Below are 106,692 nucleotides of genomic sequence, written 5' to 3'. Positions count from 1 at the left end.
TGGCCCTGTGTCTGGTCGCCAGAAAGACCATACTTGTCAACAGTTTCCTGTGCCCAGGTCAATGTTGCTGTGTTAGTTGGTGCGAGATATAAGGCTCCTCCAGTTCTATTTGCACCCCATGCAAGGTTAATATCTCCACCATATTCAGAAATAGGCATACCATCAATTTTTAGGGTGCCTTTTACATTATCAGCAAAGTTAAACATGCTATCAACAATACAGCCGCCCGGAATTGTTAAAAGGCCAATGTTATATTCTGATACTAACGGAGTAATGCCTGTTATTCCCGACATTGAAAACATACCGCTCAAATTTGCGTTACTATTGAATTTCCAATTTTCAAGGCCTAAGAAAATGACTTTGTCCGCAGATATTTTAAACTGACAAAATATGTTTCGCATGTTCGTAACATTTGATACATCCCAATTCGATAAATCTATAGTTACATTCTTGGTATCTGTACTTGCGCAGCCTTCAAACATGCTTTCCATGTTCTCCACATTACTAGTATCAATACATTCAATGCCTGGTATCTCTACTGTTCCTGCTTGATTACCAAAAAAGTAAAACATTTTTCTCATGTTTTTAACTTTGCTTGTATTCCATTTATTAAGACCAGAAAGGACGACTGATGTGGCCCGACTGCCTACACTGTCAAACATTTCAGTCATGTTTTCGACATTTGAAGTATTCCAGCTTTCTAAACCTGAAATCAATATACTTCCAGTCGCACTTTGACCTGTCCATTGAAACATTCCCTGCATATTTGTAACGCAGCCAGTATTCCAGCTTTCTAAACCTGAAATCGTTACATCGGAAGCAACGCTCCCGAAGTTATAAAACATCATCTCCATAGTGGTGACCTTTGAGGTATCCAGATTTGCTAGTTCTGCCCTAATAGCGTTCGTACAATCAAAAAACCACTTTGAAGTGTCAACTGGAGATATTTTACTGCCTATTTCAACTGCCTTTATATTGTAACGAAATTTAAACCATGGAACCCCGGTATCTCCGAAGACATAGTCGTTTTCTTCGCCATCCCAAGCCGGATATTCTTTAGTCACAGCACCATGGGCAGATTCATTAGCTGCACTATCTGCTTCCAATTCATTGAGTATTAAAGTGCCATCTTCATAGAGGACTGTTCTAGTTCCATCAGCTGTGGCAACTCTCGGAGCTGCCTTTTTTGGCTTTCCAGAGGATTCCTGAGATACTTGCTCAGAATCGGCTTCATCATCTGTTGCCTCTACTTGGTCAGAATCTTGAGTCTCAGATAAACTGGTATCATCCACGTCATTCATTACAGTATCTTCTTGATCTTCTTGCACTGCGTCAATGAGAGTCTGCTCCATATAGCTATCCAGCTCTTCTGCAAAGGCTGGAACTGCCATTGCTAAAAGCATGGTCATAGTAAGCAAAAGCGAAAGCCATCTCTTAGATTTCTTTTTCAACGTTTTTCCTCCTTCCTATATAAAAGGGCGTCCATTTAGACGCCCTACTCATTAGTCATTTAGATATAGGGCGATAATCGTGTTAGTCTGTCCGATTAGATCTTTGCCCATATCGTAGCTATAAATCTCTGCCGTTGCAGTGTTTTTGCCTTGTTGCAGAGCTGACGTATCAATAACATCTGCCTGTACAATATCCCCGGATTTAATAAGCCCGGAATTATAAACGTAGGTATCTCCCACTTTGATTTTGCATTGCAGCTGCCTGTCCTCATTAAGATTTGCAAAAGCAAGATCCTGCATGGTATCCTCATAAACCTGTACCGCTGAATTGATACGGATTCTTACTTGTCCCCCGTTTGTGTCGCTTAGCTCCTCATTTGTCTGCACGATAACAGCTGTTTTGCTAGTCTCAAGGTCATCTGAATGCAGGGCATGAAATAGTCCTACTCCCAGCATAACAACTGCAATCAGCAAAACTATAATCAGTATTTTTTGTTTTTTGTTCTTTTCGTTTGTATTTTCTGTACTTTCCATTACGTACCACCTTTCTGCTTATAGTAATAACGGATTTATGCCAGGCTCAAAGTGACCACGATAGTGGCTGCCTGTACATGGTTTACGGCAGTTGTTACAACGCCGGTTTTTCCTGTAAAGGTAATGTCCTTTGATGCACCGGCAGACACACTACTGTCAGCCTTAGCAAAAGTCGGACAAGTTTTGGTAATATCCCAGGTGGAGCTTCCCAGTGTTGGTGTCAGGGACAGCTTTTTGGCGTTTGCATTCAGTGCTTTAAAGTCTGTAGCTGCGTCAACCAAAGCCCAACCTGTTGCAACGGTTGCCGCTACCTTGTCAATGTTAATAACACCAGCTGCGCTGTTATTAGTAACGGTTACTTTGTCCACCATTAAGTCTACAGCATTTGCAGAGCCTGTCATATCAATGGATTCAGTCACTGTCACATCGATCGCAGTTGCCGGCACAGTCATATATGCTGCTACATTGCTGTCGTCTGCAAAAGCGACAGCAGATGAGCAAAGCACCATGCTAAGTATGCAAATAACGGATAAAATTTTCTTTTTCATATTCTGCACCTCTTTCCTTTATTCTTCCACTACACTAACTGTTGTTACAAAGTTAACCACCTTTGCTTTATCAAGCGCAGTAGTTACTCTACCAGTCTTACCAGTAAGACCAACTGTTACCTTATCCTGTGGATTGATGTTACCGGCACCGGTGTATGCACCAGTAGACATATCGTGGCTTCCTGCTGCCATGATGCCAATCTTCTTAGCATTTGCGCCTAATCTTGCGAAGTCAGTAGAATCAGCAACTACTGTCCAGCCATTGTCTCCGGTTACTTCGATAGAAGCAGTCAGTACACCGATTTTGCTGTTGTTGGTGATTTCTAGGTCATTGGCTGTTAAGTCAGCGGAATCAGCAGTACCCGCAAAGATGACTTCCTCTGTTACGCTAAAATCGATTGCAGTGGCAGGAATATTGATGTAAGCCTGTGTCGTCTGTGGATTAGTTTCGGCTGCAAAGCAGCTTCCTGCAGTACCGAGGGTTAAAGTAAGTGCGCAAAGCGCAGTAATCATTTTCTTTTTCATTTTTGTTTTTCCTTTCGCTTTTAAAATTTAAGTATTTAGATATATTTTTTCGTGCCAGATTAAGCAGCGGCACGTAATGGACTTTCGTTTGTGTTAAACACTTCTTCCACCAATAACTGATAAGTCATTGGTGCTTTATTTTGCAGCATTTTTGGATCTTTGATTAAAATATCAATGCATTCAGCGAGCCATTCCGCTGCATTGCTTGCATAATACGCACCGAGCTGCAATTTCTTGTTTTCCTGTATGAGATATTCCAGTTCATTTATGCTTTGTCCTGGCCACAAATGCCGACTAAGCGCATGTCCAATTTCATGATGCAGTGTATACTCCAAATTGTATGACGAGGAGTTTTCTTTTACATAGATTGTTGCCTTTGCTACTGCGGAAGTGGTATAACCACCATTGCCATTCGTTTCAAATGGTTCTTTTAGCGTCTGCTGTATATATATTTCGGCATCTCTTTTTACTAGACCGTCCCGCATATAGGACGGTAACAATGCATATTGCACGTAAAATCTGTTCCTAATCTGTTTTTGCTTCGCAGCAAAAAATTCCTTGCTACTGATATGCAGCGGGACATATGTCGTTTTTTTTACCTTCTTAACCGCTGATGACTTTTTCGAGATATATCCTAGCTTTCCGCTTACAAATGCTACATACCAGTTTTTGGTTTCACCGATGGTGTATATACTGACTTCATCTGTTCGTTCTTTTGCAGACGAAAGACTCGGTGATGCATACAGATACAACTTTGACGTTACCTCCAGCGCCTTAAAGCTGTAGGTCATCGTATACGCTTCTTTCGGCTTTTTCGTCGTCAACTTTGCTGCTGGAATATAAAAGGTTTTGCCAAAGTAAGATGTTTGATAATAGTAGTCCTTTTTTCCACCTGGCATGGTGGCATATACCTTTTTTCCAACCTTAACTTGCTGATTTTTACCCACTGGGCAAACCGCATACTTTGCGGTCTGATAGCCGTTACTATAAATCCATGTCTGCTGCTTTGCGTACATGGTTTTCTCGCTAGTTCCAGCAAATGTGATGCTTGCGCAGCACAGATTCAAAACCAAGAGAAAACATAGCAGTAAGATGATCTTCCTTTTCATCGTTTTATCTCCAACTAAAAGAGGACAGCTAAAAAGCTGCCCTCTAGGGTAATAACGTATTCTTTTATTCTTTTCTCTCTTTTGTCCTTACTTTGCGATAAATTTCAAACAAAGCAAGGCATGCCATCACAGCAAGGGCAATCCATATCAATAGATTTGCAGTATCTCCGGTTTCTGGTGTAATAGGCTCAACTGTAATGCTCGTATCATCATAAGGATTCGGTCCTTTTGGTGGTGTCAACTCGACAGTACCGATTTTCTTTTTAAAGATCACTGTCTGATTCTTATCCTTGATATCCTTATGAACCGCAACTTCTTTGCCATCATATTTGAGACTTTCAAATACAACGGTTGCTTTTCCAGCAAGTGCAGATGCGTCCAGAGTAAATTCTAAGGTCACACTTCCGTTTGCGGAGTCTGCAACGAAGGTCTTTTCTGCGGTTATTTTTTTGCCGTCAACCAAGAGCGCCTTACCAGTTTCCTTGTCCATCAGCACGCCGCTTACGGTATATTCCTTGCCAGGGATCAGATTGTAGTATGTTACTTCGTCCTTAATTGTAACCTTTTTATCTGCATTAGAGATGTGATCTTCTGTCTCACTATCTGTTGCATTGGTTTTAATTTTGGGGAAGTAAATGGTCTGTCCCTCATCGGTAATATCCTTGTGGTCTGCTGCCAGCTTATCTTCCGGTGTATCCGGCTTACCGTCTTTATCGGTGTCAATATTTTTATATAACTCCTCAAATACAACGGTTGCCATATTTTCTAACTTGGAACCATCGAAGGTGAATTCCATATCAACGGTGCCGGAGGATTTTTCCGGTATGAACACTTTCTCGGCAGTCACAGGTTTACCATTTACCAGTAATTCTTTACCGGTTGCCTTATCCATTAACACGCCTTTTAAGGTGTATTCCTGACCAGGGGTTAATCCGGTATAGGATACGGTATCAATGATTGTAACCTTACTATCAGCTTTTGAGATGTGCTCATGAGTTTCACTGTCCTTTGCAGTTGTGCGAATAGATGGAGTATCCGGTGTCCCTGGAATATCCGGGATTTCCGGTACATCAGTCGGAATTCTGTCATTTTTGATGTTGTTTACAGTGATATTTAGCACGCCCGCATCGGTATTGTTTCTTGCATAGGTTTTAGCAGTGGTGTTTTTGATGTTAATCAGCTTCATTGTTTTGAGGAAATCGGCTGTTACTGGATTTCCGTCAACAGACAAGATGCTTTCTGTTTCCAAGTCATCATCAACATAACCGGAAGCATCCATATAGAAGTTGCCAGAAGCATCAAACTGAACGGTATAAGTAACGCCGTCAGCAAAGTTGATAACAGCTTTTGTAGCATTTACAGCGGTTTCATATACAGGTTTACCGTCTTTATCTACCTTCTGGATTTTTTCTCCATCCGGATTATCTGGGTTTTCGACCATTACAGGTGTTTTAATAATTCGCTTCAACGTGATGCCATCTGCATAATCTGCAGCATCTAATTCGTTTTCATCTACGGTTACACCAGTTACAGTGCCTTTAGTAAAGGTCAACTCTGCTGCAGCATAAGCGTAGTCAATAGACGCAGTGACTTCGGAAGTTCCAACTGCACTTGTCAGTGCCAGCTTCTTGTTTGCAGGCCGCACTACAGTAAAGCCACCTTCGCCCTTATGGGTGTTTTTCGGTGCTTCGTATTCATAAGACACCTCGCTGAGCCAATTTGTTTTAGTTACTTTCGGGCTGTAGGCAACAATTGTCTTTGTTCCTTCAACGGTTTTTGCTAAAGTCGTTTCGTTGCCAAGCTCTAATTCAGGGGCTGCACCACCATCGAAAGTTGCAGTATATGTTGTCTTAGTAGCTGCAATATTTAATGTGCTGCCGTTTGCAAATGTAACAGTGCTGCTCTTTCCCGCAGGAACCGTAACTTTCGTTCTGGTTCTGCCGTCCAGTTTTTCTACAACGACATTTTCTGTAGTCACTGACTGCAGCAGATCATATTCTGTGCCATCTACTTTCAGATTGTTCATCGGCTTACTGTACAGGCTTTCGATATTAACAATCGTCTGGTCGTTGCCGTCCTGCGTAACATAACCGCTTACTCCGATATCATCATAAGCAAAATCAATCTGATCCGCAGTCAAAATATCCACGGCGTCAAAATAGTATTTTGTTCCGTTCAGTTTATATCCTTCCGGTGCAGATAGCTCCTTAATATAGTATTTGCCAAGCGGCAACTTCACGATTGCTGTACCGCTGCCATCTTCTCTAGTTGTGATTGTACCAACTAAAGAGTCCGAGCCAATCTTCTTTGTATCAATTTTTTTCTCGGTTTTCGTTTTGGCAGTGATTTCTTCTGCAGAAAAAATACCAAAGACTGCACCGCCGCCCGGCTGGTATTCTTTGCTCTTGTATGCGGTTTCAAATAGCTTAGACAGGTCAATTTTTACACTGACTGCTGCGTTATCCAGTGTCGCTTCATCCCAAATGAGAGGCGTGTACTGATCCGCATATTTCAGTTCAAATTCTCTCCACTGCGAGCTGTTTACATGACCGTTTCCGGACTTCACTTCCTGGATGTAATATTTACCAAGCGGCAGGTTTGGAGTTGTTGCAATACCGTTTTCATCGGTGGTAATTGTAGCAACGGGGCTGCCTAGTGGATATACCATTGTTCCCTCGATGCTCTTAAACACGAGCTTACCGGCATCTTCATTATCATCTGTGCAGTTTACTGGCTGAAGGGTTGTAGTATCCGGAAACGTTACCTTAAAGCCGAGGGTTTCATCCTTGTTATCAGTTACAATCACGATTTCATAGGATACTTCATCTTTGCTTTCCGAGCTGACTTCGTGACGGATTGCCTTGACATAGTTTGATTCATCGAATACTCTGTCAAACTTTGTGGTATCCGGCGTCAGGTCTTTACACCATTCAATCAGTTCTGTTTCTTCATCAGTTGTATATTCGATGGTCGGATACAGCTTTTCAACTGAAGTTGTATCTTCTGGCTTACTGTCTACACCAAAGTTGTATAACTGGCTCTGTTTTGCGTTAATGGTTGTAATCGTTTGGCCGCCCTGATAAATCATAGACGTTTTAATGCCGTTATTTACCTTAAAGTAAACAGGAGCTGCATCAGTCGGTGCAGCAGTAAATGTTGTGATATTATCAGTTGTTTCATACTGATACGCATCAGAGTGCGTAATTTCCGGAGTTACTTTCCAAGGGTTTGTTACTACGGTTTTAGCAATCTGTGCTGCATTGTCAGCAGCAGCATCTACGATCAGACCGTCAAAGGAGAACACAAAGCCGTCTGCACAGTCAAAGTGCTGAGACAATGTGAAATCCCATTCCTGGTGATAAGATCTGTAGAAGTTGCCATCCGCATCACAGCTTAGCCAGCGGCCCACGCCGCCATCGACAGCCCATACCATATATACTGCTTTACCGGATTCTGCATCATTTTTTGTAATCTGATACATATCAGTTTTATCAGTTTTTGTAAAGCCTTCCGGCATATCTTCCGGTGTATTTACATCTTCAAATGCGCCTTTTTCATCGGATTCTACCCATTTCTTTTTGCCGTTGTCGTTTACATAAACCTTATAAATGGTTTTTGTAACCGGTTCGTTGGTTTCTTCGTCAAGGATTGGATTTCCATCATCATCAACCTGTGGTTCTTCAAAGGTTGCCAGATACTTGTCAGCTTTCTTCACAAGTGTCCAGCCATCTTTGACCTCCGGATCTTTATCCTCGTCAAGAGGTACAACAAGTGTCATTGGTTTCAAAATTCTGGCGGTAATATCATCATTACCATATTCATCAACAACTTTCTTGTTTAATTTCACCATGTTTTTGTTCGGCAAAATCAGGTCCATAATATCAACATCTTCTTCCCCACTTTTTAATGTTGGAGTTGTGTAGTCGATACCTGCAACATAATCATCCGCTACCATGTCTTTCTTCACATGGATATTGGTATAGTTCATGCCGCCCTTTGTATAGCTGAGGGAGTAATCTACCGTGTATGTAGATGTGGTTCCTTCCTTGTCCTTTACAGAGTATTTTGCGGAATAAGTCGCACCTTTTTCAGACTTTGCAATGTATTCGGTTCTGCATTCATTGTCATCACCGATGTCAAGCCCAAACCAGCGCAAAATCTTTTCGCCAGTCTTCAGAAGCTTTTCCCAGAAGCTCAATGCGCCGTTCTTTTTGCTATGGTCACGGGTGACTTCTTCTAGCGCCACTTCTTCATTTGTTTTGCTGTCATATGCTTTGATTCTCTGCACATCATCAACCTGCAGAATATCTTCTGCTGCGTATACGTTGAATTTAGCATTCTTTAATTTTGTTTTGCCCCATACTGCAGAGAAGCCTTTGTTTCCACCAAATTCTTCATGCAGCCAGCCTGCGAGAGATTCACCATTTTTGGTAATCTGGATTTTTCCTTTGACCGGATTGTTCGGCATTTTAATAGTCAGATAGTAGGTCACATAGTCCTTGCCGTCCTGATGCGGCGTCTGCTCTGTAACACTAAACTTATATTTGTTAAAAATAACCTTCTTGTTACTGGTAAAGTCCGTTACTCTATCACCAGAAGCATCGTAGATAACAACAGCATCTTCGAATTTCTTCGGCATATCAGGGCTTGTTCCTACACCTTTTTCATCGTATTCACCGATGAAGTATCCTTCCGGTGCAGTTATTTCTTCAATCTGATAGTTGCCATATTCGAGTTCATATGGAAGTACAATCTGGCCCTCTGCATTGCACTTGAAAATGTAATTGTTCTTTCCGGATGCAGCGCCATCGGTGTAGCTGCTGCCGTTTGGCAGATACTTACCGTAGTTTGGAGACAAGGTTGGATCTGCTAAGTCCGGATTGCCCAGGTATTTGATTCTAAATGCAGCGTTTTCATTCAGTCTGACAGGTTTTCCGGTTTCTGAGTTTGTTTTGATAATCTGCACCTTATTTTTCTTTGGTACATTGTCCGTATCAGTAGAAATCAGCTGGCCGTCTTCTGTCACCGTCACCTCATGGGATTCCAAAACATATCCGTTAGAATCCGCAGAAATTTCTTTTATGAGGTAGTTACCATAAGGCAGGTCAATAATCCTAATCTGACCAAACTTGCTGACAGTTAAAGGATGTTCATCATCTGCAGGTGTACCGCTATTGTCTCTTACAACACGATAGCAGTTAGCAAATTCATCATAGCCCCTTTCCCCTTCTTTTACAGGTACAACTTTGATATATGGGTGATCTTCAAAACCGCCAGAGGTAAGCTCAATGGTCCACTTAGAATTTGTCGAGTATTCGAGTTTACCGCTTCCGTTATCTGGAGTGAACGGGTCAAGGTCTGTTTTTGTTTTTACAATCTGCAAACGCCCACGGTAGTTATCATTCACGTATGCCTGACTTCCCATATCATCCAACATCGGCTGCGGATTTTCCGGATCGATATCTGCAGCGTCTGTTAAAGTACCGTTTTCATAAGTGATGTTGTACTCAATCGGACCATCGTCTACAGCGTGCGCATAATATGTGATGGTTCCGTGGTCACGAGTACCGCCCTTTTCATCCGGGAAACGGCCATCCGGTACGCCGGATTCCTCGGTGCTGACCGTCTTAGTTCCCCGCCAGTAGTGGTGTACTGTAACCTTCTCAGTCTCCGGATCCGTTTCTTCCACTTTTTCATAATCCAGTTCAGATACATCATCCCAAGGCATAAAATAAAACGGCTCATCGCTATAGCCGTTTACATCCAATGTTTTGGAATCAACTACTTCGCCGTCTACGAACAGGGCAATCGTCGCATCCAGCGGCGCATCACCCATACCGGTATGCGTATTATTGTCAAAGCCTAAATTGGCATCCAGTTTCTCAACGTCCAACTCAAAGGACGGCAGTTTCGGTTCCTCCGGCTCTCCTGGCTCCGGTTCTGTTTCTTCTGCTGTTACTTTAAAATACATCTCTACTGGGTCATCTCCGCCTGTTGCCACGGTCTGCAAGTGATTAGAATCTGCAACCGGACTTTTCTGATTGGTAGACCATACCAAAAGATCCTGCTTTGGTTTTGACACATCGATATTCTTTTTAGCCAGAATCGGCTTTGTAATCGTTTTCGGATTTACATCACAGGTAATGGTGTATTCGTTACCGTTTCTCTTGATTTTGATGTGTTTATTGGTGGATTTAATGTCCTGTCCTACTTTTTTTGTATCTTTCTTTACAGCTTTCCACGTGCCATCTGCCTGTTGCTGCATTTTAATCGTATGACGACTCCCTATCTTATCGCTGTATTTTGCTGTCCAACTGGGAACATTCACATATTTCTTCATCTGCGTCAGCATCCAGTTGTAAATCTTTTCTGCTGGACGTCCTTTTACCGTGTCACGAAACCAGTTCGCGTCCATAGCATATTTTCCCGTTCTACTCTTTAGCCCACTGTCAACGGATGTCCGAAGTCCCTGCTGAAATTCCCAGATGATATTTTGGGTTGCCCAGTACCAATCATCCAAATTGCATCCTTCTACTGGCACATCCTTTTGAGTATGCCCCGGCTGTTTTCCAAACAGCAGCGCAAGACGCATACCTTGCAGTGTACTTTCACTATATGGTCTCATCCATCTTAGTTTTTCTAGCTCCTGCTGTTTTTCAGCACTGTACCCAGTGCCACCTGCATTCAGCCATGCACCATGCTCCAGACAATATCCGGCATAAGTGCTTTTCCCACTATCTACTACAATAGTTTTCTTAGCGGAAGTCGCTCTTGCAAGGCGGTAAACAAATCCGTCCCCTTTTGCATTGGAAAATTTCGCATAGTAGTAACCACCGCCTTTGTTATTCGGATAGTATGGCTTTCCATCAGATCCCTTTAGCGTTCTGCCATCATAAACAGAGGCTTTCGTTGCTGCATAAGTAGTCTGAAATGCCTGCTGTGGCATATATGCTGCCAGCATAATTACTGTCATAAGAAGTACAAACGCTTTTCGCAGAATCGGATGTTTCTTGTTTTCTAACATCTTGCTCCTCCTTTATATAATCTTGAATTTATATATATAAAAACAGCGCATCATGCGATACGCTGTTGGTTTTTCATATATGAAAAGAGCAGCCTTTCAGCTGCCCTTTTACAAACGATATTCAGTTAATACATGAGATAGAAGTGATAACCTCTTCTATTTTCTAGCCCACCATCAGCTTTTCGATAATACAGAAAAAACCAATCTGTTCCAGTCCAACCAGCTTCCGAGTATTCGTCCGCAGGTTCCCAGATAAGGTAGTTGGCTTTCATCTCAGATTCAATTTCCGCTTTAATGCAGCCTTTCAATTGCTTCATCACTGTTGCTTTAGACCAGTAAGGACTGATGTATTTCGGAAAGATTGCAGACCAGGAGCTATTTTCTGGAGTTTTTTTTGCTTCTTTTGCATCTTCATACTTCATTGTATAGGTGCTTCCTTCAGAACCCGTATACGGTTCCAGTTCATCCGTTGCCGGATTGTATTGCATCCGCCTTCCTTCAATGCTCTCGCCATAAGCAATCAGTTCTGGCATCAGTTCTTCCATGGTCCAGTCCGGTTTAAATTCTTTTGCTACAGAAAATAGACCATATACTTTCTTGCCGTTCACGGTTCTGTAGGCTCGAACCTTATATTCGTAATTGTAATACGTGCGAAAAGACTTTGTCTTATCAGTGTAGTAAGTCTTTGCCGTTGTGTAAATCTTGCTCCACTTGTTCTTGCCAACTAAGGTTCTATATACCTCATACCCTGTTGCGCCGCTTACTGCGTTCCAGCAGGTCTTCGGTGTTCTATCGTATGGTCCCTCCTTATCACTACCACCAAGCGTTACTTTTGTAATCACTGCTTTATTCGGTCTAGCATAAGTGCTGGTGACAGCAGAATACTTAGTGTAGTATGTGGTTTTTCCAACCTTCTTATAGCCTCTTACCTTGTAGTAGTAGGTCTTGCCGGTGGTTCTGACAGTGTTGATATAGGAGACAGTTTTTACGCTGGTCGTGGTTTTCACGAGGCTATATTTGCCGTTCTTAGAAGTTGCTCTATATACTTTATAGCCGTCCAGACCGTCAATCTTATCCCAGCTGGTCTTGATTTTCGTGTAGCTATAACTGGTCGCCTTAAAATTTTTCGGCGTGATAGCCCTGACCTGCTTACTTGTCAGCTTCACTTCTGTTGGAGCTGATTCTGCAGGAGCCTGATTGTCTGTTGCAAATGCTGGAACTGCCATAGTCAGCACCATAGTCAAAGTGACGAGTAAGGTTATAATCTTCTTCATTTCCGTTTCCTCCTTTACTTTTTAACAGTCCGTCAGCAAGGTGGTTACAAATGATTTTGGATCAAGCACAGCCACCCTGGACTCTATATAATCTTTTGTATTTCGTGTCACTATGCAATCAGCTTTGATACGTTCTGCAGTTTCCATCATTACAGCATCCTCAAAATCACCACTGTCCTTTATGAGCGCTTCATGACAATCAGAAGCTGCTGTATCCGCTATGGTAAAAAGCTCCGTCAGTTTACGCAAAATCTCCCGCGTCGCTTCATTATCATGAGTGAAGCGATGATGTATATAAAACAAATCCGTTATAGACTTTGCCGTCAGAATGCCTTCGATTTGATCCGACGCTGCTGCATAGAAAATTTTGACGGCATCGTGAAAAAAAGGTTCTCTCTTCTGTAATACATCCAATACCACGCACGTATCAATAACCACTTTAATCATAATATTTTTTCAGCCTTTCTTCTCTCGCCTCTTCCAAAGTGATATCTGCCGGCAGAATACCGACCAAAGAGTCAACAATATCCATTTTCGTTTTATATGGGCTTGTGAGCTTTGCTACAACTTTCCCATTTCTAGTGATGTACACATCTTCCGTCTGTGACATTGTTATATATTTTCCTAGATTATCTCTGAACTCTGTAGTTGTGATTGACATATGCCAGCCTCCTTTCTGTCTTTCTGTACTTTTATTATATTATAAACGTACAAAAAGTCAACCATTTCGTACATTTATTTCAAATTCCTGTTTCTCCATTTCGTGGAAAGGAGGGCGGGGGGGGGACGAATATCCCCCGCCTTTTGAAGAAAGGAAGCATTACATGTGCACTTGCTTCTTTTGTGTATTTCATTCCTGGTATCGCCCACTTGCTACAAGATTATCAAGAGCTTTGAACACCTCATCTATTAAAATTGTGCAGTGACTATTATCATCTTTTATTAAAAACTCCCTTTCACCTGTGAGACAGTGGCAAAAGGGAGCATGAAACATGTGCCAGGAAAGCACGCTACCATATTATCACCTTTTTACCGCCCCGTCAGGTACATTGTACGTTTTTTTGCTAAATTTATTTTGTCAAGCCCTTTTTTAAAAGTTTTCCGAGAAATTTTTCAATAGATTTTCTACAAGCATCTCATATGCTTTTTTACTCTGATATTCCGGCGGCAGCATTTTGATAATTCCTTTATCTACTGTCAAATGTGCCTTCCTATTGCGTTCTGGCTGCATAGTATAAATCATGTCACTAAGCTCCTTAGTATTCATTGTCTTCCCAAAAGGCTTATATTTCCGATCATACAAATTACGTATCTTTTCCGCCGCCTCCAAACTCAACACCGTCTGCTCGCCACTCAGTATGTAAACGATTCGATCCTGCACATCCAGTGGTAAATAGGAAATCTCACAACCTGCTTTAATGCTTACTTTTCTCACATCCACCAGCTGCCTCATTCCCAAGGATAAATATGTCAGCCGGATATATCTTCGCAACTGGCGTTCCTCTGATTCATCAAAAATTGCATTTCGGACCCGCGGGTCCGTTTTGCATTTTTCAGCATACTCATCTGCATACCTCATCATGAACGCTTTTTCCGTAATCGTGATATCTTCCCTGTAACGGTTGCTCTCGCCATAAAGGCACAATGCCGCAGCGTCATCAAGTTGCCTGATTACGCAAGGCACGGTTTCAAGACCAACTCGTTCTGCTGCAGTGAGCCTGGTCTTCCCAGCAATGAGCTCATACTTTGCTTTCCCACTTGCATCTGCTCTGACAGTCAGCGGCACCAGCACGCCGACAGATTTGATAGAGTCTGCCAGCTCTTCAACTTTCTCCTGCTGCATATGAAAATAGGATTTGCCGTAATCGCCGCCAAATGGCCTGATATCCGTAATCGGTATTTGTCTGATTTCCTCACACATTCTCTACCTCTTTGATCATACTTTGGGGCTTATACACCCCATCTTTATACTCAAATATGTAAAATGTCTCATCTCTGACATAGTCTAAAAAAGCAGTTTCCGATTCAGTAACGAACCTTTCCACTATATTAACCGTTTCCTGCACTACATCCGGAGACAAATATCTCTCTGCAAAAAAGTAAATCGGTCTTGCCTGCCGCATGTAATAGCGCCCATCCTTAATAAGAAAAATATTTTCTAAAAGAATCTCGTTATATGATGGATGAGCTGGATTCACTCTTCTCATGCAGCTATCGGTAACTCCATAACGTCTGCATAAATTCGGTCTGGCTTCATAACATATGCATTTGCCTCTTTCGTCCAGGAATGGGCAACTTTCGAGTAAAATAACGGTTGCATCGAGGTTATAAAACCGCTTCTGAAGCGCCGTATAACTATCCTGGATGGATTCTGCCATGACAGGGTGATTTTCCGCCACATACGCAGCCTGTTTCATCGCATTCATATATATGACAGGCAACTCTCCCACTTTTCCATTCATAATCAGCCAGGCTATGATAAAAAAGAATTCATTTTCTGTGATGAAAAACAGCGTGTTACAACAAGCGCTACAGTCATCAATACAATTCGCTTTTATGCCATCTCTCGCCGTTACCTTATCATATCGCCGATTCTTTTTTTCTATCTTTGCAAATTTGCTTTTGGGATGTATTTTAATCCTCAACCTCTTTTCCTCCTCGTCCAACGTCTCACAATTACTGTAACAATAATTGTAGTTTTGCACAAGGTTAGAATGCAAATAATTCTTTGTGGGATGTATCTTCATTACAATATCGTGTCTGCTTAATTCCAGCATTTCGTGAATGCTATCTCGCTGATCCTTCTTGAAGTACAACGGATTAGTAAAAGTTAGCGTATCATTCGGCTTTTCGCAAAGTAAATCAATATTGTCCATCACGTCTACCCCCAAAAGTTCTTCTCTTCCGGCTGCCATGTGCCGTCTTTATCCCGCCGCATCAGCGTCAGATTGATGCCATATCGGCTGCATACGCGCAAGATGGTATTCAACGCTTCCGGTCTCTCCCAGTCATCATATAAGGTAAAGTGACTTCCTTTAATTCCAAGTCCCGCCATGTCTACCAGCACCATCTTTGCAATTTCCTCTGCTTCCTGCGGCCGATTCTCAAAATCTTCATCTCCACCAAAGATATCATAGCAAGTTCCAACTGCAGCTTCAATCTTCGTCGTGTCTCTTACGCCTAATTTTAATTCTCTATTCATTTCGCTTTCCTTTCATTATTTCTCTCCGTAGCGATCAACGCCCTCGCCATTCGGCTGCGAAATCAGCCGGCATTAATCTACAATTTTCTACGAAATGTGTATTTCTTCCCATAAATGTTATCAATAAATTCTTTGAATGCGTTATCCAGTTCATTTTGTGTGAATTGTGGACCTCGTAAAATTTGAGCAATGAGTATTTTATTGCCATCTAGGGAATCTAAAAAATTCAAAGCATTTATGCTTGCTTCTAAAGCCTCTTTTGTTTTTAAATTATCAGGCAGTACATCTATGGCATCTCGCTCCTCGCACTTCGCTTCTGTAATGCTGTACTCAACCTGATATAGTAATTCTTTTAAATGTTGTATTATCTCTTTTATTGACATAGATGTAACACCGCCTCTATTTTTTTGATTTTTGTGCAGCCTCCCAGTTTGGGCAATTGGTTGTTACGCTGAGTTTTTTCTTTGGAATGGTGTTTTTCTTTTTAGGACAAACATACACATTTTCATGATATTTTTGTAAGTGGTGACATTCTCCACAAGTTCTCATAGGTTGACTCATTTCATTCTCCTTGTCCTTTCAGCGCGCAATTTGTGCAAGCCTTAAGTATGCCTGGCATCTTTCGTATTAAAATTCTGGCTTGCGCGGATTCCCAGCAAGGTGCGCCACACACGGGGCACACCGCCGGTTTCCAGTCCTTATGCTTTGGTTCAGGTATATTTTCCTGCAATGGCATCATCAAAACGTTATTCATTCCTGCCCCCCTTCTATGGGGTTGACTCAATCTTCCCATTCTTTCTGTTCTTCCGGATGCTCTGCTAAATAATTGTTATACATAATCAGCGCCGCCTGCGTATATGCCCTTTTTCTTTCCACATTCAGCTTTCGCATGGGTTCCGGAAGATACTCCGTAACAAAGCGCTCGTTGATTTTTAACTTCTTCGCTTTTGGTGCTTTTAGTTCTGTCTCTGCCCCGGTCACTTTACTGTCCCTTCCAGTTAACTGGTCAAGATATACTGCATCTACCGTTCCACCATTTTTATAATGCTTTTTAATTTCCGTCGCTTCTTCCAGTGATGGCATATATCCGGTTTCCTGCATATACTCCAGCAAGTTTTTCTGATCTTTCTTATCCAGATAGGACAGTTCCACGCCGACTCTAAACTTGATTTCTTTCGCGTCTACCATGCCAAGCAGCGGAAGAATGAGTTCATTAAGCCGTATGTAACGTTGAATGTTTCTGGCACTTTCCTGAAACTCTTCTGCCGCCTGATCATCGGTACGTAACTTCGTGCCCAGTGGGCACGAAGTTAAATCTGCTCGCTCTCCCTGCCTTTTATTAACCTCCATATACAAAGCATATGCCTTTGCCTTGGTCGATGGTTTGATAACGGACCTCTTTTGTAAATTGGAGACGACCATCAGTCTGGTAGCTTGTTCGTCATTATAATCTACGATGGTTGCTTTGATCTTATCGAGTCCCAGTTTTCTTGCTACAAACATTCTCCTGTGACCGGTGATTGCCTCGTATCTTCCTGCCAGGTTCACATCTTTCCGGACAATAATCGGTTCCAATTGTCCGTTTTCACGTATATCATCTTCAAGGTCACGCATGTCATCATCATCCACCACTTCAAATGGGTGGCTTCCACCCGTGTGAAACGGCAGAATGTCATCAAGCAGTATGTCTGTTACACTGCTGCCTTCCTCTTTCTTATCCTTAGCCGCTTCCGGAAAAAGGCTCTCCAATGCGGATGGATCAAATTCATTTCTTCTTCCCATACAAAACTCCTCCTAACTACTAGGGTTTACTCTCGGTTGTTAATCGCTCTACCCAAATTCTCTTTCACATCCTCAAATATTTTGCAAGAACTCTGCTACAAATGCCCTATAATCTTCCGTCACTGATGCCTTTGGTCGTTCTGTAAGCGGGTTTGTCTGCCGGTATTGCGCTTCTTCGATTGCAACGCCGTTCCGAATCACACTGTCAAATACCCTGATGCCCTGCGCATCCATCAGCTTGTCCAGCGCAGCCTTGATGCCTTTACGTATGTTGCTGCGTCCTTCATGTTGCGTAACCAAAACTCCGGTTATCGCAAGATTTTTGTTGTAATATCCTTGTACCAGTCGGATAGTTTGAAGTAGCTGCGATAACCCTTGTACGGAATACTTCGATGCCTTGACCGGTATAACAATCCCGTCAGCTACCGCCAATGTGTTGATGGTGATAATACCCAATGTGGGCGGCGTATCAACCAAGATAAAATCGTAGTCTTCCTTGATTGGCTCCAGCGCTTCCTTCAACAAATACTCTCTGCCGGCAAAAGAAAACTCCATATCTGATCCTGCCATGGACAGGCTGCCTGGTAAAAGATCAATATTCGCATTGATCCGACAAATGCAGTCTTCCACTTCCTTTTCTCTGCGGAAAAGCTGGTAAACAGTCCCCTCCATGTCGCCGTCCAGGTTGAAACTTTCCGTGAGATTGCATTGTGGATCTGTGTCAATGGTCAATACTTTGCAGCCCTGATCTGCCAACCCGTAAGCCAGTACATGGCATGTGGTTGTCTTCCCAACGCCACCTTTCTGATTTGCTAATGCAATAATCTGCGCTTCCTTCTTCATGTTTCGTTCCTCCAATTCATTATTCATTTCTCTTATCCCTATCCTAACTCTATAGTTCCATCCTCATAAATCAGCAGTGTAATTTCTTCCACCCGTTGAGGTACTGGCCACCCTGACAATACTGCATACTGATATATCAGCTTGTCCAGCCAAACGCACACTTCCGCATAATCCACCCCATATGTATAGACAACAGTATCTTGCTGTACAGCTTTGCTGTCTTTTGTAAAAAGGCAGTATTTTACCGCATCGATATATTTATCTGGCACAGTTGCAAATGCCTCGTCCATTACAGAGATTTGCTTTTCAATATCCACTTTCTCATGTATCTTGTCGATAAAGCTTTGCCTGTAGCCATATGCATCTATTTCACAAAGGTTTACTTGCACTTTTTGCAAAAACGGATAGCTTCTCAGGGCGTAGTAGCAAGAGTTAAATATGTTCGACTGTAAAACAGTCCCGTTAAATTTTGTTCTTTTTGTCCTCATTTTGCTTTCCTGGCGGCCTCCCCTCACATTTTATGTCTCACAAGTTTTCATCGGATATCCAGTCCTTAGGTTCCAATTGATGACTGCAGTTTATTTCCATCGGACAGCCATCACAATCATGGCTTTTACAAAACGCAGAAATCGTATTCATTGCATTGAGTATAGACTCCTTGACAAAAGTCTGCTCCCGCTCCTGATGCTTTTTCTCTTCAAACCAGAATTGTACACTTGGCTTGGAGACATCCTGAATGATGTTATATTGCTTTGCAATTCGATACGCTCCGCTATCCCTAGTTAATGTCTTCGGTATCAGCTCCAAGCTGGAACGGAACTGTTCTAATTTTCGATTTTTGCGATAGCGGTTGCATACCCTGCAGCTCGGTAATAAATTTTCAATTTCAATCTTTCCACCATACTTAACCGGCAGTAAAAAGTCAATTTCCATTTCACTATATTTAATTTGCTTGCCACAATAAGCGCAATGGCCTTCAAACCTCCCATGCGCATTTTCTCGCATCTTCTTCGGTATAATCGGTCCATTCATTTTCTCTTTCCCCTCTCCTTCATACATTACTTTTTCCTTTGCACATTCACCGCAGCGTTTTGTCCTGCCAGCAAGTAATTTATCTGCCCGTCGCAAATACAGCTGACCACAGCATTTGCATTTGCACCAATAATAACTTTTATTATTACGGCTTCCTTCGTAATTCAAGACTTCCCATCCATATATCGTCTTCCCCTCAAGAGGATGCCGTGCCATCTCTTCTCTACACATGTATTAATCCCTCTTGTCTTATGATTTATCAAAGTTCTTCTCTGCAAGTTCGTTAAGTTCTTTCCACTGCATCTCCGTAAGGATATCCCTTACGTCCTGCGGCGGTGGATAACCCAGCAAAGCCTCTCTTTTATATCTCTCATAAGTAATCATTTGTTTTTCTTTTTCGCTCTGCTTCAAAATACCGTCTGTTTCAGCAAAGCTCAATAAATAGGCATAATCATTCGACGATGCAGATTTATTACGCTTTGCTTTCCAAATAGAAAGCTTTTCAATAACCACTTTTGCATTTTCATACCGATTTGAAAATTTTCGGTATTCCTCATTCGTAAGAAATACATTCCTAAATTCCCCATAATCCTTTCCCTGCTTTTCGCTTTCCTTTGCAGGTTCAGGCAATGTAGCCGCTTCTGTCTTCTTCTGTCTCTCTATTCTCTTCCGATCTGCGTCCTTGCTGGATTGTCCAGTATTATATTTAACTTCCGGGAAATGCAAATATGTCTGTTCCGTTTCCGGCTCAGATACCAATTTCATAAATCCATGATCAATAAAATATTCTATCGCACTTCCTACTGCCAGTACTTTATGCCGCAGGATTTCCGACAATAACGCTACATCCAAACCACCAGATGGCGTTGCTGGTAAGCTCAAGACACCTCCGTGTTCGGTTGAGAGAGCATATAGCTTAAGCAAGATCACAAGGTACTCATAACCACCAATCAAACTCTCCATTTTAATAATACCGATATCATTAAAAAAGTTTTTGGAAAATCGAAAATACCAATACTTTGTTGCCGAACATCCTTCACACTGATCATTCATTTTCATGTACAGATACCACCTTTCCGCTCCTGCTTGCCCGCTCCTGCTGCCAAGCTCTCTCTGCTGTATATTTAGTAAAGCGTCTATCTGCATATTCATCTTCCGTGAGCGTCATTCGCAGTTCGCTATAGATCGTTGCCGGAGAAATGCCAATCAGCTTTGATATTTTAGGGACCTGATAGCCCTCCTGCAACAGAAATTCCAGGTTTTCTCTATTAGCATCTGTCCACAGCTTGCTTGCCATTATTCTTCCTCCTTTCCAACATGAACAAATTTAACTATACAGTTTCTCATACTCTCTCCCTCTTTCTTTGACTATTTCTATTTCTATTTCTATTTCTTTTATTATTACTATGTCGGACAAATGTCCATAGCCTCTAAAAATCCCAACGGATTTTAACCCGTATTTTTGCATCGCCTCTATAAACCAAAGAAAATCAGGTTCATAAAACGTTGGAATTTCAATATAAAAAAAATAGGTCAGAAAAATTTTCTAACCTAATTATATATTCCACCTGTTTTCAGGTTATTTTTCATAAATTTTTCACAAAAAAAGAGCCACCGGAGGGTGGCTCACAAGTCAAAACTTCTATCCAAGTTACATCAGGAAAAGCTGCGCAGAAGCAGCAGCAAAAGTTCTTCCGCTCTGATAGTGATAAGAAACTGCCATAGATTTCGCATTTTTATGTAACATATTGGCAAGGTGATACTTAGAATTTTTCCACTGATTAAAATACACCTGTGCCGCAGCTTTTGCATCACTGTAAGAATCTGTACGCCATGCCAGATTTTCAGCTGTGCCCCGGTAAGAGAGCTTCAATCCTAAGTCCGTATAAACAGAATCGAAATCGCCTTCAGTTCCTTTTTTTGTATATCTCATATGCCCCATGTCTTTATTGGCCCAGGCTTCCTGTGCCCGCAAATCTGATGCCGCCTGAATGCTGTAAGCGTACTGCAGCGGTTTGAGACCTTTTTCTTTTCTCAGATTGTTAACAAGGCGCAGCATTTCTTTTTGATAAGTCTGGTCGAATTCCGTTCCTACTGTCACCAGACAGCTTGCGGTAGCGCCATTATGTGCTTTTGCTGTAATCTTAACGGTTCCTTTTCCCTTTGCGGTTACCTTTCCGGAAGAGCTGACCGTTGCGATGCTCTTGTCTGAACTTGTCCATGTCACTGTCTTTGACGGCGCTTTCGCAGTTACTGTTGCCTTCAGTGTAAAAGATGCAGTGCCGTACAGCGGCTTGGTTTTTCTGTCCAGCGAAATCTTCGTTACAACGCCAGTCTTAGCAGAAACTACATTGCTGTAATCCGATTTACTGTCGCCGGAAACAGCGCGTACCTTAAATTTGTAAGTGGTGTTCTTTGTAAGCCCCGTAAAAGAAGCTGTCGCATTTGCTGTAGTGCGGACTCTCTTCCAGCTTTTAGAACTGCTGTAATAGCGGTAAACCTGATATTTCTCAGCTCCACTGACCTTACTCCATGAAACCTTCACAGTTGTTGTTCCTGAGGAAATCGCCTTAACAGAAGACGGTGCTTTCAGAGACGCTTCTGCTCCAGCAAATACAAAGCTGCTGCCTGCCATACAAACAACCAGTGCCAGGCACAGTGTCAATGCTAAAAATCTAATCTTTTTCATCGTTTTTTCATCCTTTCCAATTATTGCATTTATCATTTTATCACAATTTATTTTAAAATAAAATAGCCTTGTGCGCAACGCATCAGGCTATAGTGTTCCAATAAAACAGTTTTATTCACTGTAAGGTGCAACTGGCTGCCTTGGCTTTACAAGGCCCTATAGCTTTGCGTCATCGCTTCACAACGATTTTGCCTTTAAAATTACGATTTAAGGTTAGCATATCTATCCCTGTTTGTCAATAGCTCGAGGTTATATTTTTATAAATTTTCCCACTTTATTCTTAGGCTATACACTTATATTCCAACAGTAATTATCATTATATTTTAAATATATTCTAACCAAATATTCACTTCAGAATATAGTTGCAAAATTTTTTCCAAAATCTAGTGAATTCTCCCCGAAAATATTTTATAATGGATTTAGAATATTTTATCGTGATAAAACTTACCGACTAGGAGGAACAAACCCATGATTTTTTTCAGAAGTGATTACAGTCAGGGCGCTCATCCAAAAATTCTGGATGCACTGATTGCTACCAATTTAGAACATACTGACGGGTACGCCCTTGATCCACACAGCGAAAGCGCTGCACAGATGATTAAAGATTTAATCGGCAGAGCGGACTGTGAAGTTCACATGATGGTAGGCGGAACCCCTACCAATGTCATCACCATCGCTGCAGCACTGAAGCCCTGGGAAGCTGTCGTTGCAACCAGAGCTGCCCATATTTACTCTCACGAGTGCGGTGCGGTGGAGGCTACAGGACATAGAGTGCTGACTGTCGACGGCGTTGACGGCAAGCTGACGCCGGAACTCATCGACAACGCATGGCTGGAATATGAGGATGACCACACTGTCGTTCCTAAGATGGCATACATTTCCCACACCACCGAAAGCGGTACCGTTTACACTAAAGCAGAGCTGGAGGCTCTCCGCAAATGCTGTGATGCCCACGACATGTACCTCGGACTGGACGGCGCCAGACTCGGTGCCGGTCTCACCTGTGAGGATACCGACCTTACCATCCAGGATATCGCAAGACTGACTGATGCCTTTTACATCGGCGGCACAAAAAACGGTCTGCTCCTTGGCGAAGCTGTTGTTATCTTTGATGAAAACATCAACGATCACTACCGCTGGATGATTAAGCAAAACTGCGGCATGCTGGCAAAAGGAAGACTCATCGGCGTGCAGTTTGAAGCACTTTTGGAAGGCGGCGAAAACAGCCTTTTCTTCCAAATCGGCGCTCACGAAAATGCTATGGCAAAGAAACTGCGCGAAGGAATTGCTGCCTGCGGCTATGAATTCGACGGCACTTCTACTACCAATCAAATTTTCCCAATCTTTCCAACCGAAATGGTCAGAGAACTGGAAAAAGAATTTTTCTTCTATGATTGGGCTGCTGCCGGAGAAGGCAAGCGTGTCATCAGGCTGGTAACCTCCTGGGGCACAACTGAAGAAGACGTAGACGCATTCTTAAATGCGCTAAAAAAATTCTAAACCTGAGTTTCATAAATTACGAAAGGAGTCGTTCCCATGAAAAAAAGTAAAAAACTTTTTGCTGTTTTACTGTCCTTGTGTCTCATCACAGTAATGATGCCAGCGACAGCTTTTGCAGCAGAGGCAAAAACCGGAGATATCGTCATTCTCCATACCAACGATACCCACTGCAATGTAGAGGGAAATCTTGGTTTTGCAGGTGTTGCCGCCTATAAGGCTGACAAGCTTCTGGAAACCGACTATGTAACCCTAGTTGACGCAGGTGATGCTATTCAGGGTGATGTCATCGGTGCCCTTTCCAAAGGCGATTATATTATTGATATTATGAATGCGGCAGGTTACGATATCGCAATTCCGGGTAACCACGAGTTTGACTTTGGCATGGACACATTCCTGACGCTGGTATCCAAGGCAAATGCCACCTATATCAGTGCAAATTTCCTGGGTTCTGACGGCAAATCGGTATTCAAGCCTTACGAAATGAAAACCTACGGCGACAAAAAAGTCGCTTTCGTCGGCATTTCTACGCCGGAGTCTATCACCAAATCCACGCCTGTTTTCTTTCAGGATGAAAATGGCAACTACATCTACAGCTTCTGCGACGGCAACAATGGAAAAGACCTTTATGATGCTGTACAAAATGCCGTAGATGATGCTAAAGCAGCTGGCGCAGACTATGTCATTGCAGTAGCTCACCTTGGTATCGGTGAAAGCGAAAATCCTTGGACTTCAGAAAACGTCATCGCTAACACCAGCGGAATCGACGTTATGATTGATGGTCATTCCCACAGTGTAATCCAAGATACTAAAGTCAAAGCAAAAGACGGAAAAGAAGTCATTCTAACTCAGACAGGCACCGGAATTTCCTATATCGGCGAAGTCATCATCAAGACCGACGGACAAATTTCCGCTTCTCTGGTTTCCGGCTATACCAAAAAGGACAGCGCTGTAGCTGCTGTTATCAGCGGTATTAACGCTAATCTGAAGGCTGTAACCGAGAAAGTCATCGGCACCTGTGAAGTCGATGTAGACGACTATGACGCTGACGGCAACAGAATGGTAAGAAATCAGGAAGCCCCTGCCGGAAACTTCTGTGCTGATGCATACCGCGCTGTAACTGGTGCGGATATCGGTCTGGTTCAGGGAGGCGGCGTTCGCGCAGCCATCAAAAAAGGCGAAGTTACCTATGGCAGTCTCATCACAGTAAACCCTTGGAGCAATCAGCTAGGCGTTATCGAGGCTACCGGTCAGCAGATTCTTGACGCACTGGAACACGGCGCAAAATCCGCACCTTCCGAAAGCGGCGGGTTCCTGCAGGTATCCGGTCTGACTTACGATATCGATACCACCATCCCTTCCACAGTGGTAACTGATGACAACGGCATGTTCGTAGAAGTAAGCGGTGCAAGAAGAGTCACCAACGTGAAAGTCGGCGGTGAAGCAATTGATCCTGCTAAAACCTACACCGTAGCTTCCAGCCTTTACATCCTTACCCAGGAAGGCGACGGTTTCACCATGTTCAAAGGTGCAAAGGAAGTAACCAAAGAATCCATCACCGACGCGCTAGCGCTGGTTCAGTATCTTGAAAAAGATTTAGGCGGTAAAATCGGTCAGACTTATGCAAAGCCAGAAGGCAGAATCGGTATAATCAAGGCTTACAACTCCAAAGATATTGCCGCTTCCATCGAAAAAGCCGGCAAGGATGCAATCAAGGCATACAAGGCAGCTCTTGCCCGCACCACAAAGATTAAATCAGCGACCGCTTCCAAGAAGACTTCCAAAATCACGGTAAAAATCAGCGGAAACAGCAACGCAAGCGGCTTTTATTATCACGTTTACAATGCAAAAGGCAAGAAAGTTTCTTCCTTAAGCAAGACCTCAAAATCCTTTACCACAAAGAAACTGGCAAAAGGCAAATACACTGTAAAAGTTACGCCGTATACTTATGTAATGGGCGAAAAGATTTACGGTAAAATCACAACAAAGAAAGTAACTGTAAAGTAAATAAAAATCGAACTGCAATTCAAAACGGCATGCCAGACAGGAACCCTCCTGCGGCATGCCGTTTTTCTCATCACTAGTCGTCCTTCTCTATCATATATGCGTTTCCATTTTTATCGTAACGCTGCATTCCTGCTGTCTTATACCTTTTCATGAGCTTATCCATTCTTTCATTGGTAGAAAGTTCCCTCTCCCGCACCCTTTTCTCATACGGTGTCAGATTTGCTACATCCTTAATGTGCTTTCTTGCAGGCTTTGGAACAACCATAAGATAAAGCAGCGGTGATACGAGTAAAATATCTGCCAAAAACCAGCCAACCAGTGCCAGTACCCATTGCAGTACCGTATCAAATCTGTTGTATCCTATGCCCAGAATCGCGCAAAACCCTAAAGTCGTAATAATGAAAGGAATATAAAACTGTTCCAGCTTCCGAATTGCCTTGGAAAGTTCTTCATCAAACCATTGATTTTTTAAACTCTTTATAATATATTTGGCACCGCGGAACTGCACGTTGGACAAATAAATGCAGGTCTTAAAATCGTCAAAGGAAACTCTTTCCCTCGGAATCACCGTAGCCGCCATCTCCTCCAGATGATAGTCGTAGAATATCTGCGCCCGAATCAGAGTGCCGTCTCCCATCACTGAAACTTCCGCCGGATTCCGATTCTCGTCGTTGATCACAAGCTGCTGCCCCGCAGTAAGCATTAGGGTTTCTCCGCAGACAGTCACTGCTGCAAAACCCTCAGTGCAATATAGCGCTGTCGTATAGCGCTCGAAAGATGGATAGGAGTCCCGATCCAGCGGTTTACTTTGCTCTTCCGCCATAATAACATCTAAGAAGCCTTCATTTCCTTTTTTAACCATCAGATTGTAGTCTGTGATTTTGCCAAAGCTCTTAGTCGTATATGCACCGTCAAAGCGATCCTGTTCAAAGGGCTGCAGCCTTGCCACCCGCACATCCTGATGGGCAAGCACTGCGTTTCCCGAAAGAACCATCAACACCCGGTCATAGTCCGCAAGCTTAGAAAAGGTCGTTTCTTCTAAGTCACACGTCGCACTGGACAAACGCCAAATAAAGTTCCTTTCCAGGTATCTGGATTCCTGTGGGAAAATCGCCAGCTGTGTAGTCGTTCCACCGGTCCAGTTCGATTTGTTAAAATCCGTTTCTTTATAAATCTTGTATTCCATATTTTTCTTCCCGGTTCATTAAGATATTCTTAATTATACCGCTCCTTTCTTGATTTCACAACCTTTTTATAGTATAATGCTACAGTGATTGAGTATTTTTTTCGATTGGAGATTTAGAAATGAAACGATCTGACGGATACAGACTTTCGGGCTGCGACCCGTTTTATGAGATTACGCCTTACATTATGCCCAAGCGATATGACGCAGTCAACTACATCGACCTGGAGCTGGATCTCGAGCCTATTCACAGCTATATAAACAAATGCCGCGCAAGTGGAGTTAAGATGGACCATATGAGCGTCATCCTTGCCGCTTATCTCAGATTGGTGTCTCAGTACCCCAATTTAAACCGTTTCGTCTGCAACAAGCGAATTTATGCCAGAAACCACTTCTGCGTATCCTTCACCACACTGAAGAATAATAATACCGAAGAAACTGTGACGAAAATTTATTTTAATTTAGACGATGATATCTTCGAAGTAAACAGAAAACTGGCAGAAGCTATCGAGTTGAATAAAAGCGCCGGTATCAATAATGCTACCGATATGCTACTTCGCGGTGTCATGCGAATTCCCTTTTTGGTCGGCGGCGTTGTCGGCGTTCTAAAATGGTGGGACAAGCATTTTTCTCTGCCTTTCAGCATTGTAGATGCCAGTCCGTTCCATACATCCCTCTTCATTACCAATCTGGCGTCTATTCGCCTGAAAGCCGTCTACCATCATATTTACGATTTCGGCACAACAGGTATCTTTATCGCCATGGGTCAGCCTGAAAAAAGACTTTTTAAGGTCGGCGAGGTCATCGAAGAGCGCAAAGTGCTTCCAATCAAGGTTTCTGCTGATGATAGAGTAGAATCCGGCTATTACTACGCGAGGTGTTTCCGCGAATTCAAACGCTATGCAGGTCACCCTGAGCTTTTAGAAGAAAAACCTCAGTCCATCACTCCCGACCCGAATTTAAAGGAAAAATACACAAAATTCATTGTAAAATAGAGAGAGCGACATGAACAGAAAAGAACTCGCAGTAAATCTGCACCACAAAAAATTCAACTGTGCCCAAGCTGTAGTCTGTGCCTTTGCGGATACCTTGGACTGTGACACAAAGACAATCTTTAAGCTGGCAGAAGCCTTTGGAAACGGAATGAGCACCCGCGGTACGTGCGGCGCAGTTTCCGCCATGGCGATGGTCATCGGCATGAAAGAATCCGACGGCGAATTGGATAATCCCAAGACAAAAGTAAACTGTTATAAGCTGATGAAAAAAGCGACCGAAATGTTTACTGCCAAAAACCAGTCTGTCATCTGCCGTGAACTCAAAGGACTTGACGGCGGCATCCCTCTTAGAAGCTGCGATGGCTGCATCGAAGATGCTGCTGCAATTTTGGATGAGCTGCTTTTTGACAACATGGAATAAACTTTTTTCACGAATTTTACAGGCAATGCAATTCTCTTTTGCTGCCTGTTCTTTTTTTGAGGAATATCTCACGATAATTCCCAAAATTACGCAGGTTTTAAGATTCGACTCACGTGGTATGAACACAACATTAAATTCATGTCATTAGGCACGTATAATCCAAATTCCATCATTAAGGAGGAAACAAATATGATTCGTAAAATTATTCAAATAGACAGTGAGAAGTGCAACGGCTGCGGGGCTTGTGCCGCTGCTTGTCACGAAGGCGCAATCGGCATGGTTGGCGGAAAAGCCAAACTGCTGCGCGACGACTACTGTGACGGTCTTGGCGACTGTCTTCCCACATGTCCAACGAACGCAATCACCTTTGTGGAGCGCGAAGCCGCTGCCTATGATGAGGAAGCAGTGAAAGCAAACATGATGACAAAAAAACTGGCAATCGAACTGCAAAACCTGCAGGCAAGCTGTCAGGGAGATTGCGCAGGCGGCGGCACTGATACAGACAGTGCTTCTGCGGGCAACAGCAAATCCGCTGCTTCAAAACTGACAAACTGGCCAGTACAGATAAAGTTGGCACCTCTTTCCGCACCATATTTTGACAAAGCAAATCTTCTGATTGCGGCAGACTGCACCGCCTATGCTTACGCAAAATTCCACGAGCAGTTTATGACAGGTCGCGTAACGCTGATTGGCTGTCCAAAGCTGGATGGTGTAGATTACAGCGAGAAGCTCAGTGAAGTCCTGCGGCGCAACAACATCTCCTCGGTCTCAGTGCTCCGTATGGAGGTCCCTTGCTGCGGCGGACTTGAGACTGCGGTTTCCCGTGCGATTTCTGCCAGCGGAAAATTTCTTCCATATCAGGTAGTGACGATTTCTGCAGAAGGTGATATACTATAAAACGAAGTTACAGCGAAGTTTTAGTTAATATGGAGTTATCCGCAAGTGAAAAAGATTTTAGTCATCGGCTCTACAGTTGCCGATATCATCATCAATCTGGACTTTCTGCCCACTACGGCACAGGATGTCCACGTTAAATCGCAATCCATGTCTCTGGGCGGCTGCGCACACAACGTAGCGGACATGATTCGTCATTTCGGCGTGCCTTACACACTGTTTTCTCCAGTGGGTACAGGACTTTACGGAGATTTCGTCCGCAATCAGCTGGCCTCAAAAGGACTGGCTTCACCTATGCCAACGCCGGATATGGCAAATGGATGCTGCTACTGCTTTGTGGAAGAAAGCGGCGAGCGAACCTTTATTGTAGACCATGGCGCAGAGTATCTCTTTTACAAAGAGTGGTTTGACATGCTGAATCTGTCAAAGCTACAGTGTGCCTACATCTGCGGTCTAGAAATAGAAGATAAGACAGGCAGCACTATCGTAGATTTTCTAGAAACCAGCGGGCTGCCGGTGTTCTACGCACCCGGTCCTCGAATCTGTCTCATTGACGATGCATTAATGGAACGAATTTTTGCACTACGCCCAATACTCCACTTAAACGAGGACGAAATTTGTCGTTATACTGGCTGTGTTGCTATTTCCGATGCTGCCGCGGTATTACATAAAAAAACGCAAAATACCATCATCATTACCAACGGTGCCAACGGCGCTTACTATTTCGATGGAACTGCAGGCGGCGAGGGTCTTGTACACGTAGCACCGGTGCCTGCCGAAAAAATCGTTGACACCATCGGTGCTGGCGACGGTCACTGCGGCGCAGTGATGGCAGGGCTTTCCATGGGACTTTCCATGTACGATGCTATCGCAAAGGCTAACGCTGCCTCCTCTCTGGTGGTATCCAACAAAGGCGGCGTCCTATCCGATGAAGAGTTCAAAGCAGGCGGAATCCTGTAATAAAAAGCGAAGCTGTCTTGATTACAATTAGACAGCTCCTTTATATTCCACATTACCTGTCGCTTGTACCGACACCCGGTTTCGGCAGACTCCATCTGAACTTTGCAGCCAGAAGCCGCAGCACCAAAACAATGACAACTCCTGCGATAATTGATACGCCCTGCCCAAAGGGCTCCCACATCAAAGAGCAAATCACTGCACCAATCAGAGAAGCGCTGGCATAAAAATGCTTTACGAAGATATAAGGCGGATCCTGTGCCATAACATCGCGGAGCACACCTCCCCCAACACCTGTCACCGCTCCGACAAAAATCATCAGAAACAAACTAAAATCTGTAGAAACACTATAAGCTGTTTCGATTCCTACAACAGTAAAAATGCCCAGACCCACAGAATCCATCCAAAGCATTATCAAATCATAATAATTCTGCCTTTTAGAAAAGAGCCTTTGCATCCAAGGAGTGCAGACAATTAATGCCGTTCCTATCGCTACGATAGCATAAATTGGATTCTGAAATGTCTTTGGCGGTGTAATCCCTAAGATTAAGTCGCGAATCACACCACCGCCCACTGCTGTAGTAAGACCTAAGATAGAAATGCCTAAAATGTCCATGCCCTTGCGAATACCGGTCATGGCGCCAGAAACAGAAAAAGCAACAGTTCCAATAATTTCGAGAATAAAAGAAATATATGCAGACACAAAAACCACCTCCAAGCGTATCTTGCATGAGTAAATGAGATAGAATATTACACTCTGTCTTTTTACCTGAAAGATTCTTCCGCCCCTTCACGGGCAGAGTTGCTTCATCGGTGGTTTCTTTTTACACTTTCCAGAGGTCTGTCCGGAAACGGTCCTGTTGCCTGAGAGTTTTGCCCCTTCGGCGGCACGGCGCTAGCCTTAAGCCCATGCGCTCTCCCGATTCCATCATCCAGATAAACAAAGTATACCATATAAAAAAAATGCTTGTCAACGGGGATTTTCCTCACCAGAATATGTGCGAATGCCTGTAAAAAGGAGGGCACTGTCTTCAGAATCTCTGGTTTAATGTTCTCTTCTCTTTAAAAGTTCTGTTTCCAAACGATTTACACGAAGAAGCAGCATTTCTCTTTCCTGGTTTACTTTCAAAGCTTCATCGAGTTTTCTATCCAAGCTCAAATGCCCCTCTGCTATAACTGCTATATTTCTGTTTACTTCTCTTTCCAATGTGATTTTAATCTCTCGGATATCCTTAGTAAATCTTTCGTCCATCTCCGAAACTCTTGTGTCGAGACACGTCACCTTTTCGTCAAGGTCCGATACCTTCTCGTCGAGGCACGTCACCTTCTCGTCAAGGCACGTCACCTTCTCGTCAAGGCACGTCACCTTCTCGTCAAGACACGATACCTTCTCGTCGAGATATGTCACTTTATTATCAAGACTGTTTAATTTCTCTTCCATCCTCTCTAATTTGTCCAAAATCATCCTAGTTTCTTCTGTCATTATAATGCTTCCCTTCTCCTGTCATGCAACTAAGTCTTACGTTGGATTTTTATTATAGCATAAAGACGGTTACTCTACAATTCCCAAGATTTTCTGAAAATGTTTGCACCCTTTTACAGAATTTCTATGACCCCCAATTCATCTCACAATGTATATAAAACGCCGAAGCGCTTGTCTCCGACGTAATTCAATCTTCTATGGTGGACCCGATGGGGATTGAACCCACGGCCTCTGCGTTGCGAACGCAGCGCTCTCCCAGCTGAGCTACGGGCCCATAAAAGGGAGATATCTCCCTTAATTCTTATAATTCCTCTCTGATTCTGCGCAAACTCCGACCTAGTCTGTTAATCGCATTGATTCTGCGCACAACTGCATAAGCATTTTCTTCCCTATAAAGCAAAATGTCACTCAAAGTTGTATTCAAATCATTGCATAGCGTATCGACCTCACGCAAGAAGTCGTCTTTACTCATTACCACAATTCCTGCCGGCAATTCTTCAATCTCATATTGATACTCCATGCCAAACAGCTCCAATACCTTCGCCGACAGCTGTATCTTGATTTCGTTTAAATGCAGTTCATAAAAGCCTTCCGTTGCTGCAGCTTTTGTTCTGCATGCCTGAACGGTCTCATGGATTTGCTCAAAACAATCATCAAGCTCCTTGTATTCCATGTTCATAGCTTTCCAGTAAAAATCCAGCTGATTCAACGTTCTGGAAATCAAATCTTTCAGTTTCTTGGCTGCGGACTCCTCCAGAATCTCTCCGACATTTTTCAGGCAGTCCTCAGCAATGGAGGTTTTCAATTCCTCTACGCCAGCACCCGTTTTAGCGCTGACAGGAAACATTGCTACAGAGTCAACACCCATCAGCTGACAGAGAAGTTTCTGGCAGTACTGCACATAAGCCTGTAAATCCGCTTCTCCAACCACATCAATCTTATTTACAGCAAAATAAAATTTCCCTGCAAATTCTTTGGTACTCTGCAGAAAATCAATCTCAATCTGATTAATGGGACTGTCCACTGACAGCAGGAAAATCACCGCATCACTTTCCTTCATGTAGTGATATGCCGTTTCCGTGTTATTTTTATGAAAAGAACCAACGCCAGGCGTATCCACAAAGGTTAAACCATCTTTGAGAAACTCCGATGGCGTACGCAAAATCACCGAATCCACTCCTAACCTGTTATCCGCATTTTCCTGCTCGCTAATAAATGCTGAAAGCTCTTCAAACTCAATCGGTGTCACCACGCCATTTTGAAAATGCACCTCACACCCTTTATCTCCATAAACAACACGAGTAACAGCCGATGTAATAGGTACAATGCCGACAGGCAAAATCTCAGCCCCCAAAATCGCATTGGAAAGGCTGCTCTTTCCTCTCTTAAACTGACCGATGATCGATACCGTCATATCTCTTTTTTGCAATTTATCAATTAAAGTCCGCACTTCTTTCGCCTGCCCGCTGCAGGCTCCATCCGCTGCAAGCAGTTCATATACGCTCTGACTTTGCTCTAAAACTTTTCCGCTCATTAAAATGTTTCTCCTAATAAATTACTGACTTTTTCAGTATATCACAGGAAATTATGCAGTGCAATACAAACCGGCGCATAGACACGGCAAACGCGCGAAAAGTATCACGAACCATCAATACTGACAAATGATAGCAGCATACAGAATTTTGTCAGCAAATCGTGAAAAAAGCCATCCTAATAGGCTGAAATCCTGACAGAACTGACAAAAATCTAAAAAGCTGTCAGTTTTGTCTGTTCCAGAAAAGCACTAAACGTTTCTCGTGGGTTTGCCCTGCCGCACAGAACATTCCTATCTTCTCCTTGCAATACAGCTCCATTCTTGTCATTGTTTGAATGTTATATATTGGCATAGCATATATCTTCTAAATTTTCAAGTATTCCATTTGTAATGATGTATACTGTTAGTTCCTCTCTCATATATATAGGCATATCAAGGAGTGTGTCTATGACCTTTGGAAAAGTAAAACAAAATATCATGGTACTGGCCGTATCTAATCTGATTATCGGTCTAATTGAATTTATTTTCAACATATATCTAACCAGAATTCTCGGCGCAGAAGGCCTCGGTCTCTTAAGCCTGATAGCTCCCATCAACTGCCTTTTTCTTTCCTTTATGACAGAGGGCATCGTTGTTACCATGTCTAAAATTTCCGCAAAAAACCAGCATTTTGCAGCCTATACCGAAATGAATCAGTCTGTAAAAATCGCTACCTGTGCCAGCTTTTTCTGGTCTGTTTTTCTTGTTGGTATCGTTTTAATTACCGCAAAGCCTATCGCCTCCGGTTTTCTTGGCGACAGCAAGCTTGTTTATCCCATCCTCGCTACCTGTCCTTTAATGATTTTAATGTCCATCTCTAACATCACTAAGGGACACTTTCTGGGACTTACAAAGATAAGAATTCCCTCTGCAATCAACATCAGTGAAAAAATTCTGCGCTTTCCTATTTTATACCTTCTTATACGATTCTGCCTCAATCGGTTTGATTTTCCTGCAGTAACTCTGGTTTATCTGTGTTACGCCATCGGAGAAATGCAAAGCGTCTTACTGCTGCTGCTATATTATAAAAAAACTAAGCCGAAAGTTAAAACACCTATGCCAACGCGAAAAGAAATTTCCAATGTTCTCCTTTCACTGGCAAAAGGCGCTGCACCTATCTGCCTGACCCAGTGCCTTTTAGAAGGAGTTAATGCCTTTTCCTCTGTCATTGTAAAACTGCGGCTATGCACCTGCGGCTATCCAACCTCCGAAGCGTTGTCACTGCTGGGACAGTATAAGGGTATGGTCTTTCCCCTTATCAACTACCCCATGATTCTGGTGGGTGCAGTTTGCTCAATCGTGGTTCCTAAAATATCTACTATGGCCGCTGCTGGAAAAGAAAAATTTGTCGGCAGACTCATTACACGAACCTTGGCACTTTCCTTTTTTATTGGAATTTTAACTTGTGCCGTCTTTTTCTTTTTCGCAGATTCCATGGGACAATTTTTCTATAAACAGGACAATTTAGGACTGATGATCCGCCTTGCCGGACTGCTGGCGCCCCTTTTATATATGACAGCCTCCACAACCAGTCTGCTTATTGGAATTGGCTGCGAGGGTCAATCTTTCCGCAATTCGCTGTTTCAACAATTGCTGCTTTTGATATTTCTAATTATCTTTACTGGGATTCCTGCACTGAATATTTACGGATATCTGATTGCCATTGCGCTTTCCAATATAATTCTACTTTCCAAGAATTTACATGCATTAAGATTACATAAAAAAGAACATGACCTTCCTTAAAAGGACAGCCATGTTCATGTTCTGTTAATTTTCAGCATACACCGCAATGTTTTCTTCAATCCTGCTTTTCACCATCTGGGCAATTTCAGTTGTTTTTTTGCCCGCATATTCCTCATAATAGATTGGCTTTAATATATGCACCTGCACTGTAATAAACCCCGGTACATTTCTGTCAAATGGCTTATATGCGTCAATCAAAGCTACAGGAACGACAGGACATTTCGCCTTGACCGCCGCTTTAAAACTACCTCCCTTAAACTCCAGCAGCTGATTTCCGTTTCTGCTTCTTGTCCCCTCAGCAAAGATAATACAGTTTTCGCCCTGCATTACACGATGACTTACTTCGTTGATTACTCTAAGGGACTGTTTCACATCGCGTCTGTCCATAGGAAGCGCATTCATACAGGTAAAAATCTGCTTTACACCGGGGATTTTCATTAGTTCCTGCTTCATGACAGGACAAATTGGTCTCTGGCAGGCTTCAATCATTGCAAAACCATCAAAAATTCCCTGATGATTGGGATAAAAAATATACCCATCCTTCTCCGGAATATTCTCTCTTCCATAGACTTTGATATCCAAATTTCCGCTGATTTTGGCACGCTCTACAATATACTGCAGCGGCCGCAGCTTTTCCTCTCCGCTATAGCGTTCCGGATGTGCCGCATACCAGTAAATTCTACCAAAAATTGACGGTACACGAAAAATATTCTTTAAAATAATTTTTGTCAATCGATTCATTTCATTTCTCTAGCTTTCTGATTTTTTGCTTCTGATATACTCCGAGATGGAAAAAAAGCAGGTGTTCAACCTGCTTTTCATTGGTGGAGAATAGGGGGTTCGAACCCCTGACCTTTTGACTGCCAGTCAAACGCGCTCCCAGCTGCGCCAATCCCCCACGCTTATGATTCGATTATAGCTCAGTTTCAGTCTTATTGCAAGTATATTCATGGAGCGGGCAATGGGAGTCGAACCCACCTCCTCAGCTTGGGAAGCTGATATTCTACCGATGAACTATGCCCGCACAGTAACCTTTTTTATTATATACCTTTTTGCGCGCGAATTCAATATAATTATCTCACGAAATGCGAAAGAGCGGCTGTTTAGCCGCTCATAAAGTTTACTCTCACTCTTCATTTAGTGATAATTAATTATTGATACATTTATAGTCTGCATCTAGACTTATTCTTTATCATCTCTCTAACGTAGAGTATACTCCTTTTTCCAAATACAGTCAAGCATTTTTTTGTTTTTCTTACCGAACAGGATCCAGGAACTGTTTTTCATAATATGCAGTCATCGCTTTGTATTCATCAGAATCTCTATCAAAGACTTCACTCTTATGGGTATCCAGGCTCTGCCGCACGATACGCTGGTGCAGATGCTGCGCAATGTTGATGCAATGGTCTGAGATTCGTTCCATGTTAGTCAGAATTTCCACATAGGAAATGCCGCCCTGCGTACTGCATTGACCAGCTTTCAGGCGATCGATATGTTTGGATTTCAGCATATCCACCAAATAATCCACATTGTCTTCAAGAGGACCAATTTTATGACAAACACTTTCCTTCTCTTCCTGATAGGCAGTAACCGTTACGCTGAGCGCCTCATCTACTGCTGCCTGCAGATATCTCAATTCACAAAGAGCATCCTCAGAAAAGACTATATTCTGTTCCATATTAAACTCTGCTACATCAAGAAGATTCTGGCAGTGGTCTCCAATCCGTTCAAAATCACCTACGGTGTGCATAAATTCCGTCGCCAAACGGTTCTGCTCCACATCCAAATGCTGCTCTGTAATGCGAACCAGATAATCCCCCAGAACGGTTTCGGTCTTATCCAGGAAATTTTCATTTTCTTTGATTTTCTCGAAATCTTCAGTCCTATACTTAAACAAGCAGTTCGACGCCAGGCGATAATTTTCCAAAGCAGCATCCGTCATAGAAACCATGACTTTTTTGCACTGTTCCAGAGCCAGCGCCGGCGTAGGAATAAAAATCGGATCCAGCAGCTGCAGTTCTTCATCGATTTTAGAAACATTCTTGTCTTTGACGATTTTCTTCGAGAACTGAATCAAGAGGTTTACACAAGGCAGCATAAATATACAGGTTGCCAGATTAAATAGAGTATGGAAATCTGCAATACGACCTCTATTTACAGGTTTATCCCAGAAGCTAAATCCAAACAGCCCCTGATATACATAAATCAGCAGCAGAAAAATTACTGCACCCGCAATGGACATGGTGATATCAATACAGACAGCCCTGCGTGAATTTTTGTTGGTACCGATACTTGCAAGAAGCACCGTGACGCATTTTCCGATGTTTTGTCCGATAACAATAGGCGCCGCCATGGAAAAAGTAATAGCGCCGGTTGCAGACATAGCCTGCAGTACGCCGACAGAAGCAGAAGAACTCTGCAGCAGCACAGTTACTGCCATGCCGGCAAGAACGCCCAGCACCGGATTGGTCAACACCAGAAAAATCTGCATAAATTCCGGTGAGCTTGCCAGCGGCTTAAAACTGGACTCCATCATGTTCATTCCGATGAACAGAATCCCCAGCCCAACAGCGATACCAGCCTTATCTTTGGTCTTGTTTTTCTTAGAAATCAGCATAGCAAAAGCGCCAATCACAACACAAAGAGGCGCAAAAGATACTGGCTTCAGCATCTGCAGAAGGAAATTATCGTTGTTAATATCTCCCAGTCTCAAAATCTGAGCGGTAATGGTCGTACCAATATTGGCACCCATAATGACGGGAACTGCCTGTACCAGTTTCAGAATGCCGGCGTTTAAAAAACCGATTACCATAATAATCGTCGCCGACGAACTCTGAATGACTGCCGTTACTCCTGCGCCAAGGAGGACTCCCTTGCCTCTGCTGCTGGTCAGTCTCTCAAGGGTTTTCTCCATCTTCGCTCCGGCAAAGCGTTCCAGGGATTGTCCCATCAGCTTCATTCCATAAAGGAAAAGCCCTACACCGCCGAGCATTGTAAGTACAGCTTGTAAATCCAAAATATTCTCTCCAATGTAAAATTCTACTATAACTTTTGTTTTAATTATACTATACTTGCCTCGCTCTTTTCAAGCAGGTGTACACAATTTTGTCAAAATCTCTCACATTTCTGCCAAAAAAGCGGGCTTTGCCCATGGCAATAACTCGCCGGCAAAGCCCAATTGCATCTAGCAATCATACTAAAATCTCACCATTGGTCCTTCATAACCACATTTTTTGAAGTGCGGCGCGAAGCTGTTTCTTGCGGTTTCAGTTGCAAACCACTTTTCGTCTACCGGTGTACCAAAGTACTGTACATGCATACCTTCCAGTACATCTGCGGTACTAAGTGGGTAGTAATTGTCCTTGTCAATACTGCAGATTACGTCGGGACAGCTCATTACGGTTTCTCCTGTGGTCAGGTTTTCTAATGCCATACTTTCATTTGCAGCAAGAATTCTGTATTCTACGCCTTCTGCATCAGTAACGATGGTAGTCGCTATGTCGTGGCCTTCGTTAATGACAGATTCCTTCTTTGTTACCACACCTTCAGCCAGCAGTTTCAGAGGAACCAATTTTCCGACAGTTTCTGACACATCTACGCCTTTTTCCTTTGCTTCAAGGATTGCTTTTCCCACAGCGATTGCCTTTGACAGTGTTCCTGGAACCAGTTTTGTCAGAATATCTTCTTTAGAAGAGTACCAGCAAGTCATACCCAGCATATTTTCATAGAGATCCAGAATTCTTCTGGTGGTTCTCTCAATGATTGCAGCGTCAAGGGGATCGCTCGGCTCAATACGAATTATGTGACCTCTTTCAGAAGTCAGAATTCCAGGGTAGAACGGCACACCATTTAAGGTGTACAGGCAGCATTCAAGGCCCGGGCATGCACGGTCACAGCCGTCTGCGTCAACCACCGGAATACCTTGCGCAATGCTTACCAGAATCGGAAGAATGCAGCACAAGGAACCCTGTTCCGGCGGAAGTGCTGCTGCAATACCGTGAGGAACTTCCTCTGCCGCAACTTCATAGCCATGCTTGAGCAGCTTGTCAAATAAGTCGAGAACGGTTTTGATATCTACTGCTGTAGGTGCGCCGATTCCACCGAATACTGCCGCATACTCATCGTCTTTCATTTCCTCCGGGGAAATCATCGGCACTTTGTAGTCAGGATATCTTTTTTCCAGTTCAGCCAGCATTGCAAGCCCTGCATCCATGCCGCCGCCTCCGCCGCCAGCAAGGAAAGCACCGCCATAAACCATGTACTCTACATCTTTCCAGCTTAAATATTTCATATGTATACCTCCTATACTTTGCGATTACTCGCCAATAAACTCTTCCGGATTTCTTGCTGCAGGGGTTACATTCTTAAGTGCAGCATTTAAAATCAGATATACGATCATACCGACAACAATGGAGTTAAATGCAGGGCTGAATACGTTTACGAAGAAGCCTACTGCCATACCAGCTATCCATGCGCCAATTCCTGCAAAGTTGAAACCTGGAATAATACCCCAGTTTTCTTTCTTGCCTTTTCCAATAATCCAGTAGTCTGCCATCATGATGCCTGCAATTGGCGGAATCATGACAGAAAATGCGTTGAGCATCGGAACGAAGAAATCCAGTGCACCTAAAACTGCCAGAACAGTTGCGATTACACCGATAATTGCAGTAAGAAGCGGTCTCTTACCATCCTTTGCTCCACAGAATCTGGTGAATGCCAGACCGCTCTGGTAGAAGTTAGTGGTGTTAGTAGTCCATGTTGCCAGAAGCAGTGCGAGTACGCCGATAATCGGCATGTTCAGTTTTACGAACAGCTCTGTCAGGTCTGTTGTTCCTGCGCCAACGCTCATGATTGCACCCATAGCAACAATCAAAAGCATCGCCGGTAAAATTCCCAGTACTGAAGAAATGACCGTTGCCTTTCTGTCTTTTGCATAGCGGGTCAGGTCTGTACATACGATGGTTCCGCAAGCAAAGATACCAATCATAATTGCCAGTGCAGATACGAAGTCCATCTGCTGTGCCGGTTCATAAGCAAGCACTGCGCTAAAGCCGCCGTACATGCCTACAGACTTAATGGTACCGTATACACATACAACAACCAGGAATGGAACTGCTACATAGTTTAGCACAGTCATCCATGTAAAACCATATACTGCAGTCAGTACCATAATGCCGCCCCACAAAATCATGGACAGCCACATCGGGAATGGAATTCCAAATGCACCCAGCGCTGCAACAAAAGCACCGCCGCAAACGCCGATCTGTACAGCAGCCTGTAAGCCCTGTGTCAATGTAATCAGACCAGCCAGAATGTATCTGGAACCGGTGTTGCCGAAGGTTTTTCCAAGAATCACTGTCAGTGGATAGCCTGTATCGGATGCTTCAATTCCGTTTAAACTCATAATTGCCACCTGTACACCAAAAGCTAACAGGGTAATTAAAAGAGTCATCTGCAGGGATAAACCTCCCATCAAAATTGCTCCAACCATCAGTGCAGGTGCACTGATTACACCGCCAACCCAAATCATGGTCAAGCTTAAGGTTGACTGCTTTTCCTCGGGCTGCACCTGGGTAATGGCACGTTTTTCCATCGTACCTTGTTTATGATTCTCTACCATAGATATTTCCTTTCACGTTCTAATTTCTCTTTTATAATCTTCAGCTGCAGCTGCTGCATAGTCTCAAAGAACCGCATGCCGCGCTCACGGGTTGCACCAGTCGGATCGCCCATAATTCCATTGGCACTGACTGCCCGAAGACCTTCCGTGTTCATTTTGTCCGAAACCTCTTCGGTCAGTCCGCCCATAAAGCCTGCTTCTGCTTTATCCATCTGTACCAAGTCGGATACAGCCAGCATCATGGACGTTTCAAATTCACAGGAATGTCCACCGCAGACGCCTTTCGGCAGCCCCTCATTTTTCTCTGCCTCTGCAAGCATTTGCATAACATCCGCCATGCTACAGCCGGTTACGATAGCAGCCTCAGGATGTTTCTCCCTGCAGCGCACTGCTGCCTCTTCCATCGCAGGCATATTTCCGCCGTGGGTGGATGCAAGAACAAACGTATCAAATCCATGTTTTAAATAAGAATCAATATAGTCCTCAATTATCATCATATAAGTTTCCGCCCTCAATGTAATGCTGCCAGGAAACGGCATATGGGGGTCAGAAACGCCGGGACGAATCACAGGTGCCGCCAGCGCTTTGCCCAGCCTCTTCGCAAAGTCGCCCGCCTCCGCATGGGCTCTGATTGCATCAGTAGCCTCCGGCAGGTGTGGCCCATGCTGTTCCACCGCACCGGAAAAAATTACCACTGTCTTATATCCTTCAGCCAATGCTTTTTCAATTTCAGGCCAGGTCATTTCCTCTAAATAATAAGTTCTCATAGCTGATTTCCTCCTTTCTTTTGCTATATACAATATTATAAATTTATCATATCATTGAAATCACTTTTACGTCTTTTCTGTTTCAGATAAAAAAACGTACTTCCCTTTGTTCCTTTTGACAAAAAACTCCTCCTATGATACACTTTAAACAATTATCTTGTCCAAGAAGGCAGATAGGAGTGCAATATGAGTATCACCCTGAAAGATTTATTAAGCCTGCCAGTGATGGAAGGTGCCATTGTAAGAGCCGGAACTTTATCGCTTTCCAACACCGTTTCCGGCATTGGAATCGTTGACCAGTTCGACATTCAATTTAATTATGACGAGTTGTTTCACACTTCCAAATATCTGCTTGGAGAGATTCTGCTGTCCAGCTATTTTCTTACGTTTCCCTTACAGGTCAAACTGGATTGCCTGCACTTTCTTAGCCGCGTCGGTGCAAGCGGAATTTTAGTGATGAATATCGGTATGTTCAAAGAGGACTTCGAGCCGGAAGTAATACAAACTGCAGAAGAACTGGATTTTCCCCTGATTCAGATGCCATCTCACAGGCACTCCTGCAGCGAACTGATTACGCCTATTATGGAACAGATTCTGGAGGATCGAAAGAATCAAAACTACTGGACTAACATCGTCCTGGAATACATGGCGTCCCTCTCTGCGCAGGAGCGCTCTCTAACCCTTCTTGTAGACATTATCAGCCAGTACACCCATTTTTCTATCGGTCTCTACGATAAGAACTTGAACCTGCTTCACGGCGCTGACTGGGCCGGTGAAGATTTCAAACCTCTTCATGACGCTAATTTTACCATTTCCCATGGAGAGAAACTTTCCACTCGCACATCTTATCAAAGTGCTTTTGTCTCAAAGACAGGAAACCGCTACTACTTCACCCGAAGCCCCATTTTCTTCAGCGACCCGGTATTAAGATATCTAACAGTGATTTCCAAGCAGGGCGCGGTAAACCAAATCCAGTTTGAGCAGGTGATGGAATCGATTCGTCTGTATCTGTGTATATGGGAGAAAAACCGCTCTGATAAGACTGCCCTGTGTCATGCTCTTATTCACAACGAACCTATTAAAATTCAGAGCCTTGCCAAGCGGCTGAGTGTCGATATAAAGAAGATTCACGCTGTACTCATTTTCAGCATGACAAACAGGGCAAAAAAAGAGCCCGATTTACTTCGGACGAAATTAGAAAAACACTATTATTCCCAAGGATTTACGCCAATTTCAGAGGTAAACGGAGATTGCATCGTTCTGTTTCTGGAATTTCCTGATTATGAGATCAATCGCTACGATTTCTTTATGGAATCAGAAAAAGCTTTTTCTTCCTATGAGGAAATTGAGCGCATGATGATTCATGCCGATTACTATAACCCCGGCATTTACAAAGATTTATTCGAAGAGTACGTCGCCTATAACGCCTACCTGCATCGCATTCTTCCCTCAAAAAAAGTTTTCAATCTGGGCGAACTGCATTTCTGCAGCGAGTGCGCTGCCGTTGCGTCAGACAAAAAAGCTTCTGACCATGCCCTTACCATTCTGCATCCGATTCTGCATGCCGCTTCCGGTGCTGATACTTTGCTGGAAACTCTGGAAACCTTTATTATTGATGCCAACGGTAATATTGACAAGTCTGCCGAAATGCTGTATGTCCATAAAGGCACGGTGAAGTACCGGCTGAAACGAATTAACGAAATCCTTGGTTTTGATATGCGAAAAATGCCTGAATCTCTAACGATTTACAAGGCGCTGGCCCTTTACCGGATTTTAAAATAGAAAAAATTCAGCGCTGCTGAACTCTGTGCGCTTGCTTCACTCATATCTCATGCATATTTCAAAGAGAATTCTCAAAAATATGCACCGCTGCGTGCATATTTTCACCAAAAATTAAAAAAATACGCATAAAACGCCGTCATCAAGAGGGTTTTCCCTCTCTCTGACGGCGTTCTTCATTGTAAATCTGCATATTGCAATCAAAATTCTAAAAAATATGCACGATTCCTTATCATAGCCTGCATATTTTCGCTGATTTTTACGAATATATGCACAGCTGCTGCATTACAGTGCAAAGACTATTCTTTTCCGTTCCAGCAGTAGGTGCAGAGTTTATTTCTTTCAAGGCCCGTAGCATCCATCATATCATCAAGGCGACAGAACTGCAGCGTAGTGAATCCCATTTCCTTACGGATTTCCTCCACCATCTGCGCATATTTTTCTGTCTCAGGATTTGCATATTCTTCCAGAATCTCATCAGTTACGTTACCGTTCTCAAGTCTTGTGATGACTCTTCTGGTAATCAAGTCCATTTCGGAGGAAGAACGCGAGAAGTTCAGATATTTGCATCCATACATAATCGGCGGGCACGCTGGTCTGATATGCAGTTCCTTTGCGCCAATCTCAAAGAGATATTCGGCAGTTTCTCGAAGCTGCGTTCCTCTTACGATGGAGTCATCAATGAGTACCAGTCTCTTGTCTTTGATTAAATCTTCCACAGTCAGAAGCTTCATCTTTGCAATCAGATTTCGCTTGGTCTGAATGGTCGGCATAAACGAACGCATCCAGGTCGGCGTATATTTAATAAAAGGTCTTCCGTATGGAATACCAGAAGCATTGGAATATCCCACTGCGCTTCCGATACCGGAATCAGGTACACCAGCTACATAGTCCGCTTCTACACTATCCCGCTGTGCCATCTTGGCACCGCAGGCATTTCTCATCCGCTCTACACTGATCCCCTCATAGGAGCTTGCCGGAAACCCGTAATACACCCAAAGGAAAGTACAAATCTTCATGTCTTCGTTTGGATTCAGCAGTGTCACACAGTTCTGATCTGTAATCACTGCAATTTCTCCTGGTCCCAGTTCTTTGTAATCTGTATATCCCAGATTCTTGTAGGCAAAACTCTCGAAACTAAAGCAGAAACCCTCCTCTTTCTTACCTACAGCAATAGGTGTTCTGCCGTATTTATCACGAGCTGCATAAATGCCCGCCTTATTCATCAGAAGCAGAGATATGGAGCCATCGATGACTTCCTGCGCATAGTGCATGCCCTCGATTAAATTCTCTTTCTGATTGATCAGCGCTGCAACCAGTTCGGTCGCGTTGATTTCACCGCCGCTCATCTCCAGAAAATGAGCATGTCCCGTATCAAAGAGTCTCTGCACCAGACTATCGACATTATTAATCTTTCCCACTGTCGTCAGCGCATAAGTGCCATGATGGGAACGAATAATCAACGGCTGTGGCTCGTAGTCCGAAATACAACCAATTCCCATAATGCCGTCCATCGTCTGCATATCTTTATTAAACTTCGTTCTGAAAGGAGAGTTTTCGATATTGTGAATCGCTCTGTTAAAGCCGTCCTTTCCGTATACCGCCATACCACCTCGCCGAGTTCCCAGATGAGAATGGTAATCTATCCCAAAAAACAAATCAAACACGCAGTCCTGCCGCGCTGCAACACCAAAAAAGCCGCCCATAACGTAACCTCCTTTATCGTAAACGGTTTAACTGAAAAAAATATTGTACCACACTCTTTTTGCTTTTACAATATTTCTTTATAAAAAACACCGTAAATGTCAGCACAAAAAGAAGACGGTTTCCCGTCTTCTAGCAATTCTTTAAATATTCGACTTCTTCTTTTGTCAGTTTTCTATAATGCCCTACAGCCAATCTGCCCAGCTTAATATCGCCGATAGCAATACGTGCAAGTTCCTGCACGTTATTGCCGACCGCCTTAAACATCTTGCGTACCTGGCGATTTTTTCCCTCGTGAATGGTGATATCCACGATGGTAGACCTCTGCACGCCTTTAACAATCTGCACTTTGGCGTTAGATGTCACGTAACCACCGATATCAACGCCCCTTCGCAGCTTTGCACATTTCTCGTCAGACAGAACGCCTGCAACCCGCGCCCTGTAAGTCTTCGGCATCTCATGTTTCGGATGGGTCAGCCTATACGCAAAATCTCCGTCGTTGGTCATGATCAGCATGCCGGAAGTATTATAATCCAGTCGTCCCACCGGAAAAATTCTGGCGTCGACATCCCGCACCAAATCCATCACGGTCTGTCTATCCTTATCGTCACTGACGGTTGTCACATACCCCAGCGGTTTGTTGAGTAAAATATAGACCTTCTTATCCTCCGGTTCTATGCGGCGACCATTGACTTCCACTACATCACCTGCAACTACATCATAGCCAGCTTCCTTCAGCGTCAGTCCGTTGACCTTCACATTGCCGGCAGCAACCAGTTCATCTGCCTTTCTTCTGCTGGCAATTCCTGATTGCGCAATATATTTATTAATTCTCATCGATTTTATGTCTCCTTTTCCTAAGGAGGATTTTAACACAAAATCACCTGGAAGTCATCGCTTTTTTTAACAGTCGTATACGCAGGTGAGATCTGCCGCCTCGATGCGCGCTGCAATTTCTTCTCTGTTTACGGAGTAAAGTCCTTTCTCCTTCATATACTGGAAAAATTCATCTCCCGCAAAAGTAAACATGCCGCCGTCAGGTTTTTGGTACGTTAGCAGTGCACCAATAGCGATAGTATCCGGCAATTGCAAACACGATTCGCCTGCCGCATAACAACCGGCATTATGACCAGCCAGAGCCCCTGTAGAAATTGCTTCCGTATGACCGATGAAAAGGCCCGACTTCTCCCCGCCGCAAAAGAGGTTTTTAACACCTTTTACCTGCATATTTTCCTCTCGCTCTGTCACTGCCAGATAGCGAATAGAGTTGCCTTTTCCGCCTGCATAAGGGTCTGCATATCTTGCGTTTTCAAAACCTGCCACCGTCCGAAGCTGCTCCAGCGGAAAATATGGTGTCATCATCTTTGCATAGCCTGTATCGATGAGAACAATGTTTTCCGCAAATTGCGGCAGCGCATACTGTTTGCAAACCTTTTTAGAAAGCTTGCTTTCATTGATTAATTCCTTTGCAAGGGGCACGATTGCTACGCCTTTCTCAGAAAGTTCCTGTTGCAGTGGCTTTGCTAGAGTCGATTTCTCTATTTTCGTGGATCCGCTGAAAGCGCCCGGCGTGCCGTCTGCACGTTTACCATAGTAGTCAAATCCGCCTGCTTTCTCAGAAATGCTGACTCTCGGTCCAAAGGCGGGACACCTGAGCACGCACATACTGCATCCGTTTCCAAACTCCATGCAGTTTCCCATAGGTCCCGTCGTTCCCGTACAATCTACATAAACATCGGCATCAAAGTGCTCGCCATCCGCTGACACAAGTTCCGTAATTCTATTTTCACCATCCTGACATTTCTCGGTTTCGACATCTATAATCCGGGTCATGAAATGTATATCGACTCCCATCTCATGCAAAAGTTGCCGAACCTTCGGTTCCACTTTTAATACGTTATAAAATGTTGCGTGCTTATGTCCCGGAAAATCTACATTTCGATGGGTTGCACAGCCGTCAGTAATCTCAAAAAGCTCTCTTGCACCCATAGCGATATTCTCTTCTGCCGCGGTAAATCTTCCATTATTTCGCATAATACCGCCCACATTGCCCAGCCCCAGGAGCAGGTCTGTCCTTTCAAGAAGCTGCACCTTTGCGCCGGTTTTTCTTGCGGTGACTGCAGCGCTGACCCCTGCCCAGCCGCCGCCGACTATGATAATCTTTGCCATATGAACCTCCAACAATTCTTCTTGTTACTATTCATATGACAATTTATGCTTTTTAGAACGCCATAGGTATGACATAAACCGCGATACAGATATAATGCAAGACACTCCCTGCCAGCACAAACAAATGCCAAATGCTGTGCATATATCTTTTTTTCATGGCATAAAATACAAGTCCCCCTGTGTAACTGATCCCTCCAAGAAGCAGGAGCCAGAAGGCAGGCTGCGGCAGTACGCGGATAATATCTTTAAAGGCAAATAGAATCGCCCAGCCCATGACCACATAAAGTACGGTGCCCAGCCTCTCGGTCTTAGCAAGATCGATGGCGTTGAGCAGAATGCCAAAACCTGCGCAAAGCCAGACTGCACCCACTACGACTAGTCCTTTGGGATTTCCACGAAGGGCGACGAGACAAAATGGCGTATAACTCCCCGCAATCAGAAGGAAAATAGAAGCATGATCAAAAATTCGCAGTATTTCCTTTGCTTTGGGATGGGGTACCCCATGATAAACCGCCGACATGGTGTAAAGCACAATCAGCGATATACCAAAAACCAGACTGACGCCCAGCGCCAACCCGCTGTGGTGAACTACAGATAAAACGATCAGCACTGTAGTGCCGCCTACTGCCAGTACTGAGCCTAAGCCGTGAGACACTGTATTAAAAATCTCTTCCCCCACTGTATATCTCTTTAAAGTTCCGTCTGTCATCATTTTTCCCCTTTCTAATTTCGTATATATTTTTTAACATTTTAAAATCTAGTTTTTATTACTATATTATAATATATTCATTTTCATTTTATGTCAAGTTTAAAACAAAATTTGTCTGCTACTTGTTTCCCAACATAGAAAATGCTATACTTTCTACTAGCATGGAAAGGAGCCTTAGATTTTATGTATCAGGGAATTATTTTTGATTTAGACGGCACCCTCTGGGATTCCACAGCACAGATTTTACCGGCATGGAATAGAGTGCTGGCCCGCTGCAACACCTGCTCTCCTATGACACTTCCTGAGTTTCAGAGCTATATGGGGAAAACCATAGAAGAAATTGCAGCTATCAAGCTGCCCCACCTGCCGCTTAAAGAAGGCGCAGCCATTTTTTCTGAATGCTGCAAAGAAGAACTCATTGAGCTTGCAAAAAGCGGCGGTGTTTTGTATCCGAACCTAGCGGAAACCCTCGGCACTTTGCATCAAAATCACTTTCTCGCCATTGTAAGCAATTGTCAGAACGGCTACATTCAAACTTTTCTCGAGTTTCATCGGCTGAGAGACTTCTTCGATGACTTTCTTTGCTTCGGACAAACACAGCTTCCCAAAGGTGAAAACATTCAGCTTCTCATGGAAAGAAACAATCTGCAAACCGCCGTTTATGTCGGCGATACGCAAGGTGATTTCGATGCCGCAAGGCAAGCAGGAATTCCATTTATTTACGCTGCCTATGGGTTTGGAGAAGTTCCGGACCGCTCCTATCGTTTAAATGCGATTTGTGAGCTGCCGAAACTGTTAAAAGAGCTCCCTTGATATTGAAGTAAACAAAAAACGCTCCGAAGCATTCATCATTTCTTCGGAGCGTTCTATTTATTAATTTTATTCCATCATTGCAATCTGCATCATGATCGCACATTCCATGCGCTTTTTAAAAAGCTTGCATCCGTAGTCGTAGACGCCTTTGATGGAACCCGTTGCGTGATATGCGTTAGCTGCGCAACCGCCGCTACAATAAAGACGCGCCCAGCAGTCTCTGCATTCCTCACGGGCATAGACATTGCACATCTTAAAATCCTGACGAGTTTCTTCGTTTGTAATGCCGTTCCAAATGTCACCCATCTTGTACTTTTCATCGCCGACAAACTGGTGGCACGGGTATAGGTCGCCCCACGGCGTCACAGCAAAATACTCCGTTCCCGAGCCGCAGCCGGAAATTCGCTTATAAATACAAGGTCCATGAGTCAAATCTATCATATAATGGTAGAAAGTGAACCCGCTTCCCGCTTTCTTTCTGCGAATCATCTCCGTCGCCAGAATTTCGTACTGTTCAAAGAGCTTCGGCAAATCCTCTTCCGTCAGCGCAAAAGGATCCTCCGGCGGACATACCACCGGTTCCATGGAAAGCTCCGTAAAGCCCAGGTCTGCCATATGGAAAATGTCTTCTGTAAAATCTACATTATTATGGGTAAAGGTTCCTCTCATATAGTAGCCTTTGCCACCTCTTGCCGCAACCAGCTTCTGGAACTTCGGCACGATCAAATCGTAACTGCCTTCATCAGATGCTGTTCTTCTCAGTCGATCGTGAACTTCTTTGCGTCCGTCCAGACTGAGCACTACATTGTGCATTTCCTTGTTTGCAAATGCAATGACATCATCGTCAATACCTACACCGTTAGTGGTCAGCGTAAAGCGGAAATTTTTTCCATGCCGTTTCTCCACGCTGCGGGCATACGCAACCAGATCCTTCACCACCTGCCAGTTCATCAAAGGCTCACCGCCAAAAAAGTCCACTTCCAAATTCCGTCTGTCACCGGAATTCTCGATGAGAAAATCCAGCGCCTGCTTTCCTGTTTCAAAGGACATCAGTCCCCGCTCACCATTAAAATTCCCCTGGCTTGCAAAGCAATAGCTGCAGTTTAAGTTGCAGGTATGCGCAACGTGAAGGCAAAGCGCCTTTACTTCCGTATGGCGATTCTTCAAATCGTAAGCATTTGGTTCGTAGATATCTTCTGTAAAAAGTTTTCTCTGCTCCTGCAGCGTTTCAATATCGTCTATGACTTCCAGCACTTCCTGCCGGGTTACATCAGCTTTGCCTGCGTACTTGTCCAAAATCTTTGCGACCAGCGTCTCTTTTTCCTCAGAAAAGAAATCATGGATGATGTCATACGCAACATCATCCACTACATGTACCGAACCGCTATAAACATCTAAAACGATATTGTATCCGTTTAGTTTATACTGGTGTATCATCTTAGTTCTTCTTCTCGCACTCCTGATTTGCTACACCGCAGGAAGTTTTGCAAGCTGACTGGCAAGAAGTCTGGCATTCGCCACAGCCACCGTTCTTCATGCTCTGTTCTAAGTTTCTTGTTTCGATTGTCTTGATTCTTTTCATTTTATATCTACCTTTCTATTTGTAATCTTTCACTATTTTCTTATTTTACCTTATGGTGCGGCACACTGTCAAGTCCCGTATCACCGCACACACGGCAAAGTCTGCCCATTTATTTTAAATAAGAGAAAGTAATGGGTTTTACACTCCGGTCCAGCTTATCAAAAGCATAACCTTCATCCTGCAGCTGCTCGATAATTTCAGGCAGTGCCTCCACGGTGGATCCCATGCTGGCACTATCGTGCATCAGTACGATACTTCTGTCAGCATTATGCACGCCGTTTAAGATTCGTTCTGCAATCACATCGCTGGACGGATTTCCTGATGCCGCATCCTCTGCAGAGGCATTCCAGTCAAAATACACAAACCCACGCCTGTACATCTCCGCGATAATCTGCTGACAAAGTGTATAATTATAAGTATTGACAGAACCGCCTGGAAAACGGAAAATTTCTGCCCGATAAGAAAATTCCTCATAAAGCTCTGTCCAGAGTTTTTCAAAATCCGCAAGATAAGTGTCCATCGACTGATAAACGTATTCGTAGGAGTGAGTATACGTGTGAATACCGATAGTATGTCCTTCATCAATAATCCGCTGTACAATGTCTCTATTTTCGCTGATCTTACCTACTACAAAAAAGGTCGCTTTAATATTGTGTTCCTTCAGAATGTCCAGCACCTCTGGCGTGCACGTCTGAGAAGGTCCGTCATCAAAGGTCAGGTATACCGTTTTTGACTTCGCCTTTGCCTGCCGGAATTCATCCCGAATATAAAGTGATGCATACTTTTCCTGATAAGGAAGTGCCTCCTCTTCAACAATCAGCGCAGAATCTGCGTTTTGGGTTTCGTTTCCGCCAGAATCTGTGCCACTGCCAGCTTCTGCAGACAATGCCGTCACTCTCACAGAGAGCACGATGACCGCCACCGTCAAGATGAGAAGGATGCCCAGCACTGTAAATGTAATAAGTCGCTTAAAAAATCTTACTGAAAATCTGCCTTCCATATTTATTTACCGAACCACTTGCATACTTCCCAGGAGCTGTGCCCCTGCATCAACAGAGATAGATTTTGTGCGAATTCCGCCTGTAATGCTGGCGCTGCTGTGGATCTGCACTTCCGAAGTCGCCTCTATATTTCCCTTAATGGTGCCGTCTGCGGAAAGCACACTGCAGAAAATTCTCCCTTCCACTTTGGAGTCTGCATCCATCAGGATATTTTCTTTTACGGTGAGATTAGATTTCAGCTGGCAGCCAGTCAGCTTCAGATTACTGCAGGCGATATCACCCGAAATCCTGCCTGTTGCAGTGATGTTTCCTGCTGCTGTTACATTGCCTTCTACCTCTCCGTATATCATTAGGTGCCCACGAGTCACAATATCGCCCGTCACCTTGGTATTCGCTGCAATCACACCGGTCTCATCTATAGGCAGCACGCCCTCATGGTTTTTTTCCTCTTCAGCAGTCTCTTCCTGTACTGGTTCTTCGTATTCTGTCTGCTGTTTCTTTTCTTCTTCCATGTTTACTCTCCAATACTAAAAAGTTGCTCTTCATCAAAAGTAAAGCTGCGGGTATTCCTCGTTGTCACATTGCCATTGATGACGCAACCTCGCTCGGAATTCAGTTCCCCAGTATCAATGTTTCCCACGACCACAGCACTTTCCGTAATATCAACGACGTTTTTGATTTCCAGATTGCCTTTTACTTTTCCTTTTGTCTGCAAATTCGCCGACTTGATATCGCCCACAATTACTGCCGCATGTTCAATGCGCGCATCTAAACTGACCTTCACAGCACCTTTAATACTACCGCTTACCGCCAGACTTTCTGTGGCAACATCTCCGATTATCTTTCCATTGACGATGACGGACGATGTCGTATTCAAATCGCCAAAAATACATCCATTTGCCTTTACTTGGTCCGCCCCTTCTATATTGCCGGTAATCACCATGCTGCTGCTGATGACAGTTCCTGCCTCCTGATTAAATTCAGGCACAAGAATTTCCATCTGCGGTCTGATACGCGGTTCCATCTGCGGCATCCGAAATGGCTCGCTGGTCTTATCTCTATCTTGCGCAAAATCCTCACGCTTTTCGGCGGTCTTAACTTTTTCTTTTGACGTTTCATCGTCAAATCCGGTCAGTTCTTTCATCGCCTGTGTAAAATTCGAAATTGATGACATGAAAATTTCCTCAACTTTTCTGACTTCTGCTATGTCTATTCTCTCTGCCATTTTATCATCTTTTTCGCCCAAGTTCAATTAGATTCTACATATATCGACAGCTTTTCACTTATAATCGTTTTTTCTACTCTTTTATTTTGCACCTGCGCACGGTGCGTCCCATCTCATCTGTGCAAGTGCAAGCTCCACAAATCCCCTCACCACAGCACATATTTCCTTCTACCGGTCGTACAATGCTGCTTCCTGCTGCTCTCTCGACCTGACTGGCATAATATGGTGAAGTCAATGCAAACACATTGAGAGAATCACTTTCCTCCATATGATCCAAATCATCTAAAGAGCAAAGACCTTCCTTGGCAAAGTCCCGCACTTCAACTGCTTCTGCCGGCAAATCCCCAAAATAGTCGTGAAAGAAATCAAAGCCTACCTTTTCCAAATCAACATAGACGTGCAGTTGCCCAAGCCATCTGCTATACCGCTTCCCGCCATCCAGAAAGTTGCGCAGCGGCGCAATCGCAATGCCTTTTGCATAGACAAAAGCTTCCTGTGCATTTTCCCTAAGCGCGCCAAAACCTGAAAGGGCATTATAATATACGCCTCGAATCCACAGATTTTTTTCCGCCTGAAAGATGCTGCTGCTCTTCGGACCGCACCGGCAAATACCAAGATGCAAAAGTCCCGCTTCCGGTTCCGCTTTTAGAACAGAGATTGGCGCATCATACCATTTTGCCCCATCCTCGGCCCGCACAAACACGTACGCTCCTGCTGTCTGTGCCTTTTGGCAGAATCCGCGGTCAGCCTCGACAACAAAGACTTTTAAATCATCGCTGTAGGTCTTGATCTGCTTAATTTTAAGCAGCCTATCCTTGCGGCTTAAAATCACGCTGCGGCCATTTTGTTCATACAGAGAATAAATACAGGTGCCCTGCCAGCTGCACTCCTGACACGTTCCACCGCGCAGCTTTGCGCAGATCAGACACTGTCCGCATTCTGCCAGCGCACAAGGGCATCCCTGACGTCCTGCATCAATACATCTACTTTTCTTCATCCTCAATCCCCCTCACTTCATACCCATAATCCATCAGCGCATAAGCGTCATTAAACCAGTTTCCATCAGATAATACCACGCAAATCAGTTCCGTATCCTGTCGCTTAGATGATGCTACCAGTGTTCTTCCGCTCATCTTGGTAAATCCGATTTTAATCCCTGTGGCGCCCTCATACTGAAACACCGTCTTGTTTTTGTTATGGTATTCTTCCCAGGACTTTGCACCCACTATTTCCCGGAAAATCTTGTTTTGCATGGCCTCTTTTGCGATGGTCGCAAGATCTCGTGCCGTCGTATAATGGTTATCATCATAAAGCCCGCTGGGATTAACAAAATTGGTCCCGGTGCAGCCTAGTTTCTCCGCCTTTTCATTCATCAGTTGTACAAAGTGTTCTGTGTTTCCGCCCATAATAGCAGCCAGTGCTGTGGCGCCGTCGTTTCCCGATCTGAGCATTACACCGTAAAGCAGATTTTCCAACGTTCTTTCTTCTCCTTTTTTCAAATACAGGGAAGATCCTTCCACGCCTACTGCTTCCTCCGGAATTTTCACTGTCGTATCTATGCCTGCGCCGATTTGTTCACAGACGTCCAAAGTCACAAGAGCAGTCATAATCTTCGTCGTGCTGGCAGGATAACCTTTTTCGTCTGCATTTTTCTCAAAAAGCACCTCGCCGCTTTTTCCGTCAATTAAAATCGCCTGCTTGGCGCTTATCGTCGGCGGCTGTACCATATCTGCAGCCGCCGCTTCACCCTCCGGCTCTGCAATATAGCCAAAGATCATAGCGCCCAGCGCAAATCCTAATATCGTTCCTATGATAATCAATATTTTCTTCATAATAAAAAATCTCCCATACCTAATCTATTTTAGGATGGGAGAAATATGACTGGTTTATTTTTTCATTGTCAGCAGCCCTTTCAGCGCCTCGATGTAGATAAGCGTCATCTTATCCAGACTTTCTAAATCCAGAAATTCATCTGCTTCGTGGGCCAACTCCTCCTCATAAGGAAATAACGGTCCAAAAGCCACTGCATTCGGAATCGTTCTCGCATATGTTGCACCCCCAATAGCAATTGGAAGGGACTCATAGTCCCTGCTAATCTTCTGATAAGCATTCATGAGGACTCCAATAAAGTCCGATCCAGCATCCACATACAGCCCGTTCATATGACTTGTCATATCCATTTTCATCCCTGCGCGTCTGCAGGTCTCTTCGGCTGCTGAAAACACCTTGACTTTATCCACAGTGGCAGGATATCTGACACTGACGCCAAAAGTAAGTTTTCCGCATTCTAACGCTATGGTTCCCACATTAAAAGTCAGTTTGCCGGAAGCTTCATCCGCAAAATTCAAGCCAAATTTTTCTCCATAATAGGTCATGCCGATATACTGATTATAGGTTTTATATACCGGCGCTATATCAAATTCTGCACTGACCTCTTCCAGGGTTTTCATCATCAGACTGATGGCGTTCAAACCTTTTTCCGGAGACATGGCGTGAGTGCTCTTTCCCGAAACGGTCACGAAAATGCTGCAATGTTCCTGCTGCGCGCAGATATGTTCAAAGGCATTCAGTACCGCAGTAAGGTTTGCAGCGGTTTCTGTATCCGGACACCGCAAGGTGCAATGTGCTTTTCCCGGTACTACGTTTTTGGCTGCTCCGCCGTAAAGAGACTCCACTGCAATTTGACAGCCAATGTCCCCGTCCGTTTCATAGGAAAAGTCCACATCCAGAAGACCCTTTTCGCAGTGAATCAGAGGAAAGTTTCCATCCGGCACGATGGAGCAGTCCGGCATCCGGTCTGCCTTTTTCGCATAGTGCTCAATACATCTCCAGTTTTCCTCCTCATCACAACCGATAATCATCCGAATCGCCGTTTCCGCTGGAATCAGATTCTCCTCCATCAGATATTTGACTGCATAAAGACAAGATATAATTGGACCCTTATCATCCAAAGTACCCCTGCCGTACAGCTTGCCATCTATCTCCTTTATTTCAAAAGGCGCCGTATGCCAGCCTTCTCCTGCCGCCACCACATCTGCATGACCCAAAATTCCAATCAGCCGATCGCCTCCGCCTGCCGTCATTTCTCCGGCGTAGCCGTCAAAGTTTTTCACCTCCATTCCCATGGATCTTCCTTTGTTCAAAATCCATGTAAGAGCCTGCGCAGCTTTCTGCCCAAAAGGTCTTCCCTCCCCTTTCGTTTCTTCATCTAAAATGCTTGGAATCGCTGAAAATTCTTTGATATCCATTATCATCTGTTCTCTGTTTTTCTTTACGAAATCTTCCGCTTTCATCGCAATCCTCCCTATGATAGTTTTGTAAAGATTTTATAAGAGTATGGCTCTTTTTTCATTGTACTGACTACAAAAAAAGAAGGTTCGATTTAAAATTATTCTAAAGAAACAGAAAAAAGCTCCAGCTATAATGAGACCATATTATGCGTCAAAAAGGAGGACACATCATGTTAGAATTTGAATTACAGAAAGCTGCCGATAAGCTGATCCGCGAGGTTTTCGGCGTAAAGGAGAAAGAAACGGTCGCTATCACAGCTGACACGAAATCCAATCCGGTTCTGATTCAGGCGGTTGCCGCTGCAGTACACAGCGTAGGCGGCTTTCCAGCCGTCATCACGATTGCAACACCAAAGGGTGTTGGCAAAGCTGCCGACCCTGATATTCCAGTAGAGCTTTTAACTGCTGCTCTATCTGAAGCTGACGTATGGATTGAGTTCAATGAACAGTGGCTGCTGTACTCAACTCCATTTGAAATTGCAATGGATAAGAACAAAAAACTCAGATACATGTGTCTGGTCGATTTTTCACCAGAGCTTCTAATCAGAACAATCGGTGACATCAACACTGCACAGCTGAAAGAATTTATGGAGGCCTTCGGCGTTCGCCAGAGACAGGTAAAAGAAATGCGTGTCACTACGCCTGCAGGAACCGACGTAAGCTTTGTTTTAGATCCATCTCACACTGTAGCCGTAGACTGCGGCAAAGCTGACGTTCCTGGATTTCACATGTGCCCAGGCCAGCTCAATGTCATTCCCAAGTTCGGTACCATCAACGGAAAAATCGTTTTCGACGGTACAATTACCCCACCATTCGGACACGTGCCTTCTCAGCCGGTTGAACTGACTGTAGAAAACGGCGTTATCGTAAAAATCGAAGGCGGCCGCGAAGCTTCTGAATATGAAAAATTCCTGAAAGGCTTTGACGATGAAGGTATGCTGAAAATGGCACATATCGCCTACGGCTTCAATCCGGGTGCAAAGCTGACAGGAAATGTCGTAGAAGACGAACGTGTATGGGGATGTACAGAATGGGGTATCGGCTACGTCAGCGCAATTGAAGCACCTCCAATCGGACAGCCTGCCGCTTCCCACACCGACGGTATCTGCCTCAACTCCACCATCTACTTCGATGGTAAGCTGATTATGGAAGACGGCGTTATCGTTGATGAAGAATTAAAGAAACTGGATCCAACAGTATAAATCTAAAAATCTTAAAAACACGGGCTGCCCCCATGAACAATTATTTTTCGTTCATGGAGGCAGCCCATATTTTTCTAGGTCAGGAGGCAGAAATAAGTTCAATTCAGTTCAATCACATTGCACCCTGTCATTAAATATAGTATACTTTTATCAACAATATGAAAACCCACAGGAGTATGCTGCCCATGAAAAAAGTAATCATTCTTTATAGAAACTCGAAAGATTCCGTCAACACCCCCGCAAGCGAATTCATCTACGACAATCTGCGTTCAGTATTCAGTGATTATGCTGTTTTCGAAAACTGCTTTATGGCAGATTTAAAAGAAAACGAAATCCTTCATGCCGACGCTTTTCTTGCCGTTGATGCAAGAGTCTTTCAGAAAGCGAAAGAATGCGTTGCAGATTTCAGTAATGTAATCAAGATGGGCAGGAGTATTGAGCAGAGTGTACTAATTACCCTCCAGGATATCCCCGCAGATACAAATGTACTGGTCGTCAACGACTCTTACAGCACTGCCGTAAATACGGTGAACATGTTTTACGAGCTTGGAATCAGCCATTTAAACTTTGTTCCCTTTGATAAGGAGCTTGCACATACGACGATTTATGACGATTTGTCCCTTGCTGTTACTCCTTCCGAAAAGCATTTTGTACCGGCACATATTAAGAACATTATCGACATTGGCTACCGTAAGGTCAGCTTTGATACCATGTTCAGACTGATGAAACTCCTGGATCTGGATAACAGCGTCGTTAATCGCAACCTGTTCCGATACATGCAGTCACTGGCAGAACCGGATACTATCTTCAATACAAATTACATTTATGAGTATTTAAAAACGCAGACCCTGAGTTTTGTAACAAATTCCAACAAGTCCTGCGTATTTCTGACAGACCAGCATATGAACATCATTTACGCAAACGACCCTGTCGAGGGCATCTCCCGAAAAGATCACAGCAGTCTGTTAGATGCAGGCCAATTAGTAGAATTAAAGGATTCTCTCGACAGCGAATCAGGAAATCCTTACACGACAATAAATGGCACAGATTATTACTACGACAAATACCCGATAAAACTCATCGACGAAGTCATAGGATATTTTGTTGTTCTGAAAGAAAAAAGTCAATTGCTTCCCGTCAATAAAGTCAACCTGCAAAAAGGATATGTGGCAAAATATCATTTTCAGGATATCGTCCACATGTCGGAAGAGATTCAAAACTCCATTCAGACTGCAAAGCTAATCTCATTAACAGAGCACACGGTGCTGATTTATGGTGAAAGCGGAACAGGCAAGGAAGTCTTTGCGCAGGCCATTCATAACGCCTCAAAGCGAGCAAATGCTCCCTTTGTTGCAGTAAATTGTGCAGCGCTTCCGGAAAATCTTTTAGAGAGTGAATTGTTCGGATATGAACCCGGCGCATTCACCGGCGCCATTGCGAAGGGAAAGGCAGGGCTGTTTGAGCAGGCAAACCACGGAACGATTTTTCTTGATGAAATCAGCGACATATCACCGAATCTGCAGTCCAAGCTGCTGAGGGTCATTCAGGAAAAGCAGGTCATGAGAATAGGTACAGACCACATCATCAACATTGATGTGCGCTTAATTGCAGCGACAAACCGAGATTTAAAGCAGGCAGTCCAGGAGAAGACTTTCCGCAGCGATTTGTTTTACCGTCTCAATGTGCTTCCCATTCGGATTCCTCCTCTCCGCAAAAGAATGAAAGACATTATTCCTTTGCTCAAGTACTTTCTCGGCACATCTTATGATAATCTGACCCCACAGGAACTTCGGCAGCTTACTGCTTATTCATGGCCCGGAAACGTGCGAGAGCTGGAAAACTTCTGCACCTATTATAAGACCCTTTCCTCTTTTCCCGAATATCTCTATGAGGAAATCTCTGTGCCGGAGGATTGTCCTTCCACGGCTGAGGTGCAGATAGAAATCCTAAAGCTAATCAGAAAAAATACCAAAATTTCCCACGGCATCGGTCGAACGGGTCTGGCGGAGCTTCTGAAAAAGCAGGGACTTTATCTCAGCGACAGAGCGCTGCGCCCTATACTCAATCAGCTTCAGCAGGATGGTCTTATTGAAATAGGAAAAGGCAGACATGGAATGCGAATTACAAAGAAAGGTTCCTCTCTGCTAACCTCTGATTCCAGCGAAAAGCATTAATCCGCTTTTGGGGATACAGCAAAGGAGACAGTCTTTAGGCCGTCTCCTTTTATGGTTTGCTATTACAGCATGTGATAGCAGGCAACCTGATGGTTGTTTCCGATATCTGTAAGAGGAGGCATCGCCTGCGCACATTCTGCAGTTGCATAGCGGCAACGGGTTCTAAACGGGCACCCGCTCGGAGGATTCATAGGTGAGGGAACATCGCCCTCTAAAATAATTCGCTTGCTGTCCGCTGACTTTTTCGGATCTGCCACAGGCGCCGCAGACATAAGGGACTGGGTATATGGGTGTCTCTTGTTCTCGAACAGTTCTGCAACATCTGCCACTTCTACCAAATGTCCCAAATACATCACGCCTACCCTGTGGGAAATATGTCGAACCATAGAAAGGTCATGGGAGATGAACAAATAGGTCAACCCCATTTCTTCCTGAAAGTCCTCTAATATATTGACAACCTGTGCTTGAATGGATACGTCCAGCGCCGAAATCGGTTCGTCACAGACAATAAACCGAGGCTTTAAAGCCAGCGCTCTGGCAATACCGATACGCTGCCGCTGTCCGCCAGAAAATTCATGAGGATATCTGTTGATATGGTCATCTTTCAATCCGACCATATGCACTAGTTCCCTAACCCTTTCATCTCGCTCCTTCTTGGAAGCAACTAATTTCTGAACCAGCAGCGGCGCACCGATAATTTCATTGACTGTCTGCCTCGGATCTAACGATGCATAAGGGTCCTGAAAAATCATCTGCATATCCTTCCGATACGGTGAAAATTCCTTTTCCGATAAATCGGTAATATCCTGCCCGTCAAAGAAAATTTTTCCGCCGGTAGGCTTGTATAACTTCAATATTGTTCTGCCAACGGTAGTCTTTCCGCAGCCAGATTCTCCTACCAATCCAAAGGTAGTTCCGGCAGGAATAGACAGGGTCACATCATCTACCGCTTTCAATGTCTGCTTGCTTTTCTTTCCGAAACCCTTTCCAGCCACTGAAAAATGCATTTTCAATCCCTGTACTTCAACTAAAGGCTTATTCTCGTTCACTTGCGTCCTCCTTCTCCATGGTTTTTCCTCGATTTGCCTGCGGATGAAGGAGCCAGCAGGCTACGCGATGACCTTCTGCTACTGTCGTCAATTCTGCCGGCGCCATATTGCAGATTTTCATCGCATTTTCACAGCGTGCTGCAAAAGGACAGCCTTTCGGCGGATTCATTAAGTCCGGAGGACTTCCCGGAATCGGTTTCAGCTTCTGCTTTTCATAGGTGCCGCTTCCCATCGTATCACTATGGGGTACTGACTCCAAAAGCCCCATTGTATACGGGTGCTTTGTTTCATAGAAAATCTGATCCAAAGAACCTTCTTCCATAATCAGCCCACCATACATAACCACTACGCGAGTGCAGACCTGGGCAATTACACCCAAATCATGGGTGATTAAAATAACAGATGTCGAAAACTTTTCCTTCAACTCCTGCATCAACTCCATAATCTGCGCCTGTATGGTCACATCAAGGGCTGTAGTCGGCTCGTCAGCAATCAGTATTTTCGGATCACAGCACATCGCCACAGCAATCATCACCCTTTGGCGCATACCCCCTGACATTTCATGAGGATACTGTTTCATTCGTTTTTCCGGCTCATTGATGCCAACCAGCCGCAGCATTTCGATGGCTTTTTCCTTGGCCTGTGCCTTGGACAGCTTTTTATGTACTCTCAAGGGCTCCATCAACTGATTGCCCACTGTATACAGCGGATTCAAAGAAGTCATAGGATCCTGAAATATCATACCAATCTCGTTTCCCCGAATCCGTTTCATTTCCTTTTTACTTTGTGAAAGAATATCTCTGCCGTCAAATTCCAGCGCATCCGCACGTACTGCCGCATTGTCTGCCAGAAGACGCATGATAGACATCATAGTCACGCTCTTTCCGCATCCTGACTCTCCTACAATGCCAAGAAATTCGCCAGAATCCACATAAATATCTATACCGCGAACCGCCTGCACAATTCCGCCGCCGGTCGCAAAGTTGGTTCGCAAATTTTTTACTTCTAAAAGATGTTCTGACATAATTTCTACCTCTATTTCTTTAAACGCGGGTCAAGTGCATCGCGTAATCCGTCCCCAATAAAGTTCAGTGCAAACATGGTTAAGCTGATTGCCAAAGCCGGGAACAGCATCAAATACGGATACATACCCATTGTTGCCATACCGTCGTTTGCCAGTGTTCCCCAGCTTGCTACCGGTACAGCAATACCAATACCGATAAAGCTCAGGAACGCCTCTTCAAAGATTGCGGAAGGAATAAGCAGCATAACCGTAACAATAATCGGGCCCATACTGTTAGGCACCAGATGCCGCAGTAAAATCTGCACCTTGCTCTCGCCTACTACCTTAGCTGCCGTAGCAAAATCCTGGTTCTTTACCGATAAAATCTGACCTCTTGTCTGCCGCGCCGGGCTAAGCCAATAGGTCAAGCAGATTGCAATCAGAATACTGGACATTTTCGGGCCCATAAACATAATCAGCAAAATACTGTATAGCAGCGATGGAACTGCCGAAAATACGTCTACAAAACGCATCATCAGCATATCGACTTTGCCGCCAAAGAAACCTGATATTCCGCCGAAAAGCACACCGACCACCAGGCTGACCAAGGCTGTTACAATACCAATCGTCAAACTGATTCTTGCACCATAGGCAACACGCACCAGCAGGTCGCGTCCAAACATATCTGTACCGAGTGGGTGTTCAGCACACGGCGACTGATAAATTGCGTTGTAATCCTGCCCATCATAGGTATATGGACTTAGTATAGGCACGAAAATCGCTACCAGTATCATAAAGATAATAAAAATAATTCCTACAACCGCCAGTTTATCTGCTTTCATCTTCATATAAGCATTCTGCCAGTAGGAGATGCTGGGCCGGTTGATTACATCAGTCAGCTTATCCTCCTCTGGAAGCGGTTCAAATAATTCCGCCGGAATATCTGTATCTGCCATGGTATACGGCGGTACAGGAACTTCCGGAAACATATTTTTCTTCTTTCTCATCTTTCCCACCTCACGAATCCAATCTTACGCGCGGATCGATGAGTGCATAAGCAATATCCACAATCAGCGTACAGATCATAATAAACAGACCATAGAAAATCGTTACACCCATAATCATGGTATAATCGCGGTCGCTGACAGAATTAACGAAATACCTGCCAATGCCGGGAACCATAAAGATTCGCTCAATGGCAAAGCTTCCTGTCATCAGTCCTGCCACCAGTGGTCCCAAGTAGGTAACTACTGGCACGATAGCATTACGCATAGCATGCTTACCTATCACTGTAAACTCAGACAACCCCTTCGATCTGGCAGTCCGAATGTAATCCTGCTGCACCACCTCCATAAGAGTCGAACGGGTCAGTCTGGTGATGTTCGCCACAGGTGCAAGGCAAAGACAGGCTACAGGCAAAATGAAATGCTTCAGCTCGCCCCAGCCGTGCGTAGGCAAAATTGCCCATTCCATACAAAAAGCATACATCAGCAGCATGGCGATAACAAAGGTTGGAATGGATATCCCCACCGTGGCAAGGGTCATGGACAGCATATCCGCCACGCCTCCCCGCTTCAGTGCGGCAATTACTCCAAGGGGAATACCGATTAGAAGCGCTACAATGATGGCAACAAAACCAATCTGAGCGGAAACCGGAAAGCTGTCGGCAATCAGTTCATTTACGCTATAATTCAGCTTTTTCATGGACAAACCCATATCTCCATGAAAAAGATCCTTTACATAGTTAAAAAACTGCTCATGTACCGGAAGATCCAGTCCATACCTGGCCCTGATTACTTCCAAAACCTCCGGATTTAGGTTTTTCTGTTCGCCTGCACTGAAGGGTCCTCCCGGAATGGTGTGCATCAGGAAGAAGGTAATCGTAATCAATAAGAACATTGATACGATTGCAATCAATACACGCTTGACAACATATTTAAACATAGACTTATCCTCTCTGTTTCAATTCCTTTTTTGAAGCAGGTGTTCCAGTTAAATTGGAACACCTGCCGCAGTTTCTATGCTTTCTTATTCTGCAATATCTGCATACTGGAAGAATACGTGACCGATGTAGTTCTTCACTACGCCTTTCACTCTTGGATTTACCAGCATTGTATCTGTATAGAAGGTTACTGGAATAATCGGTGTTTCTTCAATCAGAATCTTTTCTGCATCAAGGAATGTCTTCATTCTAGTTTCATAATCGGTCTCTTTATAAGTCTTCTGCATCAGCGCATTGTATTTCAGCGCTTTCTCATCATGCCAACGAGCATCTTTCAGACTGCCGTCCGGATTTACTTCACGACGTTCTTCCCACAAGAACAGGTTTGTGCTTGGGTCGTCATAGTCACCGGTCCAGCCGTCATCGGCGATATCCCAGTCCTCAGTCTCAAATACGTCCCAGTAAGTGGACGGCTCATAGGAAACGATTTCAATCTTGAAGCCTGCTGCCTGCCACATGGACTGCATTGCCTGCGCACGGTTCATTGCTTCCTCATTATTCTGACAAACATATTTATATGTCGGAAGTCCCTCGCCGTTTGGATATCCTGCTTCCTCAAGGAGCTTCTTAGCACGTTCTAAATCAAAGCTTACTAAATCGCCCGCTTTGTCACGATACTGTTCATCTCCCCAGTGAATACCATAAGGGACTAAACCGGTAGCAGGGTAGCTTACCTGACCCAGAATTGAAAGCAGGGTTTCTCTATCAAGAGCAAGAGACAACGCCTGGCGCACACGATTATCTGTAATATGTCCTGTATGAGTTGTCAGATAGTTTACACCGATACGGCTTTCGTTTACAAATTCGTCACTGTCTTTGTATTTAGACACCGCTTCCGCATTAAGGTTATCTGATACATCGATATCCCCATTCTGGAAGGAAGCCAATTCTACAGATGGTTCGTCCAGGAATACGAATTCTACCTGATCAATGGCAACATTATCTGTATCATAATAGTACGGATTCTTTTCCAGCACCACATTTACCTGGTCTTTAAGGCTGGTCATTCTGAACGGACCGTTTCCAACGTAAGTTTCCGCAGTTTTATTCCAGTTCGGATTTTCATTTACAATGTGCATCGGCAGTGCTACATAAGTACATGCGATATCCAGGAAATAAGTACAAGGGCTTTCCAGTGTAATCTCCAGTGTGCGATCGTCAAGGGCCTTATAGCCGACCTCTTCCCAATCACACTTTCCGGCGATGTAGTCGCCCATATTCTTTACATACTCTTCCAAAGTCGTCTGTTGTGCAGCTGTCTCCGGTGCGCAGTAGTATTTCATCGTTTCTTCCCAGTCATGGGCAGTCATATCTGTGCCGTCAGAGAACTTTGCACCATCTCTGATATGGAAGGTCCATACCAATCCGTCATCACTGGTTTCATATTTGTCTGCCCATCCCATCTCAGATGTGCCGTCTTTAGAAATTCGTGTAAGTCCTGTATAAATGTTGTATTTCAGGACGCTGTATTTCGCATAGCGGCTTCCTTCAACATACTCCATTGATTCCGGCTGTCCGCCGTTAGCGTAAACGATTTTCTTCATTCCGTCTGCGCCTTTATCACCTTTATCTTCTCCTCCGCATCCTGCAAGGCAGGTCAACACCATCGCTATACAAAGCGCGGTCGCCAATAACTTCTTTTTCATTTTTTCCTCCTTTCACGTCCGCCAAACCTTTAGAACCTTTCTCCCGCTCGGCAAGACAGGGGGGAACAAGAATTTCTGTTCCCATACTTTTTGCTGGTCTGCGACACAGCATTTGCATTATATTCTGTTAAATTGCAATATTCATGCCATTTACCATCTTCACTACAATAATGTGTAAAAATGCGTAAATTCATCAACGACTCCTTCGCCTGCCCTCTTATGTGTTTCGCTAAAAATAGGTTCTATTATTCTATGAACCTTTTTGTCCTCATTTATTTACCTTGATTTTCTTATACAAAAAACCAGCCGAATTACGCCTTCGGCTGGATAAATTTTAGTTTTTAATTCTTTACTTAGAAAACCCTGTTCAAGCTACAGTGCGTTAGCCGATAAAATACCGGCATCTTGCCAGTTCCATCGGGCTATCTGCCGTATAGGAGACAGTATAGTCATTTAGCTTCTCAACGCCCGGAAACCAAGTTGCGGACATAGCTTTCTGAAACTCCTTATAGCATAGTGTCATCGTATAGGACTTTGAAAGCGGCTTGGACTTCGGTAAAGGCTTTGACAGTACTTCAGTCACAGCCCGCTCAATCTCTGCTACCACCTTATCAGGGTGTATATTCCATGTTGCATTGCCCATTCCTTTTTTGGTCGGAACGGTGACAATACCCGGATATTCTGTCTCCGCTTCGCTGCAAATCCCCGCGTCACCGGACAGCAGCAGTGACGGAACGCCAAACTGGTCAGCAACCCCTGAATTAATCGTGAATTCAGACGCATATTTATCGTTGATTTTAAACCAGTTGTAGATGTAATCCTCACAGGTATGCTTCAGCGGACTCGTGTTGGTCCACGCCCCGGAATGATAGCCGATGTAAATGACGCCCGCAAAGGTTTCATCTATGCCTCCAAGCATAGATAAAGGTGTGCACGTCCAGCCTGAAATCAGCTCAGCCTCCTCCGGCAGCAATTCATGGGCGATATTCATCGCATCTTCATGTCCGTCTTTGACAACCACACCATAGCCGCAGTTTAACGCAGCCCTGCATGCAGCGGCCGTTTCCTTCGCCATTTGCCTGCAAGCTTCCTCGTAACCCTTGCCACCGTATCTGGTTGCTTCCCAACTGGTGATTCCGCTCACGCCTTCGATGTCCGCACTAATAAAAATTTTCTTCATTTATGGCCTCCTTTCAGAAGTATTCTTCTCATGTAAATACACCATGCAAGTTATATGCCATCAAATTCTCCCGAAAGCGATTACGACTCCATCTATTGAAAAAGCATTACGGACAATCCCTGTTAATTGTTCTGCGTCCTGTTATTATGCCAGATCTTTACCATCTGCTTTATCCTGCGGTCTTCCTACTGTCTTTGCCAGAATGACATATAAAAGTCCTGCTGCAATAATTCCCTGCGCAAAAGGAACGCCATAAGGAATGAATTTGATCACAGCATAGCCCGCCAGCCAGGATACAATCCCAAGCCAGTTGAAGCCGTCTGCAGTCTTGTAATTCTCCGGTTTTGCTTTATTGACAATCCAGTAATCCGCTAAAATCACGCCCATAGTCGGCAGCATTAAATCTCCCAGCACATATAAAAAGCTTTCAAAATGAGAAGCAAAGCCCAGCAGCGCACAGATTGTTCCAAGAACACCGGAAATCATTGTCGCTGCGGCCCTCTTGTTATCTTTCAAATTAAACATCATAACTGCATTGATGCCTCCGGAATAGGCATTGGTCGTGTTCGTTGTCCATGTAGCAGCAATCAAAACCAGCATGCCCAGAACCGGGATTCCGATTTCACAGAACACAATTGTAATATCATACTGCTGTGCAACCTTTGTCATAATAGCGCCAAGTACAATCATCAAAATGCCTGCCGGCGCAACACCGATGGAACTGGAAAGAATGGTATCTTTACGGGTTGCCTGATATCTTGTAATATCTGATGCCGCAAGACAGCCTGCCGCCATAAAGCTAACAGTCAGTACTATGCCATCTACAAAGGACATGGTAATCTCCGCCGGATCCACATTCAGCGCTGAAGTGCCATATTTATTCACCGCGATAATAGTTCCAACAATGGTGATTACAAACAGGGCAGGAACCGCAATCCTATTCAGTTTATCCAAGGCATTGATTCCATATACTGCCGTAACCAGCATGATAATCCCCCATACAGTGGAAGACAGCCATACCGGAACATCCAGTCCAAAAAACTCCGACATTAGATTAGAGAAGGCATTACCACATACGTCGTTTTGGACAGCAAACCAGCCAATCATAGAAATAAAGATCAAAGTGCTGATGATAAAGCGGGAGCCCTTTTTTCCAAAGCCGCCTAATGTCGTCATACAGGTTGGAACTCCCAGATCGCTTCCGATAATGCCCATAAGACTAAAGAGTACGATTACAATAATATAACCGATAATACCAGAAATAATTGCAAGATGAAGCGGCATTGCACCTGCCAGTATTCCGCCCAGAAGCAGGCTCGGAACACAAATCATAATGCCCGCCTGCATAAAAGCTACGGATATCCAGCTTTTTCTTTCTTCCATGGGAACTTCCGTCAGCGTGGTCGTTTCCATAGTGTTTTTCTTTTTCTCGTCACTCATAAGAAAACCTCCTTAGTTTTCCCTGATTTTACAGAAAATTAATTCAGTTTTCTTTGTACTGGTTTTAATTATGACAGGATTTTTTTGTAATTATTACAAGCCCTATACTTCGATTAGATTTCCCGATTTAGCAGGATTCTGAGTTTAACTGCAATTGCAATGGTTTCGTTGAACCTAATGGTATCGTTTTCCATATTCAGCGCACTCTTGATACGATTAATCCTATATCTTATGGTGTTGACATGCTGGTTCATCATCTCCGGAGTTAGCCACATAGTTCTCCACGGTCAGTATCATTTCCGGAAGGTTTTCCTCGGTAATCTTTGTTCTGAGCGCCTCTAGGTAAGCATCATAGTAATCTTCCGCTTCCTGCGTATCCTTCACTGCCGTTAAAAGCTGAATCGACGAAAGGGCATCATAGGTTTTTACAGTCATATCCATAGCCTTGGCAGTTTCCAGGGCAAGTCTTGCTTCCTCCAGCGCCTTGCCGCAGTCTTTTCTTGGAAATGCCCGGCTGTAGCCGATGACGGGATTGTCCAGAAATTCTTTGATTCTGACAAGACATGCATTTAAAGTCTGCTGAAGCCGCTCTTTGTTGTCCTCACTGAGCAGAATAATCATTCCCTGCTCAGTTCTGACGAAAATATCATTTTCTCTGTTGAGATAATAACTTTGCAGTTCCAGCCTGGCGATATCCGAATTGAAGCCGCCCTGAATAAATATCCCTCTAATGTACTGCTTTACTGTAGGCTTGATACTGTAAAGTACTTCGCTGCGTTCTGTATCGTTTAGGCTCTCGTACATAATCTTATCCAGTCGAAGTTTATTAATAGTATTGTAAGTATCGAAGGTAATATAGCTGTGCACTGTATCAATAATCACCGTGTAAGGATATTCCTCTGGTATGAGTATTAAAGGAAAGTCATTATCCTCGCACAGTTTTAGAACCTGCGGCGTCAAAAGGTTTACTCTATCGTCCGTAACAATTAAAAGCCCTGCAGATTCAGAATGAATCAGACATTCCAGATAATAGCGAAGTTCACAATCATCTTTCTCACTGCGGAACTGTTCCAGACACGTAATGAATAAATCCCCCTCGCAAAGAATTTTGCGCTCCAAAAGATCGGGCACGCAGGGGCAATCAAAGACTGATATTCGCTTCACTTTTCTATGAAGTCCCTCTCTCCCCGCCAGCACCTTCCTGTTTTCAAAAAGTTTGTCTTTCAAAAGCGCACCGATTTCTATATTCACTGCAATTCTCCTTTTGTTTTTCAGAGTAGGCTTATACTAATTACAACTGCAAATTTTGTTTAGCAAGGGACTGCAAAAACGCCTGGCATCCCGCTACAACATCATCGTAGGTTTCGTCAAAATTCCCCGTGTACCATGGATCTGCAATATCCCGATCCTTTCCGGCAAATCCCAGCAGCATGTGTACTTTATTATAGGGATCTGTACTGATAATACGAGATAATCCTCTTTTATTTTCTCTATCCATCAAAATCAGATAGTCAAATTCCTCATAGTCTTTTTTCGTCACCTGGCGAGCCTGCCGTTTCTCAAAGGCAATGCCCTGTTCCCGCAGCTTCGCTTTGGTTCCTCTATGGATATCGTTGCCGATTTCCTCGCGGCTGGTGGCTGCAGATGCGATTTCAAATTCCGCTTCACAGCCCGCCTTGCGGACCATATCTTTCATTACGTATTCAGCCATTGGCGAACGGCAAATATTGCCGTGGCAGATGAAAAGTATTTTTATCATAATCTCTATATTCCTCCAGAATTCCGAAAATCCTTGATTTTACTGATTTTCGAGCTTTCGATTTTTCTTCAATTTTTCATAAGTCTCTATAAATCTATGTAACTACACTACTTGGTGGTGTAGTAATTGGTGTAGTAAACACAAGATACTACCACCATATTTGCTGCTTATCCAACAGCAAAATCCCTGTCTTTTTTCATTTCAGGGGACTGGCGAAACTGTGAAATTTTCGCCATCTGTTCCGCAGCGTGTGCGTAGCTTGCATGGGTGTAAACATTGAGCGTCACGCCCGCATCGGAGTGACCCATCAGATGCTGTAGATTCTTAATATCCATGCCTTCGTTTGCAGCTTTGCAAACCACTGTTTTGCATCGGATACCTTGACGGTGCTGATATTGCGATAGCCAAAATCCTCTTTTTTGACCAGATTCAAAACAAAATTATAGCCAAAATGAGCCTTTGACACTTTGGAAATCCGTCTTCTTAATAAGCAATCCTGAAATAGTCCAAATATGCTTTATATTTATCCTGCGCGGTCAGGCAGGTATCGGTCAAATAACTCTTTTCATTGTTCCATTCTTTCAATCCCCGGTAATAGAACATCTTCAGATTATCCTCTATGATGAATGGAACAATATCATATTTCAGGCATTCTTTGAACATAATCAATCTGCCTACACGACCGTTGCCGTCTTGGAATGGATGGATTCGCTCAAACTTCACATGGAAATCCAGAATACCTTCAAAAGTCTTTTCTTCCTTGGCATTGTATTCTGCCAGCAACGCTTTCATCTTATCGGCAACTTCTTCCGGAAGGGCGGTATCCATGCCGCCAACCTCATTCGGAAGCTTCTTGTAGTCTCCAATTGCAAACCAATCTTTTCTGGAATCACTGGTTCCATTCTTCAGGATTAGATGAAGTTCCTTAATTAACTTCTCAGTTAGTGTCGTTTTTGCGTTCTCAATAATCATGTCAATACAGCGAAAATGATTTGCTGTTTCAATAATATCGTCAACATTGAGAACTTCATTTTCCACGCCGATCGTATTGGTTTCAAAAATATATCGGGTCTGATCGTGAGTCAGACGACTACCTTCGATGTGGTTTGAGTTGTATGTCAAATCAATCTGCGTCTTATGATAAATACCACCAGAGTATTTGCTTGCTTTCTGCTCTTTCAGAATATCCAACAGAGTAATCGGTTCCTCTTTTCTCTTGTTGGCACGCTCCGGTTTTTCTGCATTTTCGGGAATATTCCAAGTCTTGCCGGTAAGAAAAGCTCCATTCACACGTCCTTGGGCGCAATAGTTTCTAACACTACGCTCTGACACATCCCATTTTTTTGCTATCTCAGTAACCGAAAGGTATCGCATCTACTATCCTCCGTCATAAATCAAATCAAAGAACTACACTAATCTACTGTATAGTATATCATATTATCGGCAAAAACATCAACATATTTTCGGTAAAACCATTATATTTTTGCCGCCAAAGGAAGTTTGGTTTTGTCGCTTACCCATCACACTAAATTACAGAAAAATGTGATTCATTGCCCATAGCGATAACTCTGCGTATGTACCTATAATAATACTCCCCCGGTCAAGCCGGTGGTTTTCGCTTCTACAAGAAACAGGAAATCTTTTCTTGATTTCCTGTCTTGGTGTGTCGTTCCATGTAGCGGCGGTTATTCAGTTTCCATATAAGCCGGATCTTATTTGCCCCAGTGTTGTTCCTTTTCGCAATTACAGTAAGTAATTATTTTCCCGGTTTGCAATCTGCAAACCAACTAATTTGTAGGTTGCATATCCTCCCATAACCAGCGGCTCTGCTTTGCAAATTTCTTCTGCTTCTTCACGGCTCTCTGTTTTTAGGATATACATACCTGCCATTCCCGGATAACCTTTAAAGACACCACAGATTTCCAGTTTTCCCTCATCGTCCAACCGTCTTATGTTCTCAACGTGTTCCATAACTACCTGTTTTGTCATTTTATTATAGGTCTTGCTTTTCTCAATCATCATCATGTACATCAATTTTTCCATACGATTTTCTCCTTTACATTCTATGGGGATTCACTGAGGGTATTATATTATATTTATCCGGCAATAGCAATCTGCCTGTCATTTTCCGGAAGCAAACTTATAGCCCACGCCTATAACGGTCTTTATGCAGGTAGGTCTCCGGCTCTCCGCTGGTCGCCCAGACAATCATTTCATAAGGCAAAAGATTAGGATTTCTCATGCGAAAGCACCTCCATTTCTTTATGCAGGAGTTGTAAAGTCCTATGGATTTGATACCCGGTCGTACTCCGGCGGCGTCCGTACATTTCCCCGATTTCCCGCTGTGTGTAATGCCTGAAAAAGTAAAGGAAAATGATTTCCCGTTTTTTCTCCGGCAGAGCTAACAGGGCGGCGGCAAGTTTTCCGTTGGTGAGGATAACTGTCTGACCGCATATCGTAATGGGGTATTCTTCATAGGGTGCTTCAAAATATTCGTCCGTTGTGCCTAAAGGGAAAAACTTTTTTCCGCCGTCTGCTCCTGTCACGCCATGCGTTGATAGCGGCATAGCGAATGACAACTTTGCAAAAGCCATTGAAAGTATACATAATATGCCCTTTGTATGCTTCTATACAAGTCATAAATGATTCCCCCTTTCTTCCACATAGGGGGGGTACATGACTTTGTTTTGTGCCATATTGCATTTGGAACATGGATAGTTTATCATAGAATAGTGACAAGAGCTGTCACCATTCGGAAAGGAGTTCAAAAATGTCAAAAGCAGAACGGCTTATTGAGATGATGATAACAATAAATGCAAAAAAAGATTTTACTGTAGGCGAATTGGCAAATGAATTTTCCGTAAAAAATATATGAATTGCATCAGCATTATTGCAGTTTGGAAACAAGTATGAATGAATGAGAGGGATTCCGTTGTCGTCGGCATTGTGGGAATAGTGTGGTGCTGGCAATCTATCTCTTGTTTTTGATTTCTTGCTTCTTTACCGTGCATGAGCATTTTTCAAGATAGATAATTTTGCAAAGAAACAGGAATAGCCAGCCCGAAAAAATTTACGGACTGGCTGTACCAGCAAAGTAATATTATTGTTGAATTGTGTGAAATATAGTTATAAAATAATCCATTTTCCTTTTTGACTAGAACCTTCTCTTTTTATAATTCCAGATTTTTTCGATTCCACGTCCCCATGCCTCAATAAAACCAGCTCTGAAAAATGTATTTGCAATCAACGAATTATATGGTCTTGACCCGAAGCCTCTCTTGTATGGTTATTCTTCCAGAATCATCAAGTAACGATCCAGTCTTGCATTCACATAACCTGCAAACAGCTTTTCCATTGTACCAAGATTATGCTTTACATGGTATTCATCAAACGCATTGTAATAAGAAATGCGGTCTGTAAACTTAATGTCAATCGGCGGGTATCCGGCTTTCATCAATTCCAAATTCACAAGCAGCCTTCCAGTTCTGCCGTTTCCGTCAATAAAAGGGTGAATCCCCTCAAACTCGATATGAAATCGTGCGAGCCTGCTAATAGTATGTTCGGTACTATTTGTATAAGCCTGCAGCAACCGTTCCATCTCAGACTGGATCAAATATGGCTGTACCGGCTCATGTTTCGCGCCCATAATCCTGACGGGGATTTTTCTGTAAACCCCTCGATCCTGTGGTTTATCTGCCAACACAAGATAATGAATCTGCTTGATAATACTCTCCGATAAAGGTGCCTGTTCCTTTACCAGATCCTGCACAAAATCAAATGCCTCTTTATGCCCGACTGCCTCCATATGGTCTTTTAACGGCTTCCTGTCAATCGTCAACCCACGCAAAACCATGTCTGTCTCACGCAGGGTCAGCGTATTTCCCTCAATTGCATTAGAATTATAGGTATACTCAATAATGAATTCCTCAGTCAAACGTTCCAGTTCTCCCTCTGTCAGTGGGCGTCTGGAATCTAATTCCATTTTCTTCCTATCTATAACCGTCAGCAAACTTTCTGTTGCCTTAAACCGCCCATCCTCTGGCTTTTTCGCCTCTGCCGGAATCATCCAACTACGCCCTTCACGGTTAACACCTAAGATTTTTCCTTCTGCGCAAAGTATACGCACTCGTCTATCAGAAATCCCCCACTTTTCTGCCGCCTGCTTTACCGTCATATACATAAAGATTGTACCTCTCTTCCGAAAATAGTATATCCTATTTTCGGAATAATATCAACTTGAAAGGAATAATATTTTATCATTTACGGAACAATAAAAACATCCTGATCTGAGTCACTCCATGTCCACGGTACAAGCACACCTTCCTTAAAAATCCAAATCAAGTAACCCCTACTTAATCCGTATTCATTTTCACTTCAAAGTGTTTACCGCATTATCTGCCGACAAATCTTCCGTTCTACATCTATCTGATTCTAACTCGGTCAGATAATCTTCAATCGATATCATTTTCTTCACTACATTTTGAAGAATTTCCAGATCCCATTGACAGGATATCGCAATGGCTCCAAGTATCGCTTCAAAAATATCCGCCTTCGCTTTCTCCTGTGCATCTATCCGATTATCCATATCACATCTTCCTACAAATTGGAGCACCTAATCTCTTTCAACCTTTTTTCGATTTCCATAATATGCCCAGATAAATCTGCTATTTTAATTTTATCATATAATTCAAATGTAAAATGCATCTCAAAGTATTCTCCCCTTTGAGAAATTGAAAAACTATCTGCAACAGATAAAATTGCATTAAAGTCTGTCAACCCTTGAACTCTATCGATGTCTAACATAAGATTATTTCCAATGTAAATTAGTTCTGCATAGCAGGTATCCTCACATGTATTCATTTTAACACATCCACCCTGTATTTCTGCAATATTGCAAAGTGATGGATATAATATATCTATAAAATTATCCCACTTCTGTTTATTTTTTCTTCTTTTATACTGTGATTCCCTCGTTTCCACCAATAGCTTTACCAAATCAAAGTATTCCCTTTGCTCATTTGTCAGAGGCATTTTCTCCTCTTTTTCAAAAACTAATCTGTCCCATTGATATTCTTCAATGTAATTCATTTCTTTTTTCATACTGCAACTCCCTATTAAGCAAAATTAAACTAATGAAGAATGGCTTATCTAAAGCTTTACTATATTTAGGCATGGATACTAGAAATTCCTCGGTTTAGTACATTTACAGGGACTATTTTGGCATTACATTAACCTATAATAATTAGTACAGTCACAGGGATTGGTGGAAGTACAAATGCAACTAAACAAAGCTATAAGCGAACGTCTATTGGAACTACTTGCAGAACGTAATATGACGCAGTATCAACTTTTTACTAAAAGTGGCGTACCTAAATCCACAATAGGAAATGTGGTTAATTGTTCTTACACATCTGTAAAATTACGTATCATCCACGAGATGTGTCAAGGGCTTGGTATTACATTATGCGATTTTTTTCACTCATCGTTATTCGATGATGAAAATCTTGAGCCCTAAACCTCAAATCAATATGTCAAGTTTAGAATATCATTCTCTTCTTTAAGTATACCATGAAACGCTCAACTAGTACAGCTACAGGTTCTATCTTTTTTAAAATTCCACTTATAATTATGATTGCAAGGTGGTGATATATATGCAACTGAACGAAGCGATAAGCCAAAGGTTATTGGAATTGCTTACTGAACGCAATATGACACAATATCAGCTTTATATTAAAAGCGGCATCCCTAAATCAACAATAAGCAATGTGATTCATTGTTCTTATCCATCCGTAAAACTGCGTATCATTCATGAAATGTGCCAAGGACTTGATATTGCGTTGTATGACTTCTTTAAATCGCCATTATTTAATAATGAAAATCTTGAACCCTAAACGCCAATATGTCTCTTAACAGCATATTGGTTTTTCATTTCAATTCTTTCGGACAAAAGACTCCCGGTCTCCATTACGCTTCCCATTGACTCTTTTAATATATTGTTTTTCTTTTAAATGAAATGCCCTTTTCGCCGTTCTATTCCTTTAACCCGCGATAATAGAACAGCTTTTTCTCGCAAAGGCATCTAGTAATCGTTTAAAGGCGCTGGACGGTCAGATAGGCCTTTTGACAGACCTGTGCCTGCTCTCCCGTAAAAAATTTCTTCTCTCCTAAGCAGTTCACAGGCATAACGCCCATCAGGGAATTGGTCACGAAGCATTCCTCCATCTTCGAGACATCCTCCTCCCTTATCACACACTCTGTCACCGGGAAGCGCTCCAAAATGAAGCGGCGCAGGATTCCCGGAAGAAGACCGCAAAAGACAGGCGGCGTATAAAGCCTGCCCTCCCGGACAAAGAAAATATTCGTTGTGGTTCCCTCACAAATCTCTCCTCGGCTATTTCGAAAAATCAGCTCGTCCGCACCCAAGGACGCTGCCCTGCGCTTCTCCATGATGCAGTCGCCGTAGTTCATGGTCTTGTGGCGCACAAGGGGTGAGGTCTCGTTCCGGTATACGCTGCTGTATACCAGTCGAAAGCCTCTCCTTCGCTTCTCGGGTGTGTAGGGATTTTCGCGCATGGTAAAAAGGCTGTTTTTCTCGGATACCATGATTTTTAGAGCGCCGTGATCCAAAAAAGCCTGCGCCCCTTCTCCCTCTTTTATAGAAGTAAGGTAGTCCTGAACCTCCCTCTCGGTGATACTCCTAGAAATTCCCAGTTCCTTTAGAGAGACCCCGAGCCGTTCCAGATGCCAGTCGAGAAAAACCGGCCGCCCGCACTCCAGCGCTACAGTCTCAAAGACCCCCAGCCCGAATTGATACCCCTCATCCAATGTAATCTGCATAGCTGCTCCTTCTTACTTCGTATTCGTACCGTTAAAATCCGCCCCTGCGCCCAGCTTTGCCACCTCGACCCCTGGGACGTCTGCAGCAATCTCCTGCTCCCCAACGTTCAGCGCCTCAAGAAGGGCTCTGGCCTTTTGAAGCGTCTCCTCATACTCAAATTCCGGCTCCGATTCACAGGTGATTCCGCCGCCTACGCCCAGGTAATAGATGCCGTCCTGACAGAGGGCTGTCCGGATCACAATGTTGAAATCGCAGTCCCCGTCCAGGGAGAGATAACCCATAGAGCCCGTATAGAGGTTCCGCCCACTGTGCTCCAACTCATCGATAATCTCCATGGCCCGCAGCTTCGGTGCTCCGGTAATGGAACCTCCCGGAAAAGCGGCCTCCAGCAGATCCATGACCGTCATCTCCGGTCCAAGCTCCCCAACGATATTGGAAATCAGATGAAAGACCGTGGCGTACTCCTCCACTGCAAAGAGCTCCGTCACCCGCACGCTGCCTGGAACACAGACTCGGTTCAGGTCGTTGCGCTCCAGATCCACAATCATCAAAAGCTCGCTCTTGTCCTTCTTTGACTGCTCCAGTTCCCTTCGAAGGAACGCATCCTCCTTCGGCGTACTGCCCCGTTTTCTCGTGCCCTTGATCGGCCGCGTCTCAACCCGACCGCCTCGCACCTGCAGAAAACGCTCCGGGGAGGCGCACACCACCTGAAAGCTTCCATAGTTGAAATAGCCCCCAAACGGTGAGGGATTGTTCCTGCGCAGCTTCCGGAACATCTCATAGGGCGGCACCGGACTTGTAATGCGAAGCTGCTGCGTCATGTTGGCTATGTAGATGTCCCCCTCTATGATATACTCGATCATGCGCTGAACAGCGGTCAGATAGGCTTCCTTTGTAAAGTTTGCGCAAATCTCTCCCGGCTCTCCCTGCCCGGCAGAGCTGTCTGCGACCAACATGCCGGGCGCATTTTTGCTGAAGCTCTTCATCGCAAAGACCTCGTCCGCCGCCTGCCCTGCTGCCTGCCGCACAAGTCCCAGGAGCTCCTCCAACTCCTCATCACAGTCCCGCCCATGACCGTTGGAGATTAGGAACAATTTCTTCTGCCTCTTATCCTCTATCACAAAGCTGTCGTAGAAGATGAGGATAGAGTCGGGAATCTTCGCCTCCGCTCTGTGCCGTGTCCTCACACCCTCCTTTTCTCTTCCGTATTCATAGGAAAAATAGCCCACGGCCCCGGAGGCCAGCGGAAGGCCTGTACGGTTTTCCTCCCTGTGCTTCCGCAGATACATCTTGACATAGTCCTCAAAGCTTTCCTCCAAGACCTCGCCATTTACCGTAAATTTCTCCGCCTTTACCAGCTTTAGGTAAGGGTGAAGCCCGATGATCGAATAGCGCCCCAGATCATTTTCCAGGGAGGAATCGAGAAACACGCTGTCCTCCCAATCCTGCACCAGAGAAAATATCCGCTCCATATCAGGGTATTGCTCAAGCTCATGTATCAGCTGCATCAAAATTCCTCCCTTCCGTAGCCGTTCTCCCAGCTCAACGCTTCCGCAAAGTGTGCCTCCCCGGACCAGCCCAAGGGCTGGCTCGGCTCCGGACGCCATATTCCCTGCTCATACCGTCTGCATATGCCGCAGAAATTCCCCAAAAGCTCCCGACCGTGCTGGGTCAGCACAGCCTCCGGGTGAAACTGTACCCCGTAAATCGGCATAGTCCTGTGCGCAAGGCCCATGACGACCCCGTCCGCGCTTCTGGCCGTCACCCGCAGGCAGGCAGGAAACCGCTTCTCCGACACCACGAGGGAATGATAACGTGTCACCTCATACTCGGCGGGCAGCCCTGCAAACAACCCCGTTCCGTCATTGCAAAGCTTCGTGATTTTCCCATGCATGGGACGTTCCCCCTTGCATACATTTGCCCCGTAGACCTGACCCAGAACCTGGTGTCCCAAGCATACGCCGAGTATCGGAATCTGGTTCTGAAATTCCCTAAGAACACTTTTAGCCTCCACGGCGTCAGAGGGTCGTTTCGGGCCCGGGGAGAGGATAATCCCCTCCGGGCGAAGCCTACGTATCTCAGCCAGACTTACTGCGTCCGCCCGCCGCACCAGCACCTCCTGCCCCAGCTCCCTCATATAGGCGGACAGATTATAGACAAAAGAATCGTAGTTATCGACCATAAAATACATAAAAAAAGACCCACCTCGCTTTCTGTTGGATTCACAGTCGTTTATCCTAAAGCAAAATTAGGTCCGTAACCTGTATACACCGTATTATATAGAAAAAGAAACCGAATGTCAAAAGGTTTTAGTTCAGCCGCAGACTTATACGGAAGTTTGACATCCTTATCGATGTAGAAATCTAGCTGCTTTGTCATAATATCCGCCTGTACAATAGTCTTTAAATCATGCAGGGTCTCCAGAAGAGAGTTCTCCTTTTGTTGAGGAATGTAGTTTTCACGTCTTCTGCCAGCTATCGTATTGTAACGGGAAGAACCACCAGCACAATTCCGCCTCTATGATAAGCCCTATGGTTTATTTCTTCCGTTTACTTAATCGCATCGTGTTCTGCCCTCTGTGGTTTAATCCTGCTTCTGAACCTTTTTCTATAAAACGCTCATTTATATGTCGCATTCAATGCTGATATTTCTCAGCATGCTACATTAGCATTACGCAATAATTATTTTTCCGCAATCGCTTCAATTTCACAAAGAACGCCTTTTGGGAGCGCTTTCACTGCAACACAACTTCTTGCCGGGCACGATGTAAAATGGGCAGCATACACCTCGTTAAATGCAGCAAAGTCTTCCATATCCGCAAGAAAACAGGTTGTTTTATCACCTTATCCATGCTGCTTCCCGCTTCGTTTAGAATTGCTCTACCCGTGCTTTCAGCTCTGACTCAGACAATTTGCCATTCAGCATTTTTCCCGGAAGAAGTACTGCCCCCGGACAGCTGTCCACAAGGTTCTCGTTGGTTTTACCCATACCGCTGCCACCCGAAGTCGCAAAAGGCACGATGGTTTTACCGGAAAAATCATAGCTTTCCAAAAATGTATTGATGATAGTCGGGGCAATGTACCACCAAATTGGATAACCCACAAACACCACATCATATTGTTCTATATCTAATGCTGCGCCTGCCAATCCGCCCTCACCTAAGATAGATCGAATCCAAAAGCCCCTTTCCTGTTTCCGTCTTTGCGACTTTTCCTTTGAATGCCTCAATCTGCGCCCTTGACATCTGCGCTTCCGATGCATTGACCAGAAAGTCCGCTTCTACCAATATCTGATAGTCCTGTCCATCTATCCCTGAAAAGGTGTGATGGTGCGATACAAGATAAATTACCCGCTCTAGCACCTCTTCAGCCAAATTAAACTCAAAAAGAAACGGTCTAAGCAGCGCCTCGCTTTCCGCCTCCTGGTGTTTTCCATCGGTATTACCATACTTTTCCCGGCAGAGTGGACAGGCAATATCGTGAACAATTGCAGCCATCTCCAAAATATCCTGCGTCTTCTCATCCAGACCCTCCAGCTTGCCAATCATCCCAGCATAACTGAGCACCTTTAAAAAATGCTCGACATCATGCACACTACCTTCATAAAAATCTATCATCTTCTGTATCATTTGTGCTTTTTTCATGGATTATCTCCTCATTGCATTTTGTATTTTATTTTACCGAAAACGGCTTTTTTACAAAGATAAAACTTACAGCCAAAACTGTAAAGAATACCAAGCTAAAAATTAACGTATGAAACATTCCACTGGGATAAGGCGCAATCCAACCCTGTTTAAAAACAAGTATCGATATATAGCCTGTCACCATAGAAACTGGCATTAAAGCAATTCCAACTATATTAAGCCAGTTAATATAAAACGATGCTTTTTCCATTGACAATAATCTCCCAATAAAATATCCAGCAATTCCCACCGTTTGAATAATCATTGAACCCCAAACAACTTCCATCGTTTGTTCAGCGTACCACCCGCCAAATGCGCAAAATAACCCAATAGCAATAAAAGCTGTTGATGAGATATAAAGTATCTTACTTGCAATCTCTTTGCTTTTTTGTTCTTCACTCTTTATTGGTTCAACGCCTTTTAGAATGTAATCTGTTGTTACTTCAAAAAAGTCACTCATTATAATTATTTTTTCTAAGTCGGGTGTACTTTGTTCACTTTCCCATTTAGAAACAGCCTGCCTTGAGACACCGACTTTATCAGCAAGTTCTTCCTGTGATATTCCCTTTGTTTTTCTTAAATATTGTATTCTGTCTGCCATATTCATTATCAGCACTTCCTTTCATAGTGTGATTATAGCAATATTATCAGTTGCATGACTACCATTTAGGCATGGAAATGTGTCAACTGGCAGTTGCAAAAGTGTGGGGGAGGACTCCAACTTAATAGAAATCCTCATTCAAATTCCGATTTATCTTTATGCACATTATATCATGATACCCCAATATCGTCATTTCTTTTCTGCTTATCCTGACTAGATGCCAAAAGAAAAACGTGTAGAGAACAATATCTCTACACGCATATATTAAACAGTCCGTGCTGATTGCAGTGTGCAACAATCCAGCCAGATATCCACTTTCATGCCTACCTTTCGACAGCAACCTACGCTACGTAGATTCCTGACGTTTGCCGTGTATTAATCTGCCGTTAGTCGCCAACAGCTAAGCTATCACCAAAGTACGCAGCAATTTCTTTCATGCGTTCACTCTGACCTACGCCGAAAGGACAGCTTTTGTCGCAGTGGCCGCAAGCGGTACACTGTTCGGCTTTCTTTTCCAGATTTGCATAATGATCGACTGCCAGGCTATCGCCAACTTTTGCCAGATCGTAATACTTGTTAATCAGACCTACATCAAGTCCCGCCGGACACGGCTGACAATGGTTGCAATACACGCATACACCTTTCACCTCAGCCGGCGTTAAAGACGAAATCATAGAATAGTCTTTTTCCGATGGCGAAGCATCATAGAAACTCAAAATCCGCTGAAGCTCCGCCTTATTCATGATACCCGGAAGCACTGTCAGCACGCCAGGCTTATCCAGCGCGTACTGCAAGCATTGAATTTCCGTCATCGCCTTGCCAAAAGGAGAAGTTTTTTCCGAAAGCAGCTGCCCAGCAGAGAATACTTTCATCACCGAAATCCCGACATCCTCTTTCTCGCAGCGTTTATAAAGTTCCATTCGCTCATCAGAGGCGCCGACCGCATACTCGCCGTGACAGTAGTCATAGCCCGCATTGATGCTGAACATGAGCATATCCACAAGACCCGTATCAAGTCCCAGCGCCGCTACAGAAGGCGTATGGGAAGACATACCGATATGACGCACCACGCCCTGCTGCTTCAATGCTTCTATGTATGCCAGAACGCCGTTATCGAGGTATTTGTTCCACTCCTCTTCCGTATCCAAACAGTGAATAAAACCGTAGTCAATATAATCTGTGTTCAGCTTAGAAAGCTGCCAGTCGATATTTTTCTTCACAGAATCCAGCGCTAAATTTTTCCCATAAACACCGGTGCTGAACTCCGTGCCAAAGTGAATCTGATAGAATACATTCTTTCTGGCATCACCGAAAGCCTTGTCATAATAGTCAAAACAAGCGCTTTCTGCCGCCGCGAAGTCATAAAAGTTAATACCTGCTTCATAAGCCATCTGCAGGGTCTCCACGCCCTCTTTTTCTGTCGCAGGGGTCAGATGCGCGCCCATTCCAATCTCACTTACTCTATCGCCTGTCCGGCGGTTTACACGATATTCCATAACAACCTCCTGTCGGTTTCATTCCAGTTCAAACTTAACTGTTCTCAGTATAACACACCTCGCCAGTCATGTCTAATACTTATGCAGTATGTCAATTCATAATCAAAACGTATGGAGATTATCACAGGCACAAAAATTCGGCTAAAATGCATCTAACTTTTATTTTAGCCGAAACCTTCTACCTCATACCTTATTCAAAATTCCTGTCAAACCGCTTCGCAAGTCTTTCTCCCGTCCGCAAACTTGCGTCGTAACTTTCTATCATAGCAGCAGTCAGAGGTACTGCCTCTTCAAAGAGTTCCCGAAGTTGCCGATTTGTCTCCTCACAAGCCGGATTATCCTTCCTCTGGTTCATCAGACCTTTCAACTGCCCGTAATGGCCCGAAATCTTCATTGCGCCATTGATGATGCCCTGCTTCAAAATCCCCGGCGCCGTGAGCAGTCTCTTTACTTTCTGCAAATCTGCCAGCGAATCCGCCACAATTTTCTCGCTAATACCATCATAAAAAGGCGCTATGGATGCGGCAGTTTCGCCATCGCGCGGCACCAGTTCAGCCGCCGAAAATGCTGCCGGCTTTTTACCGTCCTCTCGAAGCAGAAATTTTTCAAATTCCTCTTCAATTTCAAGATGCTCAACGCCTGTCTCAAGGACCATGGAGTTGACATAGCTATGACATTGACTATCCAGCATAAAATGACAGATAAAACCCAGCAAGTAGGCATATTCTCTGCTGTCTACACCCCTTCTCTCCACAACAGAAAGGCCGTGTTCAAAGAACGGCAGCACAGACCGTTTATGAAGCTGATGTCCATAGGTTACAACTCTGTTCTTCCTGTAAGGCTTATAGAAGAAAAACAGATCCGGTCCCTGCAGCCCAATATCAAACTGTACCCTGTATTTCTCTGCAACTTCCCGCAAATCCTCCCTCAAACAGATGAGAACTTCTTTCCCAAAGCGGTGATGCGCATAAAATCCCGGCATAATCTCTGATCCCCCAATCTGAAACCTTAGTTTTCTTCTATATATTCATCGTAGGTGCACAGTCTGTCAACCAGCGTGCCGTCCTTGCGAATTTCCATAATTCTATTGGCAATGGTCTGAATAAATTCATGGTCATGGGATGCAAAGAGCACATTCCCTTTGAAATTTTTCAGACCGTCATTGACCGCCGTGATAGATTCCAAATCCAAATGGTTGGTCGGCTGATCCAAAGCCAGCACGTTAGAGCCAAACAGCATCATGCGTGAAAGCATACAGCGCACCTTTTCACCTCCGGAAAGAACCTGTACTTCCTTATAGACATCGTCCCCTGAGAAAAGCATCCTGCCCAAAAAGCTTCGCATAAAGGTCTCTGTAGTCTCGCTGGTGTACTGGCTGAGCCACTCCACCAGATTCAAGCTACAACCGTTAAAAAATTCCGAATTGTCCATCGGGAAATAGGAGTTAGTGATGGTAACGCCCCATTTGTAGGAACCCTCATCTGGCTCCATTTCACCCATGATGATTTTAAATAGAGTCGTATTTGCAATTTCATTTTCTCCAACGAAAGCGATTTTATCCCCTTTATTCACGCGGAAGGAAATGTTGTCCAGCACTTTAACCCCGTCGATAGTCTTGGAAATCCCTTCTACAATAAGAATATCCTTGCCCGGCTCTCTATCCATGTTAAAGCCTACGAACGGATACCGTCTTGAGGACGCCGGCATCTCTTCTACCGTCAGTTTATCGAGCAGCTTACGACGGCTGGTCGCCTGCTTAGATTTGGATTTGTTGGCAGAAAATCGCTGGATAAACGCCTGCAGTTCCTTAATCTTTTCTTCGTTTCTGCGGTTCTGATCCTTCACCATCTTCTGTACCAGCTGGCTGGACTCATACCAGAACTCGTAGTTACCCACATACATCTTAATTTTACCATAATCTACGTCCACAATGTTTGTGCAAACTGTGTTGAGGAAGTGACGATCGTGGGAAACTACGATGACCGTGCCATCATAATCCATGAGGAAATCTTCCAGCCAGTTGATGGCTTTTACATCCAGATGGTTGGTCGGCTCGTCCAAAAGGATAATACCTGGATTGCCAAAGAGGGCCTGGGCCAGCAGCACCTTCACTTTTTCCTTACCGGAAAGGGCGCTCATCTGGCTATAGAGAATATCGTTGGAAAGTCCCAGTCCCTGCAGCAGCCTGCTCACATCGGACTCTGCCTCCCAGCCGTCCATCTCCGCAAACTCTGCCTCAAGTTCCGCCGCCTTGATGCCGTCCTCATCACTGAAATCTTCCTTCATATAGATGGCGTCTTTCTCCTGCATAACCTCGTAAAGTCTGGCATTGCCCATGATAACAGTATCCAGTACCGTATACGCGTCATAAGCGAAGTGGTCCTGCTTCAAAACCGACATCCGAATGCCCGGCTTGACGGAAACATGCCCTGTAGTCGGTTCCAAATCTCCGCACAAAATCCGAAGGAATGTGGACTTTCCTGCGCCGTTGGCGCCGATAATGCCGTAGCAGTTGCCCGGCGTGAATTTCAAATCTACATCTTTAAACAGCGGCTGCCCGCTGAAGTTTAAACTTACATTTACTACATCAATCACAATTCCTGCTCCTTTATGATATTTTTTGTCTTGAACTGATATTATAACATATATTTAAAAATATAGCAAAACCAACCGCTGCCGCTGCACCTGTTCCCTACACACAAACTCGCGCAGTGCTGCAATTCTCTAGCTATGATTAAATTCCGTGCCCAGGGGGTATATTAATAAATACAAATCAATCAGGAGGAAATTTGCATGGTAAAATTATTTAAATGCGCCCATTGCGGTAATATTGTAGAAATGGTGGAAGACAAAGGTGTAAAACCCGCCTGCTGCGGTGAAGCGATGCAGCTGATGAATCCAAACACTACAGACGCAGCGCAGGAAAAACATGTGCCCGTTGTTACTATCGACGGAAATAAAGTTACTGTCTGTGTCAGCAGCACCGAACATCCGATGATGGAAGAGCATCACATCGCCTTCATCATCTTGGAGACAAATCAGGGCGTACAGAGAAAATATCTGGATAAAACCGGAAAACCCACTGCGCAGTTTGTTCTCTGTGAAGGCGAAAAAGCAATCGCAGCCTATGAATACTGTAATCTCCACGGATTTTGGAAAGCGGAAATCTAAAGAAAATATGCAAAAAGTCGGACCAGCAAACCTAATTGCCTGTCCGGCTTTTTCTATGTTGCTTCAGCACTCTTCCTGCCCCGACGCGTAAGTTTCTCCATCCGCCATCTGTCTGCGGCTATACTGCAACATATACAGTTGGTAATATCTCCCCTGCTTTGCAAGCAGCTGTTGATGGTTGCCCTCTTCTGCAATTTCGCCATGAGAAAGCAAAATGATGTGATCCGCATGCTGTATCGTAGAAAGACGATGTGCTACAATGAGCATGGTGCCAATATTTCGCATCCTCTCTAGAGAATCCTGAATCAGAAGTTCCGTTTCCGTGTCAATATTGGCCGTTGCTTCATCGAGAATCATCACAGAAGGTCGGTGCAGCACCGTTCTGGCAAAGGACAAAAGCTGCCGCTGCCCAGCGGAAAAGTTATTCCCCCTTTCCCTGACCTCCTGATCCAAACCATGCTCCAGCTTACTGATAAAACTGTCCGCGTTGACATAGCGGCACGCCTGCCAGACCTCTTCATCGGTAAAATCACCCCGTAGCGTCAGGTTACTGCGCACCGTGCCGGAAAACAGGAATACATCCTGCAGCATCTGCCCGAAGTGGCGGCGCAGCGAAGCAATCTTGATTTTTCTGATTTCGATTCCATCAATCAGAATCTGCCCTTCCTGAATATCGTAATTCCTACAAATCAGAGACAGGATGGTCGACTTGCCGGAGCCTGTCGCGCCAACAAAGGCTGCGGTCTGACCCGGATACACATGAAAGGACACACCTTTCAGCACCCACTGACCAGGATTGTAGCAAAACCAAACATCACGAAATTCGATCTCGCCGCGCAGAGTCTCTAGCTCAATCAGCTGCTCCTCTTCTTCCACGTCCACAATTTCCGGCGCCATGTCCATGATAGTGAAAATTTTCTCCGCGGCGGCAAAGGATCGCTGCAGCATATCAAACTGCTCCGCCAAAGTCTGAATTGGATTAAAAAAACGTGAAATATACATATAGAATGTGACAACTACGCCGCTGGTCACCGTCTGTCCAAACAGCTGAAGATCATCAATGTAGCCCCTGCCACCCAGATAAAACAGGCACATCACCGAAGATACATAAAGCATGTATACCATCGGACGAAAAATCCCGAAAACGAAAATTCTGTCCTTTTTTGCCTTCCGTAACGTCTGGCTTTTTGCCCGAAATTCCTCCATCTTGCGTTCTTCCTGATTGAATACCTGCGTAATCTTCATGCCGGACAGATTTTCTGAAAGGTAGGTATTCACATCCGTCGTCGCGTTATTAACCCTGCGGTGCACTTTACGGGAAAAATGCCGAAAGAGTACTGTAAACAGCACCACAAAAGGCACAAAGCACAACACCATCAGGGTCAGCTCGTAGTTGAGCAGTAGCATGGCAAACAGCACGCCGAAGATGACTACCATGTTTTTAATCAGCGTCACTAAAATATTGGTAAACATATAGGAAATTGCATTGGTGTCATTGGTCACCCTGGTAACCAGCTTACCTACAGGAATCGCCGAAAGCTGTCCATGAGAAAGCCCCTCTATATGGATGAAAACATCCTCTCGCAGCGCAGAAAGAATTTTCTGCCCCGTGCGCTGTAAAATCATGGACTGTCCGTAGGTACAGATCATACTGACAATCAAAATTCCTGCGTAAAATCCCACCATCGTCCAAAGATAAGACAGGGCGAACGAACCCTTTACCGTCTCTTCGATATAGCCAATTAAAAGAGGTGAAGTCAAATCATACGCAATCGAAAATAACAAAAGTATAAGTACCTTCAAAAATTCTTTCCGGTAAGGTCTGGCATAGGTCATCAGCCTTTTGATCAGTTCTCCATCTTTCATATGGCGGTCCAAATCCGGCACTTCTTTTTTATTTTTTTCTACCAGATAGGTCAGTACAAAAATCAGCGTAAAGACACCGATGATTGCACCCACAATCAGAATCGGGAGATAGCTACGCATTCGCCTCATCTCCTCTCTCTTCCAGTTTCTGTAGCTCCACCATCTTGCGGTACGGCAGGCAGCTGTCATAAAGCTGCGCATGGATTCCTTCCGCCACCAGGCGCCCGTTTTCCAAGAACAAAATACGGTCCATCTGCTCGATGGTGGAAATACGGTGCGCGATTAGAAGCGTCGTTTTTCCCTTCCGCACCGAACGCAAATTCTGCAAAATCATTCTTTCCGTCTTGGTGTCCACCGCTGAAACCGAATCATCCAAAATCAATATCGGCGCATCCTTCATCAAAGCGCGCGCGATTGAAATTCTCTGTTTCTGCCCTCCGGACACCGTCACGCCTCTTTCGCCCAGCACCGTATCGTAGCCAGCGGTAAAGCCGCAGACATCCTCATCAATGTCCGCCATTCTCGCCGCGGTCTGTATGCGATCCATCCCTGACACGTCTCCATCCATTCCAAAGGCGATATTTCGCGCAATCGTATCCGAAAAGAGAAAATTATCCTGCGGCACATAGGCAAACGCCTCCCGCACGGAAGCAATCGTCAGGTCGTTGATTTCCTTTCCATCCAGAAAAATCATGCCGTCATTCACGTTATAGGTTCGTAGCAGCAGATCGACGAAAGTCGTTTTTCCCGCGCCAGTCTTTCCTACAATGCCCACCTGCTCCCCAGCTTTAATCGTGCAGGTAATATCAGACAGAGCTTCCCGCTTTTCGCCAGGATAGTGAAAACAGAGACTCTCAAAACGAATTTCGCCTCTGACATCCTCCAGGACAGACGCACCGGGGCGATCCGTTACGGTCGGCTCCGCATCCAGAAGTTCTCCGATTCGGTTCAGAGAAGCCTTGCCCCGAGAGGTCATGTCGATCAGTTCGGAAACCGCCATAATCGGCCATACTACAGCATTAAAATATCCGATAAACTCTACCAGTTCCCCTGCGTTAAAGACGCCCCGGTAGACAAGATAACCACCATATCCCAGGATGATGCAAATCACACTTTCCACAAACATGGTAACCAGGATGCGCAGAAGTACCGAGGCCTTCGTATGATCGATATTGGCGTTTTCGTTCTCTACATTCAAATTCTGAAACGCCAGCAGTTCCCTTGCTTCCTTTACAAAGGCTTTGATGACAGCAATGCCCGAAAAGCTTTCCTGCGAGAAATCTGAAAGCTTGGAAAAAGCCTCCTGTCTGATGTCCCATTTCACCATCATATAACGGCCTACAACCGTAGCGCTGGCAAGCAGAAGCGCCATAGGAATCAGAGAAAGCAGCGTCAGCACCGCGTCCATCTTCCACATCTTGGCGATTGCCAAAACGCCGAGAAAAAGCGTGTCCAAAAACATCATAATGCCCCAGCCGAAACACTCCTGTACTGTATCCAAATCATTGGTAAATAAACTCATCAAATTGCCGACTTTATTGTGCTGGTAATACGCCAGGCTTAGCCGTCGGCAGTTGTCAAACATATCCTCCCGGAGCCCTGCTTCCACACGGACTGCCGCTCCGAAAAACATCACCCGCCACAAAAAACGGCCGAAAACGATGGCAAGAATAATCCCTGTCATCGGCATGCAGATTCTATCCAGTAAAAAGTCCATATCAAAAGATACTGTCGTTCCGTCGACCTCGACAAAGCCCTGATTCATACCATTTATTACCATCTGATATAAATTAGGAATCGCCAGCTGCAGGCAGTCTACCAAAAGCAGTGCGGCCATGCCGAAGAAAAGCATCGGTGCGTACCGAAAATAATATGGATTGATATGACGTCCAAAAATCAAGGGATCACTCCTTCTTTCATTGTTATACCTTATCATTATAATGAACATTTGTTCTTTCGTCAAGCAAAAGAAAAACCCGCACGTAAAAATGCTAGCGAGTTTGATTGCCTTTACCGTTTTCGCTGCTCCACTACTCCACCGGACATAGATCAGGCTGTGCATATTTTAGAAGATTTTTTGGAATTTCTGCACTGACAGACTGCCTACTTTGTGAACCCGGCTGTAGACCCAGTTGTGAACCTGCTGCCGTAAAGCGAAAGCAGCAAGCCGCGCCCAAGGGAGCGGCTTGTTAGCAAACGCAAAATATTTAGTTCTGCCTGTAAATCTGCTGACCCCGAACCGGCTGATACCGGATCAGTTCCGATGCCTCCAGATTTTCTCTTCGCATATCCACTGCCGAAATCTGATGATTATCGTAGGTAGTATAATAGTAAATTCCTCGATCCGCATTGCAGCAAGCCGTAAAGAGGGTCACCTCGTACTTGCCGTCTCCTAAATCACAGCAGCCACGCTGCTGATCTACTGCGCCTAGAATATGAAAAAACTGACTGACGCTTTCTTCTTCCGAATCATCACTGACCGAGTTCATTTTTACAAAAGAAGCCCGCACAAAGCGCGACTGAGAGGATAAATCTCCCGGAAGCCCTAAAGCGCCCATGCCCCGGCTGTAAGCAAAAAGCGGCAGCTTATCACAAAAATGATTCTGCGGCGCGCAGGTCGACAGGCTCATATAGTTATTCAGCTGAAACATCTGCTCCCCAAAAGGCGGATTGTTGGTCAGTACGCCCACCGGATTATCATAGATAAACAATCCCTCCGCGGTAGATTCTAGCGTGATAGCTTCCTGCTTGTCGGCAATCATCCAGTGCAGTTGCGCCGGCGGAAGACTGTCGCTGTAGGGAGTATCCAAAAGATTCACGCGCGCAAGCAGCTTCCGTGCCTCCTTTACTGAAACGCATTGTCCCAGAAGCCACGGAATCAGTTCAAATTGGGCAAGATTGCACTTCCCCTGTTTCACTTCTTTCTGATACACCGCGTTGCCCACAAAGTTCAGTCCTGCCATACCAAGCCCCGCTTCATTGACGGCCTCATAGTAAAGCGGCTCATCCTCCGGCACATACGCCATCCCAATCATCGCATGGTGGTTTTCCATCGTCTCCATGTTCCGAAAGCGAAACGGATAGTTTCGCGGTGTTATGGTAACCTCGTCCCCATAAGAGAACTCATAATCCAGTGTCCTCCCAAAATAAAAGTCCTTCGTCTTGTACGTAATCGCTGTACACATAAAATTCCTTACCCCAATCTTAACAAGATGCCGCTATGCGGCAAAGTGTATCAAAACGTTCCTATAACAAAACCTTCCTTTCGGTTATTCCTGTAAAAATATCTTTTCCCATTCTTCTCAATTTATGCCACACTTCCTAATTTCATGCACAGATTTCCATCAGTTCAGCGCTGCGGCAATTTTTTCTACTACGTCTTCTACCGTACATTCATCACAGCAAATCGTTACATCCGCATATTTTTCATAAAGCGGCACTCGCTGCTGGTAAAGATCCGCCAGAGTCTGTCCCTTTTCCAAAGTCACGCCGCGGGTTTTAATATTAGACAGCCGCTCAAGCACCGTGTCCAGCGTCACCTGCAGATACACAACGATGCCGTTTTCCTTGAAGCAATTCATCGCCTTGTCAAAATAAATAGCACTACCGCCTGTGGCAACGACATAATCCGCTCCCTTGAAATCTAGCAGCACAGATTCTTCTACCCGATGAAAATACCCATTGCCTCGACTGTCAATAATCTCCTGCAAGGTTCGCTTCTCCCGTTGCTGAATTAAAAGATCCGTGTCCACAAAACCTTTATTTAAAGTTTTTGCAAGAACAACACCCACCGTGCTCTTCCCGCAGGAGGGCATTCCCACTAAAATAATATTCTGCATGTTTCGTTTAAACTCCTATCATTTTCACTTAGTTTTTTATTCTACCATAAATCGGTTCAGATAGCAAAGTCAGGCTTGAATCTCTGCAAAAAGAATCATTGGCAAACCACCCTAACCTGATGTACAATATAAGGAGGAAAATAGGAGGCACAGAATTGATGAACCAGTACAGCAAAGAAGTTGGAAACAGAATCCGCATGTTCAGAAAAGCCAAGGGCTTCAGTCAGCAAGAATTTGCAGATGCACTGCATAAAACAAAGTCAACCATTTCTAAATATGAGCATGCTGCTATTGCACTGGATCTTGAAACCCTGCACGAAATATGCCAGCTTCTGCAAATACCAATGCACGCACTTTTAACAATTGCAGATGAAGAAGACTTCCCATCTGAAAAAAACGTCGTATCTCAGTTTTATCTGTACAACCTTGCCGGACGCAGCGGCACACTCCACAGAAGTCTTGTAGAAATTTATAGCGGCAATCAAAATTCGAATCTGCATCATCAGGAAGCTTCCATGTTCTACGGCGTTCCCTCTTTTCAGACACCCGAAAAATGCCAAGGTTTCTACTACGGTTTTATCACCAAAAAGGACATCTTTACGCATCTGCATTTAATCAATCAAAAAAATAATATTGAGCAGGTTTCCATCTGCTATCGCTCTAATCTGGATAACCTGCTCTTTAATATCGGTCTTCTCACCGGTCTATCCTTTGCCAATCTGGTTCCCGTCACCTGCAAGGCAGTCATTTCGGAAAAACCGCTGACAGAAAACCAGCTGCTCCTTGACGCCCTCGCCTTCGACCAGATGGAAATCAGACGCATTCGAAACACCGGTATCGTATCGCTGCAAAGGCGCTAAATTTTCTTCGTTTTCAGCACGCCCAGCACTGTAAAAATCCCTGCCGGGATAATCCAGCCAAAGCCCAGACCGGACAGCGGCAGCAAATTTGCAAAGATATCGATGTCGAAGATATTTCCAATCTGCAAAAGTACCGATGCTGCAAAGGCGCCAAATGCTGCAAAGCGGTAGGTCGTTTCTGACCGAATCCACCTTCCCAAAAATCCAAATACCACCAGCACAATCAACACCGGATAAATCAAATCCAGCACCGGCGCTGCCATGGAAATAATCGTTGAAGTTCCAAAGTTGGAAATGACCCAGGAAACCAGCGTAAATACAGCTACCAGCACTTCATACTTTACACCTGTTTTTTCTGCAAAGAAGGAAGCAATAGAAGTCAAAAGTCCGACTGCCGTCGTCAGACAGGCAAAAGCGACAATTACCCCCAGAAGAAGCATGCCTGGTTTTCCCAGAAGCTGTTCTGTCAGCAAAATCAGAAGTTGTGCCTGACTCAGTTGTTCCTTTACAGAAACCGACATAGTTGCGCCTATATAGGCAAGCCCACCATACACCACGACTAGCAATACCGTTGCAATAAGACCACCCCTTAGAATCAGCGCAGAGTGTTCCTTCTGCTGGCTATATCCTTTCTGACGAATGGTCATCAAAATCGCTACAGAGAAAATATATGCGGCCATCATATCCATAGTCTGATAGCCGGACAGCAGTCCGTTTCTCACAACACTCCCCGTCTGGGCAGAAGGTCCGATTTCCCCAAGAGGTGTTACAATTCCTTTTCCAATCATTACTAAAAGTGCAACAAACATCACAGGCGCCATAAATTTCCCTACAAGATCTACAACCTTGCTCTGTTTTGCGCTGAGAAGAAATGCGACTGCAAAGAAAATCCCAGTAAATAACCAGGAGTTTATTGCTCCCAGGTTCGGTACTACACCGACCTCATAGGTAATTGCCGCCGTCCTAGGAACCGCTACAAAAGGTCCAATGCACAGACAGTTAAGCGCAAGAACCACAGTAGAAATTTTATTTCCAAGCTTTCCCGTAAGCCCTTCTGCACCCTCTCCGCTTCCTGCAATAGCAATCATGGCAAACAAGCTCATACCGATATCAATAAAAATAAAGCATAAAAATCCAATCAGCCAGGATCCGCCGGACTCCCAGCCTAAAAATGGAGGAAAAATAAGATTCCCTGCTCCAAAGAACATTGCAAAGAGTGCAAAGCCAATGGTCAGGGAATCAGCTGTTTTAATTTTGTTCATCTTTACACCTCACAACTAAAATTCATGAGGCTATTTTATCATCTGAAATCTGCCGATGACAAACATAGGGACGTTTCCTTAAAGGAAACTTTTTCCATCTATGTATCTTGTCAAGAAACTTTTTCTCTCCATTCATAGAACTTTACAGAATTCACTGTGAAAACGAGAAAATTCACGAAAAAGGTTCTTTTTAAGAAACCTTTTTATGTCTGCGGAACATACTTCTCGGCAGAGAGAACACCGCAACCATGCCCAGCACCATAGCGCCGATGATTTTCAGCACTGCAAAACCGCCAGACAGCCCCTGCACCGTATTTCCGATAAACAGATTATAGATCATGTTATAGATGCTAATCCCTGGAATAATGGGAAATATCCCAGGAATCATAATCACGTTGGCAGGCACCTTGCAAAATACGGCAAGGATTCTCGCCAATAGCGCAATGACTGACGCTGCAAGAAATGACGCCAGCGCAATGGACATAAAAGGAATACAAAGGGTATAAATAATCCAGCCCGCAAGTCCCACAAGGCCGCATACGCCGCACTGTCTGCCCGGCACTTTAAACAGCACCGCAAAAGCCGCTGTTCCGATACAGGCAGCAATGCCCTGCAATACAAATTCTATCATCAGACACGACCTCCCAGCTGCAATGCTAAAAATACTCCTGTGGTAATGCAGGTAAACAGTAAAATTGCGTCTACCATTCTGACCCCGCCGGAGATATAGTTCTGATCCACTAAATCCCGCACGCCATTAACAAAAGCCACACTGGGAAGCAGCGGTATAATCGCCCCGACAATGGCTTTATCAAGATTTTCCACCATGCCCATTCTCATCATCAGCACGCAGCCTCCCGCCGCTATAAAGCTTGCAGCAATGTGCAGAAGCACATTGGAAAGATGCAGGGGTTCCAGTGCCAGAAAAAAGCCCCAAACGAGAATCCCCATCAGACAAGCTGCCATGCAGTCTAACGTTCCTCCTCCGAGAAAATAGCAAAACGCTGCCGCACCGATACCAGAGCAGAGAACGTGCAGCCACTTATTATATTTCCGCCCCTGTCTAATTACCTCAAATTCTTCTATTGCGGCATCAATCTCTAAATCCATCTGCTCTATTTTTCGCGACAGATTATTCAGTTCGCAAAGTTTGTTTAGATCTACACTGGTGCTCATAATCGGCTCCAGGCTGGTCTCCCGCTCTTCTGTTCCCATTTCCAAATTGACAAACACACCGTTAGATATGATAAATACCTGCTGTTTTGTCGTTCCATAGTGCTTTGCAATTCTCTCCATGGTCTCTTCTACACGGGCAATCTCCGCACCGCATCGCAGAAGTTGTTCCCCGACCCCTGCAGTCAGATATAACACTTTCTGTAGATATCGCATTTTTTCGTCCTCTTTCTATCGTAACATCATCGCTGCTGCCATAATACCTCGTTTCCCCTGGTGCCCCCGGTGGGAAAAGAATACGTCCTTATGGCATTTCGTACAGAGATTCATATCGCTGAAATGTTCTGGCAAAATTCCCTCTGCCAGCAAATCATACCTGATGATTTGCTTTAAGTCAAGATAATATTTTTCGCCTTTTTGGTAAGAAAAATTTCTATAATTTTCGTCCTTATCAAAAAAACGCTGCGCGACATCCGTATCCACCTCAAAACAGTCTTGGCAAAGGGCAGGTCCAAGCCCTGTGATCAAATTTTCTGCAGAGCTGCCGTAGCAATCTTTCATCTTACGCACCATTTCCCTGCTGATACCGCCAAGTGTTCCTCTCCATCCCGAATGGGCAAGACCGATAACTCTCTTTAGCGGATCATAAAAAAACACTGCATTGCAGTCTGCATGACCAGTTACTATAGCAATCCCCGGTACATCAGTCACAAGACCATCCACATCTTCGTAATCCTTGGGACACGTTACACCCTTTCCCGCATCCGATGCCTGCACCACTCGAATATTGGTGGTATGGGTCTGATCTGAAACGACAAGGCTCTCAGCGCCAGTTCCCAATGTCTCCGCTAAAAGCTCATAATTCTGCCGTATATTTTCCTCACTGTCCAGAGTTCGCGCTCCAAAATTCCAGCTGGCGGTACAGCCGCCGCTCACACCGCCGTGACGCGTTGTAAACAGATGCACAAGCTCCGGATATGCCGCAAAAGCATTTAGCGTCAGGTACTGCCGCTCTCCCAATTTGTGAAGCTTATAATTTTTCGTGGATTCTTTCATTCTCTTCCCCCCCAACATAAAATCTTCCATCACACATACGGATAGTATACGAGATATTTACAAAAACTACAAGAGACAGCTTGCATCCTTTTGTTGACAGTAAGGCTTATGTAAAAGCATTTTGGAAGTTACAGAACTTTACCCTTTGTTGCCACAAAAAAAGGAAAATTCCTAAAGACAATACGTCGCAAGACGGATACAACACTCCTTCTGCCTATATTTTTCTCAAAAAGAAGGAGCATCCCCATCACCGGACGCCCCTATCAATCAAATTTTCCTTTTTTCAATTATATTTCAACGTTTTACTGCAACGGCGATTTTCATTTCATAAATAACCCCATTACAGACTTACTCCACATCCACCCGTTCAGAAAGCCATGCGGCATTGACCTCGGCATACTTTCCGGCAGGCACTGAAAGGGACTTCAGATAATCCCGCTCCAGCTGCCCGTAGAGTTCCTCATCCAAATTAACCGTCAGTTGTTCGCCCATAGCGTTCGTATAATCCCAAATAATAAAGTAATCCTCCTCACCATCGAGATAATACAAAAGATCCTCGCGGCGCACCTTAGGCCATTCGCCCTTTATATTCTCATAAACCAGCGCCTTGTAAAGCTCGATAATCCGGTCATCTCTACCGCCATCAAAGATGAGAATTTTTTCTAAAAGCTCTCCGCCATCTTTGACTACTCGAAAAACTGCCTCTGCGTCCACCGAAGACTCCGGCAGTTCCAGACTGTTGAGCTGCGCAAGCAAAGAGTTGTCGTGTTCCGGCGCCATGTAAATGGTCAGTTTCCGATCAGGATCCATATACATCATCGGATACTCCGCCAGCGTTTCATCTCCGCACTTTGGACATTTTGCAAGGAAAAAGGACCCATTCATGACCTTCTCCTTATACGACGGCTCCACACACACATCTACAAATTCATGGATATCCATCATAATCTCTTCCCCGCAGCCCGGGCATTTAAATTTCTCCCTCTCCATAATCCACCTCTTCAATTGATATTTGTTCCATGTCCTTAGGCTCTTCCACATTAATCACGCCTTCAATATCCTCAATCTCCGGCAATTCCTTCAAACTGGTAAATCCAAAATTCTTTAAAAACGTATCTGTTGTACCGTACAAAATGGGTCTTCCAATCCCTTCAGACCGCCCCTTTGCACAGATCAAGTCTTTCTTTACAAGACCATCGATCACCCGGTCACATTTGATGCCTCTGATCGCGTCGATTTCCCCCTTCGTTACCGGCTGTTTGTAAGCGATAATTGCCAGTACTTCCAGCGCTGACTGAGACAGCTTTTTCACCTTGACCGGCGTGCACAGTCTCTCAATAAACTCGGCATTCTCAGGTCTTGTTACAAACTGAAAAGACTTTCCCACCTGCCTGACGACAATTCCCCTGCCTTCCTGCTCATACTCATCTTTCAGTTCCAGAAAATATTCCATCATATCCTCTTTACTGATATTAAAGAGATCTGCACAAGTCTTCACTTCCAGAGGCTCGCCCCAGATAAACATCATGGATTCCAGCGCAGATTTGATTGTCTTCTTACTGTTCATGTTCGATTGTCTCCTCCATGTTTTTTTCTCCCGGCAAAACCATAATATCTCCGTAAATATGCTTCTGCTCTGCGTCCAGATATTTGTCGCGCATCATCTGCAGCACAGAAGTAAAAGTAACCACCACATCATATCGATCTTTCTTGTCAGGAATCAGTTCCTTCAGATTCAGCTTGCCAATTCCCCTTGATAAGGCTGATTTAAATCGGTCTTTAATGTAGACCATTCTGCTTTCAATGGTGGCTTTTTCTCTCTCCACCCTGGTATAGTGGGCTCTGACATCTTCCTCCCGCTTTTTCTTTCGCAGAAACAGATCGAAAGCCGTCGCAAATTGCTTAATATCCAGCGCCAGATATTCATCCGGTTCTTCCAGATAAGCAGAAATATCTTCCTGCGGTTTCTCGTAAACAAAAGACATATACGCTTCTCGTTCCGCCAGAATTTCCGCACCTCTTTTAAATCGCTTGTATTCCAGCAGACGTTCAACCAGTTCGCTTCTTGGATCGTCTTCAAGCACCGTCGTGCCGTCGATGGTTGTCCTCGGCAAAATCATCTTCGACTTAATATCAATTAAAGTCGCCGCCAGCACCATAAACTCTGTGCCGATGTTAAAGTCCATCTCCCGCATCGCTTTGATATATTCTAAGTACTGTCCGGTAATTTCCGAAACCTTTATATCATAGATACTCATCTGGGCATTCTCAATGAGATATACGAGAAGGTCAAAAGGTCCCTCAAAAATAGGCAGCTTTACTTTGTAACTCATAATCTCTCCTTTTCAGCGATGCCCGTATAATAATTATAGTACAAAAGTCCGATAATCACTATCACGCAGCCAATCAGCTCGTAGGAAGTCGGAATCTGTCCCAGAAAGATAACGCCCATGATGATAGCAAACACGGATTCTCCCGACTCCCATGCAGAAACGTACAGAGAATCCACATAGCCAAAGCACAGGTTAAGCACTGCATGGGCGCCGATTTGGCAAACCAGCGTCATTGCGATAATATAGATATAGTCCATGCTGCTGTAGCCCAAAACTGGCGTTCCCGTTGCAATAACACCTGCAGAAAAGCAAATCCAGCAGGAAAAAAATACTAAAAATACATAAACCGCGCCTGGCACGCTTTTTCGCACTTCATTGCCAATAGCAAAGTAAATGCCCATAAATGCACCGGCAAGGAACGCCAGCACATCGCCTTTAAAGTTACCTGCCGTAAGCTGCTGATAATCGAGTCCAGCAATCATGACACCGCCGAGAAGGGCTAGAACAATGCCCATAATCGGTCTGCGTCCAACCTTCCGTTTGAAAATAAAAATCGTGATTGCAAGAACGACCAGCGGATGCAGCGCTGCCAGCACAACTGCACTAGCGACATTGGTCATTTTCACTGCATTAAACCAGGAAAAGAAATGTCCAAACAAAAATGCCCCTGCAACAAAGGTCCATATGTAGTCTTTCACAGAAATCTGTTTCAGCACATCCCGCTGCTTTAGAAGCACCGGAACCGCAAAGAACGGCACACCGATAGTCAGTCTCCAAAATCCAATAGCAAGCGAAGGCGCCTCAATCACACTGCCAAAAATGCCTGAGGAGGACCCTGCCATTACAGCCAATACTACAATAATTTTAACATAGCGGGCAAGAACGCCCTTCTTTTCTTTTTCCATTATTTCGCTTCACTCCTGTTTCCTGCCGCCTGACATATGCAAACGCCAGCAATGATGATAACCGTTGTTAATATCTTAACCGGCTGCAGTTCCTCTCCCAGCATCAACGTTGCCAGGATGAAAGAAAATACCGGCACTAAATTGACGAAAATTGAGCATCGGGTCGGTCCGATGATTCTTAGCGCAATCTGCTGTATATAATAAGCGATGCCTGAGCAAAACACAGCCATGAATAATAGTGCGATCCAAGCAGACACCGGAACGCTTGGCAGAAATTCCCACGGCTTTTCCATGAGCGAAACAGGAATCAGCACGATGGAACATACCAAAAAACTGTAATAAGTCAATACCACCGGTGGAATGTGACTGCATCTGCTCTTGCTGTAAACCCCATATGCCGACCAGCATACCACAGCACCGATCATATATAGGTCGCCTCGATTCAGTTCCATCTCTGCAAAATGTGCAAAGTCACCGGCTGTAATCGTAAGCACCACCCCAAATAGAGACAGTAAAATGCCGAGAAGCTGTTTGAGCGGCACCCTCTGATGTAAAAACACAAAAGCGATGAGCACCGTAATCACAGGGTCAATAGCTCTGATAATCGAAGAATTGATTGCCGTCGTATAGTTGAGGGATTCAAAGAAAAACAAATGATAGCCTACCATACCCACAACCCCTGTAAAAAGAAAATGCGGAATGTCCTTCTTTGTAAATTTATATGCCGCCTGTGGCTCCTTCGCCTGGGTCGCCTTCATGATAAAATACATTAAAACCGAAGCAATTGCAAATCGCAGGAATGTCACCGAGCCGGACGGAATGTATGGACCCGTATATTTCCCAGCAATAAAAGCCCCCGACCACAAAAAAGCAGCCAGTACCATAAGTGCGTAAATCGTCGTATTCTTCTTCATTTATTTCAATAACTTTTCCAGATTTTCCCTGTAGGGAGGTCTGACAATTCCTTTCTCCGTAATTACTGCTGTGATATATTTCGCCTCAGTCACATCAAAAGCCGGATTGTAAGTCTTAATCCCTTCAGGCGCCATAGGCTTCTCATACCACATCTTATAAATCTCTTCTCCGTCTCTTTCCTCAATCTCTATTGCTTCGCCGCTTGCCGTATTCAAATCGATGGTCGAAGTCGGCACATACATATAGAAAGGGATCCCATATTCCTTTGCCAAAATTGCTACGCCGCTGGTACCTATTTTGTTGGCGCCATCACCATTTGCCGCCATTCTGTCGCAGCCGGTCACAACAGCGTCAACCCAGCCCTTCTTCATCACAGTCGCCGCCATATTGTCACAAATCAGAGTAACATCAATACCCGCCTTGGAAAGCTCCCAGCTGGTCAGTCTTGCCCCCTGCAAAAGCGGTCTGGTTTCATCAGCAAAGACATGAAAATCAAACCCTCGCTCTGCACCGAGATAAATCGGTGCCAGACAAGTTCCGTACTTGGCAGTCGCTATGGTTCCAGCATTACAATGGGTCAGAATTCCCATACCTGGACGCAGCAGCGACAAACCATATTCTCCCATAGCATAGCAGGCAGCCTCATCCTCACTGCGAATGGATTCCGCCTCGATAAAGAGCCTCTGCTTTGCGGCTTCAACACTTTGCGGTTTCTCCGCCTCAAGCACGCCGCACATTCTATTCAGTGCCCATGCCAGATTGACCGCCGTCGGTCTTGCCGAAATCAGATAATCCTTTGCTTTTTTTAGCGCCTGCATAAACGCCGCAAGCCCCTTTTCTTCCGGAAAATCCCGCATTTCCACATAAAGACCATATGCCGCTGCCACACCAATTGCCGGCGCACCTCGAACACGCAATTTGTAAATTGCTTCAAAGACGTCTTCTTTGCTCTGCATTTCTATGTAAACTTCTTCACCGGGCAAACGGGTCTGGTCCAAAACAAGCATTTTTCCGTCCAGATATTTAACCGGTGCAATATCGAAAACTTTCATTTTTACACTCCTCTAAGCTTATAGTATACCACATTGAGTGCGGTATTGACAAGAATTCCCTTGCATGTTTTGGGATACTGGCAGCATCTTCTCCTTCCACCTCTGCTAGTTATAAATTAACCAGAATTTTATTTTTCTAAATTTTTTAGCAAAAAACTCTTGTAAATTCTAAAATATCTGTTATACTAATATTAGTTCTAAGATGTATGATTGATTGTCACCACAATGCAAGGTCGATTTTCCATTTTGACCTGCCCGTGGTGTTTTTTATTTGTATCATTTGGGCTAATATAATATAAAGGAGGTACCACTTATGAATACTGGTACTGTAAAATGGTTTAACAACGAAAAAGGTTTTGGTTTTATCTCAGGAGATAATGGTAGCGGAGATGTCTTTGTACATTTTTCTGTCATTCAAAGTGCAGGCTACAAATCCCTGGAAGAAGGACAGCATGTAACCTACGATGTAGAGCAGGATCCAAGAGATTCCTCAAAGCTTCGCGCAGTTAATGTTTTCGTTGCATAAACGCCCACAATTTCAAAAGGAAAAGACGCAGCCCTCGCAGCTGCGTCTTTTTTATCTTTAAACACTATGCGCCAGCATGGTATTTAAAAGCTTAGATATACTTATTGCGTTCCAAATATTTTGTAATATTATCTCTGCGATTCAGTACTCGGTTTGCATAACTGTAGGAAAATTTTCCTGCATTCACTGAGCCCGGTCCATACGCATAGGCGGAAAGCGCCTTTTTATAGGTCTTGTATGTTTTTTTCATACTTTTTAAATACCTTGCGCCGACTTCAATACTGACTTCCGGCTTGTAAAGGCTTGACGGGCTATATCCGTAACTTCTTGCTAAAGAATCGCTGGTCTGCATAAGCCCCTTATAGCCATAAGGGTTAGTTGCATTGGTATAAAAAGTGCTTTCGCCTTGAGCAACTGCCATCAGTACTTTAGGATCCAAATCGTACTTCTCGCCTTTTTCAATGAACAGTTTTGCCAAAGTCTTGGATTTTCTTGTTCCTACATTTGGATTAATTTTTCTGATGTAAGCGGCAAGACCGTTACGGTACTTTTCTTCCTTCTTTTTCTTTTCCTCAGCTTTCTTCTTTTTCTCTGCTTCCTTCTGAGCTTCTGCTTCGTCGTATTCGTCGACCATCTGCTCTACTCTCTGTCCGCCTTTTTCTGTATCGTTACTAGATTCTACTTCTCTGCTTTCTGCTGCGTAAATGGAAACTGATGAGCAAGCGACGATGGTTAATACCAGTAAAACTGTGATTAGCTTCTTCGCCATTTCTTTCTTCTCCTCTGTCTATTAGTTTACTCGTGCAGGAAGTCATTCACCAGATGTTTCCTGCGACTCCTATATTATAAACAAAGGTCAAGGCGAATTCTTAAGAAATCTTAATTTTTCACACACTTTTCACGAAGCTTTACCATTTTTTGTTTTTATTGTCCAATTTATATTTTAATTATTTGTTTTTAATTCTAAATTGTATCCAATCTCCTTAAGATTTCTTAAGAATTATTGCAGTTTCTTAAGGAATCTTAAGAAACTATTTTTTCAAATATCCATGCTCCTTCAGAAAGGTCTCCATGTCCTCTGCTCTTCTTAAAGTCAGATCTGCATAGTCTGTGGAATAGTTTCCTGAATGCACCGAACCCGAACCTTGGTTGTAGGCTGTCAGCGCCAATCTGGTGTCTCCGAATTCTTCCAATTTATCTTTGATATAGCTGGCGCCAACTTTGATACTGATATCCGGATTAAACAGACTTTCAGGGGTATAACCCGCACTTTCCGCTAAGATATCTCCCGTCTGCATGAGTCCTTTATAATTAGCACAGCTAACTACATCCGCGTAATAACAACTCTCTGTCTGGGCTACCGCCATGACGATTTTTTCATCTACATTATATTCATCCGCATACTTCACGAAACTGTCAACCATAGCATCTGCCTCCTGCTTGCTTACATTTCTGTTGACATGGCGAATATACGCAGAAAGACCTTTTCGATAATTCTGATCTTCCTTTCTGACCGCAGTCGCACAAGATGCCATAGCAGTTTCAATTTTTGTAAATTCTTTTGGCGTAAATGACGTGAGTTCCGGCTCCCTTACATCTGTATCGGCATAAATCACAGCTGCTGAAAAAACAGTCATAGAAATCAATGCCCCTGTAATAAATAGCTTCTTTTTCATATCAAATCTCCCTTTTTTTCCTTTTGTGTCTTACACTTAAACGTGCCTGCCACAATTTCTCAGGCTATATTAGTATAGGCAGGCAAAAAAATGAATAAACTGTAAATCACGACTTTTCACATCGTCTTCACAGTTCGGTTCAATTTTTTAATGTTTTAAAACTAATTTAAAGGTTTGCCTTTGGTGTTTTTATATAATTGTATGCAATTTCCCCTCTAATTTCTTCCTTCTTGCAATTATTCCTACTTTACACTATACTATAGGTAGATTTAGTGAGGAGGTCTTATTATGAAATTTTTAATTGCTGATGCTTTTACCGATACCACTTTCGGCGGAAATCCAGCCGGCATCGTTCTGCTTTCCGAAGGCGCTGACTTTCCGTCCGACGAACTCTGCATCAAAACCGCTGCAGAACTTCGCTACTCTGAAACAGCTTTCATTAAAGTTTTAGATGCCCATGAATTTCAGATTCGCTATTTTACCCCAGCTGCGGAAGTTGACCTTTGCGGTCACGCTACTATCGCATCATTTTATGCACTGATGTACCTCGGCATTATCGAAAATAACTGTTCCTGCATCAATCACACCCTTGCAGGAGATTTGAATATCGAAATCAAAGACGGCTTTATCATGATGGACATGGCTTCCCCAGAGGAAATTTCCATTATGAACGACCCTGAGAAAATCAAAGAGCTTTACGATATCATGGGAGCAGATTATGACTCCTCCATGGATCTACCTGTGCCAAGACTGATTTCCACAGGTCTTCCAGACATCATGATGCCCGTTTCTGACCTTGCCGCCCTTAACGCCATCGAGCCTGACATGAAAGCTCTTTCCGCACTGTCAGAACGCTATGGCGTCGTCGGCGTCCATGCCTTTACGCTGCATTGTGAAAAAGGCGTTACCGCCCACGCCAGAAACTTCGCACCTCTTTACGAAATTGACGAAGAGGCCGCCACTGGCACTTCCAGTGGCGCTATGACTTATTACTTCTATCTGAACAAACTCATTGGCGAAAAGAGCAGTTGTAAGTTCGTTCAGGGAGAAAAAATGCAGCGTCCGTCAGTGATTCTTACCGAAATCGACGCTTCTGCAGAAAGTTGCCGAATTAAGGTCGGCGGCAGTGCTGTCATTTTAGCGGAAGGTGAAATTCATATCAAGTAATAAGCGCTTGACCGCAAATGATGAAAAACAATGAAAAGCAAAAACAAAGCCCTTGCCGATGCGCCAATCGACAAAGGGCTTTTATATTTTTAATCCAGAAATGGTGCAAAGATGTGTTTCATACCAATACCCTCTTCTACGTAAGGCAGCTGAATGATATGGTAGCTAGCCTCGGAATTTCCTTCTATCAGGCAAACGCCTTTTTCTGTAATGGCAACGTCCCAGCCTACAAGGCCCACTCCTTCAAGCCGTAGTGCAGCCTCCTCCGTTACTGTAAGAACTTTATCCCAGTGAGGTATCTGAAAGCCTTTCGTTGCAAGCTTTGAAATAGGATGCTGAGGATAATGTTTCCCCTCCAAATCAATTGCATCCATACAGGTTACGCCACTTTTTACATCCACCGTAGCGATAATTCCGCCTGCATGAAAATTGTCCACAATCTTACCGCGACCCATGCGAAAGCCCGCATAAATATGATAACATTTTCCTTCCCGCGTAATCGTCAGTACCCGCACAGAATTCACCGAAGACGTATTGAACGCCGCCATCTCCGGATGCTGCACAATGCATTCCTCGCAAATCATTGTTTTCTTCGCCGAAAACAGTTTCTCATATAACGAGCGTTTCTCGGTTTCAGACAAGTCCGCGCCGCAGTGTATCTTTTCGATACCCTTACCTTGTGTAGCAGACGTAGGCTTGCAGACTAAGTCCTCCACGCCTTCCATCCTTTCTAAAAACTCTTCAAAGGTGAGCTTCCGATTTACAAACCACTTTCGGTTCAGCAAATCGTCGTATTTCTTCGCAAAACGCTCCTTATGCAGCAGGAGTTTCAGCACTTTAGGATCGTGGTTGTACTTAAAAGAGATTTCATCCATCACCTTCGAGGTCAAAAAAGTGCTCTGTTTATCTGCATCATACCTATACAATTTAAATTTATAATAATCCTTGTAAGTGCATCCGCACACCTTTCTCGCCTGCCTAATGCGTTCAAGTGCCGTCTCCTCGTCCCATCCGGTCTCCTTGCAGACCATTTCAAGAGCATGTGCCTTTTCTTCACGATTTCGTGCATTTACAATCTGCATATCCCGTTTTACTTTTTCCAGTTCTTTCTCAGTTCTGGCCCAAAGTTTACGTTTTGCATAATATCTATAGGAAATATCCCATTCCCTGGCAACTTCCATCTGCTCTTTTGCTTGTTTATAGGTCCAACCAGTTTCTTTGCAAACGTATTCAATATATGGATTTCGCTTTTCTTTCCTCAAAATGCGCAATATTAATTTCTTTCCAGTTTCATTCATCTTTCAGTTCATCCCCATATAATTTTTCTAACACTCTGTTAGTTTACACATCTTTAAAGAAGATTACTCCTTGAAAATGAAATTGAGATGAAAATTCCAATATTTTCTTTTATTAAAAAGAAATATTGGATACAGGCTAATGTCTATATCCAATATCTCTAAGTACAATATGATTAAGAGTCTAATCCCTCTTCCCTTTTATTTCAGTATAATATATCGTCAACAAAATCAAGGAATTTCGGATAACTGGTCGTTTTTTCGGATAACTGGTCATTATTTGGTAATTAATCCCATAATTGTATGCGAAAACTGCCACTTTTCATATTTCTTTTCCCTAGTCAGTTTCTCCTATTTACGTACCTTGATCTCTTCTTTATCCAGGGTATTCAGTATGACTGAATGCTACGAAGAAAGAAACAGGCTGCGCCCAGTGCTAAGCGCTGCTTGATGAATTATGACCGAATGGAATTTACACCACATTTTGAACTTGACTTATTTTTTACTCTTTTTAACCTAAATTGTGATTTTTTTATAAAAGTGTATAAGATTTTGCTTCTTTCAGCTCTTTCATACTGCTGTGTCTCCAAAAATCTTTGATAAACCCTCGGTATTGCCTCATAAAATGCAGTATTTATGTATGTATCTTCCAATATTTCTAAAAACTTTATGCAGAAGTGCTCTATTGCTGAATGCAATTTATACATTTATCCAAGATTTTTTGATTTTCGGTTAAGATTTAATGATTCACTTATACACTTTTTTTGCGAATATCCGTTTTAGGTTAAAAGCAGTCTCCACTCGCTTAATGCTCTATTTATACAACCATTAAAAATAGAAAAAAGAGACAGATTTAACTCTGTCTCTTTCATAATGCGAACTTGCAATTATTCTATGATCTCAGTAACAACGCCGGAACCTACTGTTCTGCCGCCTTCTCTGATCGCAAATCTCAGTCCTTCTTCGATTGCAATCGGGGTAATCAACGCAATTGTCATGGTTACGTTATCTCCTGGCATACACATTTCTGTTCCTTCTGGTAACTGCAGGTCTCCTGTTACGTCTGTTGTTCTGAAATAGAACTGTGGTCTGTATCCGTTAAAGAACGGAGTGTGTCTTCCGCCTTCTTCTTTCTTCAGTACGTATACTTCGCCCTTGAACTTTGTGTGCGGATGAATGGTTCCTGGTTTTGCCAGTACCTGTCCCCTTTCGATTTCTGTTCTCTGCACACCTCTAAGCAGTGCTCCTACGTTATCTCCTGTTTCTGCCTGGTCTAACAGCTTTCTGAACATTTCCAGTCCTGTTACGACTACGCTTCTCTTTTCTTCTGTTAAGCCGATGATTTCTACTTCTTCACCAACTTTCAGTACGCCTCTTTCTACTCTTCCTGTTGCTACGGTTCCTCTTCCTGTGATGGAGAATACGTCTTCTACTGGCATCAGGAACGGCTTATCGTTTGCTCTTTCTGGTTCTGGAATGTAGCTATCTACTGCTTCGAACAGTTCTACTATCTTATCTCCCCATGGTCCTTCTGGGTTCTCTAATGCGCCCAGTGCGGATCCTCTGATGATTGGTGTGTCATCTCCTGGGAATTCATATTCGTCAAGCAGTTCTCTGATTTCCATTTCTACCAGATCCAGCAGCTCTTCGTCATCTACCATGTCGCACTTATTTAAGAATACTACGATGTATGGTACGCCTACCTGTCTGGACAGCAGGATGTGCTCTCTTGTCTGCGGCATCGGTCCGTCTGTTGCTGCGCATACCAGGATTGCGCCGTCCATCTGTGCTGCTCCTGTAATCATGTTCTTTACATAGTCAGCGTGGCCCGGGCAGTCTACGTGTGCGTAGTGTCTGTTCGGTGTTTCGTATTCTACGTGTGCTGTAGAAATGGTGATTCCTCTTTCTTTTTCTTCTGGTGCTTTGTCGATCTGGTCGAATGCTACCTTTTCACCCAGCTGATATCTCTGATACAGGGTGGTTGTGATTGCTGCTGTCAGCGTTGTCTTACCATGGTCTACGTGGCCAATGGTTCCGATATTGATATGCGGTTTGGTTCTCTCAAATTTTGCTTTTGCCATTTTTGTTTTCCTCCTAAT

The 106,692-nt window shown here is 44.1% G+C and carries 101 protein-coding genes, 3 tRNA genes, 4 pseudogenes and 2 riboswitches; of the genes and pseudogenes, 17 read left to right on the top strand and 91 right to left on the bottom strand.

What is annotated here, in order from left to right; translation table 11 throughout:
* The 21 genes from D1155_RS02810 to D1155_RS02710 all read right to left on the bottom strand — a co-directional run.
* Window positions 1-1,451 (bottom strand): BspA family leucine-rich repeat surface protein (locus tag D1155_RS02810; RefSeq protein ID WP_160200901.1); only part of this gene is annotated, 1,451 nt, incomplete at its 3' end.
* A 51-nt stretch (window positions 1,452-1,502) separates the two neighbouring features.
* Window positions 1,503-1,985, bottom strand: a complete 483-nt coding sequence (locus D1155_RS02805) for a hypothetical protein (RefSeq protein WP_160200900.1) — start codon at window positions 1,983-1,985, stop codon at window positions 1,503-1,505.
* A 35-nt stretch (window positions 1,986-2,020) separates the two neighbouring features.
* Window positions 2,021-2,533 carry a hypothetical protein gene (locus tag D1155_RS02800; RefSeq protein WP_160200899.1) on the bottom strand — a complete coding sequence of 171 codons (513 nt, stop codon included), beginning with the start codon at window positions 2,531-2,533 and terminating at the stop codon, window positions 2,021-2,023.
* A gap of 18 nt (window positions 2,534-2,551) precedes the next feature.
* Window positions 2,552-3,058, bottom strand: a complete 507-nt coding sequence (locus tag D1155_RS02795; RefSeq protein ID WP_160200898.1) for a hypothetical protein — start codon at window positions 3,056-3,058, stop codon at window positions 2,552-2,554.
* Window positions 3,059-3,117: 59 nt separating this feature from the next.
* Window positions 3,118-4,167: a hypothetical protein gene (locus D1155_RS02790; RefSeq protein WP_160200897.1), complete on the bottom strand. Its 1,050-nt coding sequence runs from the start codon at window positions 4,165-4,167 to the stop codon at window positions 3,118-3,120.
* Window positions 4,168-4,231: 64 nt separating this feature from the next.
* Window positions 4,232-11,191 (bottom strand): VaFE repeat-containing surface-anchored protein, encoded by a 6,960-nt coding sequence (locus D1155_RS02785; protein ID WP_160200896.1) that lies wholly within the window; start codon window positions 11,189-11,191, stop codon window positions 4,232-4,234.
* Between the two features lie 125 nt (window positions 11,192-11,316).
* On the bottom strand, window positions 11,317-12,465 hold the full coding sequence (locus D1155_RS02780; RefSeq protein ID WP_160200895.1) for a hypothetical protein: 1,149 nt from the start codon (window positions 12,463-12,465) through the stop codon (window positions 11,317-11,319).
* Between the two features lie 21 nt (window positions 12,466-12,486).
* Complete coding sequence (locus tag D1155_RS02775; protein ID WP_201759517.1) at window positions 12,487-12,912, bottom strand: PIN domain-containing protein; 426 nt, start codon at window positions 12,910-12,912, stop codon at window positions 12,487-12,489.
* Complete coding sequence (locus D1155_RS02770) at window positions 12,905-13,126, bottom strand: type II toxin-antitoxin system Phd/YefM family antitoxin (RefSeq protein WP_160200894.1); 222 nt, start codon at window positions 13,124-13,126, stop codon at window positions 12,905-12,907. Before D1155_RS02770 ends, D1155_RS02775 begins: the two co-directional genes overlap by 8 nt.
* Window positions 13,127-13,555: 429 nt before the next feature.
* Window positions 13,556-14,386, bottom strand: coding sequence for a ParB/RepB/Spo0J family partition protein (locus D1155_RS02765; RefSeq protein ID WP_160200893.1), 831 nt, complete (start codon window positions 14,384-14,386; stop codon window positions 13,556-13,558).
* Window positions 14,379-15,380 carry a hypothetical protein gene (locus D1155_RS02760; RefSeq protein WP_160200892.1) on the bottom strand — a complete coding sequence of 334 codons (1,002 nt, stop codon included), beginning with the start codon at window positions 15,378-15,380 and terminating at the stop codon, window positions 14,379-14,381. Before D1155_RS02760 ends, D1155_RS02765 begins: the two co-directional genes overlap by 8 nt.
* On the bottom strand, window positions 15,347-15,667 hold the full coding sequence (locus tag D1155_RS02755) for a hypothetical protein (protein ID WP_160200891.1): 321 nt from the start codon (window positions 15,665-15,667) through the stop codon (window positions 15,347-15,349). The genes D1155_RS02760 and D1155_RS02755 overlap by 34 nt, the downstream gene beginning before the upstream one ends.
* A 77-nt stretch (window positions 15,668-15,744) precedes the next feature.
* Complete coding sequence (locus D1155_RS02750; RefSeq protein WP_160200890.1) at window positions 15,745-16,050, bottom strand: hypothetical protein; 306 nt, start codon at window positions 16,048-16,050, stop codon at window positions 15,745-15,747.
* Between the two features lie 16 nt (window positions 16,051-16,066).
* Window positions 16,067-16,228 (bottom strand): hypothetical protein, encoded by a 162-nt coding sequence (locus tag D1155_RS02745; protein ID WP_160200889.1) that lies wholly within the window; start codon window positions 16,226-16,228, stop codon window positions 16,067-16,069.
* A 219-nt stretch (window positions 16,229-16,447) separates the two neighbouring features.
* The gene (locus D1155_RS02740) at window positions 16,448-17,449 is read right to left on the bottom strand and encodes a ParB/RepB/Spo0J family partition protein (RefSeq protein WP_160200888.1); all 1,002 of its coding nucleotides are present in this window, start codon (window positions 17,447-17,449) and stop codon (window positions 16,448-16,450) included.
* Window positions 17,450-17,521: 72 nt separating this feature from the next.
* On the bottom strand, window positions 17,522-18,292 hold the full coding sequence (locus tag D1155_RS02735; protein WP_160200887.1) for an AAA family ATPase: 771 nt from the start codon (window positions 18,290-18,292) through the stop codon (window positions 17,522-17,524).
* A gap of 38 nt (window positions 18,293-18,330) precedes the next feature.
* Entirely contained in the window at window positions 18,331-18,780 is a 450-nt protein-coding gene (locus D1155_RS02730) for a hypothetical protein (RefSeq protein ID WP_160200886.1), read from the bottom strand.
* Window positions 18,781-18,817: 37 nt separating this feature from the next.
* Entirely contained in the window at window positions 18,818-19,555 is a 738-nt protein-coding gene (locus tag D1155_RS02725) for an HNH endonuclease (protein ID WP_160200885.1), read from the bottom strand.
* An 18-nt stretch (window positions 19,556-19,573) separates the two neighbouring features.
* On the bottom strand, window positions 19,574-20,377 hold the full coding sequence (locus tag D1155_RS02720; RefSeq protein WP_279261398.1) for a phage replisome organizer N-terminal domain-containing protein: 804 nt from the start codon (window positions 20,375-20,377) through the stop codon (window positions 19,574-19,576).
* The gene (locus tag D1155_RS02715; RefSeq protein ID WP_160200883.1) at window positions 20,370-20,621 is read right to left on the bottom strand and encodes a hypothetical protein; all 252 of its coding nucleotides are present in this window, start codon (window positions 20,619-20,621) and stop codon (window positions 20,370-20,372) included. Before D1155_RS02715 ends, D1155_RS02720 begins: the two co-directional genes overlap by 8 nt.
* Window positions 20,622-20,975: 354 nt before the next feature.
* The gene (locus D1155_RS02710; RefSeq protein ID WP_160200882.1) at window positions 20,976-22,013 is read right to left on the bottom strand and encodes an Ig-like domain-containing protein; all 1,038 of its coding nucleotides are present in this window, start codon (window positions 22,011-22,013) and stop codon (window positions 20,976-20,978) included.
* Between the two features lie 123 nt (window positions 22,014-22,136).
* Window positions 22,137-22,216, bottom strand: a riboswitch (cyclic di-GMP riboswitch).
* Window positions 22,217-22,481: 265 nt separating this feature from the next.
* On the opposite strand from D1155_RS02710, the gene D1155_RS02705 reads away from it, so the two are divergent.
* Window positions 22,482-23,513 carry a beta-eliminating lyase-related protein gene (locus tag D1155_RS02705; protein WP_160200881.1) on the top strand — a complete coding sequence of 344 codons (1,032 nt, stop codon included), beginning with the start codon at window positions 22,482-22,484 and terminating at the stop codon, window positions 23,511-23,513.
* A gap of 36 nt (window positions 23,514-23,549) precedes the next feature.
* Window positions 23,550-25,517 (top strand): bifunctional UDP-sugar hydrolase/5'-nucleotidase, encoded by a 1,968-nt coding sequence (locus D1155_RS02700; RefSeq protein WP_160200880.1) that lies wholly within the window; start codon window positions 23,550-23,552, stop codon window positions 25,515-25,517.
* Between the two features lie 73 nt (window positions 25,518-25,590).
* Here D1155_RS02700 and D1155_RS02695 read toward each other — a convergent pair whose 3' ends face one another.
* Window positions 25,591-26,703, bottom strand: a complete 1,113-nt coding sequence (locus tag D1155_RS02695; protein ID WP_160200879.1) for a HutD family protein — start codon at window positions 26,701-26,703, stop codon at window positions 25,591-25,593.
* Window positions 26,704-26,822: 119 nt separating this feature from the next.
* On the opposite strand from D1155_RS02695, the gene D1155_RS02690 reads away from it, so the two are divergent.
* The 4 genes from D1155_RS02690 to D1155_RS02675 all read left to right on the top strand — a co-directional run bounded on the left by D1155_RS02690 (window position 26,823) and on the right by D1155_RS02675 (window position 29,970).
* Window positions 26,823-27,695, top strand: coding sequence for a 2-oxo acid dehydrogenase subunit E2 (locus D1155_RS02690; RefSeq protein ID WP_160200878.1), 873 nt, complete (start codon window positions 26,823-26,825; stop codon window positions 27,693-27,695).
* Window positions 27,696-27,705: 10 nt separating this feature from the next.
* The gene (locus D1155_RS02685) at window positions 27,706-28,116 is read left to right on the top strand and encodes a C-GCAxxG-C-C family protein (RefSeq protein ID WP_160200877.1); all 411 of its coding nucleotides are present in this window, start codon (window positions 27,706-27,708) and stop codon (window positions 28,114-28,116) included.
* Window positions 28,117-28,305: 189 nt separating this feature from the next.
* On the top strand, window positions 28,306-29,013 hold the full coding sequence (locus D1155_RS02680) for a 4Fe-4S binding protein (protein WP_160200876.1): 708 nt from the start codon (window positions 28,306-28,308) through the stop codon (window positions 29,011-29,013).
* A gap of 45 nt (window positions 29,014-29,058) precedes the next feature.
* Window positions 29,059-29,970: a PfkB family carbohydrate kinase gene (locus D1155_RS02675; protein WP_160200875.1), complete on the top strand. Its 912-nt coding sequence runs from the start codon at window positions 29,059-29,061 to the stop codon at window positions 29,968-29,970.
* 52 nt (window positions 29,971-30,022) lie between these two features.
* On the opposite strand, the gene D1155_RS02670 is transcribed toward D1155_RS02675, so the two are convergent.
* The 4 genes from D1155_RS02670 to D1155_RS02655 all read right to left on the bottom strand — a co-directional run bounded on the left by D1155_RS02670 (window position 30,023) and on the right by D1155_RS02655 (window position 32,984).
* Window positions 30,023-30,670: a TRIC cation channel family protein gene (locus tag D1155_RS02670; RefSeq protein WP_160200874.1), complete on the bottom strand. Its 648-nt coding sequence runs from the start codon at window positions 30,668-30,670 to the stop codon at window positions 30,023-30,025.
* 139 nt (window positions 30,671-30,809) lie between these two features.
* A riboswitch (glycine riboswitch) is annotated at window positions 30,810-30,899 on the bottom strand.
* A gap of 113 nt (window positions 30,900-31,012) precedes the next feature.
* Entirely contained in the window at window positions 31,013-31,450 is a 438-nt protein-coding gene (locus D1155_RS02665) for a hypothetical protein (protein ID WP_160200873.1), read from the bottom strand.
* 198 nt (window positions 31,451-31,648) lie between these two features.
* Window positions 31,649-31,724 (bottom strand) — tRNA-Ala (locus D1155_RS02660).
* A 27-nt stretch (window positions 31,725-31,751) separates the two neighbouring features.
* Complete coding sequence (locus D1155_RS02655) at window positions 31,752-32,984, bottom strand: dynamin family protein (protein ID WP_160200872.1); 1,233 nt, start codon at window positions 32,982-32,984, stop codon at window positions 31,752-31,754.
* 447 nt (window positions 32,985-33,431) lie between these two features.
* Here D1155_RS02655 and D1155_RS02650 point away from each other — a divergent pair, with 447 nt between their 5' ends.
* A complete protein-coding gene (locus D1155_RS02650) occupies window positions 33,432-34,766 on the top strand; it encodes an oligosaccharide flippase family protein (protein ID WP_160200871.1) in 1,335 nt (444 codons plus the stop codon).
* 24 nt (window positions 34,767-34,790) lie between these two features.
* On the opposite strand, the gene D1155_RS02645 is transcribed toward D1155_RS02650, so the two are convergent.
* From D1155_RS02645 to D1155_RS02615, 7 genes are all read right to left on the bottom strand, one after another.
* Complete coding sequence (locus tag D1155_RS02645) at window positions 34,791-35,507, bottom strand: lysophospholipid acyltransferase family protein (RefSeq protein WP_160200870.1); 717 nt, start codon at window positions 35,505-35,507, stop codon at window positions 34,791-34,793.
* Window positions 35,508-35,588: 81 nt separating this feature from the next.
* Window positions 35,589-35,664 (bottom strand) — tRNA-Ala (locus D1155_RS02640).
* A gap of 52 nt (window positions 35,665-35,716) precedes the next feature.
* Window positions 35,717-35,790: transfer RNA gene (locus tag D1155_RS02635), tRNA-Gly, on the bottom strand.
* 231 nt (window positions 35,791-36,021) lie between these two features.
* Entirely contained in the window at window positions 36,022-37,782 is a 1,761-nt protein-coding gene (locus D1155_RS02630; protein ID WP_160200869.1) for a Na/Pi cotransporter family protein, read from the bottom strand.
* 180 nt (window positions 37,783-37,962) lie between these two features.
* Complete coding sequence (locus tag D1155_RS02625; RefSeq protein WP_160200868.1) at window positions 37,963-39,057, bottom strand: DUF917 family protein; 1,095 nt, start codon at window positions 39,055-39,057, stop codon at window positions 37,963-37,965.
* A gap of 24 nt (window positions 39,058-39,081) precedes the next feature.
* Window positions 39,082-40,386, bottom strand: coding sequence for a cytosine permease (locus D1155_RS02620; RefSeq protein ID WP_160200867.1), 1,305 nt, complete (start codon window positions 40,384-40,386; stop codon window positions 39,082-39,084).
* Window positions 40,380-41,153, bottom strand: a complete 774-nt coding sequence (locus D1155_RS02615; RefSeq protein ID WP_160200866.1) for a creatininase family protein — start codon at window positions 41,151-41,153, stop codon at window positions 40,380-40,382. Before D1155_RS02615 ends, D1155_RS02620 begins: the two co-directional genes overlap by 7 nt.
* A gap of 186 nt (window positions 41,154-41,339) precedes the next feature.
* Here D1155_RS02615 and D1155_RS02610 point away from each other — a divergent pair, with 186 nt between their 5' ends.
* Complete coding sequence (locus D1155_RS02610) at window positions 41,340-42,935, top strand: PucR family transcriptional regulator (protein ID WP_160200865.1); 1,596 nt, start codon at window positions 41,340-41,342, stop codon at window positions 42,933-42,935.
* A gap of 296 nt (window positions 42,936-43,231) precedes the next feature.
* Here D1155_RS02610 and D1155_RS02605 read toward each other — a convergent pair whose 3' ends face one another.
* From D1155_RS02605 to D1155_RS02590, 4 genes are all read right to left on the bottom strand, one after another.
* The gene (locus D1155_RS02605) at window positions 43,232-44,638 is read right to left on the bottom strand and encodes an amidophosphoribosyltransferase (protein ID WP_160200864.1); all 1,407 of its coding nucleotides are present in this window, start codon (window positions 44,636-44,638) and stop codon (window positions 43,232-43,234) included.
* Between the two features lie 130 nt (window positions 44,639-44,768).
* Window positions 44,769-45,473 (bottom strand): pseudouridine synthase, encoded by a 705-nt coding sequence (locus D1155_RS02600; RefSeq protein ID WP_201759516.1) that lies wholly within the window; start codon window positions 45,471-45,473, stop codon window positions 44,769-44,771.
* A gap of 66 nt (window positions 45,474-45,539) precedes the next feature.
* Window positions 45,540-46,805, bottom strand: coding sequence for an FAD-dependent oxidoreductase (locus tag D1155_RS02595; protein ID WP_160200863.1), 1,266 nt, complete (start codon window positions 46,803-46,805; stop codon window positions 45,540-45,542).
* A gap of 52 nt (window positions 46,806-46,857) precedes the next feature.
* Entirely contained in the window at window positions 46,858-47,514 is a 657-nt protein-coding gene (locus D1155_RS02590; protein ID WP_243150995.1) for a hemolysin III family protein, read from the bottom strand.
* 183 nt (window positions 47,515-47,697) lie between these two features.
* Between D1155_RS02590 and D1155_RS02585 the strand changes: the two genes are divergently transcribed.
* Complete coding sequence (locus D1155_RS02585; protein WP_160200861.1) at window positions 47,698-48,327, top strand: HAD family hydrolase; 630 nt, start codon at window positions 47,698-47,700, stop codon at window positions 48,325-48,327.
* A gap of 66 nt (window positions 48,328-48,393) precedes the next feature.
* Here the strand turns inward: D1155_RS02585 and scfB are convergent, their stop codons facing one another.
* From scfB to D1155_RS02545, 8 genes are all read right to left on the bottom strand, one after another.
* Entirely contained in the window at window positions 48,394-49,764 is a 1,371-nt protein-coding gene (scfB, locus tag D1155_RS02580) for a thioether cross-link-forming SCIFF peptide maturase (RefSeq protein ID WP_160200860.1), read from the bottom strand.
* 1 nt (window position 49,765) lies between these two features.
* Window positions 49,766-49,909: a six-cysteine ranthipeptide SCIFF gene (gene scfA / locus D1155_RS02575; RefSeq protein ID WP_160200859.1), complete on the bottom strand. Its 144-nt coding sequence runs from the start codon at window positions 49,907-49,909 to the stop codon at window positions 49,766-49,768.
* A gap of 109 nt (window positions 49,910-50,018) precedes the next feature.
* On the bottom strand, window positions 50,019-50,909 hold the full coding sequence (locus D1155_RS02570; RefSeq protein WP_160200858.1) for a polysaccharide deacetylase family protein: 891 nt from the start codon (window positions 50,907-50,909) through the stop codon (window positions 50,019-50,021).
* A 6-nt stretch (window positions 50,910-50,915) separates the two neighbouring features.
* Complete coding sequence (locus D1155_RS02565) at window positions 50,916-51,422, bottom strand: polymer-forming cytoskeletal protein (RefSeq protein WP_160200857.1); 507 nt, start codon at window positions 51,420-51,422, stop codon at window positions 50,916-50,918.
* A gap of 2 nt (window positions 51,423-51,424) precedes the next feature.
* Entirely contained in the window at window positions 51,425-52,135 is a 711-nt protein-coding gene (locus D1155_RS02560; RefSeq protein ID WP_160200856.1) for a polymer-forming cytoskeletal protein, read from the bottom strand.
* A 73-nt stretch (window positions 52,136-52,208) separates the two neighbouring features.
* On the bottom strand, window positions 52,209-53,132 hold the full coding sequence (locus tag D1155_RS02555; protein ID WP_160200855.1) for a hypothetical protein: 924 nt from the start codon (window positions 53,130-53,132) through the stop codon (window positions 52,209-52,211).
* Window positions 53,119-53,967 (bottom strand): D-alanyl-D-alanine carboxypeptidase family protein, encoded by an 849-nt coding sequence (locus D1155_RS02550; RefSeq protein WP_160200854.1) that lies wholly within the window; start codon window positions 53,965-53,967, stop codon window positions 53,119-53,121. The genes D1155_RS02555 and D1155_RS02550 overlap by 14 nt, the downstream gene beginning before the upstream one ends.
* Window positions 53,968-54,021: 54 nt before the next feature.
* Complete coding sequence (locus D1155_RS02545; protein WP_160200853.1) at window positions 54,022-55,428, bottom strand: Sapep family Mn(2+)-dependent dipeptidase; 1,407 nt, start codon at window positions 55,426-55,428, stop codon at window positions 54,022-54,024.
* Between the two features lie 167 nt (window positions 55,429-55,595).
* Here D1155_RS02545 and D1155_RS02540 point away from each other — a divergent pair, with 167 nt between their 5' ends.
* The gene (locus D1155_RS02540; protein WP_160200852.1) at window positions 55,596-56,627 is read left to right on the top strand and encodes an aminopeptidase; all 1,032 of its coding nucleotides are present in this window, start codon (window positions 55,596-55,598) and stop codon (window positions 56,625-56,627) included.
* A 185-nt stretch (window positions 56,628-56,812) separates the two neighbouring features.
* Window positions 56,813-58,801, top strand: coding sequence for a sigma 54-interacting transcriptional regulator (locus D1155_RS02535; protein ID WP_160200851.1), 1,989 nt, complete (start codon window positions 56,813-56,815; stop codon window positions 58,799-58,801).
* A 62-nt stretch (window positions 58,802-58,863) separates the two neighbouring features.
* Here D1155_RS02535 and D1155_RS02530 read toward each other — a convergent pair whose 3' ends face one another.
* The 17 genes and pseudogenes from D1155_RS02530 to D1155_RS02455 form a co-directional block, all read right to left on the bottom strand.
* Window positions 58,864-59,850 (bottom strand): oligopeptide/dipeptide ABC transporter ATP-binding protein, encoded by a 987-nt coding sequence (locus D1155_RS02530; protein ID WP_330588326.1) that lies wholly within the window; start codon window positions 59,848-59,850, stop codon window positions 58,864-58,866.
* The gene (locus D1155_RS02525) at window positions 59,837-60,874 is read right to left on the bottom strand and encodes an ABC transporter ATP-binding protein (RefSeq protein WP_160200850.1); all 1,038 of its coding nucleotides are present in this window, start codon (window positions 60,872-60,874) and stop codon (window positions 59,837-59,839) included. The genes D1155_RS02530 and D1155_RS02525 overlap by 14 nt, the downstream gene beginning before the upstream one ends.
* A gap of 11 nt (window positions 60,875-60,885) precedes the next feature.
* Window positions 60,886-61,860 carry an ABC transporter permease gene (locus D1155_RS02520; protein WP_243150994.1) on the bottom strand — a complete coding sequence of 325 codons (975 nt, stop codon included), beginning with the start codon at window positions 61,858-61,860 and terminating at the stop codon, window positions 60,886-60,888.
* A gap of 10 nt (window positions 61,861-61,870) precedes the next feature.
* Window positions 61,871-62,797 carry an ABC transporter permease gene (locus D1155_RS02515; RefSeq protein ID WP_160200849.1) on the bottom strand — a complete coding sequence of 309 codons (927 nt, stop codon included), beginning with the start codon at window positions 62,795-62,797 and terminating at the stop codon, window positions 61,871-61,873.
* Between the two features lie 84 nt (window positions 62,798-62,881).
* Complete coding sequence (locus tag D1155_RS02510) at window positions 62,882-64,501, bottom strand: peptide ABC transporter substrate-binding protein (protein ID WP_160200848.1); 1,620 nt, start codon at window positions 64,499-64,501, stop codon at window positions 62,882-62,884.
* A gap of 382 nt (window positions 64,502-64,883) precedes the next feature.
* Window positions 64,884-65,681: a M55 family metallopeptidase gene (locus tag D1155_RS02505; protein WP_160200847.1), complete on the bottom strand. Its 798-nt coding sequence runs from the start codon at window positions 65,679-65,681 to the stop codon at window positions 64,884-64,886.
* A 144-nt stretch (window positions 65,682-65,825) separates the two neighbouring features.
* Window positions 65,826-67,121: a cytosine permease gene (locus D1155_RS02500; protein WP_160200846.1), complete on the bottom strand. Its 1,296-nt coding sequence runs from the start codon at window positions 67,119-67,121 to the stop codon at window positions 65,826-65,828.
* Window positions 67,122-67,343: 222 nt separating this feature from the next.
* Window positions 67,344-68,372 (bottom strand): PucR family transcriptional regulator ligand-binding domain-containing protein, encoded by a 1,029-nt coding sequence (locus tag D1155_RS02495; protein ID WP_160200845.1) that lies wholly within the window; start codon window positions 68,370-68,372, stop codon window positions 67,344-67,346.
* Between the two features lie 40 nt (window positions 68,373-68,412).
* Window positions 68,413-68,880, bottom strand: a complete 468-nt coding sequence (locus D1155_RS02490; protein ID WP_160200844.1) for a low molecular weight protein-tyrosine-phosphatase — start codon at window positions 68,878-68,880, stop codon at window positions 68,413-68,415.
* 167 nt (window positions 68,881-69,047) lie between these two features.
* Complete coding sequence (locus tag D1155_RS02485; RefSeq protein ID WP_160200843.1) at window positions 69,048-69,215, bottom strand: hypothetical protein; 168 nt, start codon at window positions 69,213-69,215, stop codon at window positions 69,048-69,050.
* The gene (locus D1155_RS15925; RefSeq protein ID WP_279261396.1) at window positions 69,188-69,313 is read right to left on the bottom strand and encodes a hypothetical protein; all 126 of its coding nucleotides are present in this window, start codon (window positions 69,311-69,313) and stop codon (window positions 69,188-69,190) included. Before D1155_RS15925 ends, D1155_RS02485 begins: the two co-directional genes overlap by 28 nt.
* A gap of 50 nt (window positions 69,314-69,363) precedes the next feature.
* Entirely contained in the window at window positions 69,364-70,254 is an 891-nt protein-coding gene (locus D1155_RS02480) for a Fic family protein (protein ID WP_160200842.1), read from the bottom strand.
* A 369-nt stretch (window positions 70,255-70,623) separates the two neighbouring features.
* Window positions 70,624-70,923, bottom strand: a complete 300-nt coding sequence (locus tag D1155_RS02475; protein ID WP_160200841.1) for a YciI family protein — start codon at window positions 70,921-70,923, stop codon at window positions 70,624-70,626.
* A gap of 185 nt (window positions 70,924-71,108) precedes the next feature.
* Window positions 71,109-71,520, bottom strand: a pseudogene (locus D1155_RS02470) (sigma factor-like helix-turn-helix DNA-binding protein).
* Between the two features lie 646 nt (window positions 71,521-72,166).
* On the bottom strand, window positions 72,167-73,060 hold the full coding sequence (locus D1155_RS02465; RefSeq protein ID WP_160200840.1) for a DNA-binding protein: 894 nt from the start codon (window positions 73,058-73,060) through the stop codon (window positions 72,167-72,169).
* 189 nt (window positions 73,061-73,249) lie between these two features.
* A complete protein-coding gene (locus D1155_RS02460) occupies window positions 73,250-73,465 on the bottom strand; it encodes a hypothetical protein (RefSeq protein WP_160200839.1) in 216 nt (71 codons plus the stop codon).
* An 11-nt stretch (window positions 73,466-73,476) separates the two neighbouring features.
* Window positions 73,477-73,980, bottom strand: coding sequence for a hypothetical protein (locus D1155_RS02455; RefSeq protein WP_160200838.1), 504 nt, complete (start codon window positions 73,978-73,980; stop codon window positions 73,477-73,479).
* A gap of 175 nt (window positions 73,981-74,155) precedes the next feature.
* Between D1155_RS02455 and D1155_RS02450 the strand changes: the two genes are divergently transcribed.
* A complete protein-coding gene (locus D1155_RS02450) occupies window positions 74,156-74,395 on the top strand; it encodes a helix-turn-helix transcriptional regulator (protein ID WP_160200837.1) in 240 nt (79 codons plus the stop codon).
* 136 nt (window positions 74,396-74,531) lie between these two features.
* Entirely contained in the window at window positions 74,532-74,771 is a 240-nt protein-coding gene (locus tag D1155_RS02445) for a helix-turn-helix transcriptional regulator (RefSeq protein ID WP_160200836.1), read from the top strand.
* A 199-nt stretch (window positions 74,772-74,970) separates the two neighbouring features.
* On the opposite strand, the gene D1155_RS02440 is transcribed toward D1155_RS02445, so the two are convergent.
* The 11 genes and pseudogenes from D1155_RS02440 to D1155_RS02390 all read right to left on the bottom strand — a co-directional run bounded on the left by D1155_RS02440 (window position 74,971) and on the right by D1155_RS02390 (window position 84,092).
* The gene (locus D1155_RS02440; protein WP_160200835.1) at window positions 74,971-75,717 is read right to left on the bottom strand and encodes an aminotransferase class IV; all 747 of its coding nucleotides are present in this window, start codon (window positions 75,715-75,717) and stop codon (window positions 74,971-74,973) included.
* A gap of 12 nt (window positions 75,718-75,729) precedes the next feature.
* Complete coding sequence (gene pabB, locus D1155_RS02435) at window positions 75,730-77,190, bottom strand: aminodeoxychorismate synthase component I (protein WP_243150996.1); 1,461 nt, start codon at window positions 77,188-77,190, stop codon at window positions 75,730-75,732.
* A 167-nt stretch (window positions 77,191-77,357) separates the two neighbouring features.
* Window positions 77,358-77,909: pseudogene (locus tag D1155_RS02430) on the bottom strand (aminodeoxychorismate/anthranilate synthase component II); the annotation flags it as partial.
* Between the two features lie 41 nt (window positions 77,910-77,950).
* Entirely contained in the window at window positions 77,951-78,097 is a 147-nt protein-coding gene (locus D1155_RS02425; protein WP_160200832.1) for a hypothetical protein, read from the bottom strand.
* A gap of 302 nt (window positions 78,098-78,399) precedes the next feature.
* A pseudogene (locus tag D1155_RS02420) lies at window positions 78,400-78,617 on the bottom strand (Rid family hydrolase); the annotation flags it as partial.
* Window positions 78,587-78,847: pseudogene (locus D1155_RS02415) on the bottom strand (flavodoxin); the annotation flags it as partial. The pseudogenes D1155_RS02415 and D1155_RS02420, both read right to left, overlap by 31 nt.
* Before the next feature lie 25 nt (window positions 78,848-78,872).
* Window positions 78,873-79,361: an HD domain-containing protein gene (locus D1155_RS02410; protein ID WP_160200830.1), complete on the bottom strand. Its 489-nt coding sequence runs from the start codon at window positions 79,359-79,361 to the stop codon at window positions 78,873-78,875.
* A gap of 28 nt (window positions 79,362-79,389) precedes the next feature.
* Window positions 79,390-80,007: a helix-turn-helix transcriptional regulator gene (locus D1155_RS02405; protein ID WP_160200829.1), complete on the bottom strand. Its 618-nt coding sequence runs from the start codon at window positions 80,005-80,007 to the stop codon at window positions 79,390-79,392.
* A 380-nt stretch (window positions 80,008-80,387) separates the two neighbouring features.
* Complete coding sequence (locus tag D1155_RS02400; protein ID WP_160200828.1) at window positions 80,388-81,497, bottom strand: aldo/keto reductase; 1,110 nt, start codon at window positions 81,495-81,497, stop codon at window positions 80,388-80,390.
* 190 nt (window positions 81,498-81,687) lie between these two features.
* A complete protein-coding gene (locus D1155_RS02395) occupies window positions 81,688-82,479 on the bottom strand; it encodes a zinc dependent phospholipase C family protein (protein WP_160200827.1) in 792 nt (263 codons plus the stop codon).
* Between the two features lie 26 nt (window positions 82,480-82,505).
* Window positions 82,506-84,092, bottom strand: a complete 1,587-nt coding sequence (locus D1155_RS02390; protein WP_160200826.1) for an ABC-F family ATP-binding cassette domain-containing protein — start codon at window positions 84,090-84,092, stop codon at window positions 82,506-82,508.
* 198 nt (window positions 84,093-84,290) lie between these two features.
* On the opposite strand from D1155_RS02390, the gene D1155_RS02385 reads away from it, so the two are divergent.
* The gene (locus tag D1155_RS02385) at window positions 84,291-84,668 is read left to right on the top strand and encodes a desulfoferrodoxin family protein (protein WP_160200825.1); all 378 of its coding nucleotides are present in this window, start codon (window positions 84,291-84,293) and stop codon (window positions 84,666-84,668) included.
* Between the two features lie 63 nt (window positions 84,669-84,731).
* Here D1155_RS02385 and D1155_RS02380 read toward each other — a convergent pair whose 3' ends face one another.
* The 4 genes from D1155_RS02380 to D1155_RS02365 all read right to left on the bottom strand — a co-directional run bounded on the left by D1155_RS02380 (window position 84,732) and on the right by D1155_RS02365 (window position 90,373).
* Window positions 84,732-86,654, bottom strand: coding sequence for an ABC transporter ATP-binding protein (locus tag D1155_RS02380; RefSeq protein WP_160200824.1), 1,923 nt, complete (start codon window positions 86,652-86,654; stop codon window positions 84,732-84,734).
* Entirely contained in the window at window positions 86,647-88,434 is a 1,788-nt protein-coding gene (locus tag D1155_RS02375; RefSeq protein WP_160200823.1) for an ABC transporter ATP-binding protein, read from the bottom strand. Before D1155_RS02375 ends, D1155_RS02380 begins: the two co-directional genes overlap by 8 nt.
* A gap of 307 nt (window positions 88,435-88,741) precedes the next feature.
* Window positions 88,742-89,719 (bottom strand): choloylglycine hydrolase, encoded by a 978-nt coding sequence (gene bsh, locus D1155_RS02370; protein WP_160200822.1) that lies wholly within the window; start codon window positions 89,717-89,719, stop codon window positions 88,742-88,744.
* Between the two features lie 159 nt (window positions 89,720-89,878).
* On the bottom strand, window positions 89,879-90,373 hold the full coding sequence (locus D1155_RS02365; RefSeq protein ID WP_160200821.1) for a shikimate kinase: 495 nt from the start codon (window positions 90,371-90,373) through the stop codon (window positions 89,879-89,881).
* Window positions 90,374-90,531: 158 nt separating this feature from the next.
* Between D1155_RS02365 and D1155_RS02360 the strand changes: the two genes are divergently transcribed.
* The gene (locus tag D1155_RS02360) at window positions 90,532-91,233 is read left to right on the top strand and encodes a helix-turn-helix transcriptional regulator (protein ID WP_160200820.1); all 702 of its coding nucleotides are present in this window, start codon (window positions 90,532-90,534) and stop codon (window positions 91,231-91,233) included.
* Here D1155_RS02360 and brnQ read toward each other — a convergent pair.
* From brnQ to mtnA, 10 genes are all read right to left on the bottom strand, one after another.
* Window positions 91,230-92,495, bottom strand: coding sequence for a branched-chain amino acid transport system II carrier protein (gene brnQ, locus D1155_RS02355; protein WP_160200819.1), 1,266 nt, complete (start codon window positions 92,493-92,495; stop codon window positions 91,230-91,232). The genes D1155_RS02360 and brnQ overlap by 4 nt on opposite strands.
* A gap of 190 nt (window positions 92,496-92,685) precedes the next feature.
* On the bottom strand, window positions 92,686-93,126 hold the full coding sequence (locus D1155_RS02350) for a threonine/serine exporter family protein (protein ID WP_160200818.1): 441 nt from the start codon (window positions 93,124-93,126) through the stop codon (window positions 92,686-92,688).
* Window positions 93,126-93,884, bottom strand: a complete 759-nt coding sequence (locus D1155_RS02345) for a threonine/serine exporter family protein (RefSeq protein ID WP_160200817.1) — start codon at window positions 93,882-93,884, stop codon at window positions 93,126-93,128. Before D1155_RS02345 ends, D1155_RS02350 begins: the two co-directional genes overlap by 1 nt.
* A gap of 15 nt (window positions 93,885-93,899) precedes the next feature.
* Window positions 93,900-94,724, bottom strand: coding sequence for a peptidoglycan editing factor PgeF (gene pgeF, locus D1155_RS02340; protein ID WP_160200816.1), 825 nt, complete (start codon window positions 94,722-94,724; stop codon window positions 93,900-93,902).
* A 348-nt stretch (window positions 94,725-95,072) separates the two neighbouring features.
* On the bottom strand, window positions 95,073-95,714 hold the full coding sequence (locus D1155_RS02335; RefSeq protein ID WP_160200815.1) for a CpXC domain-containing protein: 642 nt from the start codon (window positions 95,712-95,714) through the stop codon (window positions 95,073-95,075).
* Entirely contained in the window at window positions 95,695-96,291 is a 597-nt protein-coding gene (scpB, locus tag D1155_RS02330) for an SMC-Scp complex subunit ScpB (RefSeq protein ID WP_160200814.1), read from the bottom strand. Before scpB ends, D1155_RS02335 begins: the two co-directional genes overlap by 20 nt.
* Complete coding sequence (locus D1155_RS02325; RefSeq protein ID WP_160200813.1) at window positions 96,281-97,057, bottom strand: segregation/condensation protein A; 777 nt, start codon at window positions 97,055-97,057, stop codon at window positions 96,281-96,283. Before D1155_RS02325 ends, scpB begins: the two co-directional genes overlap by 11 nt.
* Complete coding sequence (locus tag D1155_RS02320) at window positions 97,054-97,962, bottom strand: DMT family transporter (protein WP_160200812.1); 909 nt, start codon at window positions 97,960-97,962, stop codon at window positions 97,054-97,056. The genes D1155_RS02325 and D1155_RS02320 overlap by 4 nt, the downstream gene beginning before the upstream one ends.
* Entirely contained in the window at window positions 97,962-98,876 is a 915-nt protein-coding gene (locus D1155_RS02315; protein ID WP_160200811.1) for a DMT family transporter, read from the bottom strand. The genes D1155_RS02320 and D1155_RS02315 overlap by 1 nt, the downstream gene beginning before the upstream one ends.
* Window positions 98,877-99,929: an S-methyl-5-thioribose-1-phosphate isomerase gene (gene mtnA, locus D1155_RS02310; protein WP_160200810.1), complete on the bottom strand. Its 1,053-nt coding sequence runs from the start codon at window positions 99,927-99,929 to the stop codon at window positions 98,877-98,879.
* Between the two features lie 313 nt (window positions 99,930-100,242).
* Here mtnA and D1155_RS02305 point away from each other — a divergent pair, with 313 nt between their 5' ends.
* Window positions 100,243-100,455, top strand: a complete 213-nt coding sequence (locus D1155_RS02305; RefSeq protein ID WP_160200809.1) for a cold-shock protein — start codon at window positions 100,243-100,245, stop codon at window positions 100,453-100,455.
* 91 nt (window positions 100,456-100,546) lie between these two features.
* Here the strand turns inward: D1155_RS02305 and D1155_RS02300 are convergent, their stop codons facing one another.
* A complete protein-coding gene (locus D1155_RS02300; protein ID WP_160200808.1) occupies window positions 100,547-101,224 on the bottom strand; it encodes a transglycosylase SLT domain-containing protein in 678 nt (225 codons plus the stop codon).
* Window positions 101,225-101,486: 262 nt separating this feature from the next.
* Window positions 101,487-102,131 carry a transglycosylase SLT domain-containing protein gene (locus D1155_RS02295; protein ID WP_160200807.1) on the bottom strand — a complete coding sequence of 215 codons (645 nt, stop codon included), beginning with the start codon at window positions 102,129-102,131 and terminating at the stop codon, window positions 101,487-101,489.
* A 288-nt stretch (window positions 102,132-102,419) separates the two neighbouring features.
* Here D1155_RS02295 and D1155_RS02290 point away from each other — a divergent pair, with 288 nt between their 5' ends.
* Complete coding sequence (locus D1155_RS02290; RefSeq protein WP_160200806.1) at window positions 102,420-103,298, top strand: PhzF family phenazine biosynthesis protein; 879 nt, start codon at window positions 102,420-102,422, stop codon at window positions 103,296-103,298.
* An 89-nt stretch (window positions 103,299-103,387) separates the two neighbouring features.
* On the opposite strand, the gene D1155_RS02285 is transcribed toward D1155_RS02290, so the two are convergent.
* Together D1155_RS02285 and tuf are read right to left on the bottom strand one after the other, a co-directional pair.
* On the bottom strand, window positions 103,388-104,596 hold the full coding sequence (locus tag D1155_RS02285) for a sugar-transfer associated ATP-grasp domain-containing protein (RefSeq protein ID WP_160200805.1): 1,209 nt from the start codon (window positions 104,594-104,596) through the stop codon (window positions 103,388-103,390).
* Window positions 104,597-105,480: 884 nt separating this feature from the next.
* Complete coding sequence (tuf, locus tag D1155_RS02280; protein ID WP_160200804.1) at window positions 105,481-106,674, bottom strand: elongation factor Tu; 1,194 nt, start codon at window positions 106,672-106,674, stop codon at window positions 105,481-105,483.
* Window positions 106,675-106,692 lie beyond the last annotated feature (18 nt).

It is taken from the genome of Anaerotruncus sp. 80, assembly GCF_009936115.1.
In the GTDB taxonomy this organism is placed as follows: domain Bacteria; phylum Bacillota; class Clostridia; order Peptostreptococcales; family Anaerovoracaceae; genus Senimuribacter; species Senimuribacter intestinalis.
Note: the sequence above shows the minus strand (reverse complement) of the source record. Positions and strands in the feature narration are given on the sequence as shown.

Bases quoted from the DNA above. Each gene is read 5' to 3' on its own strand.
- D1155_RS02520 (WP_243150994.1), bottom strand. From the start codon at position 61,860: ATGAGAAAGAAGAAAAATATGTTTCCGGAAGTTCCTGTACCGCCGTAT.
- bsh (WP_160200822.1), bottom strand. From the start codon at position 89,719: ATGTGTACAGCGATTACGTACAAGACGAAGGACTTTTATTTTGGGAGG.
- D1155_RS02320 (WP_160200812.1), bottom strand. From the start codon at position 97,962: ATGGAAAAAGAAAAGAAGGGCGTTCTTGCCCGCTATGTTAAAATTATT.
- D1155_RS02505 (WP_160200847.1), bottom strand. From the start codon at position 65,681: ATGAAGAAAATTTTTATTAGTGCGGACATCGAAGGCGTGAGCGGAATC.
- D1155_RS02700 (WP_160200880.1), top strand. From the start codon at position 23,550: ATGAAAAAAAGTAAAAAACTTTTTGCTGTTTTACTGTCCTTGTGTCTC.
- D1155_RS02770 (WP_160200894.1), bottom strand. From the start codon at position 13,126: ATGTCAATCACAACTACAGAGTTCAGAGATAATCTAGGAAAATATATA.
- D1155_RS02550 (WP_160200854.1), bottom strand. From the start codon at position 53,967: ATGAAGAAAATATTGATTATCATAGGAACGATATTAGGATTTGCGCTG.
- D1155_RS02440 (WP_160200835.1), bottom strand. From the start codon at position 75,717: ATGCAGATTACATTGGATGAGGGGTATCAATTCGGGCTGGGGGTCTTT.
- D1155_RS02285 (WP_160200805.1), bottom strand. From the start codon at position 104,596: ATGAATGAAACTGGAAAGAAATTAATATTGCGCATTTTGAGGAAAGAA.
- D1155_RS02705 (WP_160200881.1), top strand. From the start codon at position 22,482: ATGATTTTTTTCAGAAGTGATTACAGTCAGGGCGCTCATCCAAAAATT.
- D1155_RS02665 (WP_160200873.1), bottom strand. From the start codon at position 31,450: ATGACAGAAGAAACTAGGATGATTTTGGACAAATTAGAGAGGATGGAA.
- D1155_RS02565 (WP_160200857.1), bottom strand. From the start codon at position 51,422: ATGGAAGAAGAAAAGAAACAGCAGACAGAATACGAAGAACCAGTACAG.
- D1155_RS02790 (WP_160200897.1), bottom strand. From the start codon at position 4,167: ATGAAAAGGAAGATCATCTTACTGCTATGTTTTCTCTTGGTTTTGAAT.
- D1155_RS02560 (WP_160200856.1), bottom strand. From the start codon at position 52,135: ATGGCAGAGAGAATAGACATAGCAGAAGTCAGAAAAGTTGAGGAAATT.
- D1155_RS02545 (WP_160200853.1), bottom strand. From the start codon at position 55,428: ATGAAAGCGGAAGATTTCGTAAAGAAAAACAGAGAACAGATGATAATG.
- scpB (WP_160200814.1), bottom strand. From the start codon at position 96,291: ATGAACAGTAAGAAGACAATCAAATCTGCGCTGGAATCCATGATGTTT.
- D1155_RS02485 (WP_160200843.1), bottom strand. From the start codon at position 69,215: ATGGATATTAAGAATCTACAGCATCTGATGGGTCACTCCGATGCGGGC.
- D1155_RS02605 (WP_160200864.1), bottom strand. From the start codon at position 44,638: ATGGGCGGCTTTTTTGGTGTTGCAGCGCGGCAGGACTGCGTGTTTGAT.
- D1155_RS02765 (WP_160200893.1), bottom strand. From the start codon at position 14,386: ATGTGTGAGGAAATCAGACAAATACCGATTACGGATATCAGGCCATTT.
- D1155_RS02650 (WP_160200871.1), top strand. From the start codon at position 33,432: ATGACCTTTGGAAAAGTAAAACAAAATATCATGGTACTGGCCGTATCT.
- D1155_RS02570 (WP_160200858.1), bottom strand. From the start codon at position 50,909: ATGGAAGGCAGATTTTCAGTAAGATTTTTTAAGCGACTTATTACATTT.
- tuf (WP_160200804.1), bottom strand. From the start codon at position 106,674: ATGGCAAAAGCAAAATTTGAGAGAACCAAACCGCATATCAATATCGGA.
- D1155_RS02540 (WP_160200852.1), top strand. From the start codon at position 55,596: ATGTTAGAATTTGAATTACAGAAAGCTGCCGATAAGCTGATCCGCGAG.
- D1155_RS02500 (WP_160200846.1), bottom strand. From the start codon at position 67,121: ATGAGTGACGAGAAAAAGAAAAACACTATGGAAACGACCACGCTGACG.
- D1155_RS02600 (WP_201759516.1), bottom strand. From the start codon at position 45,473: ATGAGAATTAATAAATATATTGCGCAATCAGGAATTGCCAGCAGAAGA.
- D1155_RS02385 (WP_160200825.1), top strand. From the start codon at position 84,291: ATGGTAAAATTATTTAAATGCGCCCATTGCGGTAATATTGTAGAAATG.
- D1155_RS02445 (WP_160200836.1), top strand. From the start codon at position 74,532: ATGCAACTGAACGAAGCGATAAGCCAAAGGTTATTGGAATTGCTTACT.
- D1155_RS02745 (WP_160200889.1), bottom strand. From the start codon at position 16,228: ATGAGTCAACCTATGAGAACTTGTGGAGAATGTCACCACTTACAAAAA.
- D1155_RS02805 (WP_160200900.1), bottom strand. From the start codon at position 1,985: ATGGAAAGTACAGAAAATACAAACGAAAAGAACAAAAAACAAAAAATA.
- D1155_RS02480 (WP_160200842.1), bottom strand. From the start codon at position 70,254: ATGCGATACCTTTCGGTTACTGAGATAGCAAAAAAATGGGATGTGTCA.
- D1155_RS02455 (WP_160200838.1), bottom strand. From the start codon at position 73,980: ATGAAAAAAGAAATGAATTACATTGAAGAATATCAATGGGACAGATTA.
- D1155_RS02760 (WP_160200892.1), bottom strand. From the start codon at position 15,380: ATGGCAGCCGGAAGAGAAGAACTTTTGGGGGTAGACGTGATGGACAAT.
- D1155_RS02325 (WP_160200813.1), bottom strand. From the start codon at position 97,057: ATGAGTTACAAAGTAAAGCTGCCTATTTTTGAGGGACCTTTTGACCTT.
- D1155_RS02740 (WP_160200888.1), bottom strand. From the start codon at position 17,449: ATGGGAAGAAGAAATGAATTTGATCCATCCGCATTGGAGAGCCTTTTT.
- D1155_RS02510 (WP_160200848.1), bottom strand. From the start codon at position 64,501: ATGAAAAAGAAGTTATTGGCGACCGCGCTTTGTATAGCGATGGTGTTG.
- pgeF (WP_160200816.1), bottom strand. From the start codon at position 94,724: ATGAAAGAATCCACGAAAAATTATAAGCTTCACAAATTGGGAGAGCGG.
- D1155_RS02350 (WP_160200818.1), bottom strand. From the start codon at position 93,126: ATGATAGAATTTGTATTGCAGGGCATTGCTGCCTGTATCGGAACAGCG.
- D1155_RS02785 (WP_160200896.1), bottom strand. From the start codon at position 11,191: ATGTTAGAAAACAAGAAACATCCGATTCTGCGAAAAGCGTTTGTACTT.
- D1155_RS02465 (WP_160200840.1), bottom strand. From the start codon at position 73,060: ATGTATATGACGGTAAAGCAGGCGGCAGAAAAGTGGGGGATTTCTGAT.
- D1155_RS02780 (WP_160200895.1), bottom strand. From the start codon at position 12,465: ATGAAGAAGATTATAACCTTACTCGTCACTTTGACTATGGTGCTGACT.
- D1155_RS02585 (WP_160200861.1), top strand. From the start codon at position 47,698: ATGTATCAGGGAATTATTTTTGATTTAGACGGCACCCTCTGGGATTCC.
- D1155_RS02695 (WP_160200879.1), bottom strand. From the start codon at position 26,703: ATGGAATACAAGATTTATAAAGAAACGGATTTTAACAAATCGAACTGG.
- D1155_RS02735 (WP_160200887.1), bottom strand. From the start codon at position 18,292: ATGAAGAAGGAAGCGCAGATTATTGCATTAGCAAATCAGAAAGGTGGC.
- D1155_RS02305 (WP_160200809.1), top strand. From the start codon at position 100,243: ATGAATACTGGTACTGTAAAATGGTTTAACAACGAAAAAGGTTTTGGT.
- D1155_RS02750 (WP_160200890.1), bottom strand. From the start codon at position 16,050: ATGTCAATAAAAGAGATAATACAACATTTAAAAGAATTACTATATCAG.
- scfB (WP_160200860.1), bottom strand. From the start codon at position 49,764: ATGATACACCAGTATAAACTAAACGGATACAATATCGTTTTAGATGTT.
- D1155_RS02400 (WP_160200828.1), bottom strand. From the start codon at position 81,497: ATGGAATATCGTGTAAACCGCCGGACAGGCGATAGAGTAAGTGAGATT.
- D1155_RS02795 (WP_160200898.1), bottom strand. From the start codon at position 3,058: ATGAAAAAGAAAATGATTACTGCGCTTTGCGCACTTACTTTAACCCTC.
- D1155_RS02775 (WP_201759517.1), bottom strand. From the start codon at position 12,912: ATGATTAAAGTGGTTATTGATACGTGCGTGGTATTGGATGTATTACAG.
- D1155_RS02610 (WP_160200865.1), top strand. From the start codon at position 41,340: ATGAGTATCACCCTGAAAGATTTATTAAGCCTGCCAGTGATGGAAGGT.
- D1155_RS02725 (WP_160200885.1), bottom strand. From the start codon at position 19,555: ATGTGTAGAGAAGAGATGGCACGGCATCCTCTTGAGGGGAAGACGATA.
- D1155_RS02715 (WP_160200883.1), bottom strand. From the start codon at position 20,621: ATGGCAAGCAAGCTGTGGACAGATGCTAATAGAGAAAACCTGGAATTT.
- D1155_RS02525 (WP_160200850.1), bottom strand. From the start codon at position 60,874: ATGTCAGAACATCTTTTAGAAGTAAAAAATTTGCGAACCAACTTTGCG.
- D1155_RS02730 (WP_160200886.1), bottom strand. From the start codon at position 18,780: ATGAGGACAAAAAGAACAAAATTTAACGGGACTGTTTTACAGTCGAAC.
- D1155_RS02645 (WP_160200870.1), bottom strand. From the start codon at position 35,507: ATGAATCGATTGACAAAAATTATTTTAAAGAATATTTTTCGTGTACCG.
- pabB (WP_243150996.1), bottom strand. From the start codon at position 77,190: ATGGAGCGGATATTTTCTCTGGTGCAGGATTGGGAGGACAGCGTGTTT.
- D1155_RS02515 (WP_160200849.1), bottom strand. From the start codon at position 62,797: ATGTTTAAATATGTTGTCAAGCGTGTATTGATTGCAATCGTATCAATG.
- D1155_RS02755 (WP_160200891.1), bottom strand. From the start codon at position 15,667: ATGAATAGAGAATTAAAATTAGGCGTAAGAGACACGACGAAGATTGAA.
- D1155_RS02490 (WP_160200844.1), bottom strand. From the start codon at position 68,880: ATGATAAAAATACTTTTCATCTGCCACGGCAATATTTGCCGTTCGCCA.
- D1155_RS02395 (WP_160200827.1), bottom strand. From the start codon at position 82,479: ATGCCGGGATTTTATGCGCATCACCGCTTTGGGAAAGAAGTTCTCATC.
- D1155_RS02690 (WP_160200878.1), top strand. From the start codon at position 26,823: ATGAAACGATCTGACGGATACAGACTTTCGGGCTGCGACCCGTTTTAT.
- D1155_RS02800 (WP_160200899.1), bottom strand. From the start codon at position 2,533: ATGAAAAAGAAAATTTTATCCGTTATTTGCATACTTAGCATGGTGCTT.
- D1155_RS02425 (WP_160200832.1), bottom strand. From the start codon at position 78,097: ATGACAAAGCAGCTAGATTTCTACATCGATAAGGATGTCAAACTTCCG.
- scfA (WP_160200859.1), bottom strand. From the start codon at position 49,909: ATGAAAAGAATCAAGACAATCGAAACAAGAAACTTAGAACAGAGCATG.
- D1155_RS02315 (WP_160200811.1), bottom strand. From the start codon at position 98,876: ATGAAGAAGAATACGACGATTTACGCACTTATGGTACTGGCTGCTTTT.
- D1155_RS02720 (WP_279261398.1), bottom strand. From the start codon at position 20,377: ATGAATGATCAGTGTGAAGGATGTTCGGCAACAAAGTATTGGTATTTT.
- D1155_RS02290 (WP_160200806.1), top strand. From the start codon at position 102,420: ATGAAATTTTTAATTGCTGATGCTTTTACCGATACCACTTTCGGCGGA.
- D1155_RS02590 (WP_243150995.1), bottom strand. From the start codon at position 47,514: ATGACAGACGGAACTTTAAAGAGATATACAGTGGGGGAAGAGATTTTT.
- mtnA (WP_160200810.1), bottom strand. From the start codon at position 99,929: ATGAAAGTTTTCGATATTGCACCGGTTAAATATCTGGACGGAAAAATG.
- D1155_RS02655 (WP_160200872.1), bottom strand. From the start codon at position 32,984: ATGAGCGGAAAAGTTTTAGAGCAAAGTCAGAGCGTATATGAACTGCTT.
- D1155_RS02625 (WP_160200868.1), bottom strand. From the start codon at position 39,057: ATGAAATATTTAAGCTGGAAAGATGTAGAGTACATGGTTTATGGCGGT.
- D1155_RS02345 (WP_160200817.1), bottom strand. From the start codon at position 93,884: ATGCGATATCTACAGAAAGTGTTATATCTGACTGCAGGGGTCGGGGAA.
- D1155_RS02380 (WP_160200824.1), bottom strand. From the start codon at position 86,654: ATGCGTAGCTATCTCCCGATTCTGATTGTGGGTGCAATCATCGGTGTC.
- D1155_RS02620 (WP_160200867.1), bottom strand. From the start codon at position 40,386: ATGGTAGAGAATCATAAACAAGGTACGATGGAAAAACGTGCCATTACC.
- D1155_RS02615 (WP_160200866.1), bottom strand. From the start codon at position 41,153: ATGAGAACTTATTATTTAGAGGAAATGACCTGGCCTGAAATTGAAAAA.
- D1155_RS02475 (WP_160200841.1), bottom strand. From the start codon at position 70,923: ATGGAAAAATTGATGTACATGATGATGATTGAGAAAAGCAAGACCTAT.
- D1155_RS02450 (WP_160200837.1), top strand. From the start codon at position 74,156: ATGCAACTAAACAAAGCTATAAGCGAACGTCTATTGGAACTACTTGCA.
- brnQ (WP_160200819.1), bottom strand. From the start codon at position 92,495: ATGAACAAAATTAAAACAGCTGATTCCCTGACCATTGGCTTTGCACTC.
- D1155_RS02555 (WP_160200855.1), bottom strand. From the start codon at position 53,132: ATGAAGAAAAGTAGATGTATTGATGCAGGACGTCAGGGATGCCCTTGT.
- D1155_RS02710 (WP_160200882.1), bottom strand. From the start codon at position 22,013: ATGAAAAAGATTAGATTTTTAGCATTGACACTGTGCCTGGCACTGGTT.
- D1155_RS02360 (WP_160200820.1), top strand. From the start codon at position 90,532: ATGAACCAGTACAGCAAAGAAGTTGGAAACAGAATCCGCATGTTCAGA.
- D1155_RS02405 (WP_160200829.1), bottom strand. From the start codon at position 80,007: ATGAATATGGCAGACAGAATACAATATTTAAGAAAAACAAAGGGAATA.
- D1155_RS02680 (WP_160200876.1), top strand. From the start codon at position 28,306: ATGATTCGTAAAATTATTCAAATAGACAGTGAGAAGTGCAACGGCTGC.
- D1155_RS02460 (WP_160200839.1), bottom strand. From the start codon at position 73,465: ATGGATAATCGGATAGATGCACAGGAGAAAGCGAAGGCGGATATTTTT.
- D1155_RS02685 (WP_160200877.1), top strand. From the start codon at position 27,706: ATGAACAGAAAAGAACTCGCAGTAAATCTGCACCACAAAAAATTCAAC.
- D1155_RS02335 (WP_160200815.1), bottom strand. From the start codon at position 95,714: ATGGAGAGGGAGAAATTTAAATGCCCGGGCTGCGGGGAAGAGATTATG.
- D1155_RS02295 (WP_160200807.1), bottom strand. From the start codon at position 102,131: ATGAAAAAGAAGCTATTTATTACAGGGGCATTGATTTCTATGACTGTT.
- D1155_RS02365 (WP_160200821.1), bottom strand. From the start codon at position 90,373: ATGCAGAATATTATTTTAGTGGGAATGCCCTCCTGCGGGAAGAGCACG.
- D1155_RS02300 (WP_160200808.1), bottom strand. From the start codon at position 101,224: ATGGCGAAGAAGCTAATCACAGTTTTACTGGTATTAACCATCGTCGCT.
- D1155_RS02595 (WP_160200863.1), bottom strand. From the start codon at position 46,805: ATGGCAAAGATTATCATAGTCGGCGGCGGCTGGGCAGGGGTCAGCGCT.
- D1155_RS02410 (WP_160200830.1), bottom strand. From the start codon at position 79,361: ATGAAAAAAGCACAAATGATACAGAAGATGATAGATTTTTATGAAGGT.
- D1155_RS02535 (WP_160200851.1), top strand. From the start codon at position 56,813: ATGAAAAAAGTAATCATTCTTTATAGAAACTCGAAAGATTCCGTCAAC.